Origin of the sequence: Streptomyces sp. NPDC001407 (assembly GCF_042895325.1) — a bacterium.
Lineage (GTDB): Bacteria > Actinomycetota > Actinomycetes > Streptomycetales > Streptomycetaceae > Streptomyces.
Map to the genome: position 1 here is coordinate 1 of NZ_JBIAWF010000015.1, position 112,863 is coordinate 112,863.

Annotated in this window: 103 protein-coding genes, 1 tRNA gene, 1 other RNA gene, 1 pseudogene and 1 riboswitch (1 of these 107 only partly in view); of the genes and pseudogenes, 53 read left to right on the forward strand and 53 right to left on the reverse strand. The window is 72.6% G+C overall.

What is annotated here, in order from left to right; all coding sequences use genetic code 11:
• Positions 1–98 precede the first annotated feature (98 nt).
• Positions 99–515 carry a hypothetical protein gene (locus ACFY1P_RS20850; RefSeq protein ID WP_390751509.1) on the forward strand — a complete coding sequence of 139 codons (417 nt, stop codon included), beginning with the start codon at positions 99–101 and terminating at the stop codon, positions 513–515.
• Positions 516–565: 50 nt separating this feature from the next.
• On the opposite strand, the gene yaaA is transcribed toward ACFY1P_RS20850, so the two are convergent.
• The gene (gene yaaA / locus ACFY1P_RS20855) at positions 566–1,372 is read right to left on the reverse strand and encodes a peroxide stress protein YaaA (protein ID WP_361530084.1); all 807 of its coding nucleotides are present in this window, start codon (positions 1,370–1,372) and stop codon (positions 566–568) included.
• 172 nt (positions 1,373–1,544) lie between these two features.
• Here yaaA and ACFY1P_RS20860 point away from each other — a divergent pair, with 172 nt between their 5' ends.
• From ACFY1P_RS20860 to ACFY1P_RS20875, 4 genes are all read left to right on the forward strand, one after another.
• On the forward strand, positions 1,545–3,017 hold the full coding sequence (locus ACFY1P_RS20860; RefSeq protein WP_390751510.1) for an RNB domain-containing ribonuclease: 1,473 nt from the start codon (positions 1,545–1,547) through the stop codon (positions 3,015–3,017).
• A gap of 69 nt (positions 3,018–3,086) precedes the next feature.
• An RNA gene (rnpB, locus tag ACFY1P_RS20865) (RNase P RNA component class A) lies at positions 3,087–3,488 on the forward strand.
• A 372-nt stretch (positions 3,489–3,860) separates the two neighbouring features.
• Positions 3,861–4,496 (forward strand): bifunctional 4-hydroxy-2-oxoglutarate aldolase/2-dehydro-3-deoxy-phosphogluconate aldolase, encoded by a 636-nt coding sequence (gene eda, locus ACFY1P_RS20870; RefSeq protein WP_390751511.1) that lies wholly within the window; start codon positions 3,861–3,863, stop codon positions 4,494–4,496.
• 223 nt (positions 4,497–4,719) lie between these two features.
• Positions 4,720–5,160, forward strand: a complete 441-nt coding sequence (locus tag ACFY1P_RS20875) for a hypothetical protein (protein WP_361530093.1) — start codon at positions 4,720–4,722, stop codon at positions 5,158–5,160.
• 36 nt (positions 5,161–5,196) lie between these two features.
• On the opposite strand, the gene ACFY1P_RS20880 is transcribed toward ACFY1P_RS20875, so the two are convergent.
• The 4 genes from ACFY1P_RS20880 to ACFY1P_RS20895 form a co-directional block, all read right to left on the reverse strand.
• The gene (locus tag ACFY1P_RS20880; RefSeq protein ID WP_390751512.1) at positions 5,197–6,378 is read right to left on the reverse strand and encodes a bifunctional RNase H/acid phosphatase; all 1,182 of its coding nucleotides are present in this window, start codon (positions 6,376–6,378) and stop codon (positions 5,197–5,199) included.
• Between the two features lie 5 nt (positions 6,379–6,383).
• Complete coding sequence (locus ACFY1P_RS20885; RefSeq protein ID WP_390751627.1) at positions 6,384–7,127, reverse strand: zinc ribbon domain-containing protein; 744 nt, start codon at positions 7,125–7,127, stop codon at positions 6,384–6,386.
• Between the two features lie 16 nt (positions 7,128–7,143).
• Complete coding sequence (locus ACFY1P_RS20890) at positions 7,144–7,983, reverse strand: Nif3-like dinuclear metal center hexameric protein (protein WP_390751513.1); 840 nt, start codon at positions 7,981–7,983, stop codon at positions 7,144–7,146.
• Between the two features lie 66 nt (positions 7,984–8,049).
• Complete coding sequence (locus ACFY1P_RS20895; RefSeq protein ID WP_361530102.1) at positions 8,050–9,087, reverse strand: iron-siderophore ABC transporter substrate-binding protein; 1,038 nt, start codon at positions 9,085–9,087, stop codon at positions 8,050–8,052.
• Between the two features lie 322 nt (positions 9,088–9,409).
• On the opposite strand from ACFY1P_RS20895, the gene ACFY1P_RS20900 reads away from it, so the two are divergent.
• Entirely contained in the window at positions 9,410–12,076 is a 2,667-nt protein-coding gene (locus ACFY1P_RS20900; protein ID WP_390751514.1) for a hypothetical protein, read from the forward strand.
• A gap of 452 nt (positions 12,077–12,528) precedes the next feature.
• Here the strand turns inward: ACFY1P_RS20900 and ACFY1P_RS20905 are convergent, their stop codons facing one another.
• The 3 genes from ACFY1P_RS20905 to ACFY1P_RS20915 all read right to left on the reverse strand — a co-directional run bounded on the left by ACFY1P_RS20905 (position 12,529) and on the right by ACFY1P_RS20915 (position 15,601).
• Positions 12,529–13,470, reverse strand: coding sequence for a 3-oxoacyl-ACP reductase (locus tag ACFY1P_RS20905; protein ID WP_390751515.1), 942 nt, complete (start codon positions 13,468–13,470; stop codon positions 12,529–12,531).
• A gap of 11 nt (positions 13,471–13,481) precedes the next feature.
• Positions 13,482–14,558: a Zn-dependent alcohol dehydrogenase gene (locus ACFY1P_RS20910; RefSeq protein WP_361533400.1), complete on the reverse strand. Its 1,077-nt coding sequence runs from the start codon at positions 14,556–14,558 to the stop codon at positions 13,482–13,484.
• Positions 14,559–14,743: 185 nt separating this feature from the next.
• Positions 14,744–15,601, reverse strand: coding sequence for a MaoC/PaaZ C-terminal domain-containing protein (locus ACFY1P_RS20915; RefSeq protein WP_390751516.1), 858 nt, complete (start codon positions 15,599–15,601; stop codon positions 14,744–14,746).
• A 275-nt stretch (positions 15,602–15,876) separates the two neighbouring features.
• On the opposite strand from ACFY1P_RS20915, the gene ACFY1P_RS20920 reads away from it, so the two are divergent.
• The 6 genes from ACFY1P_RS20920 to ACFY1P_RS20945 all read left to right on the forward strand — a co-directional run bounded on the left by ACFY1P_RS20920 (position 15,877) and on the right by ACFY1P_RS20945 (position 21,720).
• Positions 15,877–17,034: a sensor histidine kinase gene (locus ACFY1P_RS20920; RefSeq protein ID WP_390751517.1), complete on the forward strand. Its 1,158-nt coding sequence runs from the start codon at positions 15,877–15,879 to the stop codon at positions 17,032–17,034.
• Complete coding sequence (locus tag ACFY1P_RS20925; protein WP_361533409.1) at positions 17,031–17,636, forward strand: response regulator transcription factor; 606 nt, start codon at positions 17,031–17,033, stop codon at positions 17,634–17,636. Before ACFY1P_RS20920 ends, ACFY1P_RS20925 begins: the two co-directional genes overlap by 4 nt.
• A 364-nt stretch (positions 17,637–18,000) precedes the next feature.
• Positions 18,001–18,591 (forward strand): class I SAM-dependent methyltransferase, encoded by a 591-nt coding sequence (locus tag ACFY1P_RS20930; RefSeq protein WP_361533412.1) that lies wholly within the window; start codon positions 18,001–18,003, stop codon positions 18,589–18,591.
• Between the two features lie 46 nt (positions 18,592–18,637).
• Positions 18,638–19,558 carry an N-acetylmuramoyl-L-alanine amidase gene (locus tag ACFY1P_RS20935; RefSeq protein WP_361533415.1) on the forward strand — a complete coding sequence of 307 codons (921 nt, stop codon included), beginning with the start codon at positions 18,638–18,640 and terminating at the stop codon, positions 19,556–19,558.
• A 174-nt stretch (positions 19,559–19,732) separates the two neighbouring features.
• Positions 19,733–20,587 carry a hypothetical protein gene (locus ACFY1P_RS20940; protein WP_361533418.1) on the forward strand — a complete coding sequence of 285 codons (855 nt, stop codon included), beginning with the start codon at positions 19,733–19,735 and terminating at the stop codon, positions 20,585–20,587.
• A 122-nt stretch (positions 20,588–20,709) separates the two neighbouring features.
• Complete coding sequence (locus tag ACFY1P_RS20945; RefSeq protein ID WP_361533421.1) at positions 20,710–21,720, forward strand: LLM class F420-dependent oxidoreductase; 1,011 nt, start codon at positions 20,710–20,712, stop codon at positions 21,718–21,720.
• A 377-nt stretch (positions 21,721–22,097) separates the two neighbouring features.
• Here the strand turns inward: ACFY1P_RS20945 and ACFY1P_RS20950 are convergent, their stop codons facing one another.
• The 6 genes and pseudogenes from ACFY1P_RS20950 to ACFY1P_RS20975 form a co-directional block, all read right to left on the reverse strand.
• Positions 22,098–23,516, reverse strand: a complete 1,419-nt coding sequence (locus ACFY1P_RS20950) for a M1 family metallopeptidase (protein ID WP_390751518.1) — start codon at positions 23,514–23,516, stop codon at positions 22,098–22,100.
• A gap of 28 nt (positions 23,517–23,544) precedes the next feature.
• Positions 23,545–24,337: pseudogene (locus ACFY1P_RS20955) on the reverse strand (maleylpyruvate isomerase family mycothiol-dependent enzyme).
• 60 nt (positions 24,338–24,397) lie between these two features.
• Positions 24,398–24,937 carry a hypothetical protein gene (locus ACFY1P_RS20960; protein ID WP_361534907.1) on the reverse strand — a complete coding sequence of 180 codons (540 nt, stop codon included), beginning with the start codon at positions 24,935–24,937 and terminating at the stop codon, positions 24,398–24,400.
• Between the two features lie 355 nt (positions 24,938–25,292).
• Positions 25,293–26,372, reverse strand: a complete 1,080-nt coding sequence (locus ACFY1P_RS20965) for a prenyltransferase (protein WP_390751519.1) — start codon at positions 26,370–26,372, stop codon at positions 25,293–25,295.
• Positions 26,369–27,103, reverse strand: a complete 735-nt coding sequence (locus ACFY1P_RS20970; protein WP_361534913.1) for a methyltransferase domain-containing protein — start codon at positions 27,101–27,103, stop codon at positions 26,369–26,371. The genes ACFY1P_RS20965 and ACFY1P_RS20970 overlap by 4 nt, the downstream gene beginning before the upstream one ends.
• 107 nt (positions 27,104–27,210) lie before the next feature.
• Positions 27,211–28,584, reverse strand: coding sequence for a glycosyltransferase family 4 protein (locus ACFY1P_RS20975; RefSeq protein WP_390751520.1), 1,374 nt, complete (start codon positions 28,582–28,584; stop codon positions 27,211–27,213).
• 220 nt (positions 28,585–28,804) lie between these two features.
• Here ACFY1P_RS20975 and ACFY1P_RS20980 point away from each other — a divergent pair, with 220 nt between their 5' ends.
• Positions 28,805–29,464, forward strand: a complete 660-nt coding sequence (locus ACFY1P_RS20980) for a TetR family transcriptional regulator (RefSeq protein WP_390751521.1) — start codon at positions 28,805–28,807, stop codon at positions 29,462–29,464.
• A gap of 237 nt (positions 29,465–29,701) precedes the next feature.
• Complete coding sequence (locus ACFY1P_RS20985; RefSeq protein ID WP_361534892.1) at positions 29,702–30,313, forward strand: response regulator transcription factor; 612 nt, start codon at positions 29,702–29,704, stop codon at positions 30,311–30,313.
• Between the two features lie 78 nt (positions 30,314–30,391).
• On the opposite strand, the gene ACFY1P_RS20990 is transcribed toward ACFY1P_RS20985, so the two are convergent.
• From ACFY1P_RS20990 to ACFY1P_RS21010, 5 genes are all read right to left on the reverse strand, one after another.
• Entirely contained in the window at positions 30,392–32,101 is a 1,710-nt protein-coding gene (locus ACFY1P_RS20990) for an ATP-binding cassette domain-containing protein (RefSeq protein WP_390751522.1), read from the reverse strand.
• A 408-nt stretch (positions 32,102–32,509) separates the two neighbouring features.
• On the reverse strand, positions 32,510–34,276 hold the full coding sequence (locus ACFY1P_RS20995; protein WP_390751523.1) for an ABC transporter ATP-binding protein: 1,767 nt from the start codon (positions 34,274–34,276) through the stop codon (positions 32,510–32,512).
• Between the two features lie 100 nt (positions 34,277–34,376).
• Entirely contained in the window at positions 34,377–34,499 is a 123-nt protein-coding gene (locus tag ACFY1P_RS21000) for a SapB/AmfS family lanthipeptide (RefSeq protein WP_361534385.1), read from the reverse strand.
• Positions 34,500–34,534: 35 nt separating this feature from the next.
• Positions 34,535–37,183 (reverse strand): class III lanthionine synthetase LanKC, encoded by a 2,649-nt coding sequence (gene lanKC / locus ACFY1P_RS21005; protein ID WP_390751524.1) that lies wholly within the window; start codon positions 37,181–37,183, stop codon positions 34,535–34,537.
• Between the two features lie 347 nt (positions 37,184–37,530).
• The gene (locus ACFY1P_RS21010; RefSeq protein ID WP_361534379.1) at positions 37,531–38,979 is read right to left on the reverse strand and encodes an aldehyde dehydrogenase; all 1,449 of its coding nucleotides are present in this window, start codon (positions 38,977–38,979) and stop codon (positions 37,531–37,533) included.
• Between the two features lie 692 nt (positions 38,980–39,671).
• Positions 39,672–39,789, forward strand: a riboswitch (cobalamin riboswitch).
• Positions 39,790–40,014: 225 nt separating this feature from the next.
• Here ACFY1P_RS21010 and ACFY1P_RS21015 point away from each other — a divergent pair.
• From ACFY1P_RS21015 to ACFY1P_RS21040, 6 genes are all read left to right on the forward strand, one after another.
• Positions 40,015–41,313: a prenyltransferase/squalene oxidase repeat-containing protein gene (locus tag ACFY1P_RS21015; protein WP_361535688.1), complete on the forward strand. Its 1,299-nt coding sequence runs from the start codon at positions 40,015–40,017 to the stop codon at positions 41,311–41,313.
• On the forward strand, positions 41,310–41,960 hold the full coding sequence (locus tag ACFY1P_RS21020; protein ID WP_361535685.1) for an SCO2322 family protein: 651 nt from the start codon (positions 41,310–41,312) through the stop codon (positions 41,958–41,960). The genes ACFY1P_RS21015 and ACFY1P_RS21020 overlap by 4 nt, the downstream gene beginning before the upstream one ends.
• Positions 41,961–42,019: 59 nt before the next feature.
• Positions 42,020–43,231 (forward strand): energy-coupling factor transporter transmembrane component T, encoded by a 1,212-nt coding sequence (locus ACFY1P_RS21025; RefSeq protein WP_390751525.1) that lies wholly within the window; start codon positions 42,020–42,022, stop codon positions 43,229–43,231.
• On the forward strand, positions 43,228–44,868 hold the full coding sequence (locus tag ACFY1P_RS21030; protein ID WP_390751526.1) for an ABC transporter ATP-binding protein: 1,641 nt from the start codon (positions 43,228–43,230) through the stop codon (positions 44,866–44,868). The genes ACFY1P_RS21025 and ACFY1P_RS21030 overlap by 4 nt, the downstream gene beginning before the upstream one ends.
• A gap of 128 nt (positions 44,869–44,996) precedes the next feature.
• The gene (locus ACFY1P_RS21035; RefSeq protein ID WP_361531977.1) at positions 44,997–45,764 is read left to right on the forward strand and encodes an ECF transporter S component; all 768 of its coding nucleotides are present in this window, start codon (positions 44,997–44,999) and stop codon (positions 45,762–45,764) included.
• A gap of 65 nt (positions 45,765–45,829) precedes the next feature.
• Positions 45,830–46,246, forward strand: coding sequence for a GNAT family N-acetyltransferase (locus tag ACFY1P_RS21040; protein ID WP_390751628.1), 417 nt, complete (start codon positions 45,830–45,832; stop codon positions 46,244–46,246).
• On the opposite strand, the gene ACFY1P_RS21045 is transcribed toward ACFY1P_RS21040, so the two are convergent.
• The gene (locus ACFY1P_RS21045) at positions 46,186–46,716 is read right to left on the reverse strand and encodes a GNAT family N-acetyltransferase (RefSeq protein WP_390751527.1); all 531 of its coding nucleotides are present in this window, start codon (positions 46,714–46,716) and stop codon (positions 46,186–46,188) included. The two genes, ACFY1P_RS21040 and ACFY1P_RS21045, sit on opposite strands and share 61 nt — an antisense overlap.
• Positions 46,717–46,738: 22 nt before the next feature.
• Complete coding sequence (locus ACFY1P_RS21050) at positions 46,739–47,095, reverse strand: hypothetical protein (protein WP_390751528.1); 357 nt, start codon at positions 47,093–47,095, stop codon at positions 46,739–46,741.
• A 136-nt stretch (positions 47,096–47,231) separates the two neighbouring features.
• Between ACFY1P_RS21050 and ACFY1P_RS21055 the strand changes: the two genes are divergently transcribed.
• Genes ACFY1P_RS21055 through ACFY1P_RS21065 form a run of 3 tightly spaced genes read left to right on the forward strand, consistent with a single transcriptional unit; the run spans position 47,232 to position 49,485 of the window.
• Positions 47,232–48,572 carry a tetratricopeptide repeat protein gene (locus ACFY1P_RS21055; RefSeq protein ID WP_390751529.1) on the forward strand — a complete coding sequence of 447 codons (1,341 nt, stop codon included), beginning with the start codon at positions 47,232–47,234 and terminating at the stop codon, positions 48,570–48,572.
• Between the two features lie 46 nt (positions 48,573–48,618).
• Positions 48,619–48,927, forward strand: a complete 309-nt coding sequence (locus ACFY1P_RS21060; protein WP_390751530.1) for a putative quinol monooxygenase — start codon at positions 48,619–48,621, stop codon at positions 48,925–48,927.
• A 54-nt stretch (positions 48,928–48,981) separates the two neighbouring features.
• Positions 48,982–49,485: an NUDIX hydrolase gene (locus ACFY1P_RS21065; protein WP_390751629.1), complete on the forward strand. Its 504-nt coding sequence runs from the start codon at positions 48,982–48,984 to the stop codon at positions 49,483–49,485.
• A 9-nt stretch (positions 49,486–49,494) separates the two neighbouring features.
• On the opposite strand, the gene ACFY1P_RS21070 is transcribed toward ACFY1P_RS21065, so the two are convergent.
• A complete protein-coding gene (locus tag ACFY1P_RS21070; RefSeq protein WP_390751531.1) occupies positions 49,495–49,656 on the reverse strand; it encodes a hypothetical protein in 162 nt (53 codons plus the stop codon).
• 162 nt (positions 49,657–49,818) lie between these two features.
• Between ACFY1P_RS21070 and ACFY1P_RS21075 the strand changes: the two genes are divergently transcribed.
• Together ACFY1P_RS21075 and ACFY1P_RS21080 are read left to right on the forward strand one after the other, a co-directional pair.
• Positions 49,819–50,295 (forward strand): carboxymuconolactone decarboxylase family protein, encoded by a 477-nt coding sequence (locus ACFY1P_RS21075; RefSeq protein ID WP_390751532.1) that lies wholly within the window; start codon positions 49,819–49,821, stop codon positions 50,293–50,295.
• 148 nt (positions 50,296–50,443) lie between these two features.
• Complete coding sequence (locus ACFY1P_RS21080) at positions 50,444–51,367, forward strand: RNA polymerase sigma-70 factor (protein WP_390751533.1); 924 nt, start codon at positions 50,444–50,446, stop codon at positions 51,365–51,367.
• A 113-nt stretch (positions 51,368–51,480) separates the two neighbouring features.
• Here the strand turns inward: ACFY1P_RS21080 and ACFY1P_RS21085 are convergent, their stop codons facing one another.
• Complete coding sequence (locus tag ACFY1P_RS21085) at positions 51,481–52,710, reverse strand: hypothetical protein (protein ID WP_390751534.1); 1,230 nt, start codon at positions 52,708–52,710, stop codon at positions 51,481–51,483.
• Positions 52,711–52,897: 187 nt separating this feature from the next.
• Positions 52,898–53,647 carry an SDR family oxidoreductase gene (locus ACFY1P_RS21090; RefSeq protein WP_390751535.1) on the reverse strand — a complete coding sequence of 250 codons (750 nt, stop codon included), beginning with the start codon at positions 53,645–53,647 and terminating at the stop codon, positions 52,898–52,900.
• Between ACFY1P_RS21090 and ACFY1P_RS21095 the strand changes: the two genes are divergently transcribed.
• Entirely contained in the window at positions 53,585–54,196 is a 612-nt protein-coding gene (locus tag ACFY1P_RS21095) for a LysR family substrate-binding domain-containing protein (RefSeq protein ID WP_390751536.1), read from the forward strand. The genes ACFY1P_RS21090 and ACFY1P_RS21095 overlap by 63 nt on opposite strands.
• Positions 54,197–54,258: 62 nt before the next feature.
• Here ACFY1P_RS21095 and ACFY1P_RS21100 read toward each other — a convergent pair whose 3' ends face one another.
• A complete protein-coding gene (locus tag ACFY1P_RS21100; protein WP_390751537.1) occupies positions 54,259–54,720 on the reverse strand; it encodes a hypothetical protein in 462 nt (153 codons plus the stop codon).
• A gap of 98 nt (positions 54,721–54,818) precedes the next feature.
• Positions 54,819–55,991 carry a steroid 3-ketoacyl-CoA thiolase gene (locus tag ACFY1P_RS21105; protein ID WP_390751538.1) on the reverse strand — a complete coding sequence of 391 codons (1,173 nt, stop codon included), beginning with the start codon at positions 55,989–55,991 and terminating at the stop codon, positions 54,819–54,821.
• 282 nt (positions 55,992–56,273) lie between these two features.
• On the opposite strand from ACFY1P_RS21105, the gene ACFY1P_RS21110 reads away from it, so the two are divergent.
• The 4 genes from ACFY1P_RS21110 to ACFY1P_RS21125 all read left to right on the forward strand — a co-directional run bounded on the left by ACFY1P_RS21110 (position 56,274) and on the right by ACFY1P_RS21125 (position 60,119).
• Entirely contained in the window at positions 56,274–57,512 is a 1,239-nt protein-coding gene (locus tag ACFY1P_RS21110) for a cytochrome P450 (RefSeq protein WP_390751539.1), read from the forward strand.
• A 169-nt stretch (positions 57,513–57,681) separates the two neighbouring features.
• A complete protein-coding gene (locus ACFY1P_RS21115; protein ID WP_361531968.1) occupies positions 57,682–58,314 on the forward strand; it encodes a DUF6230 family protein in 633 nt (210 codons plus the stop codon).
• A gap of 1 nt (position 58,315) precedes the next feature.
• A complete protein-coding gene (locus ACFY1P_RS21120) occupies positions 58,316–59,440 on the forward strand; it encodes a DUF6114 domain-containing protein (protein WP_390751540.1) in 1,125 nt (374 codons plus the stop codon).
• A complete protein-coding gene (locus ACFY1P_RS21125; protein WP_390751541.1) occupies positions 59,427–60,119 on the forward strand; it encodes a hypothetical protein in 693 nt (230 codons plus the stop codon). Before ACFY1P_RS21120 ends, ACFY1P_RS21125 begins: the two co-directional genes overlap by 14 nt.
• 37 nt (positions 60,120–60,156) lie before the next feature.
• Here ACFY1P_RS21125 and ACFY1P_RS21130 read toward each other — a convergent pair whose 3' ends face one another.
• On the reverse strand, positions 60,157–62,202 hold the full coding sequence (locus tag ACFY1P_RS21130) for a bifunctional glycosyltransferase 87/phosphatase PAP2 family protein (RefSeq protein WP_390751542.1): 2,046 nt from the start codon (positions 62,200–62,202) through the stop codon (positions 60,157–60,159).
• Positions 62,203–62,371: 169 nt separating this feature from the next.
• Positions 62,372–64,441, reverse strand: a complete 2,070-nt coding sequence (locus ACFY1P_RS21135) for a DHA2 family efflux MFS transporter permease subunit (RefSeq protein ID WP_390751543.1) — start codon at positions 64,439–64,441, stop codon at positions 62,372–62,374.
• A gap of 289 nt (positions 64,442–64,730) precedes the next feature.
• Here ACFY1P_RS21135 and ACFY1P_RS21140 point away from each other — a divergent pair, with 289 nt between their 5' ends.
• Positions 64,731–65,405 (forward strand): HAD-IA family hydrolase, encoded by a 675-nt coding sequence (locus ACFY1P_RS21140; RefSeq protein ID WP_390751544.1) that lies wholly within the window; start codon positions 64,731–64,733, stop codon positions 65,403–65,405.
• Between the two features lie 25 nt (positions 65,406–65,430).
• On the opposite strand, the gene ACFY1P_RS21145 is transcribed toward ACFY1P_RS21140, so the two are convergent.
• The 4 genes from ACFY1P_RS21145 to ACFY1P_RS21160 form a co-directional block, all read right to left on the reverse strand.
• Entirely contained in the window at positions 65,431–65,631 is a 201-nt protein-coding gene (locus tag ACFY1P_RS21145; RefSeq protein WP_390751545.1) for a helix-turn-helix domain-containing protein, read from the reverse strand.
• Positions 65,628–66,212: a Uma2 family endonuclease gene (locus ACFY1P_RS21150; RefSeq protein ID WP_390751546.1), complete on the reverse strand. Its 585-nt coding sequence runs from the start codon at positions 66,210–66,212 to the stop codon at positions 65,628–65,630. The genes ACFY1P_RS21145 and ACFY1P_RS21150 overlap by 4 nt, the downstream gene beginning before the upstream one ends.
• Before the next feature lie 126 nt (positions 66,213–66,338).
• Positions 66,339–66,920: a TMEM165/GDT1 family protein gene (locus ACFY1P_RS21155; protein WP_361530030.1), complete on the reverse strand. Its 582-nt coding sequence runs from the start codon at positions 66,918–66,920 to the stop codon at positions 66,339–66,341.
• A 183-nt stretch (positions 66,921–67,103) separates the two neighbouring features.
• Positions 67,104–67,940: an ABC transporter permease gene (locus ACFY1P_RS21160; RefSeq protein ID WP_361530033.1), complete on the reverse strand. Its 837-nt coding sequence runs from the start codon at positions 67,938–67,940 to the stop codon at positions 67,104–67,106.
• A 322-nt stretch (positions 67,941–68,262) separates the two neighbouring features.
• On the opposite strand from ACFY1P_RS21160, the gene ACFY1P_RS21165 reads away from it, so the two are divergent.
• The 4 genes from ACFY1P_RS21165 (at position 68,263) to ACFY1P_RS21180 (ending at position 72,431) form a co-directional block, all read left to right on the forward strand.
• Positions 68,263–68,904, forward strand: coding sequence for an HNH endonuclease family protein (locus ACFY1P_RS21165; protein ID WP_390751630.1), 642 nt, complete (start codon positions 68,263–68,265; stop codon positions 68,902–68,904).
• 283 nt (positions 68,905–69,187) lie between these two features.
• Complete coding sequence (locus ACFY1P_RS21170; protein WP_390751547.1) at positions 69,188–71,065, forward strand: FAD/NAD(P)-binding protein; 1,878 nt, start codon at positions 69,188–69,190, stop codon at positions 71,063–71,065.
• A gap of 58 nt (positions 71,066–71,123) precedes the next feature.
• Positions 71,124–71,603 carry a DoxX family protein gene (locus tag ACFY1P_RS21175; RefSeq protein ID WP_390751548.1) on the forward strand — a complete coding sequence of 160 codons (480 nt, stop codon included), beginning with the start codon at positions 71,124–71,126 and terminating at the stop codon, positions 71,601–71,603.
• A gap of 189 nt (positions 71,604–71,792) precedes the next feature.
• Positions 71,793–72,431 (forward strand): VTT domain-containing protein, encoded by a 639-nt coding sequence (locus tag ACFY1P_RS21180; RefSeq protein ID WP_361530042.1) that lies wholly within the window; start codon positions 71,793–71,795, stop codon positions 72,429–72,431.
• Positions 72,432–72,613: 182 nt separating this feature from the next.
• On the opposite strand, the gene ACFY1P_RS21185 is transcribed toward ACFY1P_RS21180, so the two are convergent.
• Positions 72,614–72,838 (reverse strand): hypothetical protein, encoded by a 225-nt coding sequence (locus tag ACFY1P_RS21185; protein WP_361530045.1) that lies wholly within the window; start codon positions 72,836–72,838, stop codon positions 72,614–72,616.
• 121 nt (positions 72,839–72,959) lie between these two features.
• Positions 72,960–73,616: a snapalysin gene (snpA, locus tag ACFY1P_RS21190; RefSeq protein ID WP_390751549.1), complete on the reverse strand. Its 657-nt coding sequence runs from the start codon at positions 73,614–73,616 to the stop codon at positions 72,960–72,962.
• 200 nt (positions 73,617–73,816) lie between these two features.
• Here snpA and ACFY1P_RS21195 point away from each other — a divergent pair, with 200 nt between their 5' ends.
• Positions 73,817–74,776 carry a LysR family transcriptional regulator gene (locus ACFY1P_RS21195; RefSeq protein WP_361530051.1) on the forward strand — a complete coding sequence of 320 codons (960 nt, stop codon included), beginning with the start codon at positions 73,817–73,819 and terminating at the stop codon, positions 74,774–74,776.
• 107 nt (positions 74,777–74,883) lie between these two features.
• On the opposite strand, the gene ACFY1P_RS21200 is transcribed toward ACFY1P_RS21195, so the two are convergent.
• A tRNA-Val gene (locus ACFY1P_RS21200) sits at positions 74,884–74,958 on the reverse strand.
• A 172-nt stretch (positions 74,959–75,130) separates the two neighbouring features.
• Here ACFY1P_RS21200 and ACFY1P_RS21205 point away from each other — a divergent pair.
• The 3 genes from ACFY1P_RS21205 to ACFY1P_RS21215 all read left to right on the forward strand — a co-directional run bounded on the left by ACFY1P_RS21205 (position 75,131) and on the right by ACFY1P_RS21215 (position 77,963).
• Positions 75,131–75,898, forward strand: coding sequence for a DUF4097 family beta strand repeat-containing protein (locus ACFY1P_RS21205; protein ID WP_390751550.1), 768 nt, complete (start codon positions 75,131–75,133; stop codon positions 75,896–75,898).
• Positions 75,899–75,973: 75 nt separating this feature from the next.
• Positions 75,974–77,389 carry a hypothetical protein gene (locus tag ACFY1P_RS21210; protein ID WP_390751551.1) on the forward strand — a complete coding sequence of 472 codons (1,416 nt, stop codon included), beginning with the start codon at positions 75,974–75,976 and terminating at the stop codon, positions 77,387–77,389.
• A 358-nt stretch (positions 77,390–77,747) separates the two neighbouring features.
• Entirely contained in the window at positions 77,748–77,963 is a 216-nt protein-coding gene (locus ACFY1P_RS21215; protein WP_361535328.1) for a zinc ribbon domain-containing protein, read from the forward strand.
• Here the strand turns inward: ACFY1P_RS21215 and ACFY1P_RS21220 are convergent.
• The 4 genes from ACFY1P_RS21220 to ACFY1P_RS21235 all read right to left on the reverse strand — a co-directional run bounded on the left by ACFY1P_RS21220 (position 77,960) and on the right by ACFY1P_RS21235 (position 83,660).
• Positions 77,960–78,598 (reverse strand): O-methyltransferase, encoded by a 639-nt coding sequence (locus tag ACFY1P_RS21220; RefSeq protein WP_361535331.1) that lies wholly within the window; start codon positions 78,596–78,598, stop codon positions 77,960–77,962. The two genes, ACFY1P_RS21215 and ACFY1P_RS21220, sit on opposite strands and share 4 nt — an antisense overlap.
• 75 nt (positions 78,599–78,673) lie before the next feature.
• Complete coding sequence (locus tag ACFY1P_RS21225; RefSeq protein ID WP_361535325.1) at positions 78,674–79,477, reverse strand: HAD family hydrolase; 804 nt, start codon at positions 79,475–79,477, stop codon at positions 78,674–78,676.
• Entirely contained in the window at positions 79,474–82,488 is a 3,015-nt protein-coding gene (locus tag ACFY1P_RS21230) for a phosphoribosyltransferase domain-containing protein (protein ID WP_390751552.1), read from the reverse strand. The genes ACFY1P_RS21225 and ACFY1P_RS21230 overlap by 4 nt, the downstream gene beginning before the upstream one ends.
• On the reverse strand, positions 82,485–83,660 hold the full coding sequence (locus ACFY1P_RS21235) for an HpcH/HpaI aldolase/citrate lyase family protein (RefSeq protein WP_390751553.1): 1,176 nt from the start codon (positions 83,658–83,660) through the stop codon (positions 82,485–82,487). The genes ACFY1P_RS21230 and ACFY1P_RS21235 overlap by 4 nt, the downstream gene beginning before the upstream one ends.
• Before the next feature lie 183 nt (positions 83,661–83,843).
• Between ACFY1P_RS21235 and ACFY1P_RS21240 the strand changes: the two genes are divergently transcribed.
• Positions 83,844–84,569: a TerD family protein gene (locus ACFY1P_RS21240; protein WP_390751554.1), complete on the forward strand. Its 726-nt coding sequence runs from the start codon at positions 83,844–83,846 to the stop codon at positions 84,567–84,569.
• Positions 84,570–84,582: 13 nt separating this feature from the next.
• On the opposite strand, the gene ACFY1P_RS21245 is transcribed toward ACFY1P_RS21240, so the two are convergent.
• The 6 genes from ACFY1P_RS21245 to ACFY1P_RS21270 all read right to left on the reverse strand — a co-directional run bounded on the left by ACFY1P_RS21245 (position 84,583) and on the right by ACFY1P_RS21270 (position 89,146).
• On the reverse strand, positions 84,583–85,329 hold the full coding sequence (locus ACFY1P_RS21245; protein WP_361529336.1) for a Tellurium resistance: 747 nt from the start codon (positions 85,327–85,329) through the stop codon (positions 84,583–84,585).
• A 101-nt stretch (positions 85,330–85,430) separates the two neighbouring features.
• Positions 85,431–86,576 carry a DUF475 domain-containing protein gene (locus ACFY1P_RS21250; RefSeq protein WP_361529333.1) on the reverse strand — a complete coding sequence of 382 codons (1,146 nt, stop codon included), beginning with the start codon at positions 86,574–86,576 and terminating at the stop codon, positions 85,431–85,433.
• A gap of 48 nt (positions 86,577–86,624) precedes the next feature.
• Positions 86,625–87,200 carry a TerD family protein gene (locus ACFY1P_RS21255; protein WP_361529330.1) on the reverse strand — a complete coding sequence of 192 codons (576 nt, stop codon included), beginning with the start codon at positions 87,198–87,200 and terminating at the stop codon, positions 86,625–86,627.
• Between the two features lie 118 nt (positions 87,201–87,318).
• A complete protein-coding gene (locus tag ACFY1P_RS21260) occupies positions 87,319–87,894 on the reverse strand; it encodes a TerD family protein (RefSeq protein ID WP_301887664.1) in 576 nt (191 codons plus the stop codon).
• A 199-nt stretch (positions 87,895–88,093) separates the two neighbouring features.
• Positions 88,094–88,552, reverse strand: a complete 459-nt coding sequence (locus ACFY1P_RS21265) for a peroxiredoxin (protein ID WP_361529327.1) — start codon at positions 88,550–88,552, stop codon at positions 88,094–88,096.
• 171 nt (positions 88,553–88,723) lie between these two features.
• Entirely contained in the window at positions 88,724–89,146 is a 423-nt protein-coding gene (locus ACFY1P_RS21270) for a DUF3052 domain-containing protein (protein ID WP_361529324.1), read from the reverse strand.
• Between the two features lie 461 nt (positions 89,147–89,607).
• Here ACFY1P_RS21270 and aceE point away from each other — a divergent pair, with 461 nt between their 5' ends.
• Entirely contained in the window at positions 89,608–92,340 is a 2,733-nt protein-coding gene (aceE, locus tag ACFY1P_RS21275; RefSeq protein WP_361529321.1) for a pyruvate dehydrogenase (acetyl-transferring), homodimeric type, read from the forward strand.
• Between the two features lie 131 nt (positions 92,341–92,471).
• Here the strand turns inward: aceE and ACFY1P_RS21280 are convergent, their stop codons facing one another.
• Both ACFY1P_RS21280 and ACFY1P_RS21285 read right to left on the reverse strand, forming a co-directional pair.
• The gene (locus ACFY1P_RS21280) at positions 92,472–92,846 is read right to left on the reverse strand and encodes a peptidase inhibitor family I36 protein (RefSeq protein ID WP_390751555.1); all 375 of its coding nucleotides are present in this window, start codon (positions 92,844–92,846) and stop codon (positions 92,472–92,474) included.
• A 131-nt stretch (positions 92,847–92,977) separates the two neighbouring features.
• Positions 92,978–94,570, reverse strand: a complete 1,593-nt coding sequence (locus ACFY1P_RS21285) for a DHA2 family efflux MFS transporter permease subunit (protein WP_361529315.1) — start codon at positions 94,568–94,570, stop codon at positions 92,978–92,980.
• Between the two features lie 113 nt (positions 94,571–94,683).
• Between ACFY1P_RS21285 and ACFY1P_RS21290 the strand changes: the two genes are divergently transcribed.
• The 5 genes from ACFY1P_RS21290 (at position 94,684) to ACFY1P_RS21310 (ending at position 99,782) form a co-directional block, all read left to right on the forward strand.
• Positions 94,684–95,343, forward strand: coding sequence for a TetR family transcriptional regulator (locus ACFY1P_RS21290; protein ID WP_361529312.1), 660 nt, complete (start codon positions 94,684–94,686; stop codon positions 95,341–95,343).
• 99 nt (positions 95,344–95,442) lie between these two features.
• Entirely contained in the window at positions 95,443–96,663 is a 1,221-nt protein-coding gene (locus ACFY1P_RS21295) for an alpha/beta hydrolase (protein WP_390751556.1), read from the forward strand.
• Between the two features lie 150 nt (positions 96,664–96,813).
• Entirely contained in the window at positions 96,814–97,674 is an 861-nt protein-coding gene (locus ACFY1P_RS21300; protein ID WP_361529306.1) for a DUF4429 domain-containing protein, read from the forward strand.
• Positions 97,675–97,769: 95 nt separating this feature from the next.
• A complete protein-coding gene (locus ACFY1P_RS21305; protein ID WP_390751557.1) occupies positions 97,770–99,044 on the forward strand; it encodes a sensor histidine kinase in 1,275 nt (424 codons plus the stop codon).
• A gap of 57 nt (positions 99,045–99,101) precedes the next feature.
• The gene (locus tag ACFY1P_RS21310; protein WP_361529300.1) at positions 99,102–99,782 is read left to right on the forward strand and encodes a response regulator transcription factor; all 681 of its coding nucleotides are present in this window, start codon (positions 99,102–99,104) and stop codon (positions 99,780–99,782) included.
• A gap of 21 nt (positions 99,783–99,803) precedes the next feature.
• Here the strand turns inward: ACFY1P_RS21310 and ACFY1P_RS21315 are convergent, their stop codons facing one another.
• Together ACFY1P_RS21315 and ACFY1P_RS21320 are read right to left on the reverse strand one after the other, a co-directional pair.
• Complete coding sequence (locus ACFY1P_RS21315; protein WP_390751558.1) at positions 99,804–100,823, reverse strand: aldo/keto reductase; 1,020 nt, start codon at positions 100,821–100,823, stop codon at positions 99,804–99,806.
• Positions 100,824–100,829: 6 nt separating this feature from the next.
• Positions 100,830–101,294, reverse strand: a complete 465-nt coding sequence (locus tag ACFY1P_RS21320; protein WP_361529294.1) for a MerR family transcriptional regulator — start codon at positions 101,292–101,294, stop codon at positions 100,830–100,832.
• A gap of 131 nt (positions 101,295–101,425) precedes the next feature.
• Between ACFY1P_RS21320 and ACFY1P_RS21325 the strand changes: the two genes are divergently transcribed.
• Entirely contained in the window at positions 101,426–102,238 is an 813-nt protein-coding gene (locus ACFY1P_RS21325; RefSeq protein ID WP_361529291.1) for a serine hydrolase domain-containing protein, read from the forward strand.
• 566 nt (positions 102,239–102,804) lie between these two features.
• Here the strand turns inward: ACFY1P_RS21325 and ACFY1P_RS21330 are convergent.
• Positions 102,805–103,485, reverse strand: coding sequence for a pirin family protein (locus ACFY1P_RS21330; protein ID WP_361533039.1), 681 nt, complete (start codon positions 103,483–103,485; stop codon positions 102,805–102,807).
• Between the two features lie 57 nt (positions 103,486–103,542).
• Here ACFY1P_RS21330 and ACFY1P_RS21335 point away from each other — a divergent pair, with 57 nt between their 5' ends.
• The 5 genes from ACFY1P_RS21335 to fabF all read left to right on the forward strand — a co-directional run bounded on the left by ACFY1P_RS21335 (position 103,543) and on the right by fabF (position 108,500).
• A complete protein-coding gene (locus tag ACFY1P_RS21335) occupies positions 103,543–104,727 on the forward strand; it encodes a CdaR family transcriptional regulator (protein WP_116211492.1) in 1,185 nt (394 codons plus the stop codon).
• A gap of 89 nt (positions 104,728–104,816) precedes the next feature.
• Positions 104,817–105,767, forward strand: coding sequence for an ACP S-malonyltransferase (locus tag ACFY1P_RS21340; RefSeq protein ID WP_361533035.1), 951 nt, complete (start codon positions 104,817–104,819; stop codon positions 105,765–105,767).
• Positions 105,768–105,781: 14 nt separating this feature from the next.
• Positions 105,782–106,828 carry a ketoacyl-ACP synthase III gene (locus ACFY1P_RS21345; protein ID WP_390751559.1) on the forward strand — a complete coding sequence of 349 codons (1,047 nt, stop codon included), beginning with the start codon at positions 105,782–105,784 and terminating at the stop codon, positions 106,826–106,828.
• Between the two features lie 93 nt (positions 106,829–106,921).
• Positions 106,922–107,170: an acyl carrier protein gene (locus ACFY1P_RS21350; RefSeq protein WP_390751560.1), complete on the forward strand. Its 249-nt coding sequence runs from the start codon at positions 106,922–106,924 to the stop codon at positions 107,168–107,170.
• Positions 107,171–107,237: 67 nt separating this feature from the next.
• Complete coding sequence (gene fabF / locus ACFY1P_RS21355; protein WP_361533026.1) at positions 107,238–108,500, forward strand: beta-ketoacyl-ACP synthase II; 1,263 nt, start codon at positions 107,238–107,240, stop codon at positions 108,498–108,500.
• Positions 108,501–108,578: 78 nt separating this feature from the next.
• Here fabF and ACFY1P_RS21360 read toward each other — a convergent pair whose 3' ends face one another.
• Together ACFY1P_RS21360 and ACFY1P_RS21365 are read right to left on the reverse strand one after the other, a co-directional pair.
• Positions 108,579–109,457: an NAD(P)-dependent oxidoreductase gene (locus ACFY1P_RS21360; protein WP_390751561.1), complete on the reverse strand. Its 879-nt coding sequence runs from the start codon at positions 109,455–109,457 to the stop codon at positions 108,579–108,581.
• Between the two features lie 87 nt (positions 109,458–109,544).
• Positions 109,545–110,039, reverse strand: coding sequence for a DUF3145 domain-containing protein (locus ACFY1P_RS21365; RefSeq protein ID WP_361533020.1), 495 nt, complete (start codon positions 110,037–110,039; stop codon positions 109,545–109,547).
• Positions 110,040–110,361: 322 nt separating this feature from the next.
• Here ACFY1P_RS21365 and ACFY1P_RS21370 point away from each other — a divergent pair, with 322 nt between their 5' ends.
• Positions 110,362–111,252, forward strand: coding sequence for an SGNH/GDSL hydrolase family protein (locus tag ACFY1P_RS21370; RefSeq protein ID WP_361533017.1), 891 nt, complete (start codon positions 110,362–110,364; stop codon positions 111,250–111,252).
• 4 nt (positions 111,253–111,256) lie between these two features.
• Here the strand turns inward: ACFY1P_RS21370 and ACFY1P_RS21375 are convergent, their stop codons facing one another.
• On the reverse strand, positions 111,257–112,863 hold the 3' portion of the coding sequence (locus ACFY1P_RS21375; RefSeq protein WP_390751562.1) for a glycoside hydrolase family 3 protein. 868 nt of this gene lie beyond the right edge of the window; 1,607 of the gene's 2,475 nt are visible here — the last part of the coding sequence; the start codon falls outside the window, past its right edge — the gene reads right to left on this strand; it ends in the stop codon at positions 111,257–111,259.

The following is a 112,863-nucleotide window of genomic DNA, read 5'->3' on the forward strand; positions in this document are numbered from 1 at the left end:
GAACGGTCTCCGCCATGCCAGCCATACCCAGAGCCCCTGGGCCCTCCGATCTTACGAATGACCAGAGTCAGACCCACACCTGAAAGGTAGGACACGCCATGAACCGCGCATACCGCCTCGCCCTCACCGGAGCCCTCGGCGCCGCCCTCGTCGCGGGCGGCGCGAGTGCCGCCTTCGCCGCCGCGCCGTCCGCCGCGCCGTCCGCCGCGCCGTCCACCTCGCCGTCTGCCGCGATATCCGCGCGGCCCGCGCTGACCGCGCAGGCGAGCACGACCACCGTCAACGCCTGGCAGGAGTTCCGCGTCTCCGGCAAGGCGACCGCCATCAAGGCGGGCACGAAGGTCACCCTCCAGCAGAAGCAGGGCTCCAAGTGGGTCTCGCTCCCCGCCACCGTCGCGGTCGACAAGAGCTCGGCCTACTCGATGCGCGTCAAGCTCGGCATCAAGGGCAAGAACTCCCTCCGCGTCACGGGCGGCCAGGCGACGTCCCCGGAGTTCACGGTCACGGTGCGCTGACCGGCTCCGGCTCCGAAGGCCCCGGGCCCCGCCGGGACCTTCGGCCGTCCCTAGACCTCTGTCACCACGACGTCCAGCGCCCACGGCCGGCCGGCGCGGGCGGGGGCCGTGGACTCCACCGTGTACTCCAGGTCCCGCAGCGCGGTCACCAGCTCCGGCACGTCGGCCGGGGTGATGCCCGCCGTCAGGAGGTCGCGCACAAGGCGGCCCTTGGTCGCCTTGTTGAAGTGGCTCACCACGGACCGCTTCTCGACGCCGTCCACGATCTTCGACTGGAGCACCCGCACGGTCGCGGTACGGCTCGCGACCTCGCCCTTGGGCTTCCACGCCGTGGCGTAGGCCGCCGACCTCAGGTCGAGCACCAGCCCGTCCGCCGCCGCCTCCGCCAGATGGGGCTCCATCGCGCCGCGCCAGTACGCGCCGAGCGCGCCCAGCGCCGGCAGCCGTACGCCCATCGAGCAGCGGTACGACGGGATCGGGTCGCCCACCCGCACCGCGCCCCACAGCCCGGAGAAGACCAGCAGGGACGCCTCCGCGCGGCGGCGCGCCGCCGGGGGCAGCGTGGCCAGGCCCAGCGCGTCGTACAGCACGCCGGTGTAGACCTCACCGGCCGGGCGGGTGCCCGCCGTGCGCAGGCCGGCGTTCTTCGCGATCTCCCCGCGCAGGCCGGGCGAGAGCCCCAGCACCTCGGCGGCCTTGTCCTCGTCGGCCGCGCACAGCTCCACCAGCTCGGCCAGCACGGCCTCGCGGGCTCCGGCCAGCCCCGGCAGCGACAGCGCCCCGAGGTCGAGCGCGGCCCCGGCACCGCCCTCGACGGCCGTGGCCTTCCCCTCGGACGGCGGCAACAGCACGAGCACGGTCGATCTCCTCCAGTGGTTCTTCTTCCGGTACGGCCCCGGGGCAGCCTAAGCGCTCCGCCGGAAGTCCGGCACGTCATCCCCGGGTGGGTCGTGGCCGGTCGCGCCCGCACGACAGTCCCCCGCGCCTCCCGTCGTGCCCCGCGCCCGTGCCCCGCCTACGCTCGATGTCATGCCCCGCCGGCCGATCCACGTGACCGACGCGGACGGCACGCCCCTGCGGGCCGCCCTGCGCGACCTGCGCGCGCGGTCCGGGACGCCCGTGGAGTTCCCGGCCGACGTCCTCGCGGAGGCCGAGCAGGCGGCGGCGCGGCCCCGGCTCCCGGCGCACGACGCCACCGACCTGCCGCTCTTCACCATCGACCCGCCCGACTCGCGCGACCTGGACCAGGCGATGTACCTCGCGCGCCGCGAGGCGGGCGGCTTCCGCGTGCACTACGCCATCGCCGACGTCACCGCCTTCGTCCGCCCCGGCCAGGCCCTCGACGCCGAGGCGCACCGCCGCGTCATGACCCTCTACTACCCGGACCGGCGCGTGCCCCTCCACCCCGACGTACTCGGCGAGGGCGCCGCCAGCCTGCTGCCGGACCACACCCGGCCCGCCCTGCTCTGGCGGCTCGACCTCGACGCGGACGGCCGGGTCGAACGGGCCGACGTGCGCCGCGCCCTCGTCCGCAGCCGGGCCAAGCTCGACTACGCGGCCGTGCAGCAGGCCATCGACTCCGGCGCCGCCGAGGAGCCGCTGTGCCTGCTGCGGGAGGTCGGGCTGCGCCGCGAGGAGCTCGAGCGCGCCCGCGGCGGTATCTCGCTCGACGTCCCCGAGCAGCGGATCGTCCGGCACGGCAACCACTACGCGCTCGAATACCGCGCGCCCCTGCCCGCCGACGGCTGGAACGCCCAGATATCCCTGATGACCGGCATGGCCGCCGCCGAGCTGATGCTCCGCGCCGGCACCGGCATCCTGCGTACCCTCCCGCCCGCGCCCGAGCCCGCCGTCGACCGGCTGCGCCGCGTGGCCCGTGCCCTCGGCGTCAACTGGCCCGAGAACATGCCGTACGCCGTGGTCGTCCGCGCCCTCGACCCCGCCCACACCCAGCACGCCGCCTTCCTCCAGGAGTGCACCGCCCTGCTGCGCGGCGCCGGGTACCGCGTCTTCGACCGCGAGCGGCCGGCCGCCCACCCCGCGCCCACCGACCGGGCCGCCCTCACCCATGCCGCGCTCGCCGCGCCGTACGCCCACTGCACCGCCCCGCTGCGCCGCCTCGTCGACCGCTACACGGGCGAGCTGTGCCTGGCCGCGGCCGCCGGGACCGACCCCCCGGAGTGGGTGCGGGCCGCGCTCGACGCCCTGCCCGGCGAGATGGAGACGGGCGCGCGGCGGGCCGCCCAGGTGGAGCGGGAGTGCGTGGATCTGGTCGAGGCGGCGCTGCTGCGCGACCGGATCGGCCAGGTCTTCGACGCGTACGTCGTCGACGTCGAGGAGGAGCGCCCCACGGCGGGCACCGTCCACCTCTACGAGCCCGCCGTGGTCGGCCATGTCGAGGGCGACCTCGACGGGCCGCCGCTGCTGCTGGGCCACCGGATGCGGGTCCGGGTCATCGAGGCGGACCCGGGCCGGGACAAGGTCTGGTTCGCTCCGGCGTGAGCCGGCCGGGCGCGGGCGGCGAGGTCAAGGGGGCTGCGTCACGCCAGGTAACATGGTCGGCACGGCGGACGAGCCGGCCGGGCGGCCGCGTGGGATCTTCGGATCTCCCGAGGAACGTCCGGGCTCCACACGGCAGGGTGGTGGGTAACGCCCACCCGGGGTGACCCGCGGGACAGTGCCACAGAAAACAGACCGCCGGGGGCCGCGAGGCTTCCGGTAAGGGTGAAACGGTGGTGTAAGAGACCACCAGCGTCCGAGGTGACTCGGACGGCTAGGTAAACCCCACCCGGAGCAAGGTCAAGAGGGGCCGCTTCACGGCGGCCCTGCGCGGACGACCGAGGGCTGCCAGCCCGAGTCCGCGGGTAGACCGCACGAGCCTGCCGGCAACGGCAGGCCTAGATGGATGGCCGCCTCCCCGGCCGCCGCGAGGCGACCGGGAGACAGAACCCGGCGTACAGGCCGACTCGTCCGCCCCTTACCCCGTCTGACCTGCGCAAACAGGTTCCGGCGGGGCTTCTTTTCTGCCCCTGGGGGTTTTCTGGGGGGGGCGGCCGGAGCGCTCGCCCTGACCCGCACGCGCCGCCTGCGGGTCAGGGGTTCCTTCCTGTGCCACGGCAGCTGGAACACCTTTCGCGTATCCATTTGGTCTCCGGAGAGGTCCGGTACACCCAGCGGCCGAACTCGTACACGGATTTCGTCCTGTGGACGGTCGTGGTGGACGACGTCGTTCCAAGCGTGACGGAGCGTGCCGCGTCGCGTGGGTGCACTCACGGCACTGGTGCCGACCGAGTCGCGTTGCGCCCTCCGCAACCACCATTGCACCCCCCACTCCCCCACGGCAGGATGCCCACCGTGACGCCATCCCGTGACGTGCTCAGCCTCGCTCCCGTGCTGCCGGTGGTCGTGCTCGACGATGCCGATGACGCCGTGCCGCTCGCGCGGGCGCTGGTGGCGGGCGGGTTGCGGGCGGTCGAGATCACGTTGCGTACGGGCGGGGCGCTGGAGGCGATACGGGCCGTCGCGGCACAGGTGCCGGAGGCGGTCGTCGGGGCGGGCACCGTGCTGACGCCCGGTCAGGCGGAGGCGGCGACGGCGGCCGGGGCCGGGTTCCTGGTCAGCCCGGGGTGGACGGAGCGGCTGCTGGCTGCGGCGACGGCGGCCGGGGTGCCGTTCCTGCCCGGGGTGTCGACCGCCTCGGAGGTCATGGCGCTGCTGGAGCGCGGCGTACGCGAGATGAAGTTCTTCCCCGCCGAGGCCGCGGGCGGGCCGGCGTTCCTGCGGTCCCTCGCCGGGCCGCTGCCGGCGGCCCGCTTCTGCCCGACGGGCGGCATCGGCCCGGAAACGGCGCGCGAATACCTCGCCCTGCCCAACGTCGGCTGCGTGGGCGGCACGTGGATGCTGCCCGCCGACGCCCTCGCGGACCGGGACTGGGCGCGGGTGACCGAACTCGCCCGCGCCGCCGCCTCCTTGCGCGGCTGACCGAGCGCGCCGCCGGCCCGACGATCACGCAGCGGTCACCTCACCCCACCGATCCGGTGTCGTCCGAAAGGGTCAATCCGAGAAACGCGCCATGGAACGCCATCGAACGCCACACCCCCCGCCGCACCTGCACCGGCACCCGGCCGCGACCCTCAAACCTCCGCCCCCGGACCGGAATTCCCGCGCCTGACCCGCGCTCCTTCCGCGTAGCCTGCTGCTCGCCATGAACGATTTCGTTGACGAGGCCCGCTCGCGAGTCGCACACCTGCTCAGGATGGCCAACACCACGGACGCCCGGATCAGGGCCCGGATCATCGAGTACGCGGACACCACCCCGGAGCCGCCAGTCATGAGCCGCGCCGGGATCGTCACCACCGGCTGCCCGCGCTGTCTGAGGACGGCGTGGCGGCAGCACGACGCGGAGGGCCCGGTGTGGGTCTGCGCGTCGTGCGGCCACGTGGAAGGAGTGATCGTGAAGTGCCCCCACTGCGCTGTCGCCATGACACCGCCACCCATGGGTGCCCCCGACCGCTGGCAGTGCCCGACGTGCCCGCGCGTCGCGGCGACGGGCGAGAGCCCCCAGGACATCGAGGAGCGTGAGCAGCAGCGCCTGGCCGCGCTCGCGGCCCTGAACGAGGCGATAGCGCTGCGCGTCGCGGAGTAGCGGCGCGGGCTCCCGCCGGGCGGCGGGGGCCCGCCGCTACCGCAAGTGCGAGGTGTCGTTCAGCAGGCGTACGGACGCGTTGCCGTCGGCGTAGTAGGCCACCGCCGAGAGGGAGGCCGCGGACAGCTCCATCCGGAACAGCGACTCCGGCGCGGCACCGAGCGCGAGGCGGACGAGGGTCTTGACCGGGGTCACGTGCGTGACCAGCAGGACCGTCCGGCCCGCGTACCGCGCGAGGAGCCTGTCGCGGGTGAGCGCGACCCGGCGGGCGACCGTGGCGAAGCTCTCGCCGCCGCCGGTGGGCGCCGCCTTGGAGGAGGCGAGCCAGGCGTCGAGGTCGGCGGGATGGCGCTCCTTGACCTCGGCGAAGGTCAGGCCCTCCCAGGCACCGAAGGACGCCTCGCGCAAGCCCTCCTCGACCCGCACCTCCAGGCCGAGGCGCGCGGCCACGGCGGCGGCCGTCTCCCGGCAGCGCCGCAGCGGCGAGGTGACGACGGCCTGGACGGTGCCGCGGGCGGCGAGGGCGGCGGCGGTGGCCTCCGCCTGGCGGCGCCCGGCGGGCGAGAGTTCGGGGTCGGCGCCGCCACCGCTGCCGGAGAACCGCTTCTGCGGTGTCAGGGCCGTCTCGCCGTGCCGCAGCAGGACGAAGGTGGTGGGCGTGCCGAGATCGGCGGGTGCCGCCCAGCCGACGGGCGCGGCCTTGGGCTCGGCGAGTGGAGCCTCGGCCGGGAGCGCGGGTATGACGGGTTCCGGGGCCGGCCGCTCGCGGACGGCCGCGGTGGACGCGCCGGGCTCCCACTGCCTGCCGAGCCGCCCGGCGTCCATGGCCTCGTTGGCGAGCCGGTCCGCGTGCTTGTTCTGCTCGCGCGGGATCCACTGATAGGTGACGCGGCCGGCCGGGAGGATCGTCCGGGCCTCGGCCGCCAGCGGCTTCATGTCCGGGTGCTTGATCTTCCAGCGGCCGGACATCTGCTCCACGACGAGCTTGGAGTCCATCCGGACCAGGACGGCGGCCTCCGGGTCGAGGGCCTTCGCCGCCTTGAGTCCGGCGATGAGGCCCTTGTACTCGGCGACGTTGTTGGTGGCCGTGCCGATGTACTCGGCGGCCTCCGCGAGCGCCTCGCCCGTCGCCGGGTCCAGCACGACCGCGCCGTAACCGGCGGGGCCCGGGTTGCCCCGGGACCCTCCGTCGGCCTCGACGACGAAGCGATGCGCCATGGTTGCTACAGGCCCGACTCGGAGGTGCGGACCAGGATGCGGGTGCAGTTCTCGCAGCGGACGACGGCGTCCGCGGCGGCGGCCCGGACCTCGTTGAACGCGGTGATGTCGAGCTCCACGCGGCAGCCCTCGCAGCGGCGCTGGTAAAGGCGGGCCGCGCCGACGCCGCCCTCCTTGACGCGCAGCTTGTCGTAGAGCTTCAGCAGGTCGGCCGGGACGGAACCGGCGACGATCTCGCGCTGCTTGGCGACCGAGGCGGCCTCGGCGTCGATCCCGGCGAAGGCGGCGTCGCGGCGGGCGACGGCGTCGGCGACCTTGGCCTGCACGGACTCCACGCGGCCGGTCAGCTCGGTGACCCGCTCCTGCGCGGACTCACGGCGCTCCATGACCTCGAGGACGACGTCCTCCAGGTCGCCCTGGCGCTTGGCGAGCGAGGCGATCTCGCGCTGGAGGTTCTCCAGGTCCTTGGCGGACATGCCGACGCCGGTGTCCAGGCGCTGCTGGTCACGGGCGGCGCGCTGGCGCACCTGGTCGACGTCCGACTCCGCCTTGGACTGCTCGCGGGCGGTGTCGCTCTCCTCGGTCTGCGCGGCGACGAGGAGGTCGCGGTGCTGGGTGAGGTCGGCCTCCAGGGAGGCGATCTCGGCGTGCTCGGGCAGGTTCTTGCGCTTGTGGGCGAGCTGTCCGAGGCGGGTGTCCAGGTCCTGGAGATCGAGAAGGCGGATCTGGTCGGCGGGCGCGGCGTTCAGTTGGGGGCTCCTGTGGTTACTTGTGCGGGAAGGAGGACGCCGCGTGGGCGGTCCAGGGGTCGGTGACCGTACGGGAGACGTGGGTGCGCAGGCCCCACCCGTGGCGGTCGGAGATCTCGTCGAGCTGGGCGGCCGCCTGCTCGGTCCAGGGCCATTCGGTGGCCCAGTGCGCGGCGTCGACCAGGGCGAGCGGGCTGTGCTGCTGGGCCTCGGACGCGGGGTGGTGGCGCAGGTCGGCGGTGACGTAGGCGTCCACGCCCGCGGCCCGCACCTCGTCGAAGAGCGAGTCGCCCGAGCCGCCGCAGACGGCGACCGTGCGGATCGTACGGTCCGGGTCGCCCGCGACGCGGACGCCCTGCGCGGTGGAGGGCAGCCGCCGGGCGGCGCGCTCGGCGAACTCGGCGAGCTTCACCGGCGGGTCGACCGCGCAGATCCGGCCGAGGCCGCGGCGGCCCCCGGGGTCGGTGGGGTCGGGCACCAGCGGACCGGTGACGCGCAGGTCGAGCGCGCCGGCGAGGGCGTCGGAGACGCCGGGGTCGGCGCGGTCGGCGTTGGTGTGCGCGACGTGCAGGGCGATGTCGTGCTTGATGAGGGTGTGCACGACGCGGCCCTTGAAGGTGGAGGCCGCGACCGTGGTCGTCCCCCGCAGATAGAGCGGGTGGTGGGTGACCAGCAGGTCGGCGCCGAGCTTCACGGCCTCGTCGACGACCTCCTGCACGGGGTCGACGGCGAAGAGGACGCGGCCGACGGTGGCCTGGGGGTCGCCGCAGACGGTGCCGACGGCGTCCCACTGCTCGGCCCGCTCCGGGGGCCACAGGGCGTCGAGGGCGGCGATGACTTCAGACAGTGCGGGCACGGGGGAAAGGCTACCTGTCCGACGTGCCCGCACGGCCATCGCGCGGGGGCGACCGCTTAAGGGCGGTCACTTCACCAGGAAGCCACGAAGATCATCCAGAACGCTGTTCGCGGCGGTGACGCCCAGGCCGAGGTACCAGGTCTCGTCCTTGACGTCCTTGGCGTGCCCGTCCTTGACCGCCTTCAGGTTCTTCCACAGGGGGTTGTCCTGGGCGCTGTCGCGCTTGGTCTTGTCGGGGTCGCCGTAGACGCCGGTGAAGATCCAGTCGGCGTCCGCCTGGTCGATGTTCTCCGGGCTGATCTGCTCGGCGAGCTTGTCGCCCTGCTGGTTCTTCGGGCGCGGCAGGCCGGCGTCCTTGAGGACGGTGCCGATGAAGGACTGGCCGGCGTAGAGGCGGGTGAACTGCGGCATGTAGCGCAGCATGGTGATCGTCGGCTTCTTCTCGCCGACGTCCTCGCCGAGCTTCCTGGCCTTGGCCTCGTAGGCGTCGAGGTTCTTCTTCGCCTCGGCGGTCCGGTCCAGGGCGGCGGCGTTGAGGAGGTAGTTCTCCTTCCAGGTGAAGCCCGGGCGGACGGAGAACACGGTCGGCGCGATCTTCGAGAGGTTCTTGTAGCTCTTCTCCGCGCGCAGCTTGCTGCCGAGGATCAGGTCGGGGTGGAGGTCGTTGATGGCCTCCAGGTTCAGATTGTTGATGGTGCCGACGCTCTTGGGCTCCCCGGCGTCCTTCTTGAGGTAGTCGGGGATGCCCTGGCTGCCCTCGGTGGGCGCCCAGCCGACCGGCTTCAGGCCGAGCGAGACGACGTTGTCGAGCTCGCCCACGTCGAGGACGACGACGCGCTTGGGCCGCTCCTTGATCTCCGTGGTGCCCAGCGCGTGGGTGACCGTGCGCGGGAACTCGCCGGGCGCGGCGTCCGTGCCCATCTTCTTCGTCTGCTCGCCCGCCTTGCCGAAGTCCTTGCCGCCCTCGGCCACGGCCTTGGAGCCGTTGCCGCCGTCCTTGCCCGCCGTGTCCTTGCCGCCGCCGGAGGAGCCGCAGGCCGCGAGGGAGAGCGCGGCGGCCATGGAGAGGGCGACGGCGGCGGTGCCGCGGCGGCGAAGGGACATCTCGTGCTCCAGGAGTGAGGGGTGCGTGCGGGGTGCGAACGGCGTGCGGAGGCATGCCCGTCGTGCGGCCGTCAAGAGGGCGAGTCGAGCCACCGCCCAGCCACTTAGGTACGCCTTACCTTAATCGGACGGTGTCGCACGAAGCACACCCACCCCCCATCGCTCAGGCGAATCGGACATCCGCCACCCTTACGCGTGAAGCGGACCCGCTCTCATTGTTCGGCAGGTAGTGCGATAACTACGTTCAGTGCCGGAGGTGACGTTTCTCATGACGGTCTGTGCCCCCCAGAGCACTCCACAGAGCACCCCACGGAGTGCGTCGATGGACATGAGACGCGCGGCATTCACGGTCACAGCGGACGGTTCGTACGCCGCGCGGCTGGCCCTCGACGGCGGGACGGGTGGCTGGTTTCCGGAGCGCTGGACGCTCGACGGCCCCGAACCGTACGCCGTGCCGCTGCCCGGCACCCAGCCCGAGGAGCCCGACAGCGATGTGCTGCCGCTCTCCGACGGGCGGGTCCTGATCCGGCGCAAGGTGGCCGAGCGGCACACGGTCTCGCTGCTCTACCCCACCGGCCCCGGCACCGGAGAGCTCCAGGTCGGAGCGGTGGAGTGCGAGCGGCTCTCCCTGCTGCCCCCGGCGCCCGGCGGCACCGCGGCGTACGGCCTGGTGCACCACGAGCGGTCCACCGCGCTGTGGCTGCTGCACGGCGGCGCGTTCGGGCCCGAGCGGATCGCCGAGGTGGGGGGCCGCTGCTCGGGCGGTGCCTGGCTCGACCGTACGGGCCGGCTGCTCGCCCTCGACCGCGAGCTCGACGGGCGCACGAAGACGGTGATCGTCGACCTCGGGCGCGGTGGCGTGATCAGTCCCCTGCTCCAGATCACCGAGGAGAGCCAGGACCGGCTGCTGCTGGCCGACCCGTACAGCGGTCTCCTGCTCGTCCGCTCGGACGCCCCCGGCCACGACCGGCTGGGCTGGGGGGTGCTGGGCTCCGCGCGGCCGGTGCGCTTCCCGGAGTGCCTGCGGCTGCCCAACGCCGTGCTGACCCCCTTCGCCGCGCAGCCCGGCCAGGAGCTGGCGCCCGAGGGGTGCGCCGTGGCGTTCCGCATCGAGGGGCCGACCGGCAGTTGGGTGGGCGTGTGGCGCCCGGCGGCCCGCCGCCTCCAGCAGTTCCCCGCCCCGGCGGGCTGGCTGGTGGGCACGGGCCTGTGGACGGCCGGCGGCGAACTCCGCCTGCCGTACGTGACCCCGTACGTGCGCTGCGGCCTGGCCCGCCTGCGCCTCCCGGACACGGACCGCGACCGGGCGCGCGGCGAGGACCGGGATACGCCCCGCGGCCCCACGGCGGCCCCCACTCCCCCGCCGGCCGCCGAACGCCCCCGCGTGCCGAACCCGCCTCCGCAGGACCCGACACGTCCTGGCCTGTCGCCCACCGACCAGGCCCACGTACCGAACCCCATGCCCCCGCTCGGGGAACCAGCCCCGCCCGCCGACCGGGCCCGCGTGCCGAGCCCCATGCCCGATCGGCCGGAGGGCCCGGCCCCCGCCGCCCCGTCGCCCTCGGACCGAGGCCCCCACCCGGCAGGCCCGTCCGCCCGGCACATCGCTCCGGACGCGATCCGGACCCCAGCCCCGGCGGGAGAACCGGCGGCTCTCCGGGACCCGGCGAGCCCGACCACCTCCGCGCCCCGCCGCCTCCCTCCCGACCCGACGCCGCTGGGGGCACCGATGCCCCTCAACCCGCCGGCCACCGACAGGGCCCCCACGCCCCCCGATCCACAGGGACCACAGACGCCCCTCCGGATCCCCGGCAACGACCCGGCGAGCCCAACCACCTCCGCGCCCCGCCACCTCCCTCCCGACCCGACGCCGCCGAGGGCTCCAGCACCCCTCAACCCTCCGGTTACCGACCGGGCCCACGTACCGAACACCACGTCCCCGACCCGGCCCCCCGATCCGCAGGGACCGCAGACGCCCCTCCGGATGCCCGGCAACGGCAACGCCCCGGCAAGCCCGGCCACCCCCGCGCCCCGCCCTCTCCCTCCCGACCCGACGCCCCTGAGGGCACCGACACCCCTCAGCCCGCCGACCACCGATCAGGCCCCCACGCCCCCGGACCCGCAGGGGCAACCGGCGCCTTTCCAGTCCCCGGCCGGCCCGTCCGCGCCCGTCCCTCCGGTCTCTCCGGACCCGATGAACCAGCTGGGCGCACCCGCCCCCGGCCAGGCCCGGCCGGTGAGTCCCGCCCCCGCGCCCCGGCCCCTCCTGCTGGATCCTGGCCCGGACCCGCTCGGGCAGCCGGAACCCGACGTCTCCGGTCGGTCCCGGAGCATGCCCGCCGAACCGACGGGGCCGTCCGCCTCCACCGCGGTGGGGCAACCCGCGCAGTCCGATCCGGTCCGGCCCCCGGCCGCCGGCCCAGCGGGCCCCTTCGCTTCCGCCAACTCCCAGGGCACGCGCCCCGACCCGCTGAGCGCGCCGGTCCCCCACCCGGCGGACCCGGTCCGTGCCTCGGCCTCCACCCCGTCGGGGCAATCGGAGTTCAACGCACCGGGCGCGCGCCCCCCGGCCCCGGAGGCCGGGCGGATCGTCGGTACCTACCCCGGCGTCCCGGCCGCCCGCAGCGTGCTCCGGGATCTGACCGAGCCCTCCCCCGGGCCGGCCCCGGCGCGGAGGCCGCTCGCCGCGCCGGATCCCGTGCGGGCCGCCGCCTGCGACACGGCGGCCCAAGGACTGACCCCCGTGCCCCCGCAGGCCCTGGCGCCCGTCCCCGTGCAGGGGCCCGTGCTCGGGCCGCCGCCGCAGCGGGTGGAGCCCGACCTGTGGACCGCGGTGCCGCCGTCCACGTATCCGGGCCGTCCGCCGGCGGCGATGCCGGAAGCCTGGTCGGCGGCCGCGCGCCCCGCCCCGGCCGCGCGGGGGTACGAGTGCCCCTCCCGGCCCGTGCCCCTGCAACAGGCGCCGCTCGGGCGGAATCCCCATCCCTGAGAGGCGCGACTCGCCGACGGACCGGGTGGCTAGGCGATCAAGGTCCCGTTAGTATCGGGCGGGGGCTGCGCAGCTGTACCGAACGGACACCACGGGCACCGGAGTGGACCGGACGGTCGTGCGCGGAAAGCGTGTTGACTTCCGTCGACGCCGTGCGCCACTGCCATGGCCCCCGAGCGCAGAGCACGCAAACCCCATCCGACGGAGTGACTTTCCCCATGCCCGACGCCCGAACCGACACGACCGAAGCGCGCCCCCTCGAGGCCGCCCAGGCCGCAGCCGCCGGCTCCGGCAGGCACCGTGGCCCGGCCTCACCGCAAGACGCCAACGCTCCCGCGCACGGCAAGCACCGCAGAACCGACAGGTAGCAGACCCTGTAGGCCGCTGCGGGCCGGACGGGCCGGAGGCCGCTGAGCTCAGCGGCCTCCGGCCCGTCCGGCGTCCGGGCGCCCTCACGACTCCCGCTTCAGGCCCAGAACCTCCTTCGCCGCGAACGTCTCGCCCAGCGGGCGCGTCGCGAAGTACGGGGTGAGCGCGCCCTCCAGCTCCTCCACCCCGAAGATCCCCTCGGCGGCGTCGAACTTCGCCGCGATCCGGGGGCGCTCGACCACCGCGACCATCCCGCCGTGCACCACGAAGACCTGCCCGTTCACCCCGGCGGCCGCCGGTGACGCGAGATAGGCGACGAGCGGTGACACATGCCCGGGGGCGAGCGCGTCCGGTGCGCCCTCCGGCACGCCGATGTCCGCGAAGACGTCCTCCGTCATCCGGGTCCGCGCCCGGGGGCAGATCGCGTTGACCGTCACGCCGTACTTGCGCAGCGCCTCGGCCGTCGAGGTGGTGAGGCCGACGATGCCGCCCTTCGCGGCCGCGTAGTTCGGCTGGCCCGCCGACCCGGCGAGGAACGCCTCCGAGGAGGTGTTGACGATCCGTCCGTAGACCGGGCGGCCGGTCGCCTTCGACCGCTCCCGCCAGTACGCGGCGGCGAACCGCGTGGTGTTGAAGTGCCCCTTGAGGTGCACATGGATCACGGAGTCCCACTCGTCCTCGGTCATCGAGAAGACCATCCGGTCCCGGAGGATGCCCGCGTTGTTGACGAGGATGTCGAGCGAACCGCCGCTGCGGACGGCCAGTTCCACCAGTTCCCGGGCCTGTTGGAAGTCGGCCACGTCACCGGCGTGGGCGGTGGCGAGGCCGCCGGCCGCCCTGATCTCGGCGACGACCTCCTCCGCGGGCCCGGCGGACGCGGCGCCGGTGCCGTCGCGGCCGGGCCGGCCGTGGTCGTTGACGATGACGTGCGCGCCGAGCCGGGCCAGTTCGAGCGCCTCGGCCCGGCCGAGCCCGCGCCCGGCTCCGGTGACGATCGCGGTGCGGCCGGCCAGGGATGTCGCCACGGTGGCCCCCTTCAGATCTCGACGCAGGTGCGCAGCGCCTCGCCCGTGCGCATCTGGTCGATGGCGTCGTTGATGCCGGCGAGCGGGACGCGGTGGGTGATGAGTCCGGCGAGGTCGATCCGCCCGGCGCGCCACAGGGCGATGGCCCGTTCGTAGGAGCGCGCTATGGACCCGCCGCCGTACAGGGAGGGCAGGATCCGCTTCTCGTCGAAGAACAGCTCGAACATGTTGATCTGGAAGTGGTCGTCCATCGCGCCCGCCCCGACGACGCAGAGCGTGCCGCCGCGCCGTGTCGCCCCGTACGCGGCGCGGGCGGTGGTGGACTTGCCGACGACCTCGAAGACGTAGTCGAAGCCCTCGCCGCCGGTGAGTCTGGCGACGGCGTCGTCGAGGGCGTCGGGCGCGACCGCCTCGGTCGCGCCGAAGCGCAGGGCCGCCTCGCGCCGGGACGCGACGGGGTCGACGGCGACGATCCCCGCGGCCCCGCAGACCCGCGCGCCCTGCACGGCGCAGATCCCCACGCCGCCGCAGCCGATGACGGCGACCGACGAACCCGCTTCCACGGCCGCCGTGTTGATGGCGGCGCCGAGGCCGGTGGTGACGCCGCAGCCGATGAGGGCGGCGATGTCGTACGGCAGGTCGTCGGGGATGGGCACAGCGCAGCCCGCGTCGGCCACGATCTCCTCGGCGAACGTGCCGGTGCCCGCGAACCCGAAGACGTCGGCGCCCTCGTGGCGGAAGTTGGGGGTGCCGGAGTTCATGAACCCGGCCAGGCACAGCTGGGACTGTCCGCGCCGGCAAGCCGGACAACTGCCGCACGGCGGCAGCCAGCACACGAGGACGCGGTCACCCACCCGCAGGCCCGTGACGCCGTCGCCGGTCTCGACGACGTCCCCGGCGCCCTCGTGGCCGGGGACGAAGGGGGCGGGCTGCGGCAGGACTCCGGACATGGCGGAGAGGTCCGAGTGACAGAGGCCGGTGGCCCGCATCCGGATCCTCACCTTGCCGGGCCCGAATCCGGTGGGCTCGACGGAGTCGAGGACGTCGAGCTTGTCCTGCCCGGTCTGATGCAGTACGGCTGCGCGCATGTGGGGCTCCCTTCGCGGCTGTTGCGTTGTGGGATCCCGGCCGTGGCCTTCGGCCCGCGGCTCACGGACCACGGTCCGGAAAACCGATCCCGTCCGGCGATCGAGGACAGCGCCGTCAGGCGCTTGCCCGAACGGAGACAGCGACGTCCGCCGGACGCGACAGCGGCGAACCCGTCGGACATGCGCTAGTCATGTCCGACGACCGTCTCCGTCAGCACGGGCGCGTCCTCCCGCTCCACCACCGTCACCAGCGCCTGGATCCGCCCCGGCGCCACGCTCCACGCCCGGACGCGGAGCGTCTCGCCCGGGAAGACGACGCCCGCGAAACGCGTCGCGTAGGAGCGGACGCGGGTGACGTCCCCTCCGAGCAGGGTGTCCACGACCGCCTTGAGGGCGATGCCATAGGTGCACAGGCCGTGCAGGATGGGCCGGTCGAAGCCCGCGAGCGCGGCGAACCCGGGGTCGGCGTGCAGGGGGTTCCAGTCGCCGGAGAGGCGGTAGAGGAGGGCCTGGTCCTCGCGGACGGGGCGCTCGACGGTGACGGACGGGGCGGTCGTCGGGGCGTCGAGCCGTGTGGTCGTGCCGCGTTCACCGCCGAAGCCGCCCTCGCCCTTGACGAAGATCTCGCTCTCGCTCGTCCACAACGGCCCGTCGGCGTCGGCGGCGTCGGAGCGCAGCACGATGACGGCGGCCTTGCCCTTGTCGTGGACGGCTGCGACGCGCGAGGTGTGGGTGGCGGAGCCGCGGACGGGGATGGGCCGGTGCGGTGTGAGGCGCTGTCCGCCGTGCAGGACCCCGGCGAGGTCGATGTCGATGCCGGGCGCGGCGAGGCCGCCGCCGAACGCCATCCCGCCGCCGGCGACGGTCGCGAAGCTGGGGAGGACGTGGAGCCTGCTCTCCAGGGTGTAGCGGAGTTCGGCGGGGTCGGTCGCCGGGGTGCCCGCCCCGATGCCCAGGTGGTAGAGCTGGATGTCCTTGTGGTCCCAGGAGAGTTGGGTGGTACGGGGCTCGGCGGCGACCGCCTGCGCTGCGTCGATGGGCATCGGGGGCGGGCTCCTTCGCGGCGAGGTGGAGACCCCGACCCGGCCGTCCGCACCGCCGTCCGCGCCGGAGTCACTGCCGGTCGGCCCGTGACACGCTCGACGTAGAACGCGTTCTAGCCGATCCGATGGGACCCATGTATAGCCGATCGCCGTGAGGGTGGGAAGGCCACGGACGGGGCGGCCTCCGGCGACGCCGGGCCGTGGGACAAATGTCACGGGCCGTCGCCCACACTTGCATCTGCCCAGGTCAGTGCGGTGTTCCTTAAGGTCGGAGCATGAATGACAGCGCCGGCTTGCCGGCACGCTACAAACCACCGGGGAAATTCGCCTTCCTGCCGTGGCTCTTCATGCTCACCGGCGACGTCCAGGGGCTGTTCCAGGGGCAGACGCCGCTGCCCTGGCTGGGCGGGGCCGGGGTGCTCGCCTTCGCGGTGCTCTACGCCGTGGCGGTCTTCACCAGCCTCGACGAGCGGCGCCGGTACACCCCCACGCCGCACGTCGCGCTCGCCGGACTGGCGGCGGTGACCTACGCGCTGACCATCGGCTACGGCGGCGACTGGCTGCTGTGCTTCCCGCTGCTGTCGCTGGTCAGCGGAATCGTGCTCAGGAACCGCGAGGGCAACGGGCGCCGGCTCGGGGTCGTCGTCCTCACGCTGTCCGGCTCCGCCGGGCTGATCGGCAGCTTCCGCGGCGGCCCGAGCGAGTCGCTGACCATCGGCTACGGCACCATGCTCTCCGGCCTCGTCGCGTCCGCGATCCTCACCCTTTTCGAGACCGTCGCCCAACTGCGGGCCACCCGCGAGGAACTGGCCCGCGGCGCGGTCGAGCAGGAGCGGCTGCGCTTCTCGCGCGACCTGCACGACCTGCTCGGCCACACCATGTCCGTGATCGTGGTCAAGGCGGAGGCCGTACGCCGCCTCGCGCCCCGCGACCTGGACGCGGCGCTCGGCCAGGCCGCCGACATCGAGGCCGTGGGGCGGCAGGCGCTCACCGAGATCCGCGAGGCCGTCACGGGCTACCGCGAGGGCAGCCTCACCACCGAACTCGACCGCGCCCGCTCCCTCCTCGAAGCCTCCGGCATCCAGGCGGAGATCCGCCAGTCCGGCCCCCCGCTGCCGCCGCAGTCCGCGGCGCTGCTCGGCTGGGTGGTGCGCGAGGGCGTCACCAACGTCGTACGGCACAGCGGCGCCGAACGCTGCACCGTCGAGGTGCGCGGCGAGACCGACCAAGTGCGCCTGGAGATCACGGACAACGGGCGCGGCGTAGGCTCGGACGCGGCCGCGAAGAGCTGCGGCACGGGGCTGAAGGGGCTGGCCGAGCGGCTGGCCGTGGCAGGCGGTTCCCTGACGTGCGGACCGGACGGACGGCGGGGGTTCCGCCTCGTCGCAGAACTGCCGGTGGACTCGGAGTCCGAGGAGGACCGCAAGAGATGATCAAGGTGTTGCTCGCCGAGGACCAGGGCATGATGCGGGGCGCGCTCGCGCTGTTGCTCGGGCTGGAGGAGGACATCGAGATCGTCGCCCAGGTCGGCAACGGCGACGAGATCCTGCCGAAGGCGCGTGAGGCGCGGCCCGACATCGCCCTCCTCGACATCGAACTGCCCGGCCGCAGCGGCCTGGACGCCGCCGCGGACCTGCGGTCGGCGCTGCCGGAGTGCCGGGTGCTGATACTCACGACGTTCGGCCGCCCCGGCTACCTGCGCCGGGCGATGGAGGCCGGGGCGTCCGGCTTCCTGGTGAAGGACGGCCCGGTGGAGGACCTCGCGGCGGCGATCCGCAAGGTGCTCGCGGGCGAGCGCGTCATCGACCCCGGCCTGGCCGCGGCCGCCCTCAGCGCGGGCCCGAACCCGCTCACCCAGCGCGAACGCGACGTCCTGGCGGCGGCGGTCGACGGGGCGACGGTGGCGGACATCGCGGCGAAGGTCCACTTGTCGCCGGCGACGGTGCGGAATTATTTGTCGGCGGCGATCGGGAAGACGGCTACTCGCAACCGGATGGAGGCGGTTCGGGCGGCGCGGCAGAATGGGTGGCTGTAGGGGGGCGTTGCCGCCTGCGGCGGGCTTTGTTCCCCAGCCCCGCCCCTTCCCGAACTGGGGCTTCGCCCCAGACCCCGGTCCTCAAACGCCGGACGGGCTGGATTGTGCGGACCGTAACCAGCACATTCAGCCCGTCCGGCGATTGAGGACAGCGCGCGAAGCGTGCTTCGGGGTCTGGGGCGAAGCCCCAGTTCGGGAAGGGGCGGGGCTGGGGAAAAGAAACCGCCCCCCGCACAGAACCCGAACCGGGCTCCGGGCCCGCGGCCCGGTAAGAGAACATGACCCCAGCAACCCAAACCGCCGCGGAGGAACCGTGCCCCCCAAACCCCAAACCCTAGCCGCTTTCGAAGCGGCGAAAGGCTTCATGCCGACAGACGAAGGCCTCGCCCTCCACGAAGCCGCCGAAGCGGCAGCGGCGACGCTCCCCCACCCGCTCCTCGAAGTCGGCACGTACTGCGGCCGGTCCACGATCCTGCTCGCCGACGCCGCCCGGCAGGCCGGGACGACGGTGGTGACCGTGGACCACCACCGCGGCAGCGAGGAGCAGCAGCCCGGCTGGGAGTACCACGACCCGACGGTCGTGGACCCCGAGGTGGGCCGGATGGACACGCTGCCCACGTTCCGGCGCACCCTCCACAAGGCGGGTCTGGAGGAGCACGTCATCGCGGTCGTCGGCCGGTCGCCGCAGGTCGCGGCCGTCTGGGGGGCGCCCCTGGGGCTGGTGTTCATCGACGGCGGGCACACCGACGAGCACGCCACGGGCGACTACGAGGGCTGGGCCCCGCACCTCGCCGAGGGCGGGCTGCTCGTCATCCACGACGTCTTCGCCGACCCGGCGGACGGCGGGCAGGCCCCGTACCGCGTGTACCGCAGGGCCCTCGCGTCCGGGGCGTTCACCGAAGTCTCGGTGACGCGCTCCCTGCACGTTCTGCGCCGTACCGGCCCCGGCATCTGAACCGCGGCGCTAGCATCGCCGGATGTCCAGAGGCAGTTTTCCCCGCATGTCTCCCCGTGCGCTCGTAGCCGTGGCGGCGGTGGTCCCGGCCGGTTTCCTGGGCTGGCTGCTGTGGGACGCGAGCGGTGGCCCGGCGGACGACGGCAAGCGGCCGGCGGCCGCCGCCTCGTCAGCGGCGTCGTCAACTGCGTCGCCGGCGCACCGTACGAGCCCGTCCCCCGAGCCTCGTACGTCCGCGCCGGAGCGGCCGTCGCCGTCCGCGCCGGAGCCGGAGCGCGCCCCGGCCGCCGACGGTCCGCTCAAGGGCAAGGTGGTCGTCGTCGACCCCGGACACAACATCCACAACAGCGAGCACACCGCCGAGATCGACCGCTCCGTGGACATCGGCACGGGCCGCAAGGAGTGCGACACCACCGGGACGTCGACGGACGCCGGTTACGCGGAAGCGGCGTTCAGCCTCGACGTCTCCCACCGGATCCGGCAGCTCCTCCAGGCGCAGGGCGCGGAGGTGCATCTCACCCACGACGGCGACCGGCCGTACGGGCCGTGCGTGGACGAGCGGGCCGGGATCGGGAACAAGGCGCACGCGGACGCGGCCGTCTCCGTGCACGCGGACGGCGCGGCCGTCGGCGACCGCGGCTTCCATGTGATTCTTCCCGCGGCGGTGAAGGGCGGCCGGGCGGACACCGGCCCGATCGCCGGACCGTCGAAGGAGCTGGGCGAGCGGATAGCGGGGAACTTCGTACGGACGACCGGAAGCGCGCCGTCCAACTACATCGGCGGCGGCACCGGGCTCGACACGCGCTCGGATCTCGGCGGCCTCAACCTCTCGACGATTCCCAAGGTGTTCATCGAGTGCGGCAATATGCGCGACCCCCAGGACGCCGCTCTGCTCACCGACCCGGCATGGCGCCAGAAAGCGGCGCAAGGGATCGCGAACGGTGTCGCGGACTTCCTGCGGAGGTAAGTACCGGCAGGCCACGGGCATGTCACGAGGGTGATACGAAGGAGACGCCCCGACCTCTCAGGCGATAGGTTCACCCGTACGATGGGGGGCCACCCCCGCGCCCCCCGCATCTCGCGTACCGGCGACAGCGACGAAGACTGATCAACGCTGATCAACACTGACAAAGGATTTTAGGTGAACATCCGCTCCCTCACTCGAGGCGACGGCGTGGTGATCGGAGCAGCGGTGTTGCTGTTCATCGCCTCGTTCCTCAGCTTCTACTCGTACGACTGCGGCGCGCAGTCGTCGTTCTGCCCGACGGAGCCGAACGGCTGGAAGTCCGGCCTGTTCCCCGTACTGCCGTCGATCTTCCTCGCCGGGATCATCGCCGCCGCTCTCATCGTCGCCGCCCGTTTCCAGCCCGAGGGGCGCAAGCTCGTCGGCATGGGCCTGGACCAGTGGGGCACCGCGTTCGCGGTGTTCGCCGCGTGGTCCTCGCTGTGGACGATCGTCGGCGGCGGTTCCCAGGTGTCCGCGGGTGTCGGTCAGATCCTCGGCCTGATCGCCAACCTCGCGATCGCCGCGGCCGCGCTGCTCACGCCGCGCACCCCGGCGCTCAAGGCCCCGCTGGTGGGCACCCCGGGCCCGCAGGCCCCGGGTCCCTACGGCGTCGGCCCCAACCCGGGCTACGGCTACCCCGGCGGCATGCAGCAGCAGCCCGGTGCCGCGGGCCCGTACGGCGCCCAGCCCTCGTACGGCGGCCAGCCCCAGCAGTCCCAGCAGGACCACGGCATGGGCGAGGCGGCCGCCGCCGCTCCGCAGGCCGCGGCGCAGCCCGCCGCTCCGGCCGCGGACTTCGCCCCGTTCTGGTTCGCCGTGCCGGTGGCCCGTCCGCTGTACGCGGAGGACGGCTCCCCGACGCCGGTCGCCGAGCTCGCGCCCGGCACCTGGTACCTCGCGGTCGACCAGCGCGGTGAGGCCCTCGTCGCGCAGACGCAGGACGGCCGCCGCGGTGTGCTCCAGGACACCACGGGCATCCAGCGCGGCTGACGCGCGCGCACGCCCCTCTCGACGGCCCGCCGGCATCTCCCCGGCGGGCCGTCGTCTTGTCCGGCGCCGGGCGGGTCCGTACAGTCGCATAACTGACACACCGTCAGCTCATGGGGGTGGCCATGCGGCTCGGACTCGCGCTCGGCTACTGGGGCCGCGGCCCCGACCCCCGCCACCTGGAACTCGCCGTCGAGGCGGAACGGCTGGGCTACGACTCCGTCTGGACGGCCGAGTCCTGGGGCTCCGACGCCTTCACCGCCCTCACCTGGATCGCCGCCCACACCCGGCGCGTACGGCTCGGCACGGCGGTCGCGCAGATGGCCGCGCGCGCCCCGACCGCGACCGCGATGCACGCGCTGACCCTCGACCACCTCTCCGGCGGCCGGATGCTGCTCGGACTCGGGCTGTCCGGCCCCCAGGTCGTGGAGGGGTGGTACGGACGCCCCTTCCCGGAGAGCCCGCTGACCGCGACCCGGGAGTACGTCGAGGTCGTACGGCAGGTGCTGCGCCGCCGGGCGCCTGTCACTCTCGACGGCCGCTACCACCCCCTCCCCTGGACCGGCCCCGGCGCCACGGGCCTCGGCAAGCCGCTCAAGCCGGTCACCCATCCCCTGCGGCCCGACCTGCCCGTCCTGCTCGGCGCCGAAGGCCCCCGGAACATCGCCCAGACCGTGCGCATCGCCGACGGCTGGCTGCCGCTCTACTGGTCCCCGATGCGCACCGGCCTCCACGCGGCGGCCCTCGCCCGTGCCCCCGAAGGCTTCATGGTCGCCCCGCTCGCCCAGGCCCACCTCTGCGCGGACGTGGCCGAGGGACTCCGCCCCGTGAAGGCCATGCTCGGCTTCTACATCGGCGCCATGGGCCACGCGACCCGCAACTTCCACGCCGACCTCATGGCCCGCATGGGCTTCCCCGAGGAGGCGTCCCGGGTCCGCTCCCTCTTCCTCGCGGGCCGCCGCGAGGAGGCTGCCGCCGCTGTCCCGTCCGCCTTCGCCGACGAGATTTCCCTGGTGGGGCCGCGGTCCCGGATCGCGGAGCGGCTGGAGCTCTGGCGCTCTGGGCCGGTGACGGATCTGCTGGTGGTGACGCGGGATGTGGGGACGTTGCGGGTGCTCGCGGAATTGAACGGGTAGGGGGTGGGGGTGCGTTGCCGGGTGCGGCGTTTTGTTCCCCAGCCCCGCCCCTTCCCGGCTGCGTCTGCTGTGCGGCTCCGCCGCGTGGGGGGGCTCCGCCTGCGGCGCTTTGTTCCCCTACCCCGCCCCTTCCCGAAACTGGGGCTTCGCCCCAGACCCCGCAACACGCTTCGCGCGCTGTCCTCAAACTCCCCCAGCTACCGCTGGGAGGTGCCCCCAACGGGCTGAAATCAGCCCGTCCGGCGTTTGAGGACGCTCCCCCAGACTTCGTCCGGGGGGACCCCCAAGGGCGCTGGGATCCGGGGTCTCCCCGGTTTCGGGAAGGGGCGGGGCTGGGGAACAAAGCCCGCCGCAGGCGCAGCGGACCCGCACGCTCCCTACGGCCGCCCCTCCCCCCAAAGCCACTTATCGAAGAGCGGCTTCAGACTCCGCCCCGCCCTCTCCTCACACAGCGCCACAAACTCCGCCGTATCCCCATTCCCATGCCGATGATCCGCCACCCACTTCCGCACGATGGCGAAGAACACCCCATCCCCCACCCCCCGCCGCAATTCATGCAAAAGCATCGCCCCCCGCCCATAAACCGGCGGATCGGATATCTTCTCCGGCGTGGGATCCCCCGGCGGGAAGGCCCAGATCCCCGAACTCTCGGGATCCTTGCCGGAATAGAAGTCGTCGAAGATGCGCTGCACCGGCCGGCCGCCTTCCTTCTCCTCCCACATCCATTCCGCGTACTGCGCGAAGCTCTCGCTGAGCCACATGTCGCGCCAGGTGCGGGGGGTGACGGAGTTGCCGAACCACTGGTGGGCGACCTCGTGGACCACGATCGCGTCGGTGGGGGCCTCGTCGAAGTACGGCTTGGTCTGGGTCTCCAGCGCGTAGTCGACGTATTCGTTGTGGTCGACGACCGCTCCGGCCGAGGAGAAGGGGTACGGGCCGAAGAGCCCGCTCGCCCAGTCGATCGCTCGGGGCAGCAGCTTCGCCATGCGCGGGCCCGCGGCGGGTTCCTCGGGGTGGGTGGCGATGTAGACGGGCAGGTCGCCGGCCTTCGTGGTGGTGACCTCGAATTCGTTCACGACGACGCTCGCGAGATAGCTCGCCATCGGCTCCGGGTTGTGCCAGGAGAAGGTGGCGCGGTCGCCGCGCACCTCCTTCCGCTTCAACTCCCCGTTGGCCACCGCGGTGTAGCCCTTGGGCACGGTCACCTCGATGTCGTAGGCGGCCTTGTCGGAGGGGTGGTGGTTGCCGGGGAACCAGGCCATGGAGCCGGTGGGTTCGCCCAGGGCCGCGGCGCCGCTGTCCGTCTCCACCCAGCCTTCGAGGGACTCGCCGTCCGCGTCCGTGATCTCCTTCGGGACGCCTTCGTAGACGACGACCGTCTGGAATTCGCGGCCCTTGTCCAGCGCCGTGCCGGGGGTCACCGTCAGCTCGGTGCCCTTGCGTGCCGTGCCGGCCGGCTTCCCGTCGACGCGGGCGTCGCGCACCTTCATGCCCTTGAGGTCGAGGTTGAAGGCGTCCAGGTCCTGGCTGGCGCGGGCGGTGATGACGGCGGTGGCGTGCAGGCGGTTGCCCTCCGGTTCGTAGTCCAGCGTCAGGCCGTAGTGCTGGACGTCGTAACCGCCGTTGCCCAGACGGGGGAAGAGCGGGTCGCCGGCCCCGTCGGCACCCGCCTTCCCGCTGTCGCTCCCCGTGGAACAGGAGGTGACGAGCATCAGGGCCGCGGGCAGCAGCACCCCGCGCCGCAGCCGCCGGCGCGGGGCCGCACACCTCGCGGAGGATCTGGGTATACCGGTCATACCCGCGATGCTCTCACCCGGCCGCCGCTCAGCCGAAGCTGGCCGTCTCCAGCCAGAGGTCGAGGACCGCGCGGTCGCCCAGGATCTCGACCCGGCCGCTGTCGGCCGGCTGCCGCTGGTAGAAGACGGTCAGCACGTCGGCCACCGGACCGCGCAGGGCGACGGCCGCCTTCTCGTGGGCGTGCCGCCACGCCATGCGCTCGCCGGTGAGATCGACGAACCACTCGGCCGGGGTGTCCGTGGCGTGCAGATGGAGCGTGCGGCCGGGGCCCAGCAGCCCCTTCAGCTCCGGCTTGCGCTCCAGCAGTATGGGGTGCGTGGACATCTCCAGCCATTCGTCCAGGCAGTCCACCGCCACCTCAGGATCGACGGTGAACTCGACGCCGGCCGTCCGCTGCGCGTCGGCCCGGTGGATGAGCGTCTCGTGCGTCATCCGACGGGGCCCAGAAGACGGCGGTCGGGCTGCCGAAGAACGTCCACACCGCGGCATCGGGGCCCGCCTCGCGCAGCGTGGCCACCACCCTCTCCGCGCCCTCGGTCAGCCAGGCACCGAGGGCCTCCTCGTCGTCGGGGGACGGGTCCTCGGGGCCGAAGTCGACGCCGAAGTGCTCGGCGGTCACGTCGAATTCGGTGGTCCTCGTGCGCACCAGCGACTCGGCGAACCGGTGCGCCCGGCCGACGTGCAGCACGAGCTGGGCCAGGGTCCAGTCGGGGCAGGTGGGCACGGTCGCCGCCAGATCGGCACCACGCAGCGCGGCGCGCATCAGCGCGGCCTGGGCGAGAATCTCGGAACAGTAGCGGTCATGGCTGAGTTCGGTCATGTGGCCACTGTAAAGAGGGGCACTGACAACGCCCTTGCCGAAGGCTCTCGTTCGGGCCCGTCAGCCCTTCTGGATGTCGGAGTAGGACGGCACCTGGTCGGTGACCGGGGCGCCCGCGCCCTTGCCCGCGTCCTTCACGTTGTTGATGACCTTGTCGTAGGCGTTCGCGTCGTTGTCGGTGGCGTCGCCCTTGCGGAACTTCGTGGTCAGCCCCTTGAGCGAGTCGATGCCCGCGCTGAGCGGCGCCACGGCCTTGGCGAGGGTCGGGTCGCCCTTCGCGTTGTTCACGGCGGCCTTGAAGCGGTTGTACGAGAACGTGCCCGCGAGGCCCGCCTTCACCAGGGCGACGGTGCGGCCGTCGGCACCCTTCTTGAAGGCACCGTTCCGGTAGGGCTTGATGACCCACTGGTACGCGGCTCCCGCGGCGAGCCCGGCGTTGGTCACGAAGCGCGTCTTCGCGAACTTCTGCCGCTCCACGGAGTTGGTGGGGGTGGGGCCGCCCGTGTTCTCCGCTTCCTTCTTCTCCTTGCCGCCGCAGCCGGCGCCGGTGAGCAGGAGAGCGCAGACGAGGGGCACGGTGATGGCGGCGCGGCGAGACACGGTGACCTCCGGTGGGGGGCGATGTTCCCTGCCGCAAGGGTGGCGGGTGGGCGGGGGCGCGTGCCAGGGGGCGCGGGCCGTTCGGGTGACGCCCGCTTTTCGCCTGCGGCGGGCTTGTTCCCCAGCCCCGCCCCTTCCCGAAACCGGGGCTTCGCCCCAGACCCCCTGACCGCGCTTCGCGCGGTGTCCTCAAACGCCGGACGGGCTGATTGTGCTGGTTACGGTCAGCACCATTCAGCCCGTCCGGCGTTTGAGGACACCCGGCGAAGCCGGGTCGGGGTCCGGGGTCTCCCCGGTTTCGGGAAGGGGCGGGGCTGGGGAACAAAAAGAAGCCCGCCGCCAGGCGCCCAAGGCGTCAGCAGCAGTCCGGCTCCAAGCCGACAGGCAACCGCTCGCCCCCGAACACCGCCGTCGTCGCCTCGTCACCGCCCAGCGCCGCGACAGCGAGAAGCAGGGAACCCGCCGTCCACGCGGTCAGTTCCTCCGGCCAGATCGCGTCGTCCTCGAAGACGTAGCCCGTCCAGTAGAGGCCGTTCTCGGCCCGCAGGTGCTGGATCCACTGGAGGATCTCCACGGCGCGGTCGGACTCGCCCATCACCCACAGGGCGAGGGCGAGTTCGCAGCTCTCGCCGCCGGTCACCCAGGGGTTCGGCAGGACGCACCGGACGCCGAGGCCCGGCACCACGAAGCGGTCCCAGCCCTCCTCGATGCGCTCCTTGGCCGCGGGGCCGGTGAGCGCGCCGCCGAGCACCGGGTAGTACCAGTCCATGGAGTAGCGGCCCTTGTCGAGGAACCGCTCCGGGTGCTCGCGGATGGCGTGGGCCAGCAGGCCGGTCGCCAACTCCCAGCCCGGCTGCGGCTCCTCGCGGTGCTCGGCGATGGCCAGGGCGCAGCGCAGCGCCTGGTGGATCGAGGAGGAGCCGGTGAGGAGCGCGTCGGTGACGTCCGTGCCGTCCTCCTCCCGCTTCCAGCCGATCTGGCCGCCGGGCTGCTGGAGCCGCAGGACGAATTCGACGGCGGCGAAGACGGTCGGCCACATGCGGTCGAGGAAGGCGTCGTCGCCGGTGGAGAGGTAGTGGTGCCAGACGCCGACGGCGACGTAGGCGACGAAGTTGGTCTCGCGGCCGCGGTCGGTGGGGTCGGCGGCGTCCCCGTCGGCGTACGCGGCGTACCACGAGCCGTCGGGGTTCTGGTGCTCCGCGAGCCAGCGGTAGGCGGCCGCGGCGCGGGCGTGCTCGCCGGCGGTGTCCAGGGCCATGGCGGCCTCGACGTGGTCCCACGGGTCGAGGTGGTGCCCGCGGAACCAGGGTATGGCGCCGTCCTCGCGCTGCGCGGCGGCGATGCCGGCCACCGTGCGGGCGGCCTGGTCCGCAGTGAGGACGCCGGGCAGTACGAGGCGGTCGGTGCGCTCCGGCCCGTGGCCGGCCCTGGTCACGCGCGCTCCCCGGCGGTGGCGTGCGGCTTGGTCGCGTACGCCACGAAGCTCTTGCCGATGACGGGGTTGAGGAGCTGCTCGGCGACGCGGGTGGCCTTGGGCTTCTTCATGATGTCCCAGACCAGCAGCTTGTGGTAGGCGCGGACGGGCAGCGCCTTGTCGTTGTCGACGCCGAAGGCGCACTTGAGCCACCAGTAGGGGCTGTGCAGGCCGTGCGCGTGGTGGGTGCCGTACGGCGCCAGGCCCGCCTCGCGCATCTTGTCGAGGAGTTCGTCGCCGCGGTAGATGCGGATGTGGCCGCCCTCGACCTCGTGGTAGGCGTCGGAGAGCGCCCAGCAGACCTTCTCCGGGCCGTAGCGGGGCACGGTGACGGCGATCCGGCCGCCGGGCTTGAGGACGCGGACCATCTCGGCGAGCACGCCCTTGTCGTCGGGGATGTGCTCCATCACCTCGGAGATGATGACGACGTCGAAGCTCTCGTCGGGGAAGGGCAGGGCGAGGGCGTCGCCCTCCATGGCGGTGGCGGTGGCGCCCGCGGGGGCCTCACCGGCCTCCTTCATGGCCGCGAACCACTTGGCGACCTCGCGTATCTCCTCGGCGTTGCGGTCGAGGGCGACGACCTGCGCGCCTCGCCGGTAGCACTCGAAGGCGTGCCGGCCCGCGCCGCACCCCAGATCGAGGACGCGGTCGCCTGCGGCGAGCGGGAAGCGGGAGAAATCGACGGTCAGCACGAATGTTTGCTTTCGTCCGGCGGGTCAGGTCGATGGGCGCGAAGGGTCACGGCGTGGCCGGGCCCGTCCGGGGCCCGGCCGTGGGAAGGGGCGGGCGGGAAGCGCCATCAGCCGCGCCGCCCCGCCATCGCGGCGGCGGAGCCCTGCCGGCCGATCGCGGCGCGGTACCGCTCGGCGGTGCCGATCGCCGCCTGCCGCCAGGTGAAGCGGGACAGCACGCGCTCGCGGCCCGCCGCGCCGAGCCGGCGCCGGAGCGCCTCGTCACCGAGCAGCCGCTCCAGCGCGGAGGCCAGTGCTCCGGGGTCGCCCGGCGGCACCGCCAGGCACGTCTCGCCGTCGGGTCCGGCGACCTCGGGGATCGCCCCGCCCGTCGTGGCGACCAGCGGCGTGCCCGTGGCCATCGCCTCGGCGGCCGGCAGGGAGAAGCCCTCGTACAGCGAGGGGACGCAGGAGACCTGGGCCGAGCGCACGAGGTCGACGAGCTCCGCGTCGGTGATGCCCTTGACGAACTCGACCGCGCCTTCCAGGCCGCACCGCCTGATGGCGGTGGCCACCGGGCCGTCCTCCGCGCGCTTGCCGACCACGACGAGGTGGGCCGCGGGGTGCCGCGCGCGCACGACGGCCAGGGCCTCGACGAGGTGGACGAGGCCCTTGAGGGGCACGTCCGCGCTGGAGGTGGTGACGATCCGGCCGGACACCTCGGGCACGGCCGGGTCGGGCGAGAAGAGGTCGGTGTCGGCGCCGATGGGCACGACGTGGACCCGGCTCGGGGAGACCCCGAGGTGGGTGACGATCTCCTGTCGCGAGGAGCCGGAGACGGTCAGCACGGACGGCAGCCGCCGGGCGACCCGCTTCTGCATGCGGGTGAAGCCGTACCAGCGGCGCACGGACGCGCGCCGCTTCCAGTCGGCCGCGGCGTCGAGGTCGAGCTGCCGGTCGACGGTGATGGGGTGGTGAATGGTGGTCACCAGGGGCGCGCCGAGCACGGTGGGGCCGCCGAGCAGGCCGTAGCCGAGCGTCTGGTTGTCGTGCACGACGTCGAACCGGCCGCGGTGCGCGGCGAGGTGACGGCGGGCCCGCAGGCTGAAGGTGAGCGGTTCCGGGAAGCCGCCGGTCCACATGGTGGCCACCTCCAGCGCGTCGATCCAGTCGCGGTACTCGTCGCGGCCGGGCGTGCGGAAGGGGTCGGGCTGGCGGTAGAGGTCGAGGCTGGGCAGCTCGGTGAGGCTCACCCGGCCGCCGCCGACGACGGCGCCTTCGTCGTCACCGTCGAGGACGGGATAGGGCTGGGAACCGATGACCTCGACATGGTGGCCGAGGCGGGCGAGCTCGCGCGAGAGGTGGCGTACGTAGACGCCCTGGCCGCCGCAGAACGGGTTCCCCTTATACGTGAGCAGGGCGATCCGCAGCGGGCGGTCACCGCCCCCGTCCACGGGGTGGTCGTCGTGCGCGAGCGCTGCCTCCGTGGCCTCCGCGGTCACTCCCGGCCTCCTTCTCGCTGCTGTTCCCGCCGGAGCGTAACCGGTCGCGCTAATCTAGAACAAGTTTCAGACTGGGTAGTCCGGAAGCCTTGAATCTACCGGCCGGACGGCCAGTCGAGCGGGCCGGATCGGGTGATTCGCGCCACGGCTCGGCCCCTGCCATGCTGTGCCGTCCGGGCCCCACGGACACCGCTGGACGGCTCGCCACGGAATGGGACATATGACTACGGACTCCAGGTCGGCACCGACGCCGGCGTCGGCCGCCCCTTCCCCGCTGCCCAAACCCCTGCTGACGGAGCGTCAGGAGGCCCGGCGGCAGCGCATCCTCCAGGCCACCACCCGGCTGGCGACCCGGGGCGGCTTCGACGCCGTGCAGATGCGGGAGGTGGCCGAGTCGTCGAACGTCGCGCTCGGCACGCTCTACCGCTACTTCCCCTCGAAGATCCACCTGCTGGTCGCCACCATGCAGGACCAGCTCCAGCAGCTCCACGAGACGCTGCGCAAGCGCCCGTTGACGGACGAGGACCCGGCGGCACGCGTGGCCCAGACGCTGATGCGCGCCTTCCGCGCGATGCAGCGCGAGCCCCACCTCGCGGACGCGATGGTGCGCGCCCTCACCTTCGCCGACCGGTCCGTCAGCTCCGAGGTCGACACCGTCTCCCGGCTGACCACGGCGATCATCCTGGACGCGATGGGCCCCGCGGGCGCGGCCGGACCGCCCACCCCCGAGCGGCTCTCGGCCGTGCGCGTCATCGAGCACACCTGGCACTCGGCGCTGACCACCTGGCTGTCCGGACGGGCCTCCATCGCCCAGGTCAAGATCGACATCGAGACGGTTTGCCGGCTCATCAATCTCACCAGCCCCAACTCCCCCCGCTGAACGCCTCCTTCACCCCGCTTTGCCATAAGACGCCCTTCTTCCATTTCCGCTGGCAAGAGGTTCCGGGAGGCGCGTTCGAGTGAACTTGGGGCGCGCGTGGCGTGAAGTGTGCGCCCTTGCGCCCCCCGCAGGTCAGTTATCCACGCCCGTGACCGTGGCACACGCCGGTATGAATTTGACGAAGTACCCGGTGCGGGGTTCACCGCCCGGGGTGGCGGGAGGGCGGGGGCTGACACCGTGATCCGGGTCTTGCTGGTGCACGACACCCATCTGCTGCGCGCTGCCCTGGCGGCGCTGATCGGGCGAGAACCCGACCTGGAGGTCTCGGCGTCCTCCTGGACCCACTCGGTGGCCGAGTCACGGGCGCTGCGCCCTCATGTGTGCGTGGTGGACATGGACAGCCCCGAGGCCGGCGGTCCGTACGGCCTGCGGGAGCTCTCGGCGTGGTGTGACACCGGGGACGGCACGTCGGCCCTGTTGGCCCTGGCGACGGCGGAACGGCCGGGCCCCCTGCGCCGGGCGTACGAGGAGCGGGTGTTGGGGTACTTGAGCAAAAACGCTTCACCTGGCCGGCTGATCGAGGGGATAAGGCGGGTGGCGAAGGGCGAGCGCTATATCGACGAGTCCCTCGGCTACAGCTTCCTGCAAGCCTCCGACATACCGCTGACCAACCGCGAGCTGACCGTCCTCTCCCTCGCGGCGGAGGGCGCCTCCATCGGGGAGATAGCCCGCAGCCTGCACCTGTCGAACGGGACCGTGCGCAACTACATGGCGGCGATCACCCGCAAGACGGGCGCCCGCAACCGCGTGGACGCCATCCGCATCTCGCGCGTGGAGGGCTGGGTCTGAGCGGCGGCGGTGCCTCCGGGAAGCACCGGAGGCACCGCTTCACCGGGTTCACGGGGCGCTGGATTCACGAGGCCGGATTCACAGGGCTGGATTCACGGGGCCGGATTCACTGGGGGCCGAACCGAGCCTGTCCGGGCGCACCTCCGCCGTGAGGTCGCGGTAGAGCTCCGACTCCTCCAGCAGCTCCTCGTGCGTGCCGAGGGCGGTGCGCGCCCCGTCCATCACCAGCACGCGGTCCGCGCGGCGCGCGGAGCCCATGCGGTGGGCGATGACGATGAGGGTGCCGCCGGGCCGGTGCGCGAAGGCGCGTTCCACACGTGCCTCCGTGTCCGCGTCGAGGTGGCACGTGGCCTCGTCCAGCACCGCGATCCGCGCGGGCGACAGATAGGCGCGGGCCAGGGCGACGCACTGGCGCTCGCCCGCCGAGAGCTCGGTGGGGGCGAGCGGCGTGGTGAAGCCGCCCAGCCGGTCGACGAGTCCGGTCATGGCGAGGGCCTCGGCGGCGGCGTGCAGTTCCTCCTCCGGTACGCCGTCCGGGCGGAGGTAGCCGAGGTTGTCGGCGAGCGTGCCGGAGAAGACGTACGCCTCCTGCGGGATCAGGACCCGCCCCGCGGGTCCCCCGGCCACGCGCACCTCGCCGCTCCCCGGCTCCAGCAGCCCGGCGACGAGCCCGGCCAGCGTGGACTTGCCCGCCCCCGACGGCCCCACGACGGCGAGCCGGCCGCCGACGGGTACGACGAGGCCGAGACCGCGCAGTACGGGGTCGGCGTGGTCGCCGTAGGAGAAGGTGACGTCCCGCAACTCGACGGCTGCGGCGGCCGGTTCGGGTAGCGCCCGGGGCGGGGGCGGCAGGGGCGGGCCGTCCGTCAGGCGGCGCAGGACCACGGCCAGCCGTGAACCGCTCGCCCCCAGGCCGTGGACGAGGTCCTGGAGAGCGGGCAGCAGCGACTGCGTGAGGTAGGCGAGGGCACCGACGAGCGCGCCGGGGGTGACGCCGCGGTCCAGCAGCCACGGCGTGGTGACCAGCAGCAGGACGAGCGGGAGGCGGCCCGCGACGGCCAGCGCGACGACCCGCAGCACCGACCAGCGGGCCACGGCGAGGGAGGCGCGGAACTCCTCGTCGACGAGGGCGCCCGTCTCCGCGCGGACGCGGCGCTCGGCGCCGCCCGCCGTGATGTCCCGCAGCCCCCCGGCCACCTCGCCCAGGGACTGCGCGATGGCCTCGTCCGTGGCCAGGAACGTCTCCTGGCGGCGGGCGAGCGGCCGCAGCGTGGCCAGGAACAGCCCGAGGCCGAGCGCGAGCGGCGGCACCACGACCACGAGCAGCACGGGCGCCAGCAGGGACAGGCCCACCAGCGCCCCGGCCGCCGTGAAGACGAAGGACCGCGAGACCATCACCAGACCGGCGAACGTGTCGCGGGCGATCTCCACTTGATGCGTCAGCCGGGATACGGCCCCACCGTCGGCGTCCCGCAGCGCCCGCGTCACGACGCGGCCCACGAGCCGGTCGCGCAGCGGCTCGACGAGGGCCGCCACGCCGCGGTACGTACGGCCGGTGCCGTACGCCCCGACGACGACGGCGAGCGCGGCGAGCCCGAGCCAGGCGAGTCCCTCGCCTGGCCGGTGGGCGAGGAAGCCGCTGTCCAGGGCCTTGGCCAGGGCGTATCCGGTGGCGAAGGTATGCGCGGCTTCGACGGCGGACCAGGCGGTGAGCAGGGCGATCGCCTGGCGGCGTGCGGCCAGGAAACGCAGTCCCTCCCGGGACAGGGCGGAAGTGGGGCCGGCCATCCAGGGCTCCCTTCGGGGTGACTGGTGGGCTGTGAGTGCGGTTGCGTTGCGCCTGCGGCGGGCTTTGTTCCCCAGCCCCGCCCCTTCCCGGCTGCATCTGATGTGCGGCTCCGCCGCGTGGGGGCGCTGCCCCAGACCCCGATGTGCGGGTCCGCCGGCTGACGCACAGCGCCTGCGGCGCTGGTCCTCAAACTCCCCCAGCTACCGCTGGGAGGTGCCCCCAACGGGCTGAAATTGCGCACCCGCATCAGCCAAATCCAGCCCGTTGGGGGCACCTCTGGGGGCACCCCCGGACGGAGTCTGGGGGAGGTAGCTGGGGGAGTGTGAGGACACCGCGCGAAGCGCGGTCAGGGGGTCTGGGGTCTCCCCGGTTTCGGGAAGGGGCGGGGCAGGGGAACAAAGCGCCACTCACCCACCGAACACCGCCCGATACCCCGCCGCACAACGCCACAACTCCTCATGCGTACCCACCGCGCGGACGCGCCCGCCCTCCAGCCACGCGACAGCATCCGCGCGCGCCGCCGTCGACGCGCGGTGGGCGACGACGAGGCGGGTGCGGGCGGCGACATCGCGGACGAGGGCCGCGGCGACCTGGCGCTCCGTGACCGTGTCGAGGCTGGAGGTCGCGTCGTCCAGGATCAGGACGCGCCCGGCGTGCGCGAACGCTCTTGCCAGGCCGAGGCGTTGGACCTCGCCGCCGGAGAGGGGCGCCTCGGCGCAGGGAGTGTCGTAGCCGTGCGGGAGCCTGCGGACGAAGCCGTCCGCGCGGGCCGCGCGGGCCGCGGCCGTCACCGCGCCGGGCCCGGGGTCGTGCGCGCCGAACGCCACCGTCCCGCCGATCGTGCCGCCCAGCAGCGCGGGCCGTTCGAAGGCGTAGCCGACCGCCCGCCGCAGTTCGTCGTGGCCCAGCTCCGGGAGTGCGATGCCGTCGAGCGTGACCACGCCGGAGTCCGGGTCGGCCAGCCGCCCGGCGAGGGCGGCCAGCACGGATTTCCCGGTGCCGGAGCGGCCGACGACGGCCAGGGACGTACCGCCCGGCACGGTCAGGTCCAGGTCACGCAGGACGTGCCTGCCGCCGCGCACGGCGCTGACCCCGCGCAGCTCCAGCGTGCCGTCCCCGGGCGGCAGTCGGCGGGCGTCCGGCCCGTACGACAGCGGGGGCACGGCGAGGACGTCGGCGAGCCGGCCGGCGGCGGTGCGGGCGCGGACCGCGGCGTTGAGGTGGCCCACGAGCATGCCGACGCCCGTGGCGAGCACGGCGTAGCGGGAGGCGGCCAGCAGGTCGCCGACGCTCAACTGACCCTGGTTCAGGCGCAGTCCGGCGACGGCGAGGACGGCGATCTGGAGGAGCGGCACGACGGTCACGGCCTGGGCGGCGGCCCGGCCCTGGACCCGCCACATGCGGTGCCCCTGGCCGGAGAGGCCGGGGAGCGGTTCCAGGATGCGCTCGCGCTCACGGTCGGCGGTCCCCGCGGCGGCGATCGTACGGGCTCCGCCGACGGCTTCCACGAGGCGTCCGGCGATGTCCCCCTGGAGTCGCTGGTAGCGCGCGACGCAGTCGGAGGAGGCGCGGGCCAGGGCCCGGAGCAGCAGGGCCAGCAGGGGCGCTCCGGCGAGGAAGGCGACGGCGAGCCAGGGGTCGATCAGGCCGAGGGCGACGATGCCGCCGAGGGGGGCCACGGCGGAGGCCGCGGCCTGGGCGAGCGTGCCGGGGGCGGTGCCCGCGTCGGCGGCGTTGCCGACGAGCCGGGTCACGAGGTCGCCGGGCGCGAAGCGGGCGGTGGCGCGCGGTCCGGCGGCGAGGACGTGGCGCAGCAGGCGGTGGCGGAGCCAGGCGGTGGAGCGTGCGGTGGTGGCGGCTGTGAGCAGGCCGTCGAGCGCGTCGAGGACGGCGGGAGCGCAGATGAGGGCGGTGCACAGGAGGACCCAGCCGCTGGCTGCCCGCCGGGCGAGGAGGAGGTCGAGGGTGTGGCCGAGGGTGGCGGGCAGGGCGAGGGCCACGGCGGAGGAGGCGAGGGCGAGGAGGGTGAGGGCCGCGGCCCGTACGGCGCTGTGGCGGGCGGTGTCGAGCAGCACCCGGTCCCCGGCGGACAGGCGCGGGGTTTTCGGGCGTGCCGGACCGCGGCTCCGCTCCTCGGTCTCCGGGAGCTCGCGCGCGCTCTCCGTCCACACCACCTGCCGGTCACCTCCGTCGTGCGCCCGGGCGGACCCTCCCCCCTCGGGGAAGGTCCGCCCGGGCCCGGTCACGTCCCGTGGGACGTCGCGGACACTCGCGTCACAGACAGATCAGGACGCTCGCGGCGCTGACGCACGAGAGCAGGCTGACGGTGCTCTGACCGCCGCCGCCACCGCCGTGCATCTCTTCGGATTCCATGTTCTGCAGGTCGAGAAGTGCCATGATCGTTCCTTTCGTGGGGACGGGTTGTGCTTTTTTCACGACTCCACAACGGCATGGAGCCGGCTCTTGGGCGCCCGCAGGGGCGGCAGGAACGGCAGCTGGGCGGAGCCGTGGGCCGCGCCCAGGGCGAGGAGACAACCCGCCGTTCCGGTGGTGAGGTCCATGGACAGGCGCATCATCTGGTGGCCGGGGAAGGCGAGTTCGCCTTCGTAGGCCATGGCGTACCAGGAGAGGGCCCGCACCTGTGCGGCCAGGTGCTCCGGTTCCGCGCCCGGTGTCGTGGTGCGGCTGAGGTGCAGGATCATCCCGGCGCGGCCCTGGAAGAGGCCGGGCTGCGCGTAGAAGCGGGACCGGGCGGCCATGACGATGCCCTCGCGCGCCTCGGTGAAGACGGGGTCGGGGTCGGGGCACAGGGCGAGGTAGTCGTCGAGGACCATGCCGATGCCCACGCTGCCGTCGCCGAGATACGGCATGGTCCGCCAGCCCTCGTCTACCTCCAGGAAGCCGTTGTCCCGGCGCACGCAGCGGTCGAGATCCGCCCGCAGGGCCGTGCCGGCGAGGTCGAGCAGGACGGGGGCGCGGGTGCGCTCGTACAGCCGCAGGAAGAGCAGTGCCTGGCCCGCGGCGCCGCGGCTGAGCCCGGCGCGGCGGCGGTCCCGGTCGGCCGGTGCCGCCGCGTCGGCGGTCAGCCGGTCGGCGAGGAGCTGTGCGGCCTCCAGGGCCCGGTCGTGGAGCTGCCGTTCGCCCGTGGTCACCGCGAGGTGGTCGAGGGCGAGGCCGATCCCGGCCAGGCCGCTCCGCAGGTCGGAGGTGAGGCGCTGCCACTTCTCGTCGAGCAGGGTCCCGGTCAGGTCGAGGGCGCGGCCGGTGTGGCCGAGGCGGTCGAGGGTGAGGGCGACTCCGGTGATGCCGTCGTAGAGGCCGAGCGGGGTGCCGGGCGGCAGCGGGTCGGTGTGGTCGAGCAGCCACCGCTCGCCCGCCTCGTAGCGCTCGACGCCCGTCTCGGCGAAGGCGTGCAGCACCCCGGCGGCGCCGTGGGCGAGCCCGAGGCCGCCGCCCTCGCCGAACTGGGCGATGTCGCCCGGGAACAGCCGGTCGTCGCGGTCGGGCGTCGCCGAGGCGAGGATCGCGCGGACCATCGAGTCGCGGGCGCGCGGCCAGTCGTCGGTGGCGGGCAGCGCGGCCACTCCGCCGGAGCGGCCCGTACGCGCCCGCGCCGCGGGCCCGGCGCCGCGGGTGATCTCGGCGACCGCCTCGTCGAGGAACTCCCGTGGCACGGGGAACTGTTCGGCGATCACCTCGGCCAGGTGGGCGGCCTTGTCCCGGTCGATGACGAGCAGCATGGTGACGGGCAGGAAGAGCGCGAGCCGCAGGCAGGCCAGGGCGTAGCGGTCCACGTCGGGGCCCCTGCGGTCCGGCGGCGCGAAGAAGCCGGGGTGGGCGACGACCTGGCGGCCGTGCTCGGCGGCGGGGGCGGCGGCCTCGAAGTCGATGAGGGTGACGGAGCGTTCGTCGGGCGCGACCATGATGTTGAACATGTGCAGGTCGTTGAAGACGAGCCCCCTGGCGTGCACGGCGGTGACCGCCTCCTCGACCGCGCGGTGGACGCGCAGCGCCCAGGCCGTGTAGTCGGCCGTGGCGGCGGGGTCGGGGTCGGTCGCGAGCAGCGGGTGGCGTTCGGCGAAGAAGGAGTTGAGGGTGCGGCCCTCGATGAAGTCCATGACGAGGAAGCTGTGGTCGCCGAGCGTGAACCAGTCGCGGACCTCGGGGGCGACGCCGAGGCCGGTCAGCCGCTCCAGCGCGGCCTTCTCGCGCTCCAGCCGGGCCACGGCGTCGGCGCCGTCGGAGGCGAGCCCGGCGTGCGGGCGCCCTTCCTTGAGGACGACCTTGCGGCCGTCGCGGGTGTCGGTGCCCGTATAGACGCCGCCGCCGTTGGAGAAGTGCAGGGCCTTCTCGATGCGGTACGGCAGGTCGCCGACGGTGGTGGCGTTGCGTGCCGCGAGGTGGGGTTCGAGGAAGGCGGGGAGGGTGACCCAGGAGGGCACCTGGAAGGCGGGGGTGCGCGCGTCGGGCACCAGCTGCCCGTCGGCGTTCTCGACGGCGGGCACGAGCGTGCCGCGCTCGTCGACGCAGAAGCGGCGGGCGAAGGCGCCGTAGCGGACGTAGAGCGGGCCCTCGTGCCAGCGCAGGTCGGTGAGGACGTACGGGCTGGGGCGGCCGCCGATGACCGCGTGCAGCTCGGTGAGCGTGGTGCGCAGCTGCTCCTCGCCGTCGGGGTAGATGGTGATGAACTTCCCGCTGTGGTCGCGCCCGGCGTATTTGGTGTTGCGCAGGTGCAGCAGGTGCGGGCCGGGGACGAACTTGAAGGGGATGCACCGCTCGACGCAGTAGTCCCAGACGTCGGCCGCGGTCTTGTCCGCGGTGTCGGCGGTCGCGGACACATGGATCTTCCAGCCCTGGAGCGGCTGTCCGGGGCGGGGCGAGCCGGTGGCGTCGAGCGGCTGGAGATGGAGCCAGTCGCCACTGCGCGCGGTGTCCCAGCCGGCCGGGACCGGGCGCCGCGCGGTCTCGAACAGTGCGCTCGGACCCGTCCCCTCGGCGCCCTTCCCGGCGGCGGACAAGCGGTCCGGGGTCTCGTAGAAATGCCTGTCGGCCAGGCAGTAGACCTCGTACCGCTTGTCCATCGGTTACCCCCTCGGCTGGCTTGCGTCGAGATTTCCACGGCGCGAGGGAGCGGGCCAGTCACAGCTGTCATGAACAGGCAGTGCGGAACTCATGAGTAACCGGTGGGGAGCGGTCCGGGAGTTGAGCCGGGTGGGGCGAGGCAGCCGGCCTCGCCCCGGAGGCACTCTCCGGAGGCCACCCCCTTACGGCAGAGGGAGTCCTCAAGCGCCGGACGGTCGCGGTCCGGAACGGCCGCAATCGCGCGCCCACTTCGGCCGCTTCCGGCCCGGTGCCCGGGCGGATTCCGGGGGCGCGAGAACAGCGCCGCGCGGCGGCGGGGGAACTCCGCGCCCGTGGCAGCACAGCGCTACGAGGCCGGCAGGTGGATCATCTTGTGCTCCTGGTACGCCGCGAAGCCCTCGGGCCCGAATTCGCGGCCCAGGCCGGAGTTCTTGTAACCGCCGAAGGGGCCGAGCATGTCGAGGCTGAAGGTGTTCACGGAGTAGGTGCCGGTGCGCACGCGGCGGGCGATGTCGATGCCGCGTTCGACGTCGGCGGTCCAGACGCTGCCGGAGAGGCCGTAGTCGGAGTCGTCGGCGATGCGCACGGCCTCCTCCTCGTCCTCGTAGGGCAGCAGGCAGATGACGGGGCCGAAGATCTCCTCGCGGGCGATCCGCATGGTGTTGGTGACCTCGCCGAAGAGGGTGGGCTCGACGTACCACCCGCGCTCGTGGCCCGCCGGGCGGCCGCCGCCCGCGAGGACCTTGGCACCCTCGCGCTGCCCGAGCGCGATGTAGTCCAGCGAGCGCCGCTGCTGCCGCTGCGCGACCAGCGGGCCGACCTGCGTGGCCGGGTCGAGCGGATCACCGACGACGAGGGCGTCGGCGGCCGCGGCGAATCGCCCGGCCAGTTCCTCGTAGTGGACGCGGGGGACGAGGATGCGGGTCTGGGCGACGCACGCCTGGCCGTTGTTCATCCAGGCACTGGGCACGATGCCCGCGACGGCGGCCTCCAGGTCGGCGTCCGGGAGGATGATCGCGGCGGACTTCCCGCCGAGCTCCAGCGTGACGCGGGTGAGGTTGCGGGCGGCGACCTCCATGACGCGCTTGCCGGAGGCGACGGATCCGGTGAAGGACACCTTGTCGACCCCGGGGTGCCCGACGAGATACTCCCCGACCTCGCGCCCGGCGGGCAGGATGGACAGGACGCCCTCGGGCAGCCCGGACTCGGCGACGATCTCGGCGAGGACATAGGCATCCAGGGGCGTCTCGGGGGCCGGCTTGAGCACCACCGAACAGCCGGTGAGCAGCGCGGGCGCGAGCTTGGCGGCGGCCACGAACTGCGGAACGTTCCACGGGACGACGGCGGCGACCACCCCCACGGGCTCGCGCCGCACGAGCAGCGGCCCCAGCACGCCGTCGCGCCGCTCCTCGTACGGGATGTCCCGGGCGACGCCGATCGCGCAGTCCCACACCATCATCGCGCCGAGGGCCTGCGCGAGAACGCTCCAGGAACGGGGGGAGCCGTTCTGCGCGGAGATCACCTCGGCGATCTCCTCGTGGCGGGCGGCGATGCCGTCCTTGATGCGGGTGACGACCTCGATCCGCTCGGCGAGGGGCCGGTCGGCCCAGACACCGGCGTCGAAGGAGGCACGGGCCGCGCCGACGGCCCGGTCGACGTCCTCACGCGTGGCGTGCGGCACACGCCCGATGATCTCCTCGCTGTGCGGCGAGACGACCTCGATGACGTCCCGGCCCGCGGGGTCACACATCGCCCCGCCGATGAAGAGCTGCCCGTACTCGACGATCTCCGGCATACCGCGCCTCCCGCCTAGCCGTTCCTGACATCCCGTCAGATACCAGCTCCGGCCGAAGTGAGCAATGCCTTCTCCGCCGGGGGCGGGGGCGCGTGCGGCGGGCTTGCTCCCCTACCCCGCCCCTTCCCGACCGGGGCACGCGCCCCAGACCCCTGGCTGCGGGACGGTGGGCGCGTGCGGCGGGCTTGCTCCCCTACCCCGCCCCTTCCCGGCTGCGTCTGATCTGCGGCTCCGCCGCGTGGGGGCGCTGCCCCAGACCCCCGGCTGCGTGCCGGTGGGCGCCTGCGGCGCTTTCTTCCCCTACCCCGCCCCTTCCCGAAACTGGGGCTCCGCCCCAGACCCCGAACCTCAGGTCCGTTGCCGCCTACGGCGGGAACGCCCTTCGGGCGTGTCCTCAATCGCCGGACGGGCTGGTTGTTGCCCGGAACGGGCCTTCATGTCGCTCTCCGGCGGGAGGGGGTGGGGTCGGAGGGTGGGGTTCTGGAACGCGGTGCGTCGTCACGGCACTCAAAACGCGTAACGGTGCCCGCACCGCGTTCCAGGTCCTCAGCCCGGAGGCCCCACCCCCGGCACCCACCACACACCCAAGCCCGGCCGGCGATTGAGGCCGCCCGCCGCAGGCGCACACAACCCGCACCCGACAACGGCGAGCCCACAAACCCACCCCGGCCACCCCCACCGCACACGGCTAAAGTGTCCGTGACAACTTCATCCCGCCTCGGAACGGGGAAAGCCGGTGCGAATCCGGCGCTGACCCGCAACCGTCACTACGGCCCGCCCGGAACACCCGACAGGGCCGTACCAGCCGGACCACCCGAACCCAGGCGGCAGGCTCCGGATCCGGCCGTTCCGCCCCGCGGCGCGTGCCCGATCCACCGGCACCGTCGAGGTATGCGGAGCCGAGCCCGGTGCCACCGCGGTGAGACCGCGGAGGGGTCGCCGTGCGCGGCCGCGTCACCGACGCGGACCGCGACCATCACAGTGACACCCAAAGCGACACCCGCAGTGACACCCACCGAGAGGCACCGACACCCCATGGCCCCCTCCCTCGCCGTCCACGCGCGCCGCGGCGCCGCGGCCCTGGCCACCGCCGCCGTCCTGAGCGCGACCGGCGCGGCCATGGCCCCGGCGGCATCCGCCGACACACCGCCGTCCTCAGGAGCAACCCCGGCGGCCGCCCTCTTCGGCTCCTCGGACCCGAAGTTCGACGGTGTCTTCCGGCAGTCCCTGGCGCTCCTCGCGCAGCACACGGCGGGCGTGTCGTCCCCGAAGCCGGCCGTCGACTGGCTGGCCGGGCAGCAGTGCGCGGACGGCGGCTTCACCGCCTACCGCGCGGACGCCGCCAAGGCGTGCGACGCGAAGACGCCGCTGGACAGCAACGCGACGGCCGCCGCCGTCCAGGCGCTCGCCGCGCTCGGCGGGCACGGCGGTGCCGTGACCAAGGCCGTGGGGTGGCTGAAGTCCACGCAGAACGAGGACGGCGGCTGGGCGTACAACCCCGGCGGCCCGAGCGACGCCAACTCCACGTCGATCGTGATCGGCGCGCTGGCCGCGGCGGGCGAGGACCCCAAGAAGGTCACCTCCAAGCGGGGCGTCTCGGCCTACGACGGGCTGGTCGCCTTCGGGCTGGGCTGTGACGTCGACGAGGCGGACCGCGGCGCGTTCGCGTACCAGCCGGACAAGTCGGGCAAGCTCGCCGCGAACGCCGACGCCACGGCGGCGGTCGCCCTCGCCGGGCTCGGGAAGGGCTACGCGGTGGAGCCCGCGGGCAAGGACAACACCGACCCGAAGCCGCTGTCCTGCAAGGGCGACGAGGCCGGGACGTCCGACCCGAAGGCCGCGGCGGACGCGGCGTCCGCGTACCTCGCGCGGACCATGGACAAGGAGCAGGACGGCGCGCACCTGGTCGCCGCCCAGCCGGGCGCCGACAAGCCCGCGCCGGACTACGGCAACACCGCCGAGGCCGTCATCGCCCTCGCGGCGGGCGGTCACCGCGACGCCGCCGCGAAGCCGCTGAAGTGGCTGGAGCAGAACTCCGCCGCCTGGGCCAAGCAGGCCGGCCCGGCCGCCTACGCCCAGCTCGTCCTCGCCGCCCACGCGGCGGGCGCGGACCCGCGTGACTTCGGCGGCGCGGACCTCGTCTCGCAGCTGACCGCGACGGGCCCGAAGGCGGAGGCCGCGGCGTCCCCGTCGGAGAAGAAGGACGAGAAGAAGGAAGAGAAGAAGAAGGACGACAAGGGCCTGGGCAGCTGGTGGATCGTCGGCGTCTTCTTCGTCGCGAGCGTCGGCGCGGGATTCCTGCTGAGCGGCCGCAAGAAGAAGAACCAGCTGTGAGGGCCGGGCACCGGTCCCTGGCCGCGCTCCTGCTCGCCGGGGTCCTCGCCGTCCTCACCGTCGCGCCCGCCCAGGCGGCCGGCTACCGCTACTGGTCCTTCTGGGACGGCCACGGCAAGGACTGGGCGTACGCCACCCAGGGCCCGGCCACGGCCCGCCCCGCCGACGGCGACACCATCGGATTCCGCTTCGCCGTGAGCGAGGACTCGAAGAACGCCGCGAAGCCGCGCACCGCCCCCGACTTCGGGGCGGTGTGCGACCGGACGCCCGCCAAGGACGGCGACAAGCGCGTGGCCGTCGTCCTGGACTTCGGCACGCCCGCCGACGCGCCCGCCGGCGAGACCCCGCCCCCGGCGCGTACGGCGTGCGCGCAGGTCGGCAAGGACGCCAGCGCCGGTGAGGCGCTCGCGGCCGCCGCCAAGCCGCTGCGGTACGACTCCGCGGCGCTGCTGTGCGCCATCGCGGGTTACCCGAAGTCGGGCTGCGGCGAGCAGGTGAGCGGCAAGAAGAGCGCGGAGCCGGCCGCCACCGACACCGCGAAGGGCGACGGCGGCGGCCCCTCGGCCGGGCTGATCGGCGGCATCGCCGCCGTGGTCGTCCTCGGCGCCGCCGGGGTGTGGCAGGCCCGGCGCCGCAAGCGCGGATGAGCGCGGGCGAGCGGGGCGAGGGGCCGCGGCCTCTGCCGGAACCCGGCGCGGTCCCGCGCGTGGCGGGCGACCGGCCGCTGACGGCACCCCGGGACGGGAACGCGGCCCCGCGCGGACCGGGCGGCGGCCGGCTGCCCCGCCGTACCCACCCGGCGACTGAGGTCACGGCGCACCGCACCCACCGGGCCGACGCGCTGCACGCCGGGGCCTGGTGGGTGTGGGCACTCGGCCTGGCCACCGCCGCGTCACGCACCACCAACCCCCTGCTGCTCGGGCTGCTGATCGGGGTCGCCGGTTACGTCGTGGCGGCGCGCCGGACGGACGCGCCGTGGGCGCGCTCGTACGGCGCGTTCCTCAAGCTCGGGCTGGCCGTCGTCGGCATCCGGCTGGTGTTCGCGATCGTGCTGGGCTCCCCGATCCCCGGTACGCACATTCTGGTCACCCTCCCGGAAGTGCCGCTTCCGGACTGGGCGCGGGGCGTGCGGATCGGTGGCCGGGTGAGCGCCGAGGGCCTGGTCTTCGCGCTGTACGACGGGCTGAAGCTGGCCACCCTGCTGATCTGCGTCGGCGCGGCCAACGCGCTCGCCAACCCGGCCCGGCTCCTGAAGTCCCTGCCGGGCGCGCTCTACGAGGCGGGGGTGGCGATCGTGGTCGCCATGACCTTCGCCCCGAACCTCGTCTCCGACGTCCAGCGCCTGCGCGCCGCGCGCCGCCTGCGCGGCCGCCCGGACCGCGGCCCGAAGGCCCTGCTCCAGGTGGGACTGCCGGTGCTGGAGGGCGCGCTGGAGCGTTCGGTGGCGCTGGCCGCGGCGATGGACGCGCGGGGCTACGGCCGCACCGCCCAAGTGCCGCCCGCCGTCCGGCACACGACGACGGCGCTCACGCTGGGCGGCCTGCTCGGCGTCTGCGCGGGCACCTACGGCCTGCTCGGTGACGTGGGCGCGGGCTACGGCCTGCCGGTGCTGCTCGGCGGGCTCGCCGCGGCGCTGGCCGGGCTGTGGCTGGGCGGCCGCCGCTCGGTCCGCACGCGCTACCGCCCGGACCGCTGGGGCGTGCGCGCCTGGCTGGTCTCCGGCTCGGGCGTCGCGGTCGCGGCCCTGATGATCCACGCGAACTCCTACGCACCGGCCGCCCTCCACCCACCTGCCGTCCCCCTGACGGCACCCGAACTGCCGCTCTGGACCGCCGCGTCGGTCCTGCTGGGCCTGCTGCCGGCCTTCGCCGCCCCGGCCCCCGCCACCCGCACCCCGTCCGAGGAGGACCCGCAGTGATCCGGTTCGAGCAGGTGTCGGTCACGTACGAGGACACCGCCGACGCCGCCGCGCCCGCGCTCGGCGGGGTGGACCTCACGGTGCCCGAGGGCGAACTGTGCCTGCTCGTCGGGCCGTCCGGGGTCGGCAAGTCGACGCTGCTGGGCACGGTCAGCGGCCTCGTACCGCACTTCACGGGCGGCACGCTGCACGGCCGCGTCACCGTCGCCGGCCGCGACACCCGCACGCACAAGCCCCGCGAACTCACCGATGTGGTGGGCACGGTGGGCCAGGACCCGCTGGCGCACTTCGTCACCGACACGGTCGAGGACGAGCTCGCGTACGGCATGGAGTCCCTCGGCGTCGCGCCCGCCGTGATGCGCCGCCGGGTGGAGGAGACCCTGGACCTGCTGGGCCTCGCCACCCTGCGCGACCGGCCGATCGCCACCCTGTCCGGCGGCCAGCAGCAGCGCGTGGCCATCGGCTCGGTGCTGACCACCCACCCGAAGGTGCTGGTGCTCGACGAGCCGACGTCCGCGCTGGACCCGGGCGCGGCGGAGGAGGTGCTGGCGGTGCTCCAGCGCCTCGTCCACGACCTGGGCACGACGGTGCTGATGGCCGAGCACCGGCTGGAGCGTGTGGTGCAGTACGCGGACCAGGTCATCCTGCTGCCCGCGCCCGGCGCGGCACCGGTCGTCGGCGACCCGGCGGAGATCATGGCGGTCTCCCCGGTCCACCCGCCGGTGGTGGCCCTCGGCAAACTGGCGGGCTGGTCGCCGCTCCCCCTGTCGGTACGGGACGCCCGCCGACGTGCGGCGGGGCTGAAGGAGCGCCTCGGCGCGGCCGCGGAGGTGCGTGTGGGGGTGCCCTCGTGCTCCCAGCGGGCCGGGGCCGAGGACGCACCGGCCACCGTCACCGGCCTGTCCGTCCGCCACGGTCGCGCGACCGTGCTCCGCGACATCAATCTGACAGCGAAGAGCGGCGAGATAACCGCCCTCATGGGCCGCAACGGCGCCGGGAAATCCACCCTCCTGCGCACCCTCGTCGGCACCCACCGCCCCGCAGGCGGCTCCGTACGCGTCGGCGGCCGGAAGCCGCACGCCACGGCCCCCGCCGAACTCCTGCGCCACGTGGGCCTCGTACCGCAGGAGCCGCGCGACCTGCTGTACGCGGACACGGTCGCCGCGGAGTGCGAGGCGGCGGACTGCGACGCGCAGGCCGCGCCCGGCACCTGCCGGGCCCTGGTCTCCGAGCTCCTGCCGGGCGTGCCCGACACGACGCACCCCCGGGACCTCTCCGAGGGCCAGCGCCTCGCGCTCGCCCTCGCCGTGGTCCTGGCGGCCCGCCCGCCGCTGATCCTCCTGGACGAGCCGACGCGCGGCCTGGACTACGCGGCGAAGGAGCGCCTGGTGGAGATCCTCCGCGCGCTGGCCGCCGAGGGCCGGGCGATCGTGCTGGCCACGCACGACGTGGAACTTGCGGCGGAGTTGGCGCACCGGGTCGTGGTCATCGCCGACGGCGAGATCGTCGCGGACGGCCCGACGGCGGAGGTGGTGGTCGCGTCCCCGGCGTTCGCTCCGCAGGTGGCGAAGATCCTGGCGCCGCTGCCGTGGCTGACAGTGCCTCAGGTACGGTCGGCGCTGGAGGGGACGGCGTGAAGAGGAACCCCGAGAATCCACCGGGCGAGACGGCGGCCGGCCCCGCACCGGCCGCGCACGCGAACCCCCCGGCCCGGGGAGCCGCACGGGACCGCCAGGCGCGAGCCGTCCGCCTCGGCCCGCGCTCCATCACCGCACTCGCCCTGATCTCCGTCATGGGCGTCATGGCCTTCGGCTGGCCGCTGCTCGCCGACTCCGCGTCCGGGCTCGCCCACTCGCAGGACGCGCCATGGCTGTTCGCCGCGCTGCTCCCGCTGCTGCTGGCCGTTGTGGCGGCCACGATCGCCGACACCGGCCTGGACGCGAAGGCCATCGCGATGCTCGGCGTACTCGCGGCGGCGGGCGCGGCCCTGCGGCCGCTGGGCGCGGGCACGGCGGGCATCGAGCCGATGTTCTTCCTGATGGTCCTCTCGGGCCGGGTCCTGGGCCCGGGCTTCGGCTTCGTGCTGGGCTCGGTCTCGATGTTCGCGTCGGCGCTGCTGACGGGCGGCGTGGGCCCGTGGATGCCGTTCCAGATGCTGGCGATGGGCTGGGTGTCGATGGGCGCGGGCCTCCTCCCGGGCCCGGACCGCCTCCGCGGCCGAGGCGAGGTGCTGCTGCTCGCGGCGTACGGAGCGGTGGCGTCCCTCTGCTACGGCACGGTGATGAACCTCCAGGGCTGGCCCTACATCGGCTCCCTGGCCACGGGCGTCTCCTTCGTCCCGGGCGACCCACTGCCCGAGAACCTGGGCCGCTTCGTCGCGTACTGCCTGGCGACGTCCCTGGGCTGGGACCTCCCACGCGCCCTCGTCACGATCACCGCGACCCTCACGCTGGGCCCGACGATCCTCAAGGCTCTGCGCCGCGCGACGCGGAGGGCGGCGTTCGAAGCGCCGGTGGAATTCAGGAACGGGTAGCGCGGCCGGGGCGATCATCACCTGCCCCCTGGCGGGCCGCACGTCCGCTACGTCCTGGACGAGAAATTCCCGGCGCGCACAATCTCGTTGCTGTGGTCGACGGTCGTCCCGCGGGGATGGCCAGCGGCGTTCCAGTTGATCAGGCAGAGGGCTTTGTCGAGCTGATCTCGATGTGGGTCAGTCCCGCGGCCCGGGGCAAAGGGGTCGGCGACTGCCTGATCCGGGAGGTCGCACGGTGGGCCGCAGAGCGAGGTGCCACGTCCCTGCGCTTGTCCGTGATGCCGGACAACAAGAGGGCAGCCGCTCTCTACGAGCGGCACGGGTTCACGGACACCGGTGTGCCGGGTGACCTCCTGCCTGATGGCACGGGCAGGGAACGGGCCTTGGCCAAGGACCTGATGAACAGCTGGACGCGCAGCACTCAGCGGAGCTCCTTGCCCATCCACACCTCGGCGTACGGGTTGTCCTCGACCGTGTTGTAGCGGGGAATGCGGGCGAACCCCTGCCTGGCATACAGCCCGATCGCCTCCACCAGGTCCTTCCGGGTGTCCAGGACGAGGCGCTCCGCGCCCCACTCCCGGGCGATGCCCTCGGCCGCGGCGAGCAGCGCGGGTGCGAGACCGCTTCCCCGCGCGGCGGGCCGTACGTACATCCGCTTCAACTCGGCGGTTCCACGCTCCCGGTCGAACCAGCGCAGCCCCAGGCACCCCATCGGCTCCCCGTCCCGCCGGGCGGTCAGCAGCACGCCGCGAGGCGGGGCGAGATCGTCGTGCGGCTCCTCGGCGACGTACCCCTCGACTTCTTCCGGCGTCGTGGTACGGCCTTCGTGGAGCAGGAACCAGCGATCGGCGACCTCGGTCATGTAATCCCGCATCAGGCCCACGGCCTCAGGAGAACGAACGGGCTGCGGAGCGATGGTCCACGCGACGGGGAGCGGGGCGGTGCCGGTCATGGCGGCATGGTCGCACGGGGTGTTACACGTGCGCGCCCGAATTACCGGGCGCGTGATCCAGCCGCCAGTGGTTACGGAACCGGCTCAGAGCGTCGGCCGCCGCGCTCGTACGCTCGCCGGCCTCGCAGGCGGCGTGCCAGGCCGCGTCCAGCTCGGCGCATCGGGGGCAGCCCGCCGCGAGCGGGCCGTCGCTGTTGGCCAGGAGACGGAAGGCGGCCCGCTCCGCGCTCATGGCGAGCCGCAGCGATCCGGTCGGCACCTCCCATTCGGCCCCGCCGCCGGGCGTACGCACCTGCACGCGGGAACCGCGATGGCCGATCACTTGGGCCACTCTGTCCTCCCGCGTATCCACCACGTATGCGCCCACTCGATACGTCACGGTGCCCGTTCCTCCTGCGAGGTGCTGCCTGACCTGCTCTTACTTCTACGTAACCGCACGACTGCGCAGAGCGGTACCGTTGGACGGGAGACCGGCACTTGAATCCCTTGAAAGTCCGCGAGAGCGCGTGGAGTTGATGGGTGTGGCAGAGCGGAAGAACGAGGGTCTGGCCCGGCTGCTGGCCGAGAGCCGCTGGACCTACCGCCAGTTCGCCCTGGCGGTCAACCGGCTGGGGACCGAGACCGGCACTCCCGTGAAGTACGACGAGTCGTCCGTGCACCACTGGCTGGGCGGCACGCTGCCGAGAAAGGCCGTACGGCCTCTCGTGCTGGAGGCTCTGGCCCGCAAGCTGGGCCGTCCCGTCACACACGCCGAAGCGGGGTTCCCCGCGTCCGGGGAGAAGGCCACCCCGCCCGCGGACACCGTGGAAGGGCTGGTCGACCTCGGACGGCTGGACATGGACCCGTCCCGGCGAGGCGTCCTGGGAGCCGGGTTGTTCTCCGTCGCGTTGACGATCCCGGGGTGGCAGGACGTCGTCGGACGTGCGGAGGCCGTACAGAGCGGGCGGGCCACGCGTATCGGCTGGCCCGAGGTCGACATGGTGATCGCGATGACTGAGCGCGTGTCGTCCCTCGACGATCAGTTCGGGGGTCGGCACGCCCGGCCCATGGCAGCCGCCTTCGCCGTCAACACCGTGGCCGCGTACCTCCGCGCCGATGCTCCCGACGACGTCCGGCGGGGAATACTGTCAGCCGCTTCCGACCTCTGTTACCTGACCGGATACATGGCCGTGGACGAGGGGTATCACGGGCTCGCCCAGCAGTATTACGTCAAGGCCCTGGAGCTGGCCGGCCAGGCAGGCGATCACCTGACCTACTGCACGACGCTCCGGGGGATGAGCGTCCAGGCCGTGGACCTCGGCTACGGCCCCCGCGCGAGCCGGCTGGCCGACGCGGCCGCCGCAGCGTCACCCCAGGCGGGCCCCCGGATGCGGGCGTTCCTCGCGGGACAGCAGGCCCACTCGGCAGCGCAGTCGGGGCACCGCACCGAAGCCCTGCGGTACATCAAGGAAGCGGAGGTCGCCATGGACAAGGCGGAGTCCCAGGAGAAGACCTTCGGTTCCTACGATCCTTCGTCGCTGCAGTACCACGTCAGCCAGGTGCAGTACGGGCTGGGCGACGTGCACGGCTCGATCAAGTCCATGCAGGAGGCGGAAGCGCTGCGCTACAGCGTGTACCGCCGGGCCCGGGTCCGCCAGCAGTCCTATCTGGCCGAGCGGCAACTGGAGATCGGGCACCTGGAGGCTGCCTGCACCACGTGGCACCGAGTTCTCGACGACTACCCGTTGGTGCAGTCCCAGCGGTGCGACAAACGGATCGCCATCATGCGCTCGCTGATCCGCCCCCACCTCAAGAACGCCAAGGCCCGCGAGCTCTACGACCGTGCCATGACCATGAAGCGCCCGGTGGCGGTGTGACGCCACACGAACAAGGAAAGGTCATCACCCGATGGACGAAGCTGCCATGACCACAGGATTCGGCCTGGTCGTACGTTTCACTCTGCGGAGCCCCGACGCCGCCGAGGGTTTCGACGCGCTCGTGTCCCGGACCCTGGAGGGAATCCGGCAGCACGAGCAGGGCACGGTCACCTACGTGAACCACCGCGTCCCGGGCGAGCCGGGCGTGCGGCTCTTCTACGAGCTGTACGAGGACCGCGCCGCGTTCGACGCTCACGAACGGCAGCCGCACACCCGGCACTTCCTGGAGGAGCGGGAGAAGTTCGTGGCGAAGACCGAGGTGACTTTCCTGGACCGCCTCGACGGGAAGGTCTGAGACGCGGCCCGCCCCGTACACCCAGAGGGACAGCCAGCCTCAAAGCCGCTTTCTATCCTCGTCCACATGAGTACGGCAGCCCACCGCAGGTCCACACCGCTCCACTCCGTCTCGGTGGCGGGAGCCGTCGTGCGCGAGGACGGACGCGTTCTCGCCATCAGGCGGGCCGACAACGGGCACTGGGAGTTGCCCGGCGGCGTACTGGAGATCGCGGAGTCTCCGGAAGCCGGAGCCCGCCGGGAGGTGCTGGAGGAGACAGGCATCGAGGTCGAGGTGCAGCAACTCACGGGCGTCTACAAGAACATGACACGCGGCATCGTCGCGCTGGTCTTCCGTTGCACTCCCGTCGGCGGCCGCGAACGCACCTCCGGCGAGTCCGTCGAGGTCTCCTGGATGGCGCCGGAGGAGGTGACCGCAGCGATGACGGAAGCGTACGCAGTACGGTTGCTGGATGCCCTCAGCAACGACGCTCCGCACGTGCGGATCCACGACGGCCAGCGGCTGATACCGGCACAGTCCGCCAGCTGCGCTCCAGCCTCGCCCGCACCAGGACCATAAAGCGACCGCCTACTTCGCCGACCAGTTGTCCACGGCCTTCACCGACACCTTGAACAGGGCGGCAACCTCCACCCGGTCCCGGCCCTCGACCAGCGCGGACACCGCCGGCAACCGCGCGGCCTCCTGCGCATCCGGCGCCCAGGCCCGCGCATCCCCCACCAGATCACTCACGCACCGTCAACGAGCCTGGTCACCATTGGCCGACGCTGAGCAGTGAGTGGCGCGGTTCGACGCCCGGCCGGGAGACGCGGGTCACATTCGCGCGTGTCACAGGGAGTCGGGCTGCCTCGTCTCAGGGGATGTAGTCACTGACGAGCACTGAGGAGCAACACCATGGACGCGCGACTGAACTTCTTCGCCAGCCCGACCGTCGGCAAGGCCCTGAAGCACATCATGGCGGCGGGCAAGGTGATCAAGGACTCGCCGCTGCCGGCCGCGACGCAGGAGCTGGTGGCGCTGCGCGTGAGCCAGATCAACGGCTGCGCCGTCTGCCTCGACATGCACACCAAGGAGGCCGCGGCCGCCGGCGAGACCTCGGTGCGGTTGAACCTGGTGGCGGCGTGGCGGGAGGCCACGGTCTACACCGAGGCCGAGCGTGCCGCGCTGGAGCTGGCCGAGCAGGCGACCCGGATGACGGACGGGGCCGCGATCCGGGTCACCGACGAGGTGTGGGCGAATGCCGCCAAGCACTTCGACGAGGAGCAGCTCACCGCCCTGGTGCTCCATATCTCCTTCATGAACATGGCGAACCGGATGAATGCCGTCACCCAGCAGCCGGCCGGTGACTACGTACCCGGGCAGTTTCACTGAACGACGTCGGCAAACAGCTCGGGGTCCCGCTGCGGGCCCCGAACTGGTAGGCGTTGCCCTGGCCTGCCGGCCGCCCTGATGATCATCAGAAGATGCCTGCCCGGCACGCACGGCCGGGTGGGAGGGGTTCAAGGGGAGGGGATTCGGCGTGAGCAAGGTCGAGGAGTTCGAGGAGCTGCGGCCGCTGCTGTTTTCGATCGCCTATCGGATTCTGAGCAGTGTGGGTGAGGCCGAGGACGCGGTGCAGGAGACGTGGCTGCGCTTCGACGCCTCGGCGACCGAGCCCACGTCGACCAAGGCGTTTCTGTCGGCCACGGTGACGCGGATCTCGATCGACGTGCTGCGATCCGCGCGGGTCCGGCGCGAGGAGTACGTGGGCCCGTGGTTCCCCGAGCCACTGCTGAGCGATCCGTACCAGAATCCGGCGCGGTCGGCAGAGCTGGCCGACTCGGTGTCGATGGCGGCGCTGCTGCTGCTGGAGCGGCTCAGCCCGCTGGAGCGGGCGGTGTTCGTGATGCGGGAGGTGTTCGCCTTCGGGTTCGACGAGATCGCCGCGGCGGTCGGGCGTTCGGAGGCGGCATGCCGGCAGCTGCTGGTGCGGGCGCGGCGGCACATGGAGGCCGGGCGGCCACGATTCGAGGCGAACCGGCAGGAGCGGCAGGAGCTGGCCACGCGGTTCTTCGACGCACTGAAGGACGGCGACGTGGGCGGGCTGCAGGAACTGCTGGCCGCCGACGTGCAGTTCGTCGGTGACGGCGGCGGCAAGGCCCCGCAACTGGCCAAGGCCCTCGTGGGCGCGGAGAACGTGGCCCGGGTACTGGGCACGGTCTTCCCCTGGCTCATCCGGATCGACGTGACGTGTGAGCCGCACGAGGTGAACGGCCAGCCCGGCGCGATCTTCCGCGACCGGGACGGCAAGGTGCTCCAGACCCTGGCCCTCGATGTGCTCGACGGGCAGATCCAGGCCATCCGCGCCGTCATCAATCCCGACAAGCTCGGCCACATCGGCCCGGTTGCCGACGCCTGGGCCATCGACCGTGAGCTGAAGCAGGCCCGGCGGCGCTCGAACTGACCCCGGGGGCGGGAGCGGGCCGGCACAGTCCGCCCGGACAACGACGTACGCGCCCCCGTGATCGTCGTCGGCTTCCAGCCGGCCGCACCCACAAGCTCGCCCCAGGTCGCGCTTCAGTCGGTCTTCGCCGACGCGTCGAAGAACGTGAGGATCCGGGGCAGGGCTTGCCACACCGATCCGTTGTGGTCGAAGTCGCCGACATCGGTGAGCCGGGGTGCGGCGCCGCTCCTCGTCAACTGGTTCGCGCAGTACTTCGCGTGGCTGGGGTCGACGTCCTTGTCGCCCAGGCCGTAGAAGATCTCCACCGGAACGTCCGGCCGCCAGTCGCAGGTGTTGTCCATCGGGCGCAGCTTGTCCTTCAGGACGCCGTCGGGCTTGCGGATCTTGTTCAGGAAGTCCTCGGTGAACAGATCCTTGGACGCCGCCGGGAGTTCGCGGGCGATCTCTCGGCTGGGGTGATGGCCGTCGAAGAGGTTTTCCACTTTGCTGTCGTAGGGGGAGCGGAAGACATCGCCGGGGGATGTGTACAGGCCGTACATCTTGTTCCAGGCGGTGACGAAGTAGGCGAGGTAGAGGCCGGATTTGACGATCTTGTCGTCGGCTGCGGCGGCCTCGAAGGCCGAGAGGTTGTAGGGGCCGCTGACCGGGGCGAGTGCCCCCAGCCGGAAGTAGCGGTCGGCGCCCTCCTGCTGAAGCGCCCGGCCTACCAGCATGGTCGCGGGGCCGCCCTGTGAGAACCCGCTGACCTGGACCTTCCGCTTCAGCTCCCGGCCGTTTCGATGGGCGACGGTCCTGGCCGCGCGCAGGCCGTCCACCGAGGCCGCGACGGTGGCCCCGGGGTCACCGTAGGGGTGGAAGCCTTCGCCCGAGCCGAGGCCCACGTAGTCGGGGGCCGAAACGGCCCGCCCGGTCGAGGCGAACAGCAGCGCTGCGAGCCGGTCGTCCGACTGCGGATTCTCCGAGGCGACGTCCTTGCGGTAGACGGTGGTGCCGTGCAGCCAGGAGACGGTCGGCAGGTGGCGCGCCCTGTTCTTGGGCAGGACGACGAGCTGGCTCGCGGTCGTGGGGGCGCCCGCGCTGTCAGTGGTGCGGTAGGTGACCCGATAGGCGGTCACGCCGTAGCGGACCTGGGACGATTCGATTTTTCCGTCGACTTTTCCCCGTAGTTCCCCGGCCACTTCCTCCGCCGTGAGGTCGGCCGCTTGCTCGATGGAGACGACGGCCCCGCCTTGTGCCCGAGCGCTGTGGGAGCCGGCCGCCGAGGCCGGAGTGACGAGGGCGGAGACACCGCCGAGGGCCGCCGCACCAGCCAGAACCCGGATTTTCGTTCGCCGTGAAGTCATGAATGGATCATGCCTGTCGGCCGGCCTGCTGGGGCATGGAGCGACCCCCCGGGCCGCAAAGGGGGAAAGCCCCCTCGGGTCCGTAGGGGAGGCGGGACCTCTGATTCCTACGGGCCAGGTCAGCCCCGACGCCGCCGAGGGCTTCGACGCGCTCGCGTCACGGACCCTGGAGGGATGGCCGACAAGCTCAGGCCACCTGTGCCGTGGCCGCGAGGACCAGCTCGCGCAGGGTGACGCGCTGCGGCTGCTGGTACGCGAAGCCGATCGCCGCAGCCACGTCTTCGGGGGCCAGCACCTCGATGGAGTCCTTGAAGGCCTGGTAGTCGGCCTTCACCACCTCGTCGGTGGTGTGCGAGAGCAGCTCCGTCTCGACGGCCCCGGGGGCGATGGTGACGACGCGGACCCCGTGGCCCGCGACCTCCTCGCGCAGGCTCTCGGACATGCCGTGCACGGCGAACTTGCTGCCGCTGTAGACCGTGTGGTTGGCATACGTCCTGCGGCCCGCGACCGAGCTGACGTTGATCACCGTGCCGCGGCCGCGCTCGATCATGCCGGGCAGGACCGCGCGTACCCCGTGCAGCAGGCCCCGCACATTGACGTCGAACATCCGCTCCCACTCCTCGGCCGGCTGCCTGGCCACCTCGCCCAGCAGCATCACGCCCGCGTTGTTGACGATCAGGTCGGCGGGGCCGTACAGCGCCTCGGCCTCGCGGACGGCCCCGGTCACCGCCTCGGCGTCGGTGACGTCGACGGACCTGGCGAGGGTGTCGGGGAGGCCGAGCGCCTCGATCCGCTCCACCCTGCGGGCCAGCAGCAGGAGCGGGTGGCCGAGCCGCTGCGCGTCGGGTTCAGCAGTCCGCTCGCCGGTGAGCTCGTGCTGTTCACCGCCGCCGCGTACCGCGAGCGGCACCCGGCGGCCGGCGAGGTCCTGCTGCACGAGACTCCGCTCTCCGACCCCTTCGGCCTGCTGCGCTCGGGCGAACTCGACCTGCTGCTCGCCCAGTTCCCCGTCGTCGAAGCCGATCTGGCCACCGGCCCCGTGCTGATCTCCGATACCCGCGTGCTGGCCGTCTCCACCCGGCACCCCTTCGCGAAGAGGCCCTCCGTCCGGGTCGACGACCTCGCCGGGCACAAGGTGCTCAGCCTCTCGGGGCCCGTCCCGGACTACTGGCTCGACCACCTCCTGCCGCCCACCACTCCGGCGGGCCGGCCCGTCGAGCGCGGTGAGCGGGCGGCGACCCGGCAGGAGCTCCTCGCCCTGGTCGGGGCGGGACGCGGGGTGCATCCGGCCGCCGCGCACGAGGTCAGGTACTACGCCCGCCCGAATATCGCGTACGTCCCTTTCGACGACGCGCCCCCGCTAGAGTACGGCCTGGTATGGCGGGCCGCGGCGGACACCGGCCGCATCCGCGCCTTCGCCGAGGCGGCGGTGGAGACGGTACGCCGGCAGGGCGGGCCGGGGGACGTCTGTGCGGAGTGCCGCTGATCCGACCCAGGTGAGCGACCCTGTTCGGGACACGTTTCGACCGCGTCGGACAAACGACAAGCTCAGTCGATGTACACGAACACCCGCTCCCCACCCAGCCGTTCCGCCCCGTCCCCCGTCGAGATCGTGAAGTCCAGGATCCCTGGCGGCTTCTGGCGGCCGCCCGCGTAAGCGCTCATGCGGGGGTAGAGCACGACCCATTGGCCCGGCTTGCAGTCGAGGTTCAGGGCGACGGACTCGCACGTCAGTGTCTCGTTGTCCGAGTCCTGGCCGGGTGTCACCACGCCCGCCAGGATCTCCTCCTGCGGAGTGCCCTCGTGCTCCCAGCGGGCCATGGTGAGCTGGGGGTCCATGAAGGCCATCCGGCTCTTCCGCAGGTTCTCGACGGTGATCCGCACCGTTCCGATCCACTCGGTGCCTATGTTGCGTACGACGACGGACGGGTAGTTGAACTGGCTCCCGTGAACGGCGCGCAGCTCCCCTCTGGCCTCGATCGACAGACGCGCCGCGTTTTCCTCGGTCATCCCGTACCCCTGCCTCGTGGTTCGGACCGGACCCGCGCACCCTAGCCACGCCGCGCCCGGGCGCACACCACCGCCCGACGCATACGAGCCACCAGGGCCTAACCGAGCCGCTGAATGATCGTCCCCGTCGCCAGCCCCCCGCCCGCGCACATCGTGACCAGCGCGAACTCCTTGTCCGCGCGCTCCAGTTCATGCAGGGCCGTCGTGATCAGCCGGGCGCCCGTCGCCCCGATCGGGTGGCCCAGCGCTATCCCTCCGCCGTTGACGTTGACCTTCTCCAGGTCCTGGTCGAAGACGCGGGCCCAGGACAGCACCACCGACGCGAACGCTTCGTTGATCTCGACCAGGTCGATGTCCTTGAGGGACATGCCGGCCCGGCCGAGGACGGCGCGGGTGGCGTCGATGGGGCCGTCGAGGTGGAAGTGGGGGTCGGCGCCCACGAGGGCCTGGGCGACGATACGGGCCCGGGGGCGCAGCCTGAGGGCGCGGGCCATGCGCTTGGAGGCCCACATCAGGGCGCAGGCGCCGTCGGATATCTGGGAGGAGTTGCCGGCGGTGTGGACGGCGTTGGGCATGACGGGCTTCAGCCCGCCGAGCGCCTCCATGCTGGTGTCGCGTAACCCCTGGTCGCGGTCGACGAGGCGCCACATGCCCTGCCCGGCGAGCTGTTCCTCCTCCGTCGTCGGCACCTGCACGGCGAAGGTCTCGCGCTTGAAGCGCTCCTCGGACCAGGCGCGGGCGGCGCGTTCCTGGGAGAGGAGGCCGAGCGCGTCGGCGTCCTCGCGGGTGAGGCCGCGTCTGCGGGCGATGCGCTCGGCGGCCTCGAACTGGTTGGGGAGGTCGACGTTCCACTCGTCGGGGAAGGGCTTGCCGGGTCCGTTGCGGGAGCCGCTGCCGATCGGGACGCGCGACATGGACTCGACGCCGCAGCCGATGCCCACGTCGATGACACCGCTCGCGATCATGTTGGCGACGAGGTGGTTGGCCTGCTGCGAGGAGCCGCACTGGCAGTCCACGGTGGTGGCGGCGGTCTCGTAGGGCAGGCCCATCGCGAGCCAGGCGGTGCGGGCCGGGTTCATCGACTGCTCGCCGGCGTGGGTGACGGTGCCGCCGACGATCTGCTCGACGCAGTCGGGCTGGATGCCGGTGCGGGCGAGCAGCTCCCGGTAGGTCTCGCCCAGCAGATAGGCGGGGTGGAGATTGGCGAGCGCTCCTCCGCGCTTGCCGATGGGGGTGCGTACGGCTTCGACGATGACGGGTTCCGCGGCCATGGTGGCGTCCTTTCGTGGCATCCGCAGGGCGTCCCGGCGCCCCGGACTCACGCTTCTCGCTCGTCGGGACCCGCCGCTGCCGAGCCGGCCCCCGATCCCCCGCCGAACTGGTACGCGTTCTACTTCCGTTCGCAGTCTTATGACTGCTACCCCCGGTACGCAAGGGTGGCGCACCCCCCGACCCGAGCAACAGATGGCGTTCCCGCCCTTGCCACTCCACGGCCCCCTCACTACCTTCGGGACACACCTGACGCACCGTCAGGCGTACGGAGGTGGTGGCCGATGTCCTGCCCAGCGCTGCCCGAAGGGTTCGACCTCACCGACCCCGGCCTCTACGAACAGCGGGTGCCGCTCCCGGAGTTCGCCGCCCTGCGGCGCACGGCGCCCGTCTGGTGGAACGCCCAGCCGCACGGCGTCGCGGGCTTCGACGACGACGGCTACTGGGCGGTCACCCGCTACGCGGACGTCAGGGAGGTCTCCACCCACCCGGAGCTCTTCTCCGCCGCCCTCAACACCTCGATCATCCGCTTCCACGAGAACATCGAGCGCGAACAGATCGACGTACAGCGGCTCATCATGCTCAACATGGACCCGCCCGAGCACACCCGCGTGCGCCAGATCGTCCAGCGCGGCTTCACCCCGCGCGCGATCCGGGCCCTGGAGGACGCGCTGCGCGAGCGCGCCCGCGCGATCGTCGCGGAGGCCCGGGAGGGCGGCAGCGGGAACTTCGTCACGGACATCGCCTGCGAACTCCCGCTCCAGGCCATCGCCGAGATCGTCGGGGTCCCCCAGGAGGACCGGGCCAGGATCTTCGACTGGTCCAACAAGATGATCGCGTACGACGACCCCGAGCTGGCCATCACCGAGGAGGTCGGCGCGACGGCCGCGATGGAGCTCATCTCCTACGCGATGACCCTGGCCGCCGGCCGCAAGGAGTGCCCGGCCGCCGACATCGTCAGCCAACTGGTGGCCGCGGAGGACGAGGGCAATCTGGCCTCGGACGAGTTCGGCTTCTTCGTGCTGCTGCTGGCCGTCGCGGGCAACGAGACCACGCGCAACGCCATCAGCCACGGCATGCACGCCTTCCTCACCCATCCCGAGCAGTGGGAGCTCTTCAAGCGCGAGCGGCCCGCGACGGCGGCCGAGGAGATCGTCCGGTGGGCGACGCCGGTCGTCTCCTTCCAGCGGACGGCGACGCGCGACACGGAGCTCGGGGGCGCGCAGATCAAGGCGGGGCAGCGGGTGGGCCTCTTCTACGCCTCCGCCAACAACGACCCCGAGGTCTTCGAGCGGCCCGAGGTCTTCGACATCACCCGGGACCCTAACCCCCACCTGGGCTTCGGCGGGGGCGGCCCGCACTTCTGCCTGGGCAAGTCGCTGGCCGTGCTGGAGATCGACCTGATCTTCAACGCGATCGCCGACACCCTGCCGGACATCGAACTCGCCGGCGAGCCCCGGCGGCTGAGGTCGGCGTGGCTGAACGGGATCAAGGAACTGCGGGTGCGCTACGCGCGGGACTGATCCACATCGCTGACGCCTCGTCAACTTCCTTTACTGCGGCCTGAATCGGTCCGTACCAACACCTTGCCGACGGACACGGGTGGACTTACTCTCGGGTACACCTCCGGGCCAGGCACGTTCGTTTCACGCCACTCCCCCGCTCGTACGCGGCTCTCCGAGAGGACATCGCATGAAGGACGCCCAAGGAAGACAGGTGACGGGACGCGTCAGGTGGCGGAAGTTCGCCGTGCTGGCCGTGCCCGGCTTCGCGGCGACGGCCGCGCTCGCCATCGCGCTCGCGGACGGGGCCCTGGCGGCCTCCTTCGCCGTGTCGGGGCAGCAGTTCAAGGTCAGCGCCAAGAGCCTGGACGGCGAGGGCTTCGCGCAGTACGGCGGCGTGGACGGCCAGGTCGGCAAGGACAAGCCCGGGGACCTGCTGCCCGTCGCCGTCACGGCCATCAAGAAGGCCGAGCTGAAGGACCTCTGCCAGTCCGTGGTGATCGGCATCCCCTTCATCGGCGACGTCTCGCTGAACCTCAAGGCCGGCGGCGGCAAGGACCCGGTCAAGGCGAAGGACCTCTTCGTGGACGCCACGCAGCTGCGGGGCAACGCCGAGTTCAAGCAGATCGAGATCGGCCGGGACGCCTCCACGCTCGACAAGGGGCCGAAGTCCGCGCAGGGCATGCAGGGACTCTTCGCCCAGCAGGCCGACCACGTGACCATCACCGATCTCCAGCAGGTCGCCTGGGCGACCAATGCCGCGACGTTCAACCTCTCCGGCCTGAGCATGGACATCGCCAAGGGCAAGCGGGAGTGCTTCTGACGTGGCGGTCGGCGTCGAGTCCGGCCGCCCGCCACGCCCCCCCTGGCTGGCCTGGCGCCAATGGCGCAAGGGGCGCCCCTTCTGGGGCGGTCTCTTCGCCACCCTGGCCGGCCTGGAGATCTGTGCCATCCCGCTCGCCCCGCTGAAGATCATGCTGCACCAGGGCATCGCGGGCATCCCGTCGGTCCTCCTGGGCCTGGTCATGGTCGTGATGGGCCTCAGCGCGTGGTTCGCCCCGCACTACCGGACGCTCGCCGGGATCGTGACCGTCATGGTCGCCGCGGCCGCGCTCGTCATGTCCAACCTGGGCGGCTTCCTGATCGGCACGCTCCTGGGCGTGGTCGGCGGCGGCATGATCTTCGCTTGGCAGCCAATGCCGGCGGAGCCGGGTGCGCCCCGAGAGGGCGCGCGACCGGGCGGGGAGCCGGGGCCCGCCGACGGCGAGCGCGACGTCAGTGGCTCGGGCACGGCCGCGCCCGGAGGCCCGGTGCCGCCCGAGCGCGACGCGCCTTCCGGGCCGACGGCCGCGGGCCGGGATCAGGGATCCGCAAGGTCTCACGGCGGTCCGGCGGCGCACCCGGCGACACCCCCGGCCGTGCCCGCACCGGACGCCCAGTCCGGATCACCCACGGGCCCGCGTCCGGGCCACTCACCGGCCGAGTCACAACCCGACACCCGTACCGACCCGAGCGACACCCCGACCGCTCCCCCGCCGCAGGCGCCCCGGCCCGACGCGACCCCGCCCGTCCCCACGCCGGAGACGGCCCCGCCGGAGGCGACTCCGACCGCTCCCCCGCCGGAGACGGCTACGCCAGAGGCGACCCGGCCAGAGGCAGCCCCACCGGACGCGACCCGGTCCGCCCCTTCGCCGAAGGCGACCCCACCGGAGGCAACCCACCCCAAGACCTCCCCACCCGAAGCACCCCCGACCGCTCCCCCGCCGGAGGCGACCCCGCCGGAGGCGACCCGGCCGGAGGCGACCCGGCCGCCCGCCGGGCCCAACCCCGAGATCAAGCCCTGGGTTCCCGCCGAGCCGTCACCGGGGCCCGGCCCGGGGCAGTCGTATGTCGACCACCAGCCCCGTCCCCACCTTCCGCACCAGAGGAGTTCCGATGACCGCTCGTAGACTCCGCTCCCGTGCCCTGCTCGCGTCCGGCGCCGGGCTCGCTCTTGCCTCCGGGCTCGTCCTCGCCGGGAGCGCGGGCGCGCACACCGCCGACGACGCCGGGTCGACGACCATCGCCCCCGCCGGTCACTACTTCGCGGCCACGCTCAACGGCAAGGCCACCTTCCAGCTCGGCCCCGTGGTCGTCACTTGCGCGGTCTCCGGCTCGCAGCCCACCGCGGGCGGCGGCGACGCGAACAACCAGATACCCGCCGCCCCCGCCAACCACAACGACGCCGGCCCGGTCGTCAGCGGCCTCAACTCGCCCACGTATTCCTCCTGCACCACCAGCCAGGCAGGCGTGAGCGCGACGGTCACCACGTCCGGCGCCTGGAGCGTGGCCATGCAGTACGGCACGCCGACGACGGCCACCCTGACCATCCCCACCGGCGGCCTGGTCGTACAGACCACCGGGCTGGTCAGCTGCACGGTGACCGCGGCGCCCGACGCGGCGGCGAACCTCGCGGCCACCTTCGACAACGGTGCCCCGTCGCAGCTCGTCGTCACCGACGGCCCGGCGCCGGTGAAGGTCACCGGCGGCTTCGGCTGCCCGACCGCCACCACGTCGTCGCTCTTCAACGCCACCTACGACATCACGGACGCGACCGACCCGTCCTCGCAGATCACCGTGAGCAGCTGACGGACACCGCCCCGACGACCGGCGCGGGAGCGGGAGTTCAGCCCGTGGTCCGCGCCGGTTCCGTCGGCTCCGGGGCGGCCGGCGCGTCGCTCGCGCCCCGCGCCCCCGGCACCTTCCCCAGGGCCTTCCGGCCGGGCCCGGTCAGCACGTACTGGACGGCGAAGCCCGCGGTGACCACGAGCGCGCCACCGACCGCGTCCAGAAGGTAGTGATTGGCGGTGCCGACGATGACCGAGAGGGTCATCAGCGGATAGAGCATGCCCAGCCATCTCATCCACCCCTTGGGCGCCACCGCGGCGATCACGATGCCGCACCACAGGGACCAGCCGATGTGCAGCGAGGGCATGGCGGCGTACTGGTTGGAGAGCTCGGTGAGCGCGCCGAAGTCGGGGTTGGAGAGGTCCTGCGGGCCGTTGGCGGTGTCGATGAAGCCGCGGCCCGGCATCAGGCGCGGCGGGGCCAGCGGGTAGGCCCAGAAGCCGATGAGCGCCAGCAGCGTCGCGATGGACAGCGCCGTGCGGGCCCAGCGGTAGGTGCCGGGGCGGCGCACGTAGAGATAGACGAGCAGGGAGACCGGCACCAGGAAGTGGAAGGTGCCGTAGTAGTAGTCCATGCTGTCGGCCAGCCAGTGGGCGCTCGCCACGAAGTGGTTGAAGCCGTGCTCGACGTCGATGTGCAGGAACTCCTCGGCGCCGAGGATCTGCCGGCCGTGGGCCTCCGCGACGGAGCGCTCGTCGGGCGCGCTGCCGCGGATGAAGGAGTAGCCGAAATAGCCGACCCGTATCAGCATCAGCTCCAGGAAGACGTTCGGCCGGGACAGCGGCCGCTTCCAGAAGTGGAACAGCGGCACCCAGGAGAAGCGCCCCGGCTGCGGCTCGGTGGCCGGCGTCGGCTCCGGGCGGTCCCACAGCGGTGACGTCCGCAGGAGGAAGGGCACCGCGCAGGCGGCGACGATCGCGGCGAGCAGCGGCGCGTTGTCGCCGACGGGCCGCAGGACGGGGTTGTCGGGCATGAGGACCGTGCTGGTCAGGGTCATCACGAGGACGACCATGACGGGCCATACGAGCCGGTCGGCGCGGCGCTTGCCGACCCGGCCGACGACGGCGAGCAGGATCCACAGCTGCTGGTGCTGCCAGGCGGTGGGCGAGACGGCGACCGCGACGCAGCCGGTGAGGGCGGTGGCCAGGAGCAGCTGGCCGTCGCGGGCGTAGCGGGTGGCGCGGCGCAGGCCGAGCACGGTGACGGTGAGCGCGAGCAGGGCGTAGAGGGCGAGTTCGGCGGGGCCGCGCAGGCCGATGCGCAGCAGCAGGCCGTGCAGGGACTGGTTGGCGAGCCCGTCGGGCGCCTCGCCGAGGCCGGCTCCGGCGAGGTGGTGGACCCAGTACGTCCACGAGTCGTCCGGCATGGCCGCCCAGGCCGCGGCCGTGCCGAGGGCGAAGGCGAGGCCGGAGGTGACGGCGGCGCGGCGGCGCCCGGTCAGCCAGAGCAGCACGGCGAAGAGCAGCACGGCGGGCTGGAGCGCGGCGGCGAGACCGACGAGCACGCCGGGGACGACGCCGGAGCCGCGGGCCAGGCGCGGCAGGCAGCACGCGAGGAGCACCAGCAGCACGGGGATGATGCTGGTCTGGCCGAGGGTGAAGGTGTTGCGCACGGGCAGCGACAGCACGGCCAGGATGATCGCCGCGGGGGCGGCGAGCAGGGCGGTGCGGCGGCTGACGGGGGCGGGCAGCGAGCGGGCGGCGACCAGGGCGAGGGCGACGACGAGCAGGAGGGTGCCGAGGGTCCAGCCGATGCCGAGGCTGTGTTCGGCGGCCTTGGTCAGGGGTTTGAGCACGAGTCCCGCTAAGGGGGTACCGGTGAACTTGTCGGTGTCGTACAGCGAACCCTTCACATGGAGGACACCGTTGTCACCGATCCACCGTTCGAGGTCGGTCAGCCGGCGCTCCGGGGGGAGCCGCAGCACCACCGCGGCCTGACGGACGGCCAGCACTCCCGCGAGCAGCCACAGCGCGCCCAGGGCCAGCGCCGTCCGCGACCCCGCCCTCGGGGGTCTCCCGAGCCCGGCCCTCTGCGCATTCGCCACGCGCCGCCCCTTCTCCGGTCGCCCAGATCAGTCACCCTCGTAGGGCTGTTTGAGACCTTACCGAGTCCTGAGGGACAGACGCAGGCCACCCCCGGGTCACCTGACAAGTTCCCACAACTGTCCTGATCCGTACGGTCGGCGACGCGCTGCTCGCGGGATGTCGGGGTGCTCACCGCCGTGGGTCATGGTCCCTTTTCGCCGGGCCGTTGTGGGGCTGTTCCGAGTCCGAGCCGCAGAGTTCCGCGTTGAGTTCGGTCACGAGGCGGTGGAGGTCGGTGGGGCGGTCCTTGGACCACCAGTCGCCCAGGAGTTCGGCGAGTGATTCCTCGCGGGCGCGGAAGAGGCGTCCGGCGACGTCGCGGCCCTTGGGGGTGAGGATCAGCGGGAGTCCTTCGCGTACGGCGAGGCCGCGGGTCTCCAACTGCCGTGCGGCCTCGGTGATGATGCGCAGCGGGATGTCGACGCGCTCGGCGAGCAGGGCGGGTTCGGCGGAGCCGTAGCGGTTCATGCGCAGCAGCATCCAGCTCGCGGCGGGGTGGAGGTCGAGGCCCGCTCGTTCGGTGATCTCCTCGTAGACCCGGCGCTTGCCCTCGCGGCTGCCGAGGAGGGAGAGCGCGCGGGCGCACTCCTCGCGGGAGGTGCGTTCGACGGGGTTGCTGGAGAGGACCTCGCTGGTGTCGGGCGCGGTGACGCTGCCCCGCAGCGGCTCCTCGCGCAGGAGGAAGGCGAGGGCGAAGGCCACGAGTACGGCGGGGACGGCGTAGAGGAAGACGTCGGTGATCGACGCGGAGTAGGCGTCGAGCACCCCGGCCCGCACCCCGGCGGGCAGCGTGGCGACCGCGCGCGGGTCGGCCTTGAGGTGCTCGGGGGTGACGCCGGGCGGCAGGTGTGTGCCGGCGAGGGCGTCGGCGATGCGGGGGCCGAGCATGTTGGTGAAAATCGTGCCGAAGATGGAGACGCCGAAGGAGGCGCCGATGGACCGGAAGAAGGTGGCGCCGGAGGTGGCGACGCCGAGGTCCGCGTAGCCCACGGAGTTCTGCACGATCAGGACGAGCACCTGCATGACGAGGCCGAGCCCGAAGCCGAACACGAAGAAGTAGCCGCTCATCTCGGCCGTGCTGCTGGCCGGATCCAGCCGGTGCAGCAGGAGCAGGCCGATGGCGGTCAGGCCGGTGCCGGCGATGGGGAAGATCTTGTAGCGGCCGGTGCGGCTGACGATCTGTCCGGAGGCGGTGGAGGAGATCAGCATGCCCGCCACCATCGGCAGCATGTGCACGCCCGACAGCGTGGGCGAGACGCCCTGCACGACCTGGAGGAAGGTCGGCAGATAGGTCATGGAGCCGAACATCGCGAAGCCGACGACGAAGCCGATCACGGAGCAGAGCGAGAACGTCCGGATCCGGAACAGCTTCAGCGGCAGGACGGGCTCCGCCGCGCGCCGCTCCACGAGCACGAACGGCACCAGCAGGGCCACGCCCAGCACGCCGAGGCCGATGACCTGCCAGGACGACCAGGGGTAGGTGACGCCGCCGAGCGAGGTCATCAGCACCAGGCAGGTGGCGACGGCGGCGATGAGGAAGGTGCCGAGGTAGTCGATGCGGTGCGGGGTGCGGCGGACCGGGATGTGCAGGACGGCGGCGATGACGCCGAGCGCGACGACGCCGATGGGCAGGTTGATGTAGAAGACCCAGCGCCAGCTCAGATGGTCGACGAAGAGGCCGCCGAGCAGCGGGCCGAGCACGCTCGTACCGCCGAAGACGGCGCCGAACAGCCCTTGGTAGCGGCCGCGGTCGCGCGGTGGCACGATGTCGCCGACGATCGCCATCGACAGCACCATCAGCCCGCCGCCGCCCAGCCCTTGCAGCGCGCGGAAGGCGATGAGCTCGCCCATCCCCTGGGCGAGCCCGCACAGCACGGAGCCGATCAGGAAGATGACGATGGCCGTCTGGAAGAGCTTCTTGCGCCCGTACTGGTCGCCGAGCTTGCCCCACAACGGGGTCGCGGCCGTGGACGCGAGCAGATAGGCGGTGACGACCCAGGAGAGGTGGTCGAGGCCGCCGAGGTCGCTGACGATGGTGGGCAGCGCGGTGGAGACGATCGTCTGGTCCAGGGCCGCCAGCAGCATGCCGAGCAGCAGCGCGCCGATCGCGACGAGCACGGTGCGCCGGGGCTGCCCCTGGCCGGGTACGGGCACGGGCTCCGCGGCGGCCACGGAGGGGCCCGGGGTCTCGTCCGCCATGCGCTGGCTCCTGGGTGCGACTTCGATGGCGCTCGGGTGCGGCTGCCCGGTCCGGGGCGGCCGGCACGGCTCTTTCCTGGTGTCTTCGTCCCATCGTGTTCCGGATCGGGCCGCCCGGCCCGCCGGGGTAGGCCATTGGCATCGCGACCTCTGCCGCGATCAAGGCTGGACCTGGGCTGTTGGAGTTCCGCCGGACTTTTTGTATCGTTAGGGAACAAAGTGGCTCCGCTCGTATTCCCTGACCGGCGGGCGGAGCCGCTTGTCTTCCTCCCGCGCTCTGGAGTCGCCGATGCCGGCCAACGCCCCCACCACGACCACCCTGACGGCCCGCGCCCTCCTGCTGGACATGGACGGCACGATCGTCAACTCCGACGCCGTGGTCGAGCGCTGCTGGCGGGCCTGGGCGGACGAGCAGGGCCTGGACGCCGAAGCGGTGATGAAGGTCGTGCACGGCCGCCAGGGCTACGCGACCATGGCCGTCCTCCTCCCGGACCGCCCCATGGAGCTCAACCACGCCGACAACCGCCGCATGCTCGCGGCCGAGACCGCCGACGTCGACGGCGTCGTGCCGGTCCCCGGCGCCCCGGCCTTCATGGCCGCCCTCGCCTCCCTCCCGCACGCCCTGGTCACCTCCGCCGACCGCGGCCTCGCCGAGGCCCGCATGGGCGCGGCCGGGCTCCCGATGCCGCGGGTGCGGATCACCGCGGAATCCGTGGGCGCGAGCAAGCCGGACCCCGAGGGCTTCCTCAAGGGCGCCGCCCACCTCGGCTTCGGCCCCGCGGACTGCGTCGTCTTCGAGGACTCCGAGGCGGGCATCGCGGCGGGCAAGGCGGCCGGCATGCGCGTCGTGGGCATCGGCCCGCGCGCGGCGGCCCACGGCCCGGACGTGGCGGTGCCGGACCTGACGCACGTACGGGTCGAGGCGCTCGCGGAGGGCGGGATCGCGCTGCACGTGGGGGGCTGAGCGGAGTCGCGTGGCCCCGCAGAGGTCACGGGCGCGGCGAGAAGTCCAGGACCACGTCGCACTCCAGCGCGGCCGCCAGCCGCTGAAGTACGGGAATGGTCGGGACCACCTTCCCGGACTCGACCCGCGAGATGAACGCCTGCCCGGTCCCCGCACGAGCCGCGAGCTCCAACTGCGAGAGCCCCAGCGCCACCCGCCGGGCGCGCAAGAGATCGGCGGCGGTCAACGCGCGTCCTGGCTGTAGCGCGGCAGTTCGCCGGTGTCGATGCCCCACTCCCCGATCGGGATCTTGTCGCCGAAGACATAGGGAACACGGGCCTCGTACACGGGAATTCCCTCCCGCGAACCGATGGCCCAGTGGTGCACGCACGTGCCGTCGCGCGGATCGACGATCAGGTAGTGCGGAATGCCGAGCCGCGGATAGTGGTGCAGCTTGCTCTCGTAGTCGTTCTCGGGGTTCGAGGGGGAGACGATCTCGACAGCCGCGAGGAGCGCACGGGGGCTGATCGCGCTGTCGGTGTCCATGGCCGCCTCGGGAAGAGCGAGAACGTCGGGACGCCGCAGCTGCCCCAGACCCGCTTCCTCGATGTCACCGGAGGTCGTGGCCACGATGCCGTCCGGCAACTGCGGCTGAAGCTGACGCTCGATGCGCAAGGCCGCCAGGCCGTGACGGCCCGCCGGGCTCATCATCATGATGATCTGGCCGTCGCTGATCTCGACGTGGGGGCTGAACGGCGGGGGCGGCGTGAAGTGCTCGGCGAAGGCACGCAGGTGCTTGTAGATCTCTTGCTGCGGAGGAGTCGCCATATCCGCGGTGTATGACGAAATCGTCATATCCGGCTCGGCGTACGACGCGAGCACGCCCACCCGCTCGGAAGCCCTCACCGTGGCGGGGCCTGAGACTTCAGGCCCCGAGACCGGCCAGGAGACCCGTCAGCCCGCCGCCGCCTCGTACAAGCTGAAGCCCGCCAGGGCCAGCATCACCAGGGCCGCGATCTTCGTGATCAGGGCCAGGGGGACGTACTTCATCAGCGTGCGGCCACCCACGATGCCGAGGCCCGCCACCGCCCACAGGCCCAGCGTGGCGCCCACGCCGACCGAGACGGGGTCGTCGTAGCGGGCGGCGAGGTTCGCGGTCATGATCTGGGTGAGGTCGCCGAACTCCGCGACCAGGATCAGCATGAAGCCCGCGCCGGAGACCTTCCAGAAGGACTGGTCGGCGGGCTTGGCGATCTCCTCCTCGCCGTCGTCCTTCTTGAAGAGGAGCACGGCCGCGCCCGCGAGGAAGGCGAGGCCGACGATCACCTGGAGGATCCGGTGCGGGAGCAGCGTCAGCAGGCTGCCCGCGGCGATCGCCAGGACGACGTGGACGAGGAAGGCGGCCGCGACGCCCGCGAAGACGTACGAGGCGCGGTAGCGGGTCCCGAGCATCAGGGAGGCGAGGGCCGTCTTGTCGGGAAGCTCGGCAAGGAAGATCACGCCGAAGACCAGGGCGGCGACGGTGAAGCTGAACACAGGACAATTCCTCGGTGGGTCGGACTGCCGTACCGAGAGACCTGCGGGAATTCAGGGGTCGCTTCGGCACGGCAGCGTCATGGACACTGCGGCCGAAGGTCTCGCTGGCCTACGGAAGACTTCCGTCTGCCTCCGGGCGCCGGCTGGTGTGACCCAGCAGTATGTCGACGGTCCGGCGAAGAGCTACTCCCCTTCTGCTCCGTTCAGGGTACGTGATCGCTTGAAACCGGGCCACCGGCGCCCGCCCGGCGACGGCTCCCGGTGCAGCACGCCCCGCGCGATCAGCTCCAGCGTGACGGCGACGGCCACCGCCTGTACGGCCATGAGCGCGACCAGCACGAACAGCTGCACCGCCCCCGCGAGCGTCGGCGAGGCCCCGCCCAGCAGCATGCCCACGAAGGCACCCGGGAGGGTGACGAGCCCCACCGTGCGCGTCTGGTCCAGGCCCGGCAGCAGCGCGTCGGAGGCCGCCGGGCGGGCGATCTCCAGCCGCGCCTCGCGGTCGAGCAGACCGAGCGCCATCCCCGCCTCCACCTCGCCGTGCCGGGTGCGCAGCTCGTCCAGCGCGCGCCGCCCCGCGAGGACAGTGGCCGTCAGCGCGCCGCCGATGAGGATGCCCGCGATGGGGATCAGGGCGATGCCCTTGACCGGGACGAGCCCGGTGAGCAGCAGCGTCACCACCACCGGCAGCACTCCCGCGCCGATCGGCACGGCCGCCCACCACCAGGTGGCGTTGTCCGTGACGCGGCGCCCGGCCGTCCGTACGGCCACCGCGAACATCAGCAGGACGAAGCACAGCAGCAGCGGCAGGGCGTGGACCACCCAGCCGATCAGCGCGGAGACGACGGCCAGTTGGGCGGCGGCGCGCAGTCCCGCGACGGCGATCGCGCGGGCATAGCCGCGCTCCCGGCCGTCGGCCAGGTGGGCGAGGGCGGCGACCCCCACGGCGGCGACGAGCAGGGCGGCGAGTACGGCGCCGAGAGTGGCGTTGACGGGCAGCAGGGCTGCGGCGGCGAGCACGTCTCACCATAGGCGGTGGGCGGCGGAGTCCGTGGCCGGCGCCGCGGGTGGTGTCGCTCCCGCACCACCGCCGCGCGGCGGTTTCCCTCCACCGCCGGAGGGGATTCCGGGCGACTCGAACTCGCCCTGATTGCAGGGTCCATGACTGCCCGCCAGGATCAACTTCACGTCCGCAACCTCTTGCGTTGACATGGCCGCGTCGCCACGCTGTTACCTGGCCAACACCCCACGGAAACCGGCCGTCGCAATCATGGCCGCACCTGACCGGCCGTCACCCCCCACCAAGGGAGTTCCCATGCCCGGAATGCGTACCCCCACTTCCCTGTGCAACGTCTACGCGCGTCGCGCCGCCGTCGCCGGCGGGCTCGCCGCGCTGGTCGGCTCGCTCGTCCTGGGCGGTCCCGCCGCGCAGGCCGCGCCGCCTGCCCCGGCGGACGCCGCGACGGCTCGCACGTATCTGGGCGAGCTGAGCGTGCAGGCCGAGGGGTCGATGGACGGCTACAGCCGCGCCAAGTTCCCGCACTGGATCACGCAGCACGGGGAGTGCAACACCCGCGAGGTCGTCCTCCAGCGCGACGGCGACAACGTGAAGCAGGACGGCAAGTGCGCGGCGGTGTCCGGCACCTGGCACTCCGCGTACGACGGCGCGACCTGGACCGACGCGCAGAGCGTCGACATCGACCACATCGTGCCGCTCGCGCAGGCGTGGCGGTCGGGGGCAGCCAAGTGGACCACGGCCCAGCGGCAGGCCTTCGCCAACGACCTGACCCGGCCTCAGCTGATCGCGGTCACCGACCGGGTGAACCAGGCGAAGGGCGACAAGGACCCGGCGCAGTGGATGCCGCCGCTGAAGTCCTACGGGTGCACGTACGTCGAGATGTGGGTGACGGTGAAGCACTACTACAAGCTGAGCGTGGACCCGGCGGAGAAGAACGCGATGGAGAAGGTGCTGGGCGGCTGCTGACGGGCCGGGCCCTCACCGCCTCCCCGAGAAGCCGAACCACGCCGCGACCCCGTGGACGACAGCGATGAGTCGCCGCATGCGGACTCCTTTGCAAGGAAGGGAAGTTGAGGACAGACCGAGGACTTCCCCGCCCCGTGCGGCGCCACGCCCGATTCACTCGGAAGGGGTAAGTCAACCACCACCCACGGGCCCGCTTCCGGTGAACCGAGGAATCCGTTCGACGTGCTTCGACCCGACGCCATGATGGGCCGACCTTGTCGCCCTCGGCCCCCGGGAGAGCACCGTGGCGCACCATGCGATAGCCGTCGTCGGCGCGGGCCCGCGAGGGGCCGGCGTGCTGGAGCGGATCTGCGCCTCGGCGCCCGAACTCGCCCCGCGCGCCCGGCTGACGGTCCATGTGGTCGACCCCGCGCCGCCGGGGGCGGGCAGCGTGTGGCGCGTCGACCAGCCCGCGGAGCTGCTGATGAACACCGTGGCCTCGCAGGTCACGGTGTTCACCGACGACAGCGTGGAGTGCGCAGGTCCGATACGCCCCGGGCCGAGCCTGCACGCGTGGGCGGGCGGGCGCATCGGCCCGGACGACTATCCGACGCGCGCCTGCTACGGGCGCTATCTGGCGTGGGCCTTCGCGCGGACGGTGCGGACCGCGCCGGAGAACGTGACGGTCCGGGTGCACCGGGCGAAGGCCGTACGCCTGGTGGACGAGCGGCCCCCGTTCCAGAGCCTGACCCTCGACACCGGCCGCACGCTGCGCGGGCTCTGTGCCGTGGTCCTCGCCCAGGGGCATCTGCCCGCGGCCCCGAGCGGGGAGGAGGCCCGGTTCGCCGCGTACGCCGCCCGCCACGGACTGCGGCACGTCCCGCCCGCCAACCCCGCCGACGTGGACCTCGACGGCGTCCGCCCCGGCGAGGCCGTGCTCCTGCGCGGTCTGGGGCTGAACTTCTTCGACCACCTCGCGCTGCTCACGACCGGCCGCGGCGGCACCTTCACCGCGCGCGACGGCGGGCTCGTCTACCACCCGTCGGGGCGGGAGCCCCGGCTGTACGCGGGGTCGCGGCGCGGTGTGCCCTACCAGGCGCGCGGCGACAACCAGAAGGGCGCGTACGCCCGGCACACCCCGCTGCTGCTGACTCCGCAGGTCATCGACGGGTTCCGCAAGCGCGCGGCCTCCGGTGACGCGCCGGACTTCCTGGCCGAGGTGTGGCCGCTGGTGGCCGCCGAGGTCGAGGCGGTGCACTACACGACGCTGCTGGAGGGCAGCGGGCTGCCCGCCGACCGGTTCCGCGACCGCTTCCTCACGGCGGCGCTCACCCGGGACCCCGAGGCCGTACGGGACGTGCTCGACGGCTTCGGCGTCGCGCCCGCCGACCGCTGGGACTGGGCGGCGGTGGCCCGGCCGTACGGCGAGCGGCGCTTCGAGGGGCGGCGGGACTTCCGCGCCTGGCTGCTGGCGTACCTGCGCGAGGACGCGGCCCGGGCCCGCGCGGGCAACGTCAGCGGCCCGGCCAAGGCGGCGCTGGACGTGCTGCGCGACCTGCGCAACGAGCTGCGGCAGATCGTCGACCACGGCGGGCTGGCCGGCGCCTCGCACCGGGAGCACCTCGACGGCTGGTACACGCCGCTGAACGCCTTCCTGTCGATCGGCCCGCCCCGCCGCCGCATCGAGGAGACGGCCGCGCTGATCGAGGCGGGCGTGCTGGAGGTGCTGGGCCCGGGGCTGGAGGTGGCGACGGACACACCGGGCGTCTTCACCGCGCGCTCGGCGGTGGTCCCCGGTTCGACGGTGTCCGTGACGACCGTCATCGAGGCGCGATTACCGGCGCCGGACGTGCGGCGCACCGGGGACGCCCTGCTGGCCGGACTGCTGCGGACGGGACAGTGCCGGGCACACCGGGTGGGCTCCCATGTGACGGGCGGCCTGGACGTCACGCCGAGCCCGTACCGGCTGATCGACGCGCGGGGGCGGGCGCATCCGCGCCGGTTCGCGGTGGGCGTGCCGACGGAAGGGGTGCGCTGGGTGACGGCGGCGGGCGCCCGTCCGGGTGTGAATTCGGTGACGCTCGCGGACGCCGACGCGGTGGCGCGGGCCGTGCTGCGAACGTGTCGCGGGTGGTCATCGGGGTCGACGCCACAAGAACTTGAACTTGCAAGTATCGATTAGGTGTACCTAACCTGTGCTCCTCGGCGTTCCTGTCCCCGACACGAGGAGTCATTCCGCGATGCCCCCCACCACCGCCCCTTCCGCCGCGCCCGCCGGCACCGCCGCCGGCTCCACGGCCCAGGCCGCGACGCTCACCGACCGGCTCGACGCCGCCCGGCCCTACGCCCTCTCGGCGTTCCGCGTCGTGGTGGGCCTGCTCTTCGCCTGCCACGGCGCCGCGTCCCTCTTCGGCGTCCTCGGCGGCGCCGCGGGCGTCGGCGGCACGATCGAGGCGGGCACCTGGCCCGGCTGGTACGCGGCCGCCATCCAGCTCGTCGGCGGTGTCCTCGTGCTGCTGGGCGCCGGCACCCGCAGCGCGGCCCTGATCTCCTCCGGCTCGATGGCGTACGCGTACTTCGACGTGCACCAGAGCATGGCCCTGTGGCCGATCCAGAACGGCGGCGAGGCGTCCGCGATGTTCGCGTGGGCGTTCCTGCTGCTCGTCTTCACCGGCCCCGGCGCCATTTCCCTGGACCGGCTCTTCCGCCGCACCCGGTGACCCGGCGGCCCGGATCCGGCTGGGCTCAGCCGGGTCCGGGCCGTCCGGCGACGCACGTGATTCCGGCGACATCGCCGCCCCCCGCGCTCATGTCACAGGAGTCCCAGGCGTACGCTGTGCGGTTGTGAAGGCCGCCCCTGCCGCTCCCCTGCGACGTCGCGGCGGGGGACCGTACCGGGAGATCAGGACGTGCTGGAGCAGTTGGGGGCCTTGGCCGACACCCCATGGATGTATGTGATCGTCGGGATCTCCGTGCTCCTCGACGTCTTCCTGCCCGTGCTGCCCAGCGGCGTGCTGGTGATCACCGCCGCCACGACGGCCGCGGGCTCCGCCGCCGACGCGGTCGGTGACGCCGCCCACGGTCACGCGGGCTTCCCCGAGATGTTCGCACTCGTGATGTGCGCGGCGACGGCCTCGGTGCTCGGCGACATGGTTGCCTACCGCCTCGCCTGGCGCGGCGGCGACCGCTTCGACCGCGCCATCGCCCGCTCCCGCCGCCTCACCGCCGCCCAGGCCAAGCTCGGCACGGCGCTGCTGCGCGGCGGCGGCCCGCTGGTGGTCGTCGCCCGGTTCGCGCCCGCCGGCCGGTCGGTCGTCAGCCTCGGCGCGGGCGTCATGCACCGCAGGGCGGCGGAGTTCCTGCCGTGGTCGGCGCTGGCGGGGCTGACCTGGGCGGCGTACAGCGTGAGCCTGGGCTACTTCGGCGGCCAGTGGCTGGGCGCCACCTGGCTCGGCACGGCCGTCTCCTTCTTCGCCCTCTTCGCGGCGGGACTGGGCGCCGCGTTCGTCGTGAAGCACCCCCGCCACCGCGAGGCACAGGCGCGGTAGGGCCCGCTACGGCACCGGCCGTACGCGGACACGCCAACGGACCGAGGCGGGTGTTCCGCATCGGTACGGGCGTGCTTACGCCGTCCTCGTGAGCGCTTTCCCCGTGAGCGGGCTCTTCACGAGCCTGCTCTCCATGAGCGGGCACCCCGCGGCGAGACGCTCCCGCGGGGCCTCCGCCACGCTCAGAGCTTGGTCAGTTTGGTGTACGGGCCGGGGATGCGCTCCTGCCGGGAGGCGAAGTCGACGAGCACGGCGACGTCCTCCTCGACACCGATGACCCGGCCGAGGCCGTAGCGGTCGTGGGTCACCCGGTCGCCTACGGTGAAGTGCTTCACCGGGGCCGGAGCGGTGGGAACGTTGAAGGGGCTGGTGGGCAGGAACCGTCGGTGCGCTGCTGGCTTCGTCATTGTCTTCAGTATGCGCCCTCCGCGGGCGGGCGGCGCCCGGGAACGGCGCAGCGGCCCGGCTCCACGGGGAACCGGACCGCTGGACGATCACCTGCCGGAGGTCACCGGGACCTCGGCCGGGTCAGTGGACCTTGGCGAAGGCGTCCTTGTCGAACGCCGTCAGGCCATTGGCCCACAGCGCGTTGACGCGGCTTCTCTCCTGCGTGTTCGGGTAGGGGTTGGTGCAGGACGGGCCGGGGCCGCCACCGGACATCAGCTCGCTGCACGGACCCTGGTAGTGGTCGGGCAGCCCGAGCACGTGCCCGGTCTCGTGCGCGGTGACGCGGGTGGAGTCGTACTGCTGGTTCTGCTGGTAGTCGAGGAAGATGTAGCCGCGCCCGTGGCCGTCGGTCTGGGCGTACGAGCCGCGGGAGTCGTTGCCCTCGTAGTACGAGAAGTCGGCGTTGCCGCCCGCCCGCAACTGGACGTTACGGACGGAGCTGTTCCAGATCTGCGCGGCGTTCGCTATCTCCTGCTGGAAGCTGGGCGCGTTGCTGGGGTCGTAGGTGACCGTGACCGTCTTCAGGCCCGGCGACTTGGCGGCCTTCGCCTTCGCGGACTTCATCACGGCCTCGAAGAACGCCTTGTTGCCCGCCTGCTCTGCCGCCGAGCCGACGTACGACGACGACGTGACTGCGTGCGATCCTTCGGCCACGGGTGCCGCGGTGGCGGGGACGGACAGCGCCGCCGCCAGACCGAGACCGAGGGCCGCCGAGAGCACCATGGTGGAGCGGTTCATGTGGGGGACTCCATTCGTTCCGAGAGCCCTGGCCGCATGGTGGTGGGTCGGCCGGGGCATCGGTGAACTGTTGGTCCCGGGCAGTCTCTGACGAGTAATCAGTGGTGCGGATGATGCCAACTGGCCATAGCTCCGTCCAATCACCTACCCTGCCCCCGCTGTGCCTGGTGTGACATGCGAGGTGCAGTTATGCTCCCCCCGTGGAGCTCGAGGTCAGGCATCTGCGCGCGCTTTGCGCCATTGCCGACACCGGAAGTGTGCGGAAGGCCGCGCTCCAGCTCGGCATGACACAGCCCTCGCTGACCACTCAACTCCGGCGCATCGAAGGGGCCATCGGCGGCCTCCTCTTCACCCGCGGCCAGACGGGCAGCCGCCCCACCCCGCTCGGCCACACCGTGCTGCTGCGCGCGCGGCCCATCGTCGCCGAGATGGCGGCCCTGGTGACGGCCGCGCGAAATGCCGCCGTGTGCGCGGGCGGTGAGCGGCTGCGGGTGGGCAGCGTCGGCAGCCGGGTGGTGACGGGGTGGCTGCGCCGCCTCCACGAGCGGCTGCCCGATACGGATATCACCATCCATATAGAGGTATCGGCGAACACTCTGCTCCAACTGCTCGCCACCAATCAGCTCGACGTGGCCTTCGTGCACGAGACCGAGGGCTTCCCGCTGGCCGTGCCCGCCGGGGTCGAGCGGCGTGTACTCACCGCGCGGGAACCGAAGTTCGTCACCCTCGCCGCCGGGCACCCCGCGGCGGCCCGGCCGGTGGTGAAGCTGGCCGAACTCGCCGCCGACTCCTGGATCGTGGACCCGACCGCCGATCACGAATGGGCCGCGCTGTGCCGGGCCTTCGCGGGCATCGGCCTCGACCCCCGGCTGATCCACGTCCGCGACAACACCACCGCCGCCGACCTGGTCGCCTCCGGCGAGGCCGTACGCCCCTGCCAGCCCACGGCGGAACCGCCCCCCGGCACGGTCGTCCGCCCCCTGCACGGCGACCCCCTGACCGCCGAGCTCTCCCTGGCCGCCCGCGCGTGCGCCCTCCCCCTGCCCGAACTCGACGCGCTCTTCACCGACCTGGAGGCGGCCTACACGGAGGCGGCGTCCAGGAGCCCGGCCTACGGCGCGTGGCTCGACATGAAAGGGATCCCCCTCTTCCGGGGCTGATCCTCCGGAGCCGACGCCCGCGCTCCGGCCCCGTCCCCAGGCTCACCGTCGCCGTCATCCGCGGATGTCAAAGGCCCCCAGCCAAGATCGACTGGAGGCCTTCGCGCTGGTGGGCACAGACGGATTTGAACCGCCGACATCTGCTTTGTAAGAGCAGCGCTCTACCGCTGAGCTATGCGCCCGGGAACGAATGGACAGCCTACATGGACACCGGCCGGTCGCCGCAAACCAGGGCGGAGGGGGCGGGGGATATCCCCACCCCCGATCCGGTGGCCGGCTTCATTCCCGGCTCGGTCGCCACTCCGTAGCGTAAGAGCCGCCCGCACAGCCCTGACCTGCTCTTATGGAGTCACCGTGAATTCCCGTACGCGTCGCACCGCCCGGTTGTCCCTCGTCGCCGGTGGGGTGCTGCTCGCCGGAGTCGCCGTGGCCGGGTGCGGGAACTCGGACCTGGACGACGCCAAGCCCGAGGACCGGGCGTTCGCGTTCTCCGGGCAGGAGCTGACCGTGGACTCGGACGACTCCCCGCTGGAGCTCGTGCCCGGTGACGGCAAGGACGTCAAGGTGACCCGGTGGTTCACCGGGTGGACCATCGGCGGGTCCTCCAAGAGCACCTGGGAGATGGACGGGTCCACCCTGAAGCTGCGCCTGCACTGCTCGGGGATCAGCTCCAATTGCCAGTCGAAGCACCGGATCGAGGTGCCCCGCGGGGTCAAGGTCACCGTGAAGGACGGCAACGGCGGGGTCACCGCGCGCGGCTTCGAGACGGACCTGAAGATCTCCTCCGGCAACGGCGAGGTCCGGGTGACCGGCGCCACGGGCGCCCTCGACCTCTCCAGCACCAACGGCACCGTGACCGCCACCGGCAGCGGCGCCCGCCAGGTCAGGGCCCGCTCCGGCAACGGCAGCATCCGGATCGCGCTGAAGCAGGTCCCGGACCAGGTGAGGACGGTCAACCACAACGGCAGCACCCGCATCGAGCTCCCGCGTGCCCCGTACAAGGTCGACGTGCACAGCGGCAACGGCAGTACGAAGGTGGACGTCCCCCGGGACGACGCCAGCCGGCACACGGTCTCCGGGAGCAGCAACAACGGCGAGGTGCAGGTCGTCGCGGCGGGCTGACCGTCCTGTGTGTTCGCCCCCGGCGGGTGGGAGAATGGCCCTCCGGGCCAGGGGCGATCCATCGGGAGAGGGCAAGTGACGGCGACCATCGCGCAGTCCGTACGACCGGCACGCCGCCGTTTGCGCTCCGCGGGGGCCGGACGGACGCGGGCGGCGGTGGCCGCCGCGGCCCGGGAGACGGCCGGGCTCGCACTGCTGCCCGTGGCCCTCTTCGCCGCGACGTTCGCCGCGCCCCTGCCCGCCGCTTTCGCCGGCGGAGGCACGCGCCGCTGGGGCTGGGGCCGTGGCGAGGGCCAGCGCGCGGACGCGCAGGCGGCGAAGGACGCGGCGGCCGCGGCGTTCTACGAGCTGGACACCGCCCAGCGTGACCTGCGGATCTCCATCGAGACGATCACCGCGGCCGACTCCTCGCCCGCCGCCCGCGAGGCGGCCGCCGACTTCGCGGCCTTCGGGCAGCGCATCGACGAGGTGTCGCACGCCTACATCACCGCCGTCGACTCCCACGACCTCGACCGCGACGACCTGGACGCCGGGGCCGCGGCCCGCGCGCGCACGGACCTGACCCGGGCCATGGACGAGCTGCTGCGGGTCAAGGCCGACCTGGAGCGGTTCGGGCAGAGCCTCGGGTCGCTGCTGGGGCCGGCCGAGGACCGGCTGGCACAGCTCGCGCCCGCCGTGGAGCGGGCCCGGCAGAAGCTCCTGGCCGCGAGCGACGCGCTCGACGCCGTACGGGCCTCCGGCCTGCGCGCCGACGATCTCGCCGCGCGGCTGGCCGCCCTCTCCCCCGAGCTGACCAAGCTCAACCAGGGCGCCGGCCAGCACGGCGTGCAGGAGACCGTCGCCCGCGCCGAGCGGGTGCTGCGCGAGGCCGAGACCATCCGCGACGAGGCCGAGGGCCTGCCGCGGAAGGCGGCCGACATCGACAAGCGCCTGGTGTCGCTGCGCACCCGCGCCCAGGCGATCACCACGCGCGCCGGCGGTGTCGGGCCCGTCCTCAGCGAGCTGCGCCGCCGCTACAGCGCCGCGTGCTGGCAGGACCTCCAGCAGGTGCCCGAGGAGGCCGGGCGCGCCGTCGAGCAGGCGGAGGCGAAGCTGCGGGAGGCGCAGGCGGCGCGTGACGAACAGCGCTGGCCGGACGCCCTGTCCGGGCTGTCGACCGTACGGGCCCTGCTGAACACCACCGACGAGGCGGTGTCCGCGGCCGGCGAGCGGCTGCGCCGGCTGGACGAGGTGTCCTTCGACCACCAGAAGGAGGTCGAGCGCACCCGCTTCGCCGTGCGCGACGCGCAGCGGCTCGCGATGGCGGGCCGCAGCACGCCGGACCCGCGCCACGCGCGCCCGCTGGACGAGGCGGTGGCCCGCCTGGAGCGGGCGGTGGCGGGCCTGGAGGGACGCCATCCGGATTGGTGGCACTTTCTGTTGGAGACGGCGGCTGTGCGGGAGGTTGCGGCGGGGGTGGTGCGGGACATCAGGGAGGTTCGCAGCCGCTGATGTCCTGACCGGGGTGGGTACGGTCCGCTGCGCCTGCGGCGGGCTTTTCCCCACCCCGCCCCTTCCCGCTGTATCTGATGTGCGGCTCCGCCGCGTGGGGGGCGCGTGCCCCAGGCCCCCGGCTGCCGGTCGGTTCGCCGCCTGCGGCGTGAGCGGCCTGCGGCCGCGTCCTCAAACTCCCCCAGCTACCGCTGGGGGAGTTTGAGGACAACGCGCGAAGCGTGTTGCGGGGGTCCGGGGCACGCAGCCCAGGTTTCGGGAAGGGGCGGGGTAGGGGAACAAAGCGCCGCAGGCGCTGACCGGCCCGCAGCCGGGAAGGGGCGGGGCTGGGGAGAAATCCGCCCGTTATCCTGCCCCCATGCCTCGCTACGAATACCGCTGCAAAGCCTGCGGCGACACCTTCGAGCTCAACCGTCCCATGGCCGAGTCGTCCGCCCCCGCCACCTGCCCCGAGGGCCACGCGGACACCGTGAAGCTGCTGTCGACCGTCGCCGTCACCGGTGCCGCCGCGGCAACCCCCGCCCCCCGTACCGGCGGTGGCGGTGGCTGCTGCGGGGGCGGCTGCTGCGGCTAGCCGGTCCGGCGGGCGAGGGTCAGGCCGTCGGCGATCGCCAGCATGACGGAGTCCATGCGCTTGTCGGCGGCCACGTGCTCGTTGAACGCGGTCACCGCCGCGCCCGTGCGCGAGGTCTCCGGGGTGAGGACCTCGCCGCTGAAGAGGACGTTGTCGGCCACGATCAGCCCGCCGGGGCGCAGCCGGGGCACGAGCTCCTCCCAGTAGTCGACGTAGCCCTCCTTGTCGGCGTCGATGAAGGCCAGGTCGATGTGCGGATCGGCCGGCATGGCCCGCAGCGAGTCCAGCGCGGCGCCGATCCGCAGCTCGACGCGGTCGGCCACGCCCGCCTGTTCCCAGGCGTCGCGCGCGTAGGCCGTCCACTCCTCCGAGATGTCGAGGGTGATCAACTTGCCGTCGGCGGGCAGCGCCTGGGCCATGGAGAGCGACGAGAGCCCGGTGAAGGTGCCGACCTCCACCACGTGCCGGGCGCCGGTGAGCCGGACCAGGAAGGCCAGCAACGGGCCCTGTTCCCGGGCGATCTGCTTGACCGCGACGCCGGGCAGCGCGGTGTGCGTGAGGTCGACGAGGGAGCGCTGCACCGGGCTGAGCGGCGGGTTGTGTGCGAGGACGTAGTCGTAGAGCTCCGGGGTCATCCGGATGCCCTTGAATGAGGTCACGCGAAGCTCCTCGGGAGGGGCGGTCACCAACGGCTGTGTATGCCAAGGAGATTACGCCGCCGCCTCGCCGAACGCCCCGAGGATCTCCTCACCCGCCAGCACGCCCCGCGTCTCCAGGGCCCTCACGTGCGGTGCGGTCCAGCCGGCGTCCGCGAGTTCGCCGTGGCCCGGGCGCCAGCCGCGGTCGGCGGCGAGCAGCAGGTCCGCGTCGAGCAGGGAGTCGCCGGCGGCCAGCACCCCGGACGCGCCGGTGCGGCGGGCCACCTCGGCGACCGCGGCGCTCTTGGTGAGTGGCTCCGGCACGGCGTAGAGCTTGCGGCCCTGGAGGGAGACGGACCAGCGCCGGGCGCGGGCCCACTCGGCCAGCTCCTTCACCCAGCCGTCGGGCAGCAGCGGCCGGTCCACGACGAGATAGGCGAAGAGGCCCTCGGCCGTGCGCTCCTTGAGCAGCCAGGCCGGGTCTGCGCTGCGCACCAGGTGCGCGCGGACCTCGTCCAGTGGCGCGCACCCGGCGGCCAGCGTCCGCTCCACCTGCCGCCGCCAGCCGGTGTCGGACTCGCCGCGCACGAGCAGCTCCCCGCCGTTGGCGCAGATCGCGAACTCCGGTACGGGGCCGGGCAGCCGGATGCGGCCGTACTGCTCGCGCGTCCGGGTGGTGGTGGGGACGAAGACGGTGGTGCGGGCCAGTTCGGCGAGCAGGTCCGCCGCGGTCTGCGTCATGTACGAGAGCGGTCTGCCCTCGTAGACCTCGACGCAGAGCAGGCGGGGCGCCCGCGCGTCCGGCATGCCGAGGGCGAGCGCGGCGGCGGAGTAGATCAGGGTGCGGTCGAGGTCGCTGGCGACGAGGAGCGTCACGGGGCGGTCACCGCCGTGCCGTCCGCGCCGGTCGCGCCGCGGGTGTAGCGGGGGTGGATCAGGCCGACGCAGCTGTACGGCAGGCCGTCCACCTCCTCCACCGGGACGCCGCGCTGGGCGGCCAGCAGCCGCACGTGGCCGAGGTCCGCGTCCGCGCCCCGGCGGGCGAGGATCTTCCACGGGACGCGGCGCAGCAGGACGCGGGTGGTCTCGCCGACGCCGGGCTTGACGAGGTTGGCGTCGTGGATGCCGTACTCCTCGCTGATGCGCTCGACGGCCGCCCAGCCCGTCCAGGTGGGCGTGCGGTCGGCGGCGGCCATGTCCTTCGCGTCGCGGGCGACCCGCTCCCCGACCTCGGGGAAGCACGCGGTGACGGCGTCGAGGAGGTCGTGCGAGACGTCGTCGCCCGCGAGCTCGCGGTAGAACTTCGCGCCGTGGAAGTCGTGCGGGCCGACGAGGTCGGAGCGCAGGACCGTACGGGAGATCAGGCCCGACACCGTGGAGTTGAGGCAGGCCGAGGGGATGAGGAAGTCGTCGCGCGTGCCGTAGGTCTCCACGCAGTGGCCGGGGTCGGCGAGCACGGCGAGGCGGGGGTCGAATCCCTCCTCGGAGCCGGCCAGGGCGTCGGCGAGTTCGCGGGTGATCGCGCCCTTGCCGGTCCAGCCGTCGACGAACACGACGTCGGCCGGGTCGTGGTGGGCGGCCAGCCAGCGCAGCGCCGTGCGGTCGATGCCCCGGCCGCGGACGATGGAGACGGCGTAGTGCGGCAGGTCGAGGCCGTACGCGTGGTGCGCCCAGCGGCGCATCAGCACGCCGACGGGGGTGCCCGCGCGGGCCAGGGAGACCAGCACCGGGCGGGGCGAGCGCTCGGCCAGCACGGTCTCGGTGACGACGCCGACGGCGTGCGCCATGCGGGGCGCCGACGCGTCGAGCGCGGCGCGGAACAGCGCCTGGTACTCCGCGCTGGGCTGGTACTCGACGGGCAGCGACTCGGCGTAGTGCGCGCCGCCGCTCTGGATCGCCTCCTCGCGCTCCTCGGTGGGCGCCTCCAGGGTGACGTCGGAGAGGTCCTGGAGCAGCCAGCCGACGTCCCGCGGGCCGTAGGAGGAGAAGGCGGGGCCGCGGAGGGGCTCGGGCATGGTCGGGGCCTTCGGTGTGTGGGAGGGGACGACGGCGAGCAGGACCTGCCCGGTGTGCGGGGCGAGCACGTCCAGCAGGCCGCCGGGGGCGTGCAGTTCGGGGGTGTCGCCGTGCGCGTCGACGACGGCGACGACGGCGTCGAAGCCGGCGCCCGCGACGTTGTAGGCGTAGCGGTGGCCGGGGCCGTCGGCGGGCTCGTCGTGGGCGGGGAAGACGAGGCGCGTGCGGATGGCGTAGCCGGGGTCGTCGACGGCGAGGACGGGTGACCGGGTGGTGGTGGAGAACCGCACGTCGACGGCGGGGTGGTGGCCGTCCCGCGCGGTGGCACGACGGCTGCGTATGGACTCGGTACGACCGGCGTCCGGGCCGGCCGCTTGGTCGTCGGCCTCGATCCGACTGCCGGCTGGGGCGGTGGGGGCGGTGCCACCACGCTCGCATGCTTCGCCGACGCGTCCGGCGTGCGGAACGCTCGCTTGACGGTCGGCCCGGTGCCGGCCGTCGGCAGGACCGCTCCGGGTGGTGCCACGACGCTCGCGCGTTCCGTCCGCGCGACCGGCGTCGGGGCCGCCGGCTTGACCATCGGCCTCACACCGGCCATCGGCAGGACCACTCGCCTCGGCGGCGCGGCGCCCGCGCACATGGTCCGCGCGACCGTTCCCCGGACCGCTCTCCCGGACGCCCGGCCCGGTTTCGTGACCTCCGCGCGGGCCGTCCACGCGACCGGCTCCCGGGCCGCCCACCCGGTCGCCCCCGCTCGCAGGCCGGGCCGAGGCCGGGTCGTCCACCGGCGTCTCCCCCACGCACGCGCCGTGGCCGCCGGCACCGCCACCGCGCCCCGCGCCATCGCAGCCGCGTACGCGGTTCGCGCGGTCGGTCCCCCGGCGCGCCTGGTCCTCCGCCGGGCCGCCGAGCGCCGTCTCCAGCGCGCACGCGAGCCGCAGGGGTGCGTACATCAGCTCCTCGTTGCCGAGGACGAGCACGCGCCGGGCGTCGGCGGGGAGCGCTTCGGCGATGCGTGCCGCCATGGCGGGCAGGGCCTCGTCCAGGGCCGCGCGGTGGGCGGGCGTGAAACCGTGCCGGCCGCCGTCGGGGACGCCCGTCGGCCAGCCGAGGTCCACCCGGCGTGGGGGCTCGCCCCGGCGCGACGGCGGGGCCGGCAGCGCCGTCGGGACGGAATCGTGCTGTGCCACCAGCTCCTGCCCCCGCTCCAGCACCCCTTCCGGCAGGCGCACGGTGCCGGAGGCCAGGGAGAGGACGTCCACGCGGGCGCCGAGTCCGGCGGCGAAGTCGGTCAGGCGCGCGCGGTCGGCCGGGCCGCGCATGTCGACCAGGGCGACGATCACGTACCGCTCGCGCGGGAAGCGTGCGTGCAGCGCGGTGATCGTGTTGAGGACCGTACGGCCGGTGGAGAACTCGTCGTCGACCAGCACCAGCGGGCCGTCGCCCGACAGCAGCGCGGGGTCCTCCGGCAGGAGCAGGTGGGACGTGGCGTGGCTGTGCTCCTCCTCGAAGCCGCCGACCGGGGTCACGCCCGGGACCGGCCGCCGGGTGGAGTGCAGGTAGGGCGCGAGGCCGAGGCCGTCGGCGACGGCGTGGCCGAGGCCGGTGGCCGTCTCCGCGTAGCCGAGGACGACGGCGCGCGCCGCCTCCTCGTCACCGAGGAGCGCGCGGACCCGGCGGCCGAGCCCGGCCCCCGAGCCGTGCACCGCGGACGGCGCCACGGGCACGTGCTTGCCGAGCACCTGGGAGACGAGCAGGTGCGCCCGCTTGGGGTTGCGCCGCAGGGCAAGGCCCAGCAGGTCGCGCAGGGAGGCGTCGCCCTCGAGACCGATGCCGAGCCGGTCCTCGACCCACTGCCCCTGCCACCTCACGCGGCCGTCCCGACGCTCGCCGCCAGCAGCTCCACAAAGCTCACGTCCTCCCGCGCGACACCGAACACCTCGGCACGGAGCATGATCCGCTCCGCCCAGGCCCGGTGCGGCTTCACTTCGTTCATCTTGTTCGTATAGGCCGAGCGCATCACTCCGCCGCCCTCGCGCTCGGGCCGCAGGATGTCCTCGGCGTCGCTGAACTCCTCGTGGCTGACGACGGAGAGCGCGTGCACGGGGGCGACGTGGGAGGGGTGGATGCAGGTCTTGCCCTGGAGGCCGTTGGCGCGGTCGAGCTGGATCTCCCGGAGCAGGCCGTCCATGTCGTGCTCGATGAGCGCGTTGCGCAGCTCCTCCGCGGGGCCGGCGAAGGGCGTGCGGCGCAGCTGCGGCTTGAACATCCGCTCGTGCTGTCTGAAGTATTCCCAGACGGGTCCGGTGACGGTGAAGCCGCTGCCGTCCGCGCGGCCGAGGACGTTGACGACGTCGGCGATGACGGAGGCGACGAGCTGGACGTCGTAGGCGGTCATGTCGGGCGCGCGGCGCAGGCCGTACGCCGAGCAGAAGTCCGTCACGCCGAGCCGCAGGGCCAGCACGCGGTCGCGGTATTTGCCGACGGTGCGGGCGATGCCGGAGAGCGTCGCGGTGCGGGTCTCCAGGTGGAGCAGCTCGGGGGATTCGAGGACGGGCATGGCGAACAGCCGCCGCCCGCAGTGGTTTTCGGCCGCGGCGAGCTCCTCCAGGAAGGGGATGCCGCGCTCCTCGGTGAATTTCGGGAGTACGAATCCGGACAGCAGCCGCCCGGCCGGGCCGAGCCGCCGGACGAGGTCGGTGATCTGCGCCGGCTCCCGGACCCGGATGAAGAGGAGGGGGAGTCTCCGGCCGCTCGCGGCGAGGCCGGCGAGCGCGGTGAACTGGCGGACGAGGTTCTCCTCCGCGTCGCTCACGTCGGCGTCGCCGATGGAGTCCTCCAGGCAGAGCACCATGGAGACCACTCCGCGCTCCGCCTGCTTGGCGATGTCCTCGGCGAGGGTGGGCCGGGTGGCGGGGCTGTAGAGCGTGGCGCCGAGGGCGACGGCGAGCGTGTCGGCCGGGGAGTGCGCGTCGAAGGCGGCGGGCGCTCTATGGAACAGCCCATTCCGCACCGAGGGCGCAAGGTGCTCGAAATGCCTCATTACTCTCCCCGTGTCCACGGCTTCCCACCGGACCGTCCAGCCGAAAGCGTGGCCGATTATCGTACGTCCGGGAGGTGGTCAAGAGTTCCCCAAGTGCATGAGAACCCGGCCTCCTGGATGGGTGAACAGCCCGGATGGCCCCTGCGTTGTCCGCGGCCGGTACGGGAAGGCAGGATTGCGGGCATGACGCACGCCATGCTGAAGGGGTCGAACATCCCGCTGGACGCCCGTAACGTACGGGCCGTGCTGCGCTGGACCCCCGGCCCGGGCATTCCGGACGTGGACGCCTCCGCGCTGCTGGTGGGCGAGGACGGCCGCGTGCGCTCGGACGCGGACTTCGTCTTCTACAACCAGCCCCGCCACCCCTCGGGCGCCGTCCGCCATCTGGCGAAGAAGCGACTGGTCGAGGGCGCGACGGACTCACTCGAGGCCGACCTGCACGCCCTGGAGCCCTCCGTCGACCGGATCGTGCTGGCCGCCTCGGCGGACGGCGGGCCCTTCGGGCTCGTGCGCGACCTGTGCGTGCTGCTGTACGACGCGGGCGCGGACGGCGCGGAACCGGTGGCGCTCTTCGAGGTGCAGCCGGAGACCGGGTCCGAGACCGCGATGATCTGCGGCGAGCTCTACCGGCGCGGGGAGGGCTGGAAGTTCCGGGCGATGGGCCAGGGCTATGCCTCCGGGCTGGTCGGGCTGGCCACGGAGTTCGGCATCTCGGTCGAGGAGCCGGAACCCGAAGCGGCCGCCCCGCCGGCCCCGGCTCCCGCGCCGGCCCCGGGATACGGCTATCCCCCGCCGCCGTCCGTGCCGCCGTCGGCACCCCCGGCGTACGGCTATCCCCAGCAGCGGAGCGCGCCGGACCCCGCCTTCCGCCTTCCGCCGCAGGGGCCGCAGTTCCAGTCGAACCGCTGACCCGCGGCCTCCCTCACACCTTCGACTTGTAGCCGCGGCCCCACTGCAGGCCCCAGCCGTAGAGGCGGTCCAGCTCCGCCTGGAAGCCGTAGACGTACTTCATCTCGCGGCGCAGGGTGATCTCGCCCTTGACGTTCTCGATCATCACGACGGCGCACGAGCGGGCCTCGGGGGCGCGTTCGTGCAGCGGGATCTCGATCCGGGGCCCGTTGCCGGGATAGAGCGTCACCATCGCGTGCGTACGGTCGAACGCGGGGGTGCCGTCGTAGATGTAGACGAAGATCAGCAGTCGCTTGATCTCCGCACGGTGGTCCATGTTGATGTAGATCGTCTCGCCGGACCCGGAGCCGAACCGGTCGTCGCCGCTGAGCTGGACGTACGGCGGGCTGTTGAGGCTGCCCAGTATCGAGCCGAGGGGCTGGACCACGCCTTTCGAACCGTCCTGGAGCTCGTACATGCAGGCGAGGTCGAGGTCCACATTGACGAAGGCGGGGCCCTGCGCCTGCACCATCTCGGGCCGGAACTTCCGCAGCGGGTGACGCAGCCCCTCGCCCAGGCTGCCCTTCTCGTCGAAGGCCGAGGTCGTGCGCATCCGCCAGGACAGGTTGACCCGGAGGTTGCCGGTGACGGCGCCCTGCTTGGTGAGCGAGAACGACGGGTGCCGCTTGGTCAGCTCGACCGCGCCGTTGGCACCGCCGAAATCGAGCTGCTGCTCGCCCGCACGCCCCCAGTTGCCGAAGAGCTTGTCCCAGATCGCCATGGCCGTGAACCCCCACCCCGAGTGGACCGGACTGCCGCGGGGCGGTCGCGAGGTGACCCCCACGACCGCCCCGATCAGAGCGTTCCTCAAATGTGCCGGAGTCACACCCCGGAGGAGACCTCGGCCTTGCTGTCCGAGCCGTCGCCCGATGCCACGGCCCTGCGGTTGCGCACCACGGAGGACCAGAAGGCGAGCCCGATCAGCACCACGCCGATCAGACCGGTGATCACCTCGTTGATCTCGTGCTTGATCGTGACGAGGAGGATGACGGCGAGCGCGCCGATCGCGTAGTGCGCGCCGTGCTCCAGATAGACGTAGTCGTCGAGGGTTCCCTTGCGGACGAGGAAGACCGTCAGCGAGCGGATGTACATCGCGCCGATGCCCAGACCCAGCGCCATCTCGAAGATGTCGTTGGTGATGGCGAAGGCGCCGATGACGCCGTCGAAGGAGAACGACGCGTCGATGACCTCCAGGTAGAGGAACATGAAGAACGCGGCCTTGCCGGCGAGGCCGACGATCGCGCCGTTGCCGCTCTTCTTCGCGGGGCTCGGCGCGCCCTCCTCCTCGTCGTCGTCCTCCGCTTCCTCCAGGCGGTCCTCGAAGAAGCCGGAGACGCCGCCGACGATCAGATAGGTGACGAGGCCGGCGATGCCGGAGAGGAGCACCGTGGAGGCCTTGTCGACCGTGCCCTCGCCGCCGTGGACCGGCACCGCCGTGGCGAAGGTGGTGGCCGTGATCAGCAGCACCACGAGCGCGACGACGATGGAGAGGGTGTCCAGCTTGCCCAGCCGGGCGAGCGGCTTCTCCAGCCACTCCAGCCACTTGATGTCCCGGTCCTCGAAGATGAAGTCCAGGAAGATCATGAGCAGGAACATGCCGCCGAAGGCGGCGATGGCCGGGTGGGCGCTGGTGACCAGCGATTCGTAGCGCTCGTGGTCCTGAAGGGCGACCTTGACCGCCTCGATCGGCCCCAGCTTCGCCGTGATGGCCACGATGACGACCGGGAACACCAGCCGCATGCCGAACACGGCGATGAGGATGCCCACGGTCAGGAACATCTTCTGCCAGAACGGGTTCATCTTCCGGAGGATTCCGGCATTGATGACCGCATTGTCGAACGAGAGCGAAATTTCCAGGACGGACAGGATCGCGACGATCGCCAGCCCCTGCCACCCCCAGAGAACGCCGGCCAAGGCCAGTCCCGCCGCCGTGATGGCGAACGACCAGCCAAAGGTTTTCAGGAGCACTGGCTACCCAATCCTTCGCTAAGGGGTTCCCCCGCGCCGTGCGCGGCTTTACGAAACGTTGACCCCGAAGTCTAGGGCGATGCCGCGCAGCCCGGACGCGTACCCCTGTCCCACGGCCCTGAACTTCCATTCGCCGCCGTAGCGGTAGACCTCGCCGAAGATCATCGCGGTCTCGCTGGAGGCATCCTCGCTGAGGTCGTAGCGCGCGAGCTCGCTGCCGTCGGCCTGGTTGAGCACGCGGATGTAGGCGTTGCTGACCTGGCCGAAGCTCTGGCCGCGGAGGTCGGCCTCGTGGATGGAGACCGGGAAGACGATCTTGTCGCAGGTGGCCGGGACCTTGGTCAGGTCGACCAGGATGGACTCGTCGTCGCCCTCGCCCTCGCCGGTGAGGTTGTCACCGGTGTGCTCCACGGAGCCCTCGGGGCTCTTGAGGTTGTTGTAGAAGACGAAGTACTCGTCGCCGAGGACCCGGCCCGAGGCACAGAGCAGGGCGCTGGCGTCGAGGTCGAACGGGGCCCCGGTGGTGGAGCGCGCGTCCCAGCCGAGACCCACGGTGACGTGGGTGAGATTGGGTGCGGCCTTGGAGAGGGAGACATTGCCTCCCTTGGCGAGCGTGACGCCCATGATCTTGTTTCCTCCCCGAGTTGAACGGTGTCCGATGCACGTCCGGCGCCGCACGCCACCGCCCCCGGGAAAACCGGGGACGGGGCATGCGGCGCCGGACGCCGTGCGGCAGTGTCGGTCAGACGTTGACGCCGAAGTCCTGGGCGATACCGCGCAGACCCGAGGCATACCCCTGACCGATGGCGCGGAACTTCCACTCGGCACCATTGCGGTAAAGCTCGCCGAAGACCATGGCGGTCTCGGTCGAGGCGTCCTCGCTGAGGTCGTAGCGGGCCAGCTCGGTGTTGTCGGCCTGGTTCACCACGCGGATGTAGGCGTTGCGCACCTGGCCGAAGCTCTGCTGGCGGCCCTCGGCCTCGTAGATCGAGACCGGGAAGACGATCTTGTGGACATCGGCGGGCACGCCCGCCAGGTTGACCTTGATGACCTCGTCGTCGCCCTCGCCCTCACCGGTGAGGTTGTCACCCTGGTGCTCGACGGAGCCGTCGGGGCTCTTGAGGTTGTTGAAGAAGACGAAATTCTGGTCGTTGGCGACCTTGCCCTGGTCGTTCGTCAGCAGCGCGCTGGCGTCCAGGTCGAAGTCCGTACCGGTGGTGGTACGGGCGTCCCAGCCGAGACCGACGATGACCGCGGTCAGGTTGGGGGCCGCCTTGGTCAGCGAGACGTTGCCGCCCTTGCTGAGACTGACTCCCACGAGTCCTCCATTGGTTCGAGGGGGAGGGCGAGACCCGCGCCCCGTTGTGCGATGGCACCCGATCAACGTTTGGATCCTAGTGACCGGTTCCCACCGATTACAGGCTTCTCGCACGGGACTCGTACACCGGCCCCGCCCGGAGCGGAATACAGGCTTCCGTAAAGCCGGGAAAACCGCCGAATAAGGGTTCGGCGAGGTATCAGAGCGCCGCGAGCGCCTTGGTGTACTCGTTCAGGTCGCGCGCGTCCGGCAGGCCGTTGACGACCGTCCAGCGGACGACGCCCTCCTTGTCGATGATGAAGGTGCCGCGGACCGCGCAGCCCTTCTCCTCGTCGAAGACGCCGTAGGCGCGGCTGGTCTCGCCGTGCGGCCAGAAGTCCGAGAGCAGCGGGTAGTCCAGGCCCTCCTGCTCGGCGAAGACGCGCAGCGAGAACGGCGAGTCGTTGGAGACGGCCAGCAGCTGGACGTCGTCGTTCGCGAACTTCGGCAGCTCGTCGCGCAGGGCGCACAGCTCGCCGGTGCACACACCGGTGAAAGCGAAGGGGTAGAAGAGCAGCACGACGTTCTTCTCACCGCGGAAGTCGGAGAGCCGCACGGTCTCGCCGTGCTGGTTCTTCAGCGCAAAGTCCAAAGCCTTGGTGCCGACCTCGATCGCCATGGGTTCGCATCCCTCTCTCGACGGGTGCCGGCCCCGGGGCCCGTTTCCTCGGCAGCCCCGGCCACCGGCGGGGTGGTGCGGCCAGTCTGTCACCGCGCCCCCAGCGCACACAGCGCGCCCCCCGGCAGCGGTGCTGCCGGGGGGCGCGGTGGGGCGCTGCTGAGGCCGTTGCTAGCGCTTCGGGGCGACCATGCGGGCGCCTGCCCAGTCCTTGGCCACGCTGACGCTCTTGGTCTGGCTGAGCCCGGCGGTCTGCGCCGCCTCGCTGATGTCGCTCGGCTCGATGTAGCCGTCACGGCCGGTCTTGGGGGTCATCAGCCAGATGATCCCACCGTCCTCGAGCAGGCCAATGGCGTCCACGAGCGCGTCCGTCAGGTCGCCGTCCTCGTCGCGGAACCACAGGACGACGGCATCGGCCACGTCGTCGTAGTCCTCGTCGACCAGATCCTGGCCGGTGATTTCCTCAATGGCCTCGCGGAGTTCCTGATCGACGTCGTCGTCGTAGCCGATCTCCTGGACCACCTGTCCGGGCTGGAAACCCAGCCTGGCGGCAGGGTTGGTCCGCTCCTCCGCGTGGTCCGCGGTCGCGCTCACTTATTGCCTCCTGTCATCTTTCGAGAAAGTGTCTTGTGTTCCCCGCATACGCGAGTCATTGGCCGTAGTCCACACGTGCCGGACCGATCGCGCAAGTACCCGGCCGCCGAGACCGCCGAAACGGTGACGGAAGCGGCTCTCCCACCGCAACCCTCACCATGGAAGGGCACGGGCGGGTGATTCATGCCACAGCATTCTGCCGGGTTTGCGAAGTTGCCCCGTGTGATTACGGCCCACAGGCCCGAACGGCCGTACGCGGGCACCCCCCAAAGGGAGCGTATGGTTGCGATTTGGCCGCCCTCAGACGGCCACCCCTTGACACGTCGTCTCATGGAGTGGTGGTTACCGCCCGGTAGAGATGACGTATCCGTCGCCGCGGTCCACGATGGGAGCCGACGCGACAGAGCAGCAGACCGTAGTTGACCGCGTGCTGAGCACGACCCGAACACCGAAGGAACAGCGTGGCTTCCGGATCCGATCGCAACCCGATCATCATTGGCGGCCTTCCCAGCCAGGTCCCGGACTTCGATCCCGAAGAGACCCAGGAGTGGCTCGACTCGCTCGACGCAGCCGTCGATGAGCGAGGCCGGGAACGTGCCCGCTACCTCATGCTTCGCCTGATCGAGCGGGCCCGCGAGAAGCGCGTGGCCGTGCCCGAGATGCGCAGCACGGACTACGTCAACACCATCGCCACCAAGGACGAGCCGTTCTTCCCCGGCAACGAGGAGATCGAGCGCAAGGTCCTCAACGCGACCCGGTGGAACGCGGCCGTGATGGTCTCCCGTGCCCAGCGCCCGGGCATCGGCGTCGGCGGTCACATCGCCACCTTCGCCTCCTCGGCGTCGCTCTACGACGTGGGCTTCAACCACTTCTTCCGCGGCAAGGACGAGGGCGACGGCGGCGACCAGATCTTCTTCCAGGGGCACGCCTCCCCCGGTGTCTACGCCCGCGCCTTCCTCCTGGACCGACTGTCCGAGCAGCAGCTCGACGCCTTCCGCCAGGAGAAGTCCAAGGCCCCCTACGGCCTCTCCAGCTACCCGCACCCGCGGCTCATGCCGGACTTCTGGGAGTTCCCGACCGTCTCGATGGGCCTCGGCCCCCTCGGCGCGATCTACCAGGCCCGGATGAACCGCTACATGGAGGCCCGCGGCATCGCCGACACCTCCAAGTCGCACGTGTGGGCGTACCTGGGCGACGGCGAGATGGACGAGCCGGAGTCGCTCGGCCAGCTGTCCATCGCCGCCCGCGAGGGTCTGGACAACCTCACCTTCGTCGTCAACTGCAACCTCCAGCGCCTCGACGGCCCGGTCCGCGGCAACGGCAAGGTCATGCAGGAGCTGGAGTCGCAGTTCCGCGGCGCCGGCTGGAACGTCATCAAGCTGGTCTGGGACCGCTCCTGGGACCCGCTGCTGGCGCAGGACCGGGACGGCATCCTGGTCAACAAGCTCAACAGCACCCCCGACGGCCAGTTCCAGACGTACGCCACCGAGACCGGCGCGTACATCCGTGAGCACTTCTTCGGCGACGACCAGCGTCTGCGGAAGATGGTCGAGAACATGACCGACGACCAGATCCTGCACCTGGGCCGCGGCGGTCACGACCACAAGAAGATCTACGCGGCGTACGCGGCGGCCAAGGCGCACAAGGGCCAGCCGACCGTGATCCTCGCGCAGACGGTCAAGGGCTGGACCCTCGGTCCGAACTTCGAGGGCCGCAACGCGACCCACCAGATGAAGAAGCTCACGGTCGAGGACCTCAAGCGCTTCCGTGACCGTCTCCACATCCCGATCGCCGACAAGGAGCTGGAGTCCGGCCTGCCGCCGTACTACCACCCGGGTCGCGACTCGGAGGAGATCCAGTACATGCACGACCGCCGCAAGGCGCTCGGCGGCTATGTGCCGAGCCGTGTCGTGCGCGCGAAGCCGCTGGTCCTCCCCGAGGACAAGGTCTACGCGACCGCCAAGAAGGGCTCCGGGCAGCAGTCGATCGCCACGACCATGGCGTTCGTCCGCATCCTGAAGGACCTCATGCGGGACAAGGAGATCGGCAAGCGCTTCGTGCTGATCGCCCCCGACGAGTACCGCACCTTCGGCATGGACGCGTTCTTCCCGTCCGCGAAGATCTACAACCCGCTGGGCCAGCAGTACGAGTCCGTGGACCGCGAGCTGCTGCTCGCCTACAAGGAGTCGCCGACCGGCCAGATGCTGCACGACGGCATCTCCGAGGCGGGCTGCACGGCCTCGCTGATCGCGGCGGGCTCGGCCTACGCCACACACGGCGAGCCGCTGATCCCGGTCTACGTCTTCTACTCGATGTTCGGGTTCCAGCGCACCGGTGACCAGTTCTGGCAGATGGCCGACCAGCTGTCGCGCGGCTTCGTGCTGGGCGCCACCGCCGGCCGTACGACGCTGACCGGTGAGGGCCTCCAGCACGCGGACGGTCACTCGCAGTTGCTGGCGTCCACCAACCCGGGTGTCGTCTCCTACGACCCCGCGTTCGGTTACGAGATGGCGCACATCGTCAAGGACGGTCTGCGCCGGATGTACGGCGAGAACGCCGAGGACGTCTTCTACTACCTGACCGTCTACAACGAGCCGATCCAGCACCCGGCCGAGCCGGCGGACGTGGACGCCGAGGGCATCCTCAAGGGTCTGTACCGCTACAAGGCGGGCGAGAAGGGCGCGGTCTCCGCGCAGATCCTCGCCTCCGGTGTGGCCGTGCCGTGGGCCGTCGAGGCCCAGCAGATCCTCGCGGACGAGTGGAACGTCAAGGCGGACGTCTGGTCGGCGACCTCCTGGAACGAGCTGCGCCGTGACGCCATCGAGGTGGAGGAGTACAACCTCCTGCACCCCGAGGAGGACATGCGCGTCCCGTACGTGACGTCCAAGCTGGCCGGCGCCGAGGGCCCGAAGGTGGCCGTGTCCGACTGGATGCGGGCGGTTCCGGACCAGATCTCGCGCTGGGTGCCCGGTGCGTACCAGTCGCTGGGTGCGGACGGCTTCGGCTTCGCGGACACGCGTGGCGCGGCCCGTCGCTTCTTCCACATCGACGCCCAGTCGATCGTCCTGGCGGTGCTCACCGAGCTCGCCAAGGAGGGCAAGGTCGACCGCTCCGCCCTCAAGCAGGCGGTGGACCGCTACCAGCTCCTCGACGTGACGGCCGCCGACCCCGGCGCCGCGGGCGGCGACGCCTGAGCGCTGCGCTTGCCTTGGCGGCGTCTCGGCGCCATCGCGGCTGAGGCCGTCCGGCGCCTGCGGGCCCGCTTCGGCTGAGCGCGCAGTTCCCCGCGCCCCTTTCAGGGGCGCGGGGTTCTTTTTGTCTGCGGCTAGTTCTCCCAGACCTTGTAGGCCCGGACCGCGTACGGCGATTCCGGCACCCAGGTGCCCGAGGGGTACGTCGCGAACTCGCCGGTCTCCGCGCAGGTCGCGCTCTGGTAGGTGGTGACCGGGCGGCCGGTGCGGTTGACGAAGGAGGCCGCCCCCGGGCCCGCCGGTAAGGTCACACAGCTGGCGATGTCGATACCGGAGAGCTCGCTCGTCGTCCGCACGCCCCGGTAGTCCGCCTTCGGCCACAGGCACAGCTGCCCGGCCCCGCACGCGCCCGGTCGCGCCGGGGCGGACGCGGTCGCGGCGGGCGCGCTCACGAGGGCCAGCCCGGCGGCGGCCCCCACGGCGAGGGCGGCGAAACGGATCGTACGCATATGCATCACTCCCTGTGATCGGTGACTGCTGCGTCGATCTTGGCCGCGCAGGCCGGCCGCTGCCAAGAGGGCCCCGCGAGCGGGGCCCTGATAGGGGAAGGCGGCGGTCTGCGGGGGAAGGTGCGGTGGCCTCAGACCATCGCGGCGCCCGCCGCGGCGTCGGCGTTCGCGCCGCGCTTGGTGAACAGCGCGAACGCGGCGGCGACCAGCGCGATGACGCCGGCGACCGTGAAGGACAGGCTCATGCCTGACACGAAAGTGTCATGCGCGACGGTCGAGATCTTCTCCGCGACCGGGGCCGGTGTGCCCGGCGGCACCGGGGCGATGCCGATCGCGATGAGGTCGGAGCCCTGGGACAGCTGCTCGTGCGTGACCGGCGGGAGTCCGGCACCGGTCCACTTGCCGGGCAGCACGTGATCGACCCGGGCGGCCATGACCGCGCCCAGGACCGCCGTGCCGAGCGAGCCGCCGACCTGCATGGCGGCCTGCTGGAGGCCGCCGGCCACACCGGCGTGCCGCAGGGGGGCGTTGCCGACGATGACCTCCGTGGCACCGACCATGACCGGCGAGAGGCCCAGGCCGAACAGCGCGAACCAGAGCGACATGATGCCCGTGCCGGAGCCGGTGGTCAGCGTGGAGGTGCCGAAGCAGGCGGCCGCGGTGCAGAGCATGCCCACGACCAGGGGGATGCGGGGTCCGATCCGGGTGATGACCGCGCCGGCCGTGGGCGCCCCGATGATCATCAGGCCGGTGAGCGGCAGCAGGTGCAGGCCGCTGTCGACCGGGCTCATCCCGTGCACGTTCTGGAGATAGAAGGTGACGAAGAACAGGCCCCCGATGAAGGCGAAGGCCATCAGGACCATCAGGACCGTGCCCGCGGTCAGCGGCACGGAGCGGAACAGGCCGAGCGGCAGCAGGGGTTCGCGGGCCCTGGCCTCCCACACGGCGAAGAGCACGAAGGCGAGCAGCGACACGGCCAGGAAGGTCAGCGTCCTGGAGTCGCCCCACTGCCAGGTGGGCGCCTTGATGACGGCCCACACCAGGCAGAACATCGCCCCGGAGAGCAGCACGATGCCCAGCAGGTCGAAGGACTTGGGCGCCTTCTCGGCGCGGTGGTCCTTGAGGATGACCAGTCCGAGGACGAGCGCGAGGACGCCGACGGGGACGTTGACGTAGAAGACCGACTGCCAGTTGACGTGCTCGACGAGCACGCCGCCGAGGATCGGTCCGCCTGCGGTGGAGACGCCGATGACCATGCCCCAGATGCCGATGGCCATGTTGAGCTTCTCGGCCGGGAAGGTGGCCCGGAGCAGACCGAGCGCCGCCGGCATCAGCAGGGCGCCGCACAGGCCCTGGAGCACGCGGAAGCCGACGATCATCGAGACGGTGTCGGAGAGGGCGATGGCACCCGAGGCGGCGGCGAAGCCGGTGGTGCCGATGAGGAAGGTCAGCCGGTGACCGAAGCGGTCACCCAGCTTGCCCGCGGTGATCAGGGCGACCGCGAGGGCGAGGAGATAGCTGTTGGTGATCCACTGGACGTCGGCGAGCGAGGCGCCGAGGTCCTTCTGGATGGCGGGGTTCGCGACAGCGACGATGGTGCCGTCGAGCGTGACCATCATCACGCCGATCGCGACGGAGAGCAGTGTCAGCCAGGGATGGCCCCGTAACCCCTTCCGGGGCCCGAGATCCGGCGTCGCGTCGGCGACGGTGGTCTGAGACATCATATTCCGAGATTATGGCAGCGTCTGACAATTGACCAGCGGTTCCATGAGGCGGCCGCTGCCAGATTGGTCACAGCTATTCTGAGCAGCCGAAACGCGGGTGAGGAGAGACGTCGATGCGTGCGATCGAGGATGTGGCGGCAGCCGAGGCACCGCCCGGGCTGCGCGAGCGGAAGAAGCGCCGCACCCGGGACACCCTGATCCGCTGCGCCCTCGAACTGTTCGCGGAGAAGGGCTTCGAGGGCACGACCGTCGACGAGATCTCCGAGGCGGCCGACGTCTCCCAGCGCACCTTCTTCCGGTACTTCGCGAACAAGGAGGAGGTCGCCCTGGCCGTGCAGGACTCGGTCGAGTCCTTCTTCTTCAGCCGGCTCCTCCTGCGGCCCGCCTCCGAGGCACCGCTCACCGCGCTGCGCAACGCCGTGCTCGCCTCCTGGGACAGCGTGGGCGAGGCCATCGAGTCGGTCGTGCCGCTGGAACTCCACATGCGCACCTACCGGATGATCGAGTCGACCCCGCAGCTGTTCGCCGCCCATCTGCACCGGCTGGCCGGACTGGAGGAGCAGCTCGCGCAGGAGATCGCCCGCCGCGAGGGGCTCGACGTGCGGACCGACCCCAGACCCCAGGTGCTGGTGGCCGCGTTCGGCGGTGTGATGCGGGTGACCGGCAAGCTCTGGGGCGAGAGCGGCAACGCCGGGCTGGACGAACTCCGGAGGATCACCACGGAGTATCTCGACCGGCTCGGACCGGCGTTGGCGGAAAACTGGCGCAACTGATCGTCAAGCGCAAACGAGTGCACAATCACCCCCACTTCAAACGTGAGATGACTCACTGACTTCACGGTCACCGCCGGCTTTCTCCTAGGGTGTTCGGCGGTGACTTCTTTCCCGGAGCTCGGCTCCCCCTCCGCCCCGTGGACGACCACGACCGCTGTGTGGCGCGCGCTGCTCGCACTGGCCGTGGTCTTCATCATGCTCGCGACCACCGGCTGGACGGCCGTCAGAAGCCACAGAGCGGGCGGCGACGTGCGGGCGGCGACGCTGAGCGCGTGGCTGCACGGGTCGATAGCCGGGCACCGCCTCCCGGACCCCGGCACGGCACCCGACGCCCTGGCCCGCTTCTTCGGCTCCCTCACCGGCGCCCAGCGCCAGGGGCTCGCCGACCGCTACCCCCTCGTCGTCGGCAACCTCGACGGCGCCCCGCTCACCCTGCGCTACCACGCCAACCGGGTCGCCCTCGACCAGGCGCGCAAGGTCGAGAAACACCGCATGCGCGAGAGCGACCTGACCCCCGCCGGCCGCCAGGACGCGGAGCGGCGCATGCACCGCTACGAATCGCTCATGGGCGAAGACCGGCAGATCCTCGCCTTCGACCCCACCGGCGCCGGACGGGTCGCCGAGGTCACCGGCGACCTCGACCACGCCCAGCGCGTCTCCGTGGTGGTGCCGGGCGTCGACACCAACGTCCTCACCTTCGAGAAGACCCAGCGCGCGTACACCGCGCCCGAGGGCATGGCCCGCTCCCTCTACGCCGCCGAGCGGAAGACCAGCCCCGGCACCCGCACCGCCGTCATCGCCTGGGCCGACTACACCTCGCCCGCCGGGGTCGGCATGGACGCCGCCACCGGCAGGCTCGCCACCGAGGGCGCGCTGCGCCTGCGCTCGCTCGTGCGCGGGCTGCCGGGCACCTCGCCCGTCTCCCTCGTCTGCCACAGCTACGGATCCGTGGTGTGCGGCGTCGCCGTCCGCGACATGTCCCCCCGGGTCACGGACGTGGCCGTGGCGGGCAGCCCCGGCATGCGCGCCGACCGCGTCTCCGAGCTGCACACCAGCGCCCGGATATGGGCGATGCGCGACCCCGACGACTGGATCCAGGGCGTCCCCCACCTGGAGGTCGGCGGCCTCGGGCACGGCGCGGACCCGGTCTCCGCGGGCTTCGGCGCGCGCCTGCTGTCCTCGCGCGGCGCACAGGGTCACGCGGGCTATTTCGAACCCGGCACGACCAGCCTGGCCAACTTCGCCGGCATCGGCGTCGGCCTCCCCTCGGCGGTCAGCTGCGCCAAGGCGTCCAGCGGCTGCGCGGACGATCTGGCGTAGGCCGTCCTCCTCGACGGCGGCCGCGCGGACGGCGGGGCCACGTCAAGGGGGACGAGGGCGAAACCCCGGGAAATATTGCCCACCGGACGGGAGCACGTCACTTTGACGCGCGTAGCGACGAGCGGCCGACCGCCGCATACGATGAGCCGCATGGGTGATGTGCTGGCCGGTTTCCACGCCGCCTGGGAGTTCGACACCGACTCCGTGCTCATCCGCTTCGAACGGGGGATCCGCACACCGAAGCTGTTCCAGGCTCTCGGCGAGCGCCGCGTCCCCTACGAAGCGCTCGCGGCCGTCGAGCTGGCCCCGGGGAAGCGCGGGACGGTGGTGCTGCGTGCTGTGCCCAGACCGGGCGCCGACCCGCTGATGGACGCCGCCGCCGGGCAGCTCAAGGAGGGCTGCGACCCCTACCGTCTGGTGCTGCCCGAGGAGCGCGACGCCCTCGCGGGGTACTACGCCGACGAGATACGGTCCGCGCTCGGCCCGTTCGCCGCCGAACCCGCCGAGCGCCACCTGGTGACCGCCCCCGTCCCGCCCCTGTCCTTCAAGGCGTACGACGGCAAGGCGTCCTTCGACGGCACCGCCGTCGCCTTCCGCTGGTTCTGGACGGGCGCCTCCTCCGCCAAGTGGAAGGCGGGCGACCAGCGCTTCCCCGTCGACGAGCTGTCCGGCGTCGAGTGGCGCTCCCCCGACGCGGCGGGCGGCTGCCTGCGGCTGGTGCGCCGCGGCCAGGCGCCGGACGAGTACCCCGGCGAGGCCGACCAGGACACGGCGGCGGTCGTCTTCGGCATGGGCTACGGGCTCGTCCACGAATCCCTCCCCTTCGCGGCCGCGGTCCTCGAGGCCGTACGGTCCACCACACCGGTGGCCGCGCTGCGCGTCCCCGCGGCCCGCCCCGACCCGGGCGGCATCGCGGACCGCATCCGCCATCTGGGCGCACTGCACGACGCGGGGCTGCTGACCGACGACGAATTCACCTCCAAGAAGGCGCAGTTGCTGGCGGAATTGTGAGGCGGACGGCGTCGGGTGATACCGAGGTATGACCACACGGCCCACACCCCGGTGTGACGTCCCGGCGGGCCCTCGGCGCCTACGCTGAGCTCGTCATGATCCAGTCACCTCCCTTCCGCTTCCTGCGCGAGCTCTTCACGCCCGTCGGCCCGCCGGTGCCCCTCCTCGGCCAGGCCAGGCGGCGGTGGGTGCGCCGCCTGCCGTACGCCGTCGCCGCGGTCTTCGTCGCGATCCTGCTGCCCGTCACCGGCACCATGCTGACCCGGGAGTACGGGCTGCACCCCGGCCTCGCCGTCGTCCTCGCCTTCTTCCAGGCCGGGCCGCTGTTCGTCGCCGTGCGGCGGCCGCTGCTCGCGTGGGCGGTCGTCCTCGTCGCCGACGTCGTGGGAGCGGCCGCGCTGCTCGGTGTCCCGGCGCGCGAGGGGAACCCCTGGCCGTGGCCGCCCATGGAGATCATCGGCATGCTGCTGCTGATGCTCGCCCTCGGGCTGCGCGAACGGCCCCGCACGCTGGTGGCCGCGTGGACGCTGACCTGCGCGGCGAGCGTGGCCCTGCAGAGCATCGCGCCCGAGCGCGGCTCCGGGGTGTGGGTGGCGCTCGTGGTGATCGGCGGTGTGCTCATGCTGCTCGGCGGCGCGCTGCGCGGCCGGGGTGACGCCCGGCGGGCGCTCGCCGAGCAGGAGACCATCAGCGAGGCCGAGCGCGCCCGCCGCACCTTGCTGGAGGAGCGCACCCGGATCGCCCGCGAGCTCCACGACGTGGTCGCCCACCACATGTCGGTGATCACCGTGCAGGCCGACAGCGCCCCGTACCGCATCGCGGGGCTGCCGCCCGAGGCGGGCGAGGAGTTCACCTCGATCGCGGCGACCGCCCGGGAGTCGCTGACCGAGATGCGGCGGCTGCTGGGCGTCCTGCGCAGCGAGGACAACGGCGAGGAGCCCGGCGGCGAGCGCGCGCCGCAGCCGGGGGTGTCCCGCATCCCGCAGCTCGTCGAGGCGACCGTGCGGTCCGGGCAGCCCGTGGAGCTCACGACCGGCCCGGAGGTGGCGGCGGCCGCCGCCGCCCTGCCGCAGGCCGTGGACCTCTCGGCGTACCGCATCGTGCAGGAGGCCCTGGCCAATGTCGTGCGGCACGCGCCCGGCGCGCCGACCCGGGTGTCGGTGTCGGTCTCCGCGGAAAGCCTGATGGTGCTCGTCGTCAACGACGCGGCGGCGGGGCCGGACGCCCCGCTGGAGTCCTCCGGCACCGGCCACGGCCTCGTCGGGATGCGGGAGCGGGTCCGCCTCGTCGGCGGCTCGCTGGACACCGGCCCCCTGCCGGAGGGCGGCTACCGCGTGGCCGCCCGGCTGCCGTTCGCCGGGGCCGACTGACGCGGCCCCGCCCCCGCCCCCTCCTCCGCAGCGCTCCGAAAGGGAACCACCCACCGCATGACCATCAAGGTGATCATCGTCGACGACCAGGCCATGGTGCGGGCGGGCTTCGCCGCGCTCCTCGCCGCGCAGTCCGACATCGACGTCGTCGGTGACGCGCCCGACGGCCGGCAGGGCGTGGAACTCAGCCGCCGCGCGCACCCGGACGTGGTGCTGATGGACGTCCGGATGCCGGAGATGGACGGGCTGGAGGCGGCCCGGCGGCTCCTCGATCCCCCGCCCGGGGTGACGCACCGGCCGAAGGTGCTGATGCTGACGACCTTCGACGTCGACGACTACGTCTACGAGGCGCTGCGCGCGGGCGCGTCCGGCTTCCTGCTCAAGGACGCGCCCCCGGCCGATCTGATCTCGGCGGTGCGGGTCGTCGCGGCGGGCGAGGCGCTCCTCGCCCCTTCCGTGACCCGCCGGCTCATCGCGGACTTCGCGCGCCAGCGGCCCGCGCGGCGCCGGGATCCGTCGTTGCGGCTGCACGGCCTGACGCCGCGTGAGACCGAGGTGCTCGAACTCATCGCGCGCGGGCTCTCCAACCAGGAGATCGCCGCGTCCCTGGTGGTGGCGGAGCAGACGGTCAAGACGCACATCGGCCGGGTGCTGGCCAAGCTCGGCCTGCGCGACCGGGCGCAGGCCGTGATCTTCGCGTACGAATCGGGGCTGGTCGCCCCGGGCGACGGCCGGTAACGGGCGCCCGGGGCAAGGCGGTTACTCCCGGCCGGCCGACGTGAAGGTCATGTCGGGGTAACGGTCGCCCGCCACCTGCGAGGCGATCGGCTCCAGAGCCGTCAGCTCCTCGCCGGTCAGGACGATGTGCGTGGCGGCAGTGTTCTCCTCCAGGCGGGAGCGCTTGCGCGTGCCCGGGATCGGAACGACCGTCAGGCCGTGGACGGCGGCCCGCTGCTGGACCCAGGCCAGGGCCACCTGGGCCGGCGTGATCCCGCGCGCCTCGGCGATCGCGCGCACCGGCGCCAGCAGGGCGGCGTTGACCGCCGCGTTGTCGCCCGTGAAGCGCGGCTGCTTGCGCCGCCAGTCGTCGTCCGTCAGCTCCTTGTCCGCGTGGACGAAGGAGCCGGTCAGGAAGCCGCGGCCGAGCGGCGAGTACGGCACCAGGGCCACGCCCAGCTCGCGCGCCGCGGGCACCACGCCCGCCTCGATGTCCCGGCTGAACAGCGACCACTCCGACTGCACCGCGGCGATGGGGTGCACGGCCTGGGCGGCGCGCAGTTCGGAGCCCGTCACCTCGCTCAGGCCCAGGTGGCCGACCTTGCCCTCGGCGACCAGCTCAGCCATGGCGCCGACGCTCTCCTCCATGGGCACGTCGACGTTGCGGCGGTGCATGTAGTAGAGGTCGATGTGGTCGACGCCGAGGCGGCGCAGGCTGCCCTCGACGGACTCGCGGATGTAGGCGCGGTCGTTGCGGATGGCCTGGTACGACGGGTCGTCCTCGCGCCGCACGATGGCGAACTTGGTGGCCAGCGTGATCCGGTCGCGGTTGGCCCGGACGAAGGGCGCGATGAACTCCTCGTTGCGGCCGAAGGCGTAGATGTCGGCCGTGTCGAAGAGGGTGACGCCCAGTTCGAGCGCCCGCTCCAGCGTCGCCCGCGCCTCGGCCTCGTCGGTCGGCCCGTAGGCGAAGCTCATGCCCATGCAGCCGAGCCCCTGCACGCCGACCTCGGGACCGCCGGTGCCGAGCTTCGCGGTGGTGATCGTGTCGTTGGTGCTCATCAGCGTTCAGACCCCTTCGGACGCCCGGCGTCGGGCGTCGGCGTAAATTTCGATCTTGTAGTCGAGCACATCGAGGGTGCTCCGCAGCTCCGCGACACGGCGCCGCACGTCGTCGCGGTGCGCGCTCAGCAGCCGCTCGCGCTCGGCGAAGGTGTGCTCGCCCTCGCGGACCAGCTGGGCGTAGCGCACCATGTCCGCCACCGGCATCCCGGTCAGCCGCAGCCGGCCGACGAGGTCCAGCCAGTCCAGGTCGCGGTCGGTGTAGCGGCGCTGGCCGGCGTGCGAGCGGTCCACGTGGGGCATCAGCCCGATCCGCTCGTACCAGCGCAGGGTGTGCGCGGACAGCCCGGTGTACTCGGCGACCTCACTGATCGTGTGGCGCTCGCCTTGCGGGCGTCCGGGCCGCGGCCCCGGCGCGCAGGGCTTGCCGTCGGCGAGCACTTCCGCCGGCGCGTGGTCCAGAACGGTCATACGGATCCCCCTCGCGTCGCGGGCCGTTCGCGGTCGAAAAGCCCTGGCGACATGGACAACGCTAGAGAGTTGGAGTGCACTCCAAGCAAGCGAGATCTTGGGGAATCCTTGGCCGGGTTAGGCTCGCCCCCATGGAGAGCCTGCGGAAGATCGACAACTGGCCGGTGGAGAACGCTGCGGCGGCGGTGGTGAGGGCCGACGGCTCTCTCGCGGGGGCCCACGGCCCGACCGCGCACCGTTTCGCCCTGGCCTCCGTGACCAAACCGCTCGCCGCGTACGCCGCGCTGCTCGCCGTCGAGGAGGGCGCGATCGAGCTGGACGAGCCGGCCGGTCCGGCCGGGTCCACGGTCCGCCACCTGCTCGCCCACACGTCCGGGCTGGCCTTCGACGAGCACCGGGCGATGGCCGAGCCGGGGACGCGGCGGCTGTACTCCAACGCGGGCTTCGAGGTGCTCGGCGACCACATCGCCAAGGCCACCGACATCCCGTTCCCCGAGTATCTGCGGCAGGCCGTGCTGGAGCCGCTCGGCATGACGGCGACAGACGTCACGGGCTCCCCCGCCAAGGACGGCGTCTCCACCGTCGACGACCTGGCCCGCTTCGCCGCGGAGCTCCAGGCTCCGCGGCTGCTGTCGCGGCAGACGCTCGACGAGGCGACGGCCGTCGCCTTCCCCGGGCTGACCGGCGTCCTCCCCGGCTACGGGCACCAGCGCCCGAACGACTGGGGCCTCGGCTTCGAGCTCCGCGACGGCAAGTCGCCGCACTGGACGGGGGCGTCGTCCTCCCCGCGCACGTTCGGCCACTTCGGGCAGGCGGGCACGTTCCTGTGGGTGGACCCGGTGGCGGGGGCGGCGTGCGTCGCTCTGACTGACCGGGCGTTCGGGCCTTGGGCGGTCGAGGTGTGGCCCGCGCTGACGGATGCGGTGCTGGCGGAGCTGGCCTGAGGGTCCGCCTGCGGCGGGCTGCTTTTTCTTCCCCAGCCCCGCCCCTTCCCGCAGCGTCTGATGCGCGGCTCCGCCGCGGCCGGGGCTCCGCCCCGGACCCGTGCCCGGGTGCCGGTCGGGGGCGCCTGCGGCGCCTTGTTCCCCTACCCCGCCCCTTCCCGCTGCATCTGATGTGCGGCTCCGCCGCGTGGGGGGCGCTGCCCCAGACCCCCGACTGCGGGACGGTGGGCGCCTGCGGCGGGCTTTTTCCCCTACCCGCCCCTTCCCGAACTGGGGCGCGTGCCCCAGACCCCCCGGCTGCGGGTCCGTTGCCTCCCCCAGCTGCCTCCCCCAAACTCCGTCCGGGGGTGCCCCCAGAGGTGCCCCCAGCGGCGGAGAGCGCCCTGCGGGCGCGTCCTCAAACGCCGGACGGGCTGATATTCAGCCCGTTGGGGGCACCTCCCAGCGGTAGCTGGGGGAGTTTGAGGACCAACGCGGCGAAGCCGTGTTGCGGGGGTCTGGGGGCTTGCCCCCCAGTTTCGGGAAGGGGCGGGGTAGGGAAAAGCCCGCCGCAGGCGCAACCCGCCTCAGCCGAAGTGCGGCTCCGCATGCATCGCCCAGATGAGCAGCTCCGCAGAGCCCGCCGCCTCCGCCGTCACCCCCACCGCCTCGAAGAGCCGGACCGCGTCGCCCTCCCCGACAGAGGAGTCGTCCACCCGCACAACCCCCCGCACGACATGCACGTACACCCACTGCCCGTCCGGCAGGACAACCCGCTCACCGGCCCCCAGCCGCCGCACATGCAGCACCGCCTCCGCACCGGCCAGGGGATACGCCCCGTCGGGGATCTGAGGCAGCAGCTCGTAGGAGGGTTCCCCGTCGGCCTCCGACGGGGTGAGCCACATCTGTACGAAGCGCAGCGGGGCCGGGCCCTCGTTGCGTTCGGAGTGGCGGGCGCCGGAGCCCGCGCTGAAGCGCTGGAGGTCGCCGGGGCGGACGACCGTGCGGTGGCCGGTGGAGTCCTCGTGGGTGAGTTCGCCCTCGACGACCCAGGTCACGATCTCGACATCGCGGTGCGGGTGCTCGGCGAAGCCCGCGCCGGGCGCGAGGCGCTCCTCGTTGCAGGCGGCCAGGGGCCCGAACCGGACATTGTCGGGGTCGTAGAAGCCGGAGAAGGAGAACGCGTGCCAGGTCTCGATCCCGGCCTCCGGATCGCCGCCGCGGAAGCGTTCACCTGCGCGTTGTACGGCGCGTCGCACGTGCGTCATCGGGCTACCGTAGCCCGGCGACCCCGCTCGGCACCCGAATGAGGCAGGCTTGTCCCCGTGCCTGAACCCGCCGCTAACACCCCGCACCCCCACAGCGCCACCCTCCGCCGTCTGGAGAAGTCTTCCGGCACCCTGGCCGCCGCCGCCATCGCGCGGATGGACGCCCAGCTGCCGTGGTACCGGGCGATGCCCCCGGAGAACCGCTCCTGGATCGGCCTGGTCGCGCAGGCCGGTATCGCGGCCTTCACCGAGTGGTTCCGGCATCCGGAGACGCCGCAGGCCATCAGCACGGACGTCTTCGGCACGGCCCCGCGCGAGCTGACGCGGGCGATCACTTTGCGCCAGACGGTGGAGATGGTCCGCACGACCATCGAGGTCATGGAGTCGGCGATCGACGAGGTGGCCGCGCCGGGCGACGAGTCGGTGCTGCGCGAGGCCCTGCTCGTCTACGCGCGGGAGATCGCCTTCGCCACCGCTCAGGTGTACGCACAGGCGGCGGAGGCGCGCGGCGCGTGGGACGCCCGGCTGGAGTCGCTGGTCGTCAACGCGGTGCTGTCGGGCGAGGCCGACGAGGGCGCCCTGTCCCGGGCCGCCGCCCTCGGCTGGAATTCGCCCTCGCACGTGGCGGTGGTGCTGGGGACGGCGCCCGACGGGGACAGCGAGCTGACGGTCGAGGCGATCCGGCGGGCGTCGCGGCACGCGAAGCTCCAGGTGCTGACCGGGGTGCTCGGGGACCGGCTGGTGGTGATCGCGGGCGGCTCGGACAATCCGCTGCAGGCGGCGAAGGCCCTGATCGGGCCGTTCGCGGCGGGCCCGGTCGTGGCCGGTCCCGTGGTGTCGGACCTGCTGGCGGCCACCCGCTCCGCGCAGGCCGCCGCGGCGGGCCTGAAGGCGTGTGCCGCCTGGCCGGACGCCCCCCGGCCCGTCCTGGCCGACGACCTCCTCCCGGAGCGCGCGATGGCCGGTGACGCTACCGCGCGTGAGCAACTGGTGGAGGAGATCTACAGACCGCTGGAGGAAGCGGGCTCGGCCCTGCTGGAGACCCTCAGCGTCTATCTGGAGCAGGCAAGTAGCCTTGAGGGCGCGGCACGGATGCTGTTCGTCCACCCGAACACCGTGAGATACCGCCTCCGACGTGTGACGGACGTCACCGGATGGTCACCCTCCGATGTGCGTTCGGCCTTCACACTGCGAGTCGCGCTGATCCTGGGGCGCCTGGCAGACGCGGAGTCCCAGCTCTAGGCTTTTGTTGGACATCAACAATTCCCCTGACGGTTCTTGGTCCCTGTCCCCACCGGTGGCCGGGGCCGTCCACGAGAGAGAGTGTGAGGGTGCTCGTACTCGTCGCCCCCGGCCAGGGCGCTCAGACGCCCGGCTTCCTGACCCCCTGGCTCGACCTCCCCGGTGTCGAAGACCGACTCCGTGAGTGGTCGGCCGCCATCGACCTGGACCTGGTCCACTACGGCACGGACGCCGACGCGGACGAGATCCGCGACACCGCCGTGGCCCAGCCGCTGCTGGTCGCCTCCGCGCTGGTGTCGGCCCGGCAGCTGTTCCCGACGGCCGATGACTTCGCCCGCCTGGTGGGTGCCACCGCGGGTCACAGCGTCGGTGAGCTCGCCGCCGCCGCCCTGACCGGGGTCCTCCCCGAGCGGGCCGCGCTGGAGCTCGTACGCAAGCGCGGTCTCGCGATGGCCGAGGCCGCCGCCGTGACGGAGACCGGCATGTCCGCCCTGCTGGGCGGGGACGCCGACGTCGTCCTGCCGCACCTGGAGAAGCTCGGGCTGACGCCCGCCAATGTCAACGGCGCGGGCCAGATCGTCGCCGCCGGCACCGCGGAGCAGCTCGCGGCGCTCGCCGAGGACAAGCCGGAGGGCACGCGCAAGGTCGTCGCACTGAAGGTCGCCGGCGCCTTCCACACGCACCACATGGCCCCGGCCGTCTCGGCCCTGGAGTCCGCGGTGGCGGAGCTCGCCCCGGCGGACCCGCACACGCGGTACGTCTCCAACAAGGACGGTCACGTCGTCACCTCGGGCTCCGAGGTCGTGCGGCGGCTGGTCGGCCAGGTGGCCAACCCGGTCCGCTGGGACCTGTGCATGGAGACCTTCAAGGAGCTCGGCGTCACCGCGATCGTCGAGCTCGCGCCCGGCGGCACGCTGGTGGGCCTGGCGAAGCGGGCCCTGCCCGGCGTCCGGACCCTCGCGCTCAAGACGCCGGACAACCTGGACGCGGCGCGTGAGCTGATCGCCGAGTACGCCGACGCCGCGACCACGGCCGGATAAGGAGCCCCGAGAGCATGACCGCGAAGATCAGGCCCAGCAAGGGCGCCCCCTACGCGCGCATCCTCGGCGTGGGCGGTTACCGCCCGACGCGTGTGGTTCCGAACGAGGAGATCCTCAAGCACATCGACTCCTCGGACGAGTGGATCCGCTCCCGTTCGGGCATCGCCACCCGGCACTGGGCGGGCCCCGAGGAGACGGTGTCCGCGATGTCCGTCGAGGCGGCCGGCAAGGCCATCGCCGCCGCGGGCATCAGCCCCGAGCAGATCGGTGGCGTGATCGTCTCCACCGTCTCGCACTTCAAGCAGACCCCGGCGATCGCCACGGAGATCGCGCACAAGGTCGGCGCGGGCAGGCCGGCCGCCTTCGACATCTCCGCGGGCTGCGCCGGCTTCGGCTACGGACTCACGCTGGCCAAGGGCCTCATCGTCGAGGGTTCGGCCGAATACGTCCTGGTCATCGGCGTGGAGCGGCTGTCGGACCTCACGGATCTGGAGGACCGCGCGACGGCCTTCCTGTTCGGTGACGGTGCCGGTGCCGTGGTCGTGGGCCCCTCGCAGGAGCCGGCGATCGGCCCCACGGTCTGGGGTTCGGAGGGCGACAAGTCCCACACGATCAAGCAGACCGTCGGCTGGGACGAGTACCGCACCACGCCCGTCCCCGGCGGCGACCGCGACGAGGTCCGCCAGGCCATCGAGGAGATCCGTTTCCCCGCCATCACGCAGGAGGGCCAGGCGGTCTTCCGCTGGGCCGTCTTCGAGATGGCGAAGGTCGCCCAGCAGGCGCTGGACGACGCCGGGGTCAGCCCGGAGGACCTGGACGTCTTCATCCCGCACCAGGCCAACATGCGGATCATCGACTCGATGGTGAAGACCCTCAAACTGCCGGAGAGCGTCACGGTCGCCCGCGACGTGGAGACCACGGGCAACACCTCCGCGGCCTCCATCCCGCTGGCCATGGAGCGGCTTCTGGCCACCGGGCAGGCGAAGAGCGGGGACACCGCGCTCGTCATCGGCTTCGGGGCGGGTCTCGTCTACGCCGCCACGGTCGTTACCCTCCCCTAGGCGAGAATCCGCGCGGCCCCGCCGTACGGCCCCTCCCGCATCAGCAGATTTCCATAACGCAGCAGTTTCACCGCACATAGAAGGAGCGCCGCAATGGCTCACACCCAGGAGCAGATCCTCGAGGGTCTCGCCGAGATCGTCAACGAGATCGCCGGCATCCCCGTCGAGGACGTCAAGCTGGAGAAGTCCTTCACCGACGACCTGGACGTCGACTCGCTGTCCATGGTCGAGGTCGTCGTGGCCGCCGAGGAGCGCTTCGAGGTCAAGATCCCGGACGAGGACGTCAAGAACCTCAAGACCGTCGGTGACGCTGCCGACTACATCCTGAAGCACCAGGCCTGATCCAAGCGTTCGTCGCCACCCCAGTGGTGGCGGTTGCCGCACCTCTACACGTGGAGACAGAATCCCTGTGAACCCGACCAATCGCACCGTGGTCGTCACCGGTATCGGCGCAACCACACCGCTGGGTGGCGACAGCGCGTCGACCTGGGAGGGCCTGCTCGCCGGGCGCTCCGGGGTCAAGCCCCTGGAAGGCGAGCGCTTCGCCGACCTTCCCGTCCGGATCGCGGCCCGTGCGGCCGTCGACCCCGAGGACGTCCTGCCCCGCCCGCTCACCCGCAAGACGGACCGGTCCGCGCAGTTCGCGCTGATCGCCGCCCGTGAGGCGTGGGCCGACGCGGGCTTCACCGCCAAGGCGGGCGAGGACGCGTCGATCGCTCCCGAGCGGCTCGGCACGGTCATCGCCTCCGGCATCGGCGGCGTGACCACGCTCCTCGACCAGTACGACGTGCTCAAGGAGAAGGGCGTCCGCCGCGTCTCCCCGCACACCGTGCCCATGCTGATGCCCAACGGCCCCTCCGCCAACGTCGGCCTGGAGGTGAACGCCCAGGCGGGCGTGCACACCCCGGTCAGCGCCTGCGCGTCCGGTGCCGAGGCGATCGGCTACGCCGTGGAGATGATCCGCACCGGCCGTGCCGACGTCGTCGTCGCCGGTGGCACCGAGGCGGCCATCCACCCGCTGCCCATCGTGGCCTTCGCCAACATGATGGCGATGTCGAAGAACAACGACGAGCCCGAGAAGGCGTCCCGCCCGTACGACAAGGGCCGTGACGGCTTCGTCCTCGGCGAGGGCGCGGGCGTCGTCGTCCTGGAGTCGGCCGAGCACGCCGCCGCGCGTGGTGCCCGGGTCTACTGCGAGGTGCTGGGCCAGGGCCTGTCCGCGGACAGCCACCACATCGCGCAGCCCGAGCCGACCGGCCGCGGCATCGCCGCCGCGCTCCAGAACCTGCTCGACAACAGCGACCTCAAGCCTTCGGAGATCGTGCACCTCAACGCGCACGCCACCTCCACCCCGCAGGGCGACGCCGCCGAGATCAAGGCCCTGCGCAAGGTCCTCGGCGACGACCTCGACCACGTCGCGGTGTCCGCCACCAAGTCGATGACCGGCCACCTGCTGGGCGGCGCCGGCGGCATCGAGACGGTCGCGACCGTCCTGGCCCTGCACCACCGGATGGCCCCGCCGACGATCAACGTCGACGACCCGGACGAGGACATCGACGCGGACATCGTCCGTGACCAGCCGCGTCCGCTGCCGGAGGGCCCGATCGCGGCGATCAACAACTCGTTCGGTTTCGGCGGCCACAACGTGGTCCTCGCCCTCCGCTCGGTCTGATCCCGCGCGCTCGACGCGCGAGCGGCCCGCCCCGGTTCGTCCGGGTGCGGGCCGCTCGCTTTTTCCCCGGCGGGGAGGTCAGCGGTCGAAGCTGGCGAAGTACGAGGCCGCCATGTCCTCGTCGCCGTGGCCCTGTTCGGTGGCCCGGCGGAAGCGCTCGGCGCCCGCGGCCGCCACGTCCAGCCGCACCCCGGCCCGCTCCCCCGCGGCCACGATCAGCCGGGCGTCCTTCTCGGCCGTGGTGGTCGCGAAGCTGGGCGGGGTGAGCCCGCCCCCGAGGATGAGCGCCGCCTTGGCCCGCAGATAGCCCATGTCCAGCGGGCCGCCCTCGACGGCACCGAGGAAGCCGGCCGGGTCCACGCCGAGCCCTTCGGCCAAGGCGAGCGCCTCCGCGGTGCCGTGGGTGACGGCGAGCACCCAGCTGTTGATGACGAGCTTGAGCCGGGTGGCCGCGTCGGCCGGAGCGTCGTCGCCCGCCCAGACCGTACGGCTGCCGATGGCGTCGAAGACGGGCGCGAGGACCGTACGGGCCTGCGCGGGCCCGGCGGCCAGGACCGTCAGCGTCCCGGCCTCGGCGGGCTGCCTGGTGCCCAGGACGGGGGCGTCGACGAAGACCAGGCCGGCTTCCGCCGCGAAGCCGGTGAGGGCCTCGAAGCCGTCGAGCCCCGCGGTGGTGGACTGGGCCCACACGGTGCCCGGCGCCAGGCCGGGTGCCGCGGCCCGCATCACCTCCAGCGCGGCGGGCCCGTCGTAGAGCATGGTCAGGACGACGTCGGCACCCCGCACGGCGTCGGCGGGGCTGTCCGCGACGCGCACTCCGTCGGCGGCGAGCGGTTCGGCCTTCTCCCTGCTGCGGTTCCAGGCGCGTACGTCGAGACCGGCACGGGCGAGGTTGCGGGCCATGGCCGCGCCCATGATTCCCGTGCCGAGAAGGGTGACTGAGGTCGTTTCGGACATGGCGTGACGCTAGCCCTTGGAGCCCGCTCCACCGCAAGAGCGCGCCGCCGGTGGCCGAGCCCCGGTCAGACCACTTTCAGACCACTTTCAGACCACTTGGTGCAGCCATCTGACCGGCGCGCCCTCGCCGGCGTAGCGGAACGGCTCCAGTTCGTCGTCCCACGGCTTGCCCAGGAGCTTGGCGACCTCGGCCGCGAGGTTGCTCTCGTCCCGGGCGGCGCGCGCGAGTGCCGCCCGCAGCCGGTCCTCGGGGATGAGGATGTCGCCGTGGATGCCGGTGACGGCGTGGAAGATGCCCAGTTCGGGGGTGGAGCTGTAGCGCTCGCCCTCGGCGGTCGCGCACGGCTCGGCGGTCACCTCGAAGCGCAGCAGGTGCCAGCCGCGCAGCGCGGAGGCGAGCTTGGAGGCGGTGCCGACCTGCCCCTGCCAGGAGAATTCCGCACGCCAGGTGCCGGGTGAGGCGGGTTGTCGGATCCAGTCGAGCGTGACGCGGACACCGAGCACGCCCGCGACGGCCCATTCGACGTGCGGGCACAGCGCGCGCGGCGCGGAGTGCACGTAGAGAACTCCACGTGTCGTCACCGGGACCTCCAGTGCGGTTCGAGGTTCGCCTTCCCCAGCGGCCTCGCACCCGTACCGGTCCCGCCTGGGACAGCAGTAGACATTCTGCCCCAAGGGCCACTCCCGCACCAGCTCACGAGGTTACCAACAGTAAACACCATCGGGAGCAATTCTCCTGAAAAGGGACAGGATGTGACGTGTTGTCCTATCGGCGATGCCTGAGCGCGAACCCTGCCGGGCCTTGCCCGACCTCCCCCGGGGAAAAGCTACCGTGCGGTGGCACCCCTCCGGTGACGTACCGTCGGACCCGTACCGATATCACCCGGCCGGAGGGGACGAAGCCATGCGCGAGCGCGCGGGACGGAAGGTGCGCGGGGCCGTGCGGGCCGCCACTGCCGTGGTCACGGCGGCCCTGCTCGTCACCGGCTGTGACGACGGCAAGGGCGGCTCCGCCACCGCGGAGCCGAAGGCGAAGCCGAGCGCGAGCGCCGGTCCGGCATGGCGGACCCGGCCCGGCTCGATCGCCTCCCTCGGCGACTCCATCACGCGCGGCTTCAACGCCTGTTCCCCCCTCCGCGACTGCCCCGAGGTCTCCTGGGCCACCGGCACGAAGGTCGACAGCCTCGCCCACCGCCTGCTGGCCTCGCCGCAGACAAGCAGCTGGAACCTCGCGCGGACCGGAGCCCGGATGTCCGACCTCCCCGCCCAGATGCGGGCTGCCGTGGCGAACAAGCCGCAGCTGGTGACGGTGCTGCTCGGCGCCAACGACGCGTGCCGCGCCGACGTCGGCGAGATGACGCCGGTGGACGCCTTCCGCACGGACTTCGAGCAGTCGGTCAAGGAGCTGCGCACCGCGCTGCCCGCCTCCCAGCTGTACGTCGCCGCGATCCCCGACCTGAAGCGGCTGTGGTCCCAGGGGCGGGGCAACAGCTTCGCGAAGTCGGTGTGGAACTGGGGCATCTGCCCCTCGATGCTGCACGACGCGGGCAATGTGGACGCGGCCTCGACCGACCGCCGCGAGCAGGTCGTCAAGCGGGTCGGGGAGTACAACGCGGTCCTCGCGGACGTCTGCCGCCGCGACAAGCTCTGCCGCTACGACGGCGCCGTGCACGAATACGGCTTCACGGACGGGGCGCTGAGCCCGTGGGACTGGTTCCATCCGAGCAAGGACGGCCAGCGGCAGCTGGCGGACCTGGCCTACCGCACGATCACCGCGGCCCGGCCCCCGGCGTGATGCGTCAGGCGTCACCGATCCGCACGGGCGCGGTCAGTCTGCGGTCGGCGATGCTGCGGCCGGCTTCGGCGATGTAGGTGCCGGGGAGGCGCCGCCAGGCGGCCGCGGCCTCGTCCCACACGTGGAAGGCGCGGGGGTCCAGGGCGATGGCCGCCTCCGCCGTCTGCCCCGGCTCCGCCTCCAGCGAGGCGAAACCGGCCAGCCGACGGGCCGGGCGCTCCACCTCACCGCCCCGGGGAGCGGCGAGATAGACCTGGACCACTTCCCGGCCGAACCGCGTGCCGGTGTTGCGCACGCGGACCGTGGCCACCGGGGCATCCGTACCCTCGCTCCGGATGTCCAGCGCCTCGTACGACCAGTCGGTGTAGCCCAAGCCATGGCCAAAGGCGTAAGCCGGGACCGCCCGCGCCTTCTCCCAGGCACGGTATCCGATGAACACACCTTCCTCATAAGCAAGTTCACCCTCGCGTGGGTCAACTTCCGTCACCGGGGCGTCCGCGAGGCGGGCCGGCCAGGTGGTGGGGAGCCTGCCGCCCGGCTCGTCGGCGCCCAGGAGCACGTCCGCGAGCGCCGCGCCCGCCTCCTGGCCGGGGAACCAGCCGAGCAGGACGGCGGCGACATCGTCCCGCCAGGGCAATTCGACGGGGGCGCCGGAATTCACCACGACGACGGTACGGGGGTTGACGGCGGCGACCCTGGCGACGAGCTCGTCCTGGCGGCCGGGCAGGGCGAGGGTGGTGCGGTCGAAGCCCTCGCTCTCGACGCGCTCGGTCGTCGCGACGACCACGACGGCGGCGTCGGCTCCGGCCGCGACGGCCACGGCCTCGTCCAGCAACGCGTCCGGATCGCGCCGGGGTTCACGGTGCAGGAGGGAGAACGCCACGGCCTCTATGGGGGCGTTCGCGGGTTTTGTCACGGTGTAGGCGAGGCTGATGTCGACCGGCTTCCCCTCTTCCAGGGGCAGTTCGCCCCTGGTGACGGGCGCGCCCAGGAACGCCTCGAAGGGGTCGGCGTCGGGGCCGGTGGCCTGGGTGCCGTCGAAGAGGACGCGCCCGTCCACGGTGAGCCGGAAGCCGCCCGTCCCCCGGGTGCCGAAGGAGTGCGGGCCGCTCGCGCGCGGGGTGAAGGTGCCGGTGGCCTCGACGGTGTGCAGGGCCGCGTACGGGACACCGTCCGGCAGGTCGCCGGTCCACTGCACGGCGCCGTCCGCCATCTCCTCGCGCCCCAGGACCCGGCCGTCGGCGTCCCGGCAGACGGCGACCAGGCGGAACCCCTCCCCCGCGACCGTCGGTCCGGTATCGGGATCGGCGCCCACGGCGTAGGCGAGGACGCCGTCGGGGAGTGCGGCCCGCAGCCCGTCGAGGGGCGACACGACATGGGCGGGGAAGACCTGCGCCGAACCGCCGCCCAGGATCCGGGCGTCCCTGGCGGCGCCGCCGAGGAGGGCGAGGCGGCGGATGCGGGCGGGGTCGATGGGGAGGGCGCGCTCTCCCTCGCGTACGGCCTCGTTGCGCACGAGCACGAAGGAGCGGCGGGCGGTCTCCCGGGCGAGGGCCGCGCCGTCGAGGGGCGCGGGCGGCCGGGTGACGGCGGGCGGCGCCCCGTCGAGCA

What these genes read in the sequence shown, in the direction of transcription:
- ACFY1P_RS21055 (WP_390751529.1), top strand. Translation starts at nt 47,232, where the DNA reads ATGGGTGTGGCAGAGCGGAAGAACGAGGGTCTGGCCCGGCTGCTGGCC.
- ACFY1P_RS21300 (WP_361529306.1), top strand. Translation starts at nt 96,814, where the DNA reads ATGGGTGATGTGCTGGCCGGTTTCCACGCCGCCTGGGAGTTCGACACC.
- ACFY1P_RS21310 (WP_361529300.1), top strand. Translation starts at nt 99,102, where the DNA reads ATGACCATCAAGGTGATCATCGTCGACGACCAGGCCATGGTGCGGGCG.
- ACFY1P_RS21175 (WP_390751548.1), top strand. Translation starts at nt 71,124, where the DNA reads ATGCCCCCCACCACCGCCCCTTCCGCCGCGCCCGCCGGCACCGCCGCC.
- ACFY1P_RS20860 (WP_390751510.1), top strand. Translation starts at nt 1,545, where the DNA reads ATGCCCCGCCGGCCGATCCACGTGACCGACGCGGACGGCACGCCCCTG.
- ACFY1P_RS21320 (WP_361529294.1), bottom strand. Translation starts at nt 101,294, where the DNA reads ATGACCGTTCTGGACCACGCGCCGGCGGAAGTGCTCGCCGACGGCAAG.
- ACFY1P_RS21185 (WP_361530045.1), bottom strand. Translation starts at nt 72,838, where the DNA reads ATGACGAAGCCAGCAGCGCACCGACGGTTCCTGCCCACCAGCCCCTTC.
- ACFY1P_RS21235 (WP_390751553.1), bottom strand. Translation starts at nt 83,660, where the DNA reads ATGAGGCATTTCGAGCACCTTGCGCCCTCGGTGCGGAATGGGCTGTTC.
- ACFY1P_RS21125 (WP_390751541.1), top strand. Translation starts at nt 59,427, where the DNA reads ATGACCGCTCGTAGACTCCGCTCCCGTGCCCTGCTCGCGTCCGGCGCC.
- ACFY1P_RS21245 (WP_361529336.1), bottom strand. Translation starts at nt 85,329, where the DNA reads ATGGCGATCTGGGACAAGCTCTTCGGCAACTGGGGGCGTGCGGGCGAG.
- ACFY1P_RS21285 (WP_361529315.1), bottom strand. Translation starts at nt 94,570, where the DNA reads ATGATGTCTCAGACCACCGTCGCCGACGCGACGCCGGATCTCGGGCCC.
- ACFY1P_RS21330 (WP_361533039.1), bottom strand. Translation starts at nt 103,485, where the DNA reads ATGACGCACGTGCGACGCGCCGTACAACGCGCAGGTGAACGCTTCCGC.
- ACFY1P_RS21100 (WP_390751537.1), bottom strand. Translation starts at nt 54,720, where the DNA reads ATGACCGAGGAAAACGCGGCGCGTCTGTCGATCGAGGCCAGAGGGGAG.
- ACFY1P_RS21255 (WP_361529330.1), bottom strand. Translation starts at nt 87,200, where the DNA reads ATGGGCGTCACGCTCGCCAAGGGAGGCAATGTCTCCCTCTCCAAGGCC.
- ACFY1P_RS21215 (WP_361535328.1), top strand. Translation starts at nt 77,748, where the DNA reads ATGCCTCGCTACGAATACCGCTGCAAAGCCTGCGGCGACACCTTCGAG.
- ACFY1P_RS21280 (WP_390751555.1), bottom strand. Translation starts at nt 92,846, where the DNA reads ATGCGTACGATCCGTTTCGCCGCCCTCGCCGTGGGGGCCGCCGCCGGG.
- ACFY1P_RS20910 (WP_361533400.1), bottom strand. Translation starts at nt 14,558, where the DNA reads ATGCGCGCAGCCGTACTGCATCAGACCGGGCAGGACAAGCTCGACGTC.
- eda (WP_390751511.1), top strand. Translation starts at nt 3,861, where the DNA reads ATGCCCACCGTGACGCCATCCCGTGACGTGCTCAGCCTCGCTCCCGTG.
- ACFY1P_RS21135 (WP_390751543.1), bottom strand. Translation starts at nt 64,441, where the DNA reads ATGGCGGACGAGACCCCGGGCCCCTCCGTGGCCGCCGCGGAGCCCGTG.
- ACFY1P_RS21315 (WP_390751558.1), bottom strand. Translation starts at nt 100,823, where the DNA reads ATGAGCACCAACGACACGATCACCACCGCGAAGCTCGGCACCGGCGGT.
- lanKC (WP_390751524.1), bottom strand. Translation starts at nt 37,183, where the DNA reads ATGGACAAGCGGTACGAGGTCTACTGCCTGGCCGACAGGCATTTCTAC.
- ACFY1P_RS20925 (WP_361533409.1), top strand. Translation starts at nt 17,031, where the DNA reads ATGATCAAGGTGTTGCTCGCCGAGGACCAGGGCATGATGCGGGGCGCG.
- ACFY1P_RS21265 (WP_361529327.1), bottom strand. Translation starts at nt 88,552, where the DNA reads ATGGCGATCGAGGTCGGCACCAAGGCTTTGGACTTTGCGCTGAAGAAC.
- ACFY1P_RS21305 (WP_390751557.1), top strand. Translation starts at nt 97,770, where the DNA reads ATGATCCAGTCACCTCCCTTCCGCTTCCTGCGCGAGCTCTTCACGCCC.
- ACFY1P_RS20895 (WP_361530102.1), bottom strand. Translation starts at nt 9,087, where the DNA reads ATGTCCCTTCGCCGCCGCGGCACCGCCGCCGTCGCCCTCTCCATGGCC.
- ACFY1P_RS21360 (WP_390751561.1), bottom strand. Translation starts at nt 109,457, where the DNA reads ATGTCCGAAACGACCTCAGTCACCCTTCTCGGCACGGGAATCATGGGC.
- ACFY1P_RS21000 (WP_361534385.1), bottom strand. Translation starts at nt 34,499, where the DNA reads ATGGCACTTCTCGACCTGCAGAACATGGAATCCGAAGAGATGCACGGC.
- ACFY1P_RS21220 (WP_361535331.1), bottom strand. Translation starts at nt 78,598, where the DNA reads ATGACCCCGGAGCTCTACGACTACGTCCTCGCACACAACCCGCCGCTC.
- ACFY1P_RS20930 (WP_361533412.1), top strand. Translation starts at nt 18,001, where the DNA reads ATGCCGACAGACGAAGGCCTCGCCCTCCACGAAGCCGCCGAAGCGGCA.
- ACFY1P_RS20900 (WP_390751514.1), top strand. Translation starts at nt 9,410, where the DNA reads ATGGACATGAGACGCGCGGCATTCACGGTCACAGCGGACGGTTCGTAC.
- ACFY1P_RS21290 (WP_361529312.1), top strand. Translation starts at nt 94,684, where the DNA reads ATGCGTGCGATCGAGGATGTGGCGGCAGCCGAGGCACCGCCCGGGCTG.
- ACFY1P_RS20950 (WP_390751518.1), bottom strand. Translation starts at nt 23,516, where the DNA reads ATGACCGGTATACCCAGATCCTCCGCGAGGTGTGCGGCCCCGCGCCGG.
- ACFY1P_RS21140 (WP_390751544.1), top strand. Translation starts at nt 64,731, where the DNA reads ATGCCGGCCAACGCCCCCACCACGACCACCCTGACGGCCCGCGCCCTC.
- ACFY1P_RS20850 (WP_390751509.1), top strand. Translation starts at nt 99, where the DNA reads ATGAACCGCGCATACCGCCTCGCCCTCACCGGAGCCCTCGGCGCCGCC.
- ACFY1P_RS20875 (WP_361530093.1), top strand. Translation starts at nt 4,720, where the DNA reads ATGAACGATTTCGTTGACGAGGCCCGCTCGCGAGTCGCACACCTGCTC.
- ACFY1P_RS21240 (WP_390751554.1), top strand. Translation starts at nt 83,844, where the DNA reads ATGACGCACGCCATGCTGAAGGGGTCGAACATCCCGCTGGACGCCCGT.
- ACFY1P_RS21060 (WP_390751530.1), top strand. Translation starts at nt 48,619, where the DNA reads ATGACCACAGGATTCGGCCTGGTCGTACGTTTCACTCTGCGGAGCCCC.
- ACFY1P_RS21110 (WP_390751539.1), top strand. Translation starts at nt 56,274, where the DNA reads ATGTCCTGCCCAGCGCTGCCCGAAGGGTTCGACCTCACCGACCCCGGC.
- ACFY1P_RS21010 (WP_361534379.1), bottom strand. Translation starts at nt 38,979, where the DNA reads ATGCCGGAGATCGTCGAGTACGGGCAGCTCTTCATCGGCGGGGCGATG.
- ACFY1P_RS21085 (WP_390751534.1), bottom strand. Translation starts at nt 52,710, where the DNA reads ATGACTTCACGGCGAACGAAAATCCGGGTTCTGGCTGGTGCGGCGGCC.
- ACFY1P_RS20935 (WP_361533415.1), top strand. Translation starts at nt 18,638, where the DNA reads ATGTCTCCCCGTGCGCTCGTAGCCGTGGCGGCGGTGGTCCCGGCCGGT.
- ACFY1P_RS21350 (WP_390751560.1), top strand. Translation starts at nt 106,922, where the DNA reads ATGGCTCACACCCAGGAGCAGATCCTCGAGGGTCTCGCCGAGATCGTC.
- ACFY1P_RS20980 (WP_390751521.1), top strand. Translation starts at nt 28,805, where the DNA reads ATGACTACGGACTCCAGGTCGGCACCGACGCCGGCGTCGGCCGCCCCT.
- ACFY1P_RS21370 (WP_361533017.1), top strand. Translation starts at nt 110,362, where the DNA reads ATGCGCGAGCGCGCGGGACGGAAGGTGCGCGGGGCCGTGCGGGCCGCC.
- ACFY1P_RS20920 (WP_390751517.1), top strand. Translation starts at nt 15,877, where the DNA reads ATGAATGACAGCGCCGGCTTGCCGGCACGCTACAAACCACCGGGGAAA.
- ACFY1P_RS21345 (WP_390751559.1), top strand. Translation starts at nt 105,782, where the DNA reads ATGACCGCGAAGATCAGGCCCAGCAAGGGCGCCCCCTACGCGCGCATC.
- ACFY1P_RS20915 (WP_390751516.1), bottom strand. Translation starts at nt 15,601, where the DNA reads ATGCCCATCGACGCAGCGCAGGCGGTCGCCGCCGAGCCCCGTACCACC.
- ACFY1P_RS21150 (WP_390751546.1), bottom strand. Translation starts at nt 66,212, where the DNA reads ATGGCGACTCCTCCGCAGCAAGAGATCTACAAGCACCTGCGTGCCTTC.
- ACFY1P_RS21115 (WP_361531968.1), top strand. Translation starts at nt 57,682, where the DNA reads ATGAAGGACGCCCAAGGAAGACAGGTGACGGGACGCGTCAGGTGGCGG.
- snpA (WP_390751549.1), bottom strand. Translation starts at nt 73,616, where the DNA reads ATGAACCGCTCCACCATGGTGCTCTCGGCGGCCCTCGGTCTCGGTCTG.
- ACFY1P_RS21325 (WP_361529291.1), top strand. Translation starts at nt 101,426, where the DNA reads ATGGAGAGCCTGCGGAAGATCGACAACTGGCCGGTGGAGAACGCTGCG.
- ACFY1P_RS20945 (WP_361533421.1), top strand. Translation starts at nt 20,710, where the DNA reads ATGCGGCTCGGACTCGCGCTCGGCTACTGGGGCCGCGGCCCCGACCCC.
- ACFY1P_RS21105 (WP_390751538.1), bottom strand. Translation starts at nt 55,991, where the DNA reads ATGGCCGCGGAACCCGTCATCGTCGAAGCCGTACGCACCCCCATCGGC.
- ACFY1P_RS20990 (WP_390751522.1), bottom strand. Translation starts at nt 32,101, where the DNA reads ATGGCCGGCCCCACTTCCGCCCTGTCCCGGGAGGGACTGCGTTTCCTG.
- ACFY1P_RS21075 (WP_390751532.1), top strand. Translation starts at nt 49,819, where the DNA reads ATGGACGCGCGACTGAACTTCTTCGCCAGCCCGACCGTCGGCAAGGCC.
- ACFY1P_RS21045 (WP_390751527.1), bottom strand. Translation starts at nt 46,716, where the DNA reads ATGACCGGCACCGCCCCGCTCCCCGTCGCGTGGACCATCGCTCCGCAG.
- ACFY1P_RS21015 (WP_361535688.1), top strand. Translation starts at nt 40,015, where the DNA reads ATGGCCCCCTCCCTCGCCGTCCACGCGCGCCGCGGCGCCGCGGCCCTG.
- ACFY1P_RS20880 (WP_390751512.1), bottom strand. Translation starts at nt 6,378, where the DNA reads ATGGCGCATCGCTTCGTCGTCGAGGCCGACGGAGGGTCCCGGGGCAAC.